The sequence below is a fragment of the Bradyrhizobium sp. 157 genome, from assembly GCF_023073815.1.
Taxonomy (GTDB): Bacteria; Pseudomonadota; Alphaproteobacteria; order Rhizobiales; family Xanthobacteraceae; genus Bradyrhizobium.
In genome coordinates this window covers 1-112312 of sequence record NZ_JADPKF010000033.1, presented here as the reverse complement: position 1 = coordinate 112312, position 112312 = coordinate 1, and the positions used below count along the sequence as shown (strand labels likewise).

Sequence of the window (112312 nt, the reverse complement as noted above, 5' to 3'; positions counted from 1 at the left end):
CACCACGCGGTCCTGCGCGTGGTTGATGATCCAGGCGATCTGGTCGGGGAACAGCCGCGGATTGACGGTGTGGCAAATCGCGCCGATTCCCATGATGCCATACCAGCATTCGAGATGGCGCCAGGTGTTCCAGGCGATGGTGGCGACACGGTCACCGAGCTTGATGCCGTCGCGGTCGAGCCGTTGCGATACTTTCAGCGCGCGTGCATGTATTTGGGCGTAATTGGTGCGATGAATGGGACCTTCGACCGACCGCGTGACGACCTCTTGCGTGCCGTGATACTTCGCCGCGTGTTCGATAATCCGATGGCAAAGCAAAGGCCAATCTTGCATCAATCCGAGCATACGCACTTTCCTCCGATGGTTTGTTTATTGCCGCACGATCCGCGAACATTGCCGGCGGATCGGCGTTAAGTTCATGGAATTGAAATGAACTTTACCGCGCAGAAAGCAAGCCGAAAATGGGCTAATGGCGCCTTTGGCCGCATTGCAGCGGCAATGGTTACCGTCGCCGCGGCGGCGCTGTTGATTGGCATGCCAGTCGAGCCGGCCTGGGCGGCGAAAGCGTCACGCGCCGCGCCGTGGGATGACCTGTTCAGGGAATTTCAACCGCGTGCCCGGGCAAAGGCGCGCCGCGCGGCCGTGCCGCTGCCGAAGCCGCGTCCTGCCGAGGCGCCGTCTGCCGAGCCTGAACGGCCGCCCGAGAAGGAGCAGGCGTCGCCTGAGAAAGACAAGGCCAAAGAGCAGGCCGCGCCCGCACCGCAGCCCACGCCGCAACCCTCGGCGTGCCGGCTTGCGTTGACGGACGAAGTGGCCATCGCTCCCAGTATGCCCGACATTCGCGGCAACGGCGGCTGCGGGGGCGAGGACTTGGTGCGGCTGGAAGCGATCGTGCTCCCGGACAAGCGGCGCGTGTCGGTGAAGCCCGTTGCGATCCTGCGTTGTCCCATGGCGTCCGCGCTCGCCGACTGGATCCGCAAAGACATCGCGCCACTGGCGGAGCGGCTCGGCAGCGCCGTCTCCGATCTCGATAATTTCGCCTCGTTCGAGTGCCGCGGCCGTAACCGCATCGTCGGCGCGCAGCTCTCCGAACATGGCCGCGCCAACGCGCTCGACGTGCGCGCCTTCAAACTCGCCAATGGCCGTACGATCTCGCTGACTGATCGCACCGTGCCGCGGGAATTGCGCGAGACCGTGCTGCATTCCGCCTGCGCGCGGTTCTCGACGGTGCTCGGTCCGGGCTCGGACTGGTACCACGAGGATCATATCCATCTCGACCTGATGGAACGACGCAACAATTATCGGATCTGTCAGTGGGATGTATGGGATCCGCTGCCGCAGAAGGCGCCGCTATTGCCGGCAGAGCGGCCCGAGGAAGCGCCGCCGCGCGAGGTCGCCGCCAAGCCGGACGAAGCCAAGCGGGATGCTGCCAAGCCCGATGCCGAGCCTGAAGCCGAAAAATCCAACGCCGAGAAATCGCATGAGGCCGAGCCGCCGCGCGAGGAGAAGAAGCCCGCAACGAAAAAGCGCCGGCAAAACCGGCGCTCTTGATCTTCGAATACGGTCTGGCCGCTTCAGGTTATTGCGCCATCGGACCGCTGTTGCCGCCGCCCTGCAGCGCCATCTTGGAATTGAACGGCGAGTCACCCTGCTTGGGCTCGAGCACGACGACCATCGTGCCCGTCTTCACCCGGCTGTAGAGGTCGATGACGTCCTCGTTGGTCATGCGGATGCAGCCCGACGAGATCGAGGCGCCGATATATTCCGGCTGGTTGGTGCCGTGGATGCGGAACAGTGTGTCGCGGTTGCCCTGGTAAAGATAAAGCGCGCGGGCGCCGAGCGGATTGTCGACGCCACCGGGCACTGAGGCCGGCAGGCCTTCGATACGCTTGTGAATGTCGGCGGTCGGCGTCCATTTCGGCCATTCCGCCATGTTGCCGACGCGCGCGATGCCGGAGAATGCGAGGGCTTCCTCGCCCACGGTCACGCCGTAGCGGATCGCCTTGCCGCCATCCTGCACCAGATAGAGGTAATGGTTATCGGAATCGACGACGATCGTGCCGGGCAATTCCTTGCGGTGATAGTCCACGATGGCGCGGCGGAACGGCTCGGGCGGCTTAACCGCAGCGTAACGTGCTTTCGCGAGCTGGGCCTTGTCGTTCGGCTTTAGGGTGGCTTCAGGGGCGGCCTGATAGGTGGTTGCCGGCATACAGCCGGACAACGCAAGGCCAGCGGCGAGCAACCCCAACATTACTTTGAGCGACATGACTACTTCCAATCGAAAGTCTGGCGTTCGCAAGCCGCAATCTTGCGCCTCAAACGCGACGATTCCATTAATCTCATTATCCGCAAAAGCCGGCTGATATGCCAGCATTTGCATGTCCATCGTGCGCTGCGGAAGGCTAGCTGTGGCTTTTATGCCGCAAATTTTGCGACTTCCGGTTGATTTCTGGGCAGGGATGGCGCGGGGCCAAATCGCGGCCGCGCCGCCGCCACCCCGCTGCCGCAAATATCGACCGCCGGTTAATGCGCGGGTCATGAAGCGCTTGCCAGAATCGGGTTTAGTGCCGCTGGGTGGGATTTCCACCCGTTCCGGAGTTGCCCATGTTTTCGGTGTTTGTTCCCTCCGAATCTGCCCTGAAGAAGCTCCCGGCCGTGGACGTGACGGCATTGCCGGACAATGCGGTCTGGATCGATCTGTTGAACCCGACGGGCGAGGAGGACCGCGCGGTGGAACGGCTGGCCGGGATCGCGGTGCCGACCCGGGAAGACATGCAGGAAATCGAGATTTCCAGCCGGCTCTACATCGAGAACAGCGCCCGCTACATGACCGCGACGCTGATGTGCCAATCCGACACCGACATGCCGAAGACCACGGCCGTCACCTTCATTCTCGCCGGTCACCGCCTGGTGACCGTGCGCTACGACGAACCGAAGCCGTTTGCTCTCGTCGAGCACAAGCTGGCGCGCTCCTGCATGCCGGGGATATCGGGCGAAATGGTACTGATGGAACTGCTCGACGCGGTGATCGACCGCTGCGCCGACATTCTGGAGCGCGCCGGCGCCGAGGTCGACCAAGTCTCGCATGACATCTTCGAGCCCGAAAGCGCACGGCATGGCCAGGCCAAGCGATACTCGCAGATCCTGATCGCGATCGGGCGCAAGGGGGATCTGGTCTCCAAGATCCGCGAAAGCCTGGTGTCGATCGGCCGCGTCGTCACCTTCCTGTCGGCGGTGGTGGAAGGCGCCAAATGGTCCAAGGACATGCGCGAGCAGCTCAAGACCATGCAGCGCGACGTCGTCTCTCTGACCGACCACGCCTCCTATCTGTCCAACAAGATCACCTTCACGCTCGATGCCATGCTCGGTGTCGTCAATCTCGAGCAGAACAACATCATCAAGCTGTTCTCGGTGATGGCGGTGGTGCTGATGCCGCCGACGCTGATTGCCTCGGTCTACGGGATGAACTTCAAGGTGATGCCGGAACTCGAATGGGCGCACGGCTATCCGATGGCGCTCATCATGATGCTCATGGCAGCAGTGCTGCCGTACCTGTTCTTCAGATGGAAGAAGTGGTTGTAGATCGGCGGTTCCCCGCGGTTCCCGATGTGCGAAAGATCGGCCTCAATCCCACCGCTAAAATTTGAGCGGTGGACTGAACGAATGGTCGAAACTTGTCTGCGATAACGTGTCTCTCAGGCCGCGAGGATCCCATGGTTGAGAAACTCATAATGTCGCCACGCAACGTCATCGATCTGGCCCGCTATCAGCAGGGCCGCAGCGTTGGCAAGGCGCAGGCGTTCTCGACGCGGCTTTGCCGGCACTGCGGTGCTGTGCTGGCGGACGGCGAGAACGAGGACGAGTGTTCGAGCACGTTAAACGTCGCTGAGGCGACTGCTCTGCGCACTGCGCAGCGGAAGTTTTGCGCGGAGTGAATATCGTATCCGCAAACGTCAACCTCATCCTGAGGAGCGCGCTCTTGCGCGCGTCTCGAAGGATGGGCCACGGGCCTCGTGGTTCGAGACGGCGCTAGCTAGCGCGCCTCCTCACCATGAGGGTTGAAGCGTTGCGATCATCCACGCACTAAACATGCTGGCCGCCGTTGATGTGGATCTCGGCGCCGTTCACATACGAACTGGTTTCCGTACACAACACGTAGATGATTTTGGCGACCTCGTCCGGCGTGCCGAGGCGATGCATCGGAATCTGCTGCTCGACGATCTTCTCGGTGCCGGGCGACAGGATCGAGGTGTCGATCTCGCCGGGCGCGATCGCGTTGACGCGGACGCCGACGCGGCCGAAATCGAACGCCATCTCGCGCGTCAGCGCCGCGAGTGCGGCCTTCGAGGTCGCATAGGCCGCGCCCGCGAATGGGTGCACGCGCGAGCCCGCGATCGAGGTGACGTTCACCACCGCGCCCCTGGCGTGCTTCAACTCCTCGAGCAGTCCGCGCGCGATCATGATTGGCGCGAAGAAGTTGACGTGAAAGACGAGGTTCCAGGTTTCGACGTCGGTGTTCATGGTGCCGAGCCGCCCGCCGTCCGGCGCCTTCGGCGAGATTGCCGCGTTGTTCACCAGCGCGTGCAGCTCGTCGTTCTCCAGCCGCCTGCGAATCTCGGAAATCGCGCGCACGGTGTCATCGTGGCTGCCGAGGTCGACCTCGATGTGATCCTCCGGGCCCGCGCCCCACGGGCAGACTTCCGGGAAGGCATGCCGCGAACAGGTGATGACGCGCCAGCCGGCCGAGGAGAACCGGATCGCGGTGGCATGGCCGATGCCGCGGCTGGCACCAGTCAGGAGCAACGTGCGCCGCGGCGCGTTGGATGAAGAGGGCATTTAGGTTCTCTCGTTCTCCGTCATGCACGGGCATAGTAGTCTGCCGTGCGCAACTACGTAGACTTGTCTGCGCTCCCGGGCATCCACGTCTTCCCTGATCACAGGAGGAACGTGGATGGCGGGGATATCCTACACGAAGTCGCGCTTCGCTTTGGCCTGGCCATCACGCTTTTGGGTTTAGGGATAGAGCCGCACCTTGCTCCAGGCTTGTGTCGGCGCATCGCGGCGGAATTCGATGCGGTCGTGCAGGCGGAACGGGCGATCGTGCCAGAATTCGAAACACTGGGGCGCAATGCGCCAGCCGCTCCAGCCGGGCGGGCGCGGCACTTCGCCGATCATGTATCGGGCCGCGACCTTGGCGATCGCCTGCTCGAAGGCGAAGCGGCTCTCCAGCGGCTGCGACTGCTTGCTGGCCCAGGCGCCGATCTGCGCCTGCTTCGGACGCGTCGCGAAATAAGCATCGGCTTCCTGGTCCGTAACCGGCGTCACGCTGCCGCGGATGCGCACCTGACGGCGCAGCGACTTCCAGTGAAATAGTAAAGCCGCCTTAGGATTTGCGGCGAGTTCGCGGCCCTTCTGGCTGGCGATGTGGCTGTAGAACACGAAACCATCGGCATCATAGCCCTTCATCAGCACCATCCGGACATCGGGTAGCCCGTCGGAATCGACGGTCGCCAGCGCCATCGCGTTGGGATCGTTCGGCTCGGACTTCACGGCTTCCGCAAACCACTCGGCGAACAGCGCAAACGGTTCCTCGGCCGCGGTAAAATCACCCGATGTTAACGGTGTCGGGTGTTTGATGGAGGTCGTATCCGTCATGTCAGGAGTCCCAGTTGCGTACCCTCGCGTCCCAGAACGCGTTGCAGCCCCGATACGGGCACGCCCTATATAGGGCATGGGGACGCGTTGGCCTATCGGCGATCGGGCCGACGGGCGCTGTGATGACGTTGATTTTGATCGGTCTCGGCTCGGGCGGCTGCAGCCTGTTGCGTGCGGATGCCTACGCCAAGATGAACCCTGCCGACGTCACGGGTTCAGTGGGCAGGCAACCGGCCGCCCCGCCCGTGCCGACCGAGAGCGATCTCGCCTTTGCCCGCACCGCCGCCTCCGACGTGCTGACCAAGGGCGACAAGGATTCCAGCCAGCCTTGGGAAAATCCCGAGACCGGCGCGCGCGGCTCGGTGACACCGCTGTCCCAGGCCTATTCCTCGGAAGACGGGCGCACCTGCCGGGATTTCCTGGCGAGTTACGTCAACGGCCGCTCAGAAAGATGGCTGCAGGGCGCCGCCTGCAAGGCCGGCCATGGTAGATGGGAGATCCATACGATCAAGCCGTGGACGAGGGGATAGCCGCTCGACTGTTCCGAGCGACCCAGGGGTCGTTGCAAAAATGCAACTGGCTCCCCAGATGAAGCCAAAGCGGGCGAATTGCCCTAAGCTTCAGAGAACCGAATTCCCGTGAAGGAGACGTGACGGATGCGCGACCCCTATGAGGTCTTGGGGGTGCCGCGAGGCGCCAGCGCGACGGCGATCAAGAGTGCCTACCGCAAGCTCGCCAAGAAGCATCACCCCGACAACAACAAGAACGATCCGAAGGCTGCGGCGCGATTTTCCGAGATCAACGCGGCCAACGAGATCATCGGCGACGAAGACAAGCGCAAGCAGTTTGATCGCGGCGAGATCGATGCCGAGGGCAAGCCGCGCTTCCAGGGTTTTCCTGGTGGCGGCTTTTCCGGCGACCCACGCGGCCGAGCCGGTGGAGGTGGTTTCGAATCCTACACCTTCCGCAGCGGCGGCGGCCCCGGCGGCATGGGCGGCGCGGGCTTCGAGGACATCCTCAACAGCATGTTCGGCGGCGCCGCCAGGAGCGGACGTGCCGGCGGCGGCCGCACCTTTGAATTCGACACCGGCGGAATCGGCCTCGATCTCGATCTGAACGTCGCCATGACGGTGTCGCTGGAAGAGTCGGTCAAGGGCGGGGAAAAGCGCGTCCGTTTGCCGACTGGCAAGGAGCTCAACGTCAAGATCCCCGCAGGCGTCACCGCCGGTCAGCAGATCCGCCTAAAAGGTCAGGGCGAAACCGCGCCGGGCCACCCGCCGGGTGATCTCCTGATTACGGTCAGCATCGCGCCGCATCCCTTCTTTAAGGTCGATGGCAGCGATTTGCGTCTGGATCTGCCCATCACGCTCTATGAGGCGGTGTTGGGCGGCAAGGTCCGCGTGCCCACCTTGGGTGGCGCGGTCGAGCTCTCGATCCCGAAAAATACCTCGAGCGGTCGTACCTTCCGCCTCAAGGGCAAGGGCCTGCCCAAGCCCGGGGAAACCGGCGATCTGTTCGTCACCACCCGAATTATTTTGCCGGACGGGAACGATAGCGAGCTTGAGGCATTGATGCACAAGTGGCGCAATGGCCACCCGTACAATCCGCGCAGCGATTTCGGCTGATTCGGCCGGGTTCGCGGCGCAGATTTTGCGTGGAATTGGAGAGCGGGGTTCCGAGCAGGAGTTTCCCAAAAAGCGCACTTCTTTCCAGGAAACAAAGGGTTTCCCGGAAAAAGGGGCGGCCTCGAAAGGGGGACCAGCGCGGTACCAAACCCCGATCGAGGCCGCTTGCGCCGATCGGCGGATCGAGCGCTACTCATTTTCGCGTGATCACCCGGTGCATTAATGAGACGCGCTGGTGGTTTGATTCCAGATTTTCGATGTCAGAATTTGGACAAGCCGCCTGATGTTGCCAATCTGCCGCATCATGTTGCCTATCCGCCGCTTTTCTCCAGCTGATCGTAGACCGCCTGGGCGATTGGCGTCAGCCGCTCACGGTCCATGCCACTGGACACCACCGCATAGGCAACGCCGTCATCGGCCCAGAACAGCGAGTTCTCCTTGCCTTGCGCCTGATATCGCATCTGCGTCGCTTCGGCGTCCGACTTCGCAGTGTAGATTGTAATGCGTTCGCCCGATGCGCTCTCGTACATCATGAAGGATGCGGGACCCGCGGGGCCCGGCAACAGCCGACCGCCGACGAGCTTCAGACCGACCGCCGTCAATTCGGGCGCGCGGACGACCCAACCGCAGCGCTTGGTCAGCCACTTCTGGAGATGGGCGCGTTCGCTGCCAGGCACTTCGACGGGATGGCGGACCTCCACCACGTAAAGCCGATGCGCATCGAGCGCCTCCGCCGTGAAACTCTGGATCGCCGAGGGCGCAGCGGAAGCGCCGCGCGCTAGCCAGCCGACGCCGCCGCCGACGATGAATGCCGCCAGCGCGGCTGCGATCGCGCCGTACACCCATTTGCGCGGCTGTCGTACCAGCCGTTCGATCTCGAGCCGTTTCGGCACCGCCTCGTCGACAACCGAATCGTACCTGCTATGCAGCGCTTCCGCCATCGTGCGCCACGACCGCACCCGCGCAGCATCGTCGGGATGCGCAGCGAGCCACGCCTCGACATCGCCGCGGCGTTCCGCCGGCAGCTCGTCGTCGACGTAAGCATGCAGCTCGTCTTCGGTGACGGGGATGTTGGGATCGGTCATTGTCGTCGTCTCTGTCTATTCGAAACCTGTCGATGCATAACGCCTGCCATCACGCTTTGATCATTTCACCCGCCGCAGCGCCGCGCGCTCGCCTTCGAGCGAAGCCTTGACGTGCGCGCGTGCGCGGGCAAGCCGCGACATTACGGTGCCGATCGGCACGCCCTGGATGTCGGCGACCTCGCGGTAGCTCAATCCTTCCAGCATCACCAGCAGCAGCACCGAGCGCTGCTCTTCCACCAGCGTCGAAAGCGCGCGCGCGATGTCGCGGCCTTCCGCCTCGGTCCCGCTGGCGTCCGGGTTGTTGTCGAGCAGCGGCATGAATTGCGGCCGCCGCGCCAGCGACCGTCGCCGGTTCTTGTTGAGGTTGGTCAGGATCGTGTAGAGCCAGCTCCTGACGTCGCCACCGAGAAACAACCGTTCCGAACGCAACGCACGCACCAGCGTGTCCTGCACCAGGTCATCGGCGATATCGGCATCGCGCGCGAGCGCGCGGGCATAGCGGCGGAGCGCCGGTATCATGGCTTCGACACTTTGACGAAACGCGGTCATCGGCACCAGGTTACAAAAAGGGTTGTCCGGCGTGAACGCCATATTCAACATAACACCCAATCGAGGCCTCTATTCCGGCCATTGAGGCGCATGAGAAACAGCGTTAATCCGAATGGCGGATTTGGGCTCGACCGCGCTGGAGCGCTGGTGTACCTCCAAGTCCCATATCGAGCTCGATTGGAAACCGGATGTCGCAAAAATCAGGTCTGATGCAGGGCAAGCGCGGGGTGATCCTCGGCGTTGCCAACAACCGCTCGATTGCCTGGGGCATCGCCAAGGCATGCCACGACGCAGGCGCGGAAATCGCGCTCACCTGGCAGGGCGATGCGCTGAAGAAACGGGTCGAACCTCTGGCCAAGGAGCTGAACGGGCTCCTGCTGGGCCATTGCGACGTCACCGATGCCGCGACGATCGATGCGGCGTTCGATGTGCTCCGCGAAAAGTGGGGCAAGGTCGATTTCGTGGTCCACGCCATTGCGTTCGCCGACAAGGACCAACTCGACGGCCGCTATCTGGAGACGACGCAGGATAATTTCTCGAGGAGCATGCTGATCTCCTGCTATTCGCTGACTGCGATCACGCAGCGCGCCGAGAAGCTGATGACCGACGGCGGCTCGATCCTGACGCTGACCTATTACGGCGCCGAGAAATGGATGCCGCATTACAACGTCATGGGGGTTGCGAAGGCCGCGCTGGAAGCCAGCGTGCGCTATCTCGCCGCCGATCTCGGCGAGAAGAACATCCGCGTCAACGCGATCTCGGCAGGGCCGATCAAGACGTTGGCGGCGTCCGGCATCGGCGACTTCCGCTACATTCTGAAGTGGAACGAATACAACGCGCCGCTGCGCCGCACCGTGAGCATCGAGGAAGTCGGCGACAGCGCGCTGTATCTGTTATCGGACCTGTCGCGCGGCGTCACCGGCGAGGTTCATCACGTCGATTCCGGCTATCACGTTGTCGGCATGAAGCGCCCCGACGCGCCCGACATCTCGCTCTCCAATTCGCCAGCTAAGGAATAGCCTGATAGTCCGATGGCTGCGCCCGTGATCTACTACATCCGCCATGGCGAGACGTCGTGGAACGCGGAAGGCAGGCTGCAGGGCGCGCAGGACATTCCACTGAACGACCTTGGCCGCAAGCAGGCGGCCCACGCCGGCAATGTCCTCGCCGAGCTTCTCGCGCGCGATGGCCGCGAAAAGTCCGCGCTGCCGTTCGTCGCAAGCCCGCTTACGCGCGCGCGGGCGACGATGGAACTGGTGCGTGGTGCCCTAGAACTCCCGCCGGACGAATACGCGCTCGACGATCGCCTGCGCGAGATCCGTTACGGCGTCTGGGAGGGCTCGACGCTGGCCGAAATGCAGGCCGCCGACCCCGTGCTCTATGCCAAGCGGCTGACAGCGAAGTGGACGATGGCGCCGGAGGGCGGGGAGACCTATGCCGAGGTGCAGCATCGGATGCGCGACTGGTATGATTCCGTGCACGCGGATACCGTCGCCGTGGCCCATGGCGGCACCGCGCGGGCGCTGATGGTGGCGCTCGGCATCGAGACGCCGGCCAGCGCCGCCGACCTCGTGATCGAGCAGGGCGCGGTCTACGTGTTCCGCGATGGCGGGCTTAAGAAGTATAGTTAAGGCGGCGGCTGATGATCACCGTCATTCCGGGGCGCAAGGGCGAACTAGGGTGCGCCCCTTGCGCCCCCGAGAATCTCGCGATTCCCCGGTGTGCAATTGCACACCTGAGGTCTGGTCCTTCGGACCATCCCGGAATGACGGCCTGCGGGTTTGACCGCCGCCCGGCACCGCGTTACGACACGCCATGTCCCACAACACCTTCGGCCATCTGTTCCGGGTCACGACCTTCGGCGAAAGCCACGGGGTCGCGATCGGCTGTGTGGTCGACGGCTGTCCGCCGCTGATCCCGCTGACGTCAGAGGACATCCAGCACGATCTCGACCGCCGCCGTCCGGGACAATCGCGCTTCACCACCCAGCGCCAGGAGCCGGACGCGGTCAAAGTCCTGTCCGGGGTGATGGCGCATCCCGAAACCGGCGTCCAGGTGACGACGGGAACGCCGATCGCGCTTCTGATCGAGAATACCGACCAGCGCTCCAAGGACTATTCAGAGATCAAGGACAAGTTTCGCCCGGGGCATGCCGACTTCACCTATGAGGCCAAATACGGCCTGCGCGATTATCGTGGCGGTGGCCGCTCGTCGGCGCGCGAGACCGCGACGCGGGTCGCGGCCGGCGCGATCGCGCGCAAAATTCTGCCCGACGTAAAGGTGCGCGGCGCGCTGGTGCAGATGGGCCCGCACAAGATAGATCGCGACAAGTGGGACTGGGACGAGATCGCGCGCAATCCGTTCTTTTGCCCCGACAAGGACAAGGCTGCCTTCTTCGAGCAATATCTGGACGGCATCCGCAAGAGCGGCTCCTCGATCGGCGCGGTCATCGAGGTGGTCGCCGAAGGCGTGCCAGCAGGATGGGGCGCGCCAATCTACGCCAAGCTGGATGCCGATCTGGCGGCGGCCATGATGAGCATCAACGCGGTGAAGGGCGTCGAGATCGGCGCCGGCTTCGGCGCCGCGGAACTGTCGGGCGAGGAAAACGCCGACGAGATGCGCACCGGCAATAACGGCACACGCTTTCTGTCCAACCATGCCGGCGGTGTGCTCGGCGGCATTTCGACTGGCCAGCCGGTGGTGGTGCGCTTTGCGGTGAAGCCAACCTCGTCGATCCTCTCGCCGCGCAAGACGGTGGATCGCGCCGGCGCCGACACCGACATCATGACCAAGGGGCGCCACGACCCCTGCGTCGGCATCCGCGCGGTGCCGGTCGGCGAGGCGATGATGGCCTGCGTGCTGGCCGATCATTTCCTGCGCCATCGTGGGCAGGTCGGCGGGTAGGGTCCCCGCTTCTTTCACTGCATGGCATCTGCGATCTTTTCCGCCGCCATCAGGACCGGGAAATTGGTGTTGGCGCACGGCACCACCGGGAAGATCGAGGCGTCGACCACGCGCAATCCCTGTACGCCCTTGACTCGGCCTTGCGTATCGACGACCGCCATCGGATCGTCCGGCCGGCCCATCCGGCATGAGCAGGAAGCATGCCACACGCCGATCGCCGCCTTGCGCACGAAGGCTTCGAGCGCCTCGTCGTCGCTCATGACCTGCTCGAACGTAAAGCCTTCGACGATGAAGTTGTCGATTATGTAATGGCGTAGCGCCGCCGGCCCGTCCATCAGCGTTGCGGCAATAGCGGTGAGAACCTTGTTCTTCGTGTTGACGACGCCGATCTTGCGGACGCGGTCGGAATACGAGGCCGGGAATGGTTTGTCGGTGACTGCCTTGAGCGGCGCGCTCATCTGCAGCGCCGCCATCTTGCGAAAGCCGCTCATCAGGCGATCGAGATCGCGCCTGTCGGACAACAGGTTGAACTCGACCATCGGTTCTGCGCGCGGGTCGCGCGAGGCGAGTTTGACCTGCCCGGTCTCCGAGTAGGTCTTGTTGACGAAGGTGAGCAGCGAGGCGATCTGCTCGCCGACCGAATGCCAGGCCGACTTGGTGAGAACGGCCACGAACATGTCGCCGGCTGGTGTGCCCGGAAGCCCCGAGGAATAGCGCAGCCCCATCTGGATGTGGCGCCTGGTGTGCTCGTTCATGCGCGCGCCACGACGGACATAGGACGACAACGCGATCGAGGGATGATCCATCAGCCCCTGGCCGACGCCCGCAAGGCCCATCAGGACCGGAATGCCCATCTCCTTCAGATGCCCGACCGGTCCAATGCCGGCCCGCAACAGATGCGCCGGTGAATGGATCGCACCGCAGGAGAGGATGACCTCGCGACCGCGGAACTCCTGTTCCCGGCCATCGACCAGCGCCTTCACGCCGACGCATTGCGTGCCCTCGAACAGCAGCTCCTTGACCTCTGTGTTGGTCGATATGGTCAGGTTGGCGCGCTTGCGCGTCTCGCGATCGAGATAGCCCATCGCGGCCGAGACGCGTTGTTCGTCCTGGTTGGAGTGTGTCACCGGGAAGTAGCCATCGACGAACTCGCCATTCTGGTCGGGCAGGAACGCAAAACCGGCGAGTTTGCAGGCCTCGCCCATCGCTTGCGAGTGCCGCGTCCAGTGCTGGTGCGGAATGCGGCGGACGGGGATACGCCCGTCCTTGCCGTGGAACGGCCCGTCGAAATCGAGGTCGCGCTCGACCTTCTTGAAATAGGGCAGCACGTCCTTCCAGTTCCAGCCTGCGGCGCCGCGGGCCTCCCACTCCGCGTAGTCGGTCGGCGCACCGCGGTTTGCCATCTGGCCATTGATGGAGGATCCGCCACCCAGCACGCGCGCCTGCTCATACTTGCGCAACGGCGGTCGGCTCTCATCGGGGTTGTTATGGCTGACGACCTGGGTTGTGACCTTGAGTTCGGTCCAATGGAAGCGCGGATCGAAATATGCCAGTCCCGAGTAGCTGTCGCGGATCTCGGGCGGCTCGTTGCCGGGCGGCGTGTCCTGGCCTGCTTCACAGAGCAGGACCTTGTTGGCGCTCCTGGCGGAGAGCCGGTGGGCCATGACCGTGCCCGCTGATCCGCCGCCGACGATGATAGTGTCGTACACTTTGACGTTTCCTCTTGTTTTGCACCGTAAAGCTAGCGCAGCGCCGTCGCCGGGTCACGCCGGCTGTCGTTGCGAGCGCGCTTGACGCGCGCTGCAGTTGCGCGGCAAATACCTGCGCATGAACGCCTCCGAACTGCAGAAGCTGACTGACTGGCTGATCGACGGCGGGAGATCCGCGGCCAGCCCCAAGAGCTTCATGGCCGAGACCTGCGAACGGATGGTCGCGGCGGGCCTGCCGCTTTGGCGTGTCGGCGTCTTCGTTCGAACCCTGCATCCCGACATTTACGGCCGCAGTTTCATCTGGAAGCCGGGCGCCGAGGTCGAGGTCGGCACGGTCGATCACAAGATTCTGGATTCACCGGATTTTCACAACAGCCCCATCATCATCGTATTCCAGCAGGGACAGGAAGTCCGGGCCCGTGCGGACGACCCGCAGAGCGCGCGCTTCCCGATCGTCGAGGAGCTGCGCGCCGAAGGCGTCACCGATTACATCGCGCTGCCGCTGTTTTTTACCGACGGAACCATTCACGCCTCAAGCTGGACCACGAAGCAATCAGGCGGTTTCACCGATGAGCAGTTGGCGGCCTTGCGTGGGCTGAACACGCCGCTGTCGCGGGTCATAGAGATCATCAACTGGCGCCGCATGGCCGCGAACCTCTTGGATACCTATGTCGGCAACCGTGCCGGCGAGCGGATTCTCGGCGGGCAGATCAGACGCGGCCACACCGAGACGATGAATGCCGCGATCTGGCTGTCCGATCTGCGTGGCTTCACGGCGCTGTCGGACCGGCTGCCGGCCGAGGCCGTCGTGGACATCCTGAACCGCTATTTCGATTGCCAGGTCGCGGCGATCAAGAAGCATGGCGGCGACGTGCTCAAATACATGGGTGACGGGCTGCTCGCGGTATTTCCGATCGACGAATATGTCGGCGACGAGCAGAAGGTCTGCTCGCATGTGGTGGAGGCCGCCCACGAATCCCGCGCCAGCGTGGCCGAGCTGAATTATCCGATTGGAGACACGATCGAACGTTTTCGCTTCGGCCTTGCCCTGCATGTCGGGCGAATTCTTTACGGCAATATCGGCGGCGGCAATCGGCTCGACTTCACCTGCATCGGCCCCGCGGTCAATCTCGCCGCGCGGCTGGAAAAGATCGCCAGCCAGCTCGGCCGCACCGTCGTCGCCTCCGAAGGCTTTGCCGGAATTTGCCGCGGCGGCTGGAGCGAGCTGGGCGAGTTTCCGGTTGCCGGTTTCTCAAAGGCGGCACGCGTCTACGGCCTGGCCGACGAAAAATCGGCGGCCTAAGGAATCCGTAGCCCGGATGGAGCGTGCTACGCTTGCGGCTCTGCGTGATCCCTGTAGCCCGGATGGAGCGAAGCGCAATCCGGGGTAGAATGGCATTGTGGTCCACTATCGGCGCAACTTTGTCCCCGGCGGGACGTTCTTCTTCACAGTCACGCTGGATGATCGAAGATCATCCGCGCTGATTGATCATGTCGCGTTGCTGCGCGCGGCATTTCGGAAAGTGAGGAGCGAACGGCCTTTTGTGACCGAGGCCATCGTCATTCTCCCGGACCACTTACATGCAATACTAACTTTGCCGCCCGGCGACTCGGACTTTTCGGATAGGTGGCGACGGATCAAGGGAAGCTTTACGCGAAGCGTCATCGCGACAGGCGCTCAAATTTCGCGCGACCATCGCGGAGAATACTCTCTCTGGCAGAAACGCTTTTGGGAGCACACCATACGTGATGAGCGGGATTTCGAGCGCTGCGCCGACTACGTGCATTTTAATCCCGTCAAGCATCAGCTAGTGACGTCGCCGTGCGACTGGCCGTTCTCCTCGCTGCATCGCTATGTCCGCGCAGGTATTCTGACTCCAGAGTGGGGCGGCGACGGGAGTACCGATACGATCAATTTCGGTGAGCGGAAAGACTGACCCGGATTTCGCTTCGCTCCATCCGGGCTACGGCCGGGCGCGCTACTCCTCCGGCTCTGTCGTGAACAGGAGCGGATAGCCCTTGGCGCGGCCGGCGTCCGTGGCGCGGGTGGCCTTGGTCTCGGCAACGTCCTTGGTGAACACGGCGACGACGCAGACGCCCCGACGGTGCGCCGTTATCATCACCTTATGGGCCTGGTCCTCGGTCATGCGGAATTCGGCCTTCAGCACCGTGACGACGAATTCGCGCGGCGTGTAGTCGTCATTGATCAGGATGACCTTGTGCAGGCGCGGCCGTTCGACCTTGGTTTTGACCTTGGTTTTTGGCGTGACGACGGTATCTGCCACTTCCAGCTAAGTCCCGAAGCGAACGAACTCGGACGGTCCGGCAGTGCTCAGTTGGCGCGGCAATCCGCCAGGCGCTGCGCCATGGTCCGATCGCCGCGGCTGACGGCCGTCTTGATCAGTTTACAGGCTCCGGGCCGGTCCTGAAACTGGGCGTTTGCCGAGAGTTTCAGCTCTCAGGGCTGCCATCGCTCGCGGCTGGGGGCGTAACCATGATCGTTACCAATGCGGCCCTTCGTAGCGGCCGCGTCGCATCTGTCGCGCCTGGCGTTCTAATCGTTCAAAATCTGATACCGGCTGGCGAGCCGCGGGATGGAACCTGCCGGCACGCGGGCTGTGGAGGAAGCCTGATCCTAACCCGAATGTGAAGGATAAATGATTTCAGCGCTTTGCGTCGACAGCTTTGCATGTCACCATTGCTGTCGTTCGACGGGAGGGCCGCAATGCGCTGGTATGTCTCGATCGGGGTCGTGCTTGTAGCCGGCGTACTCGCGGGCGGCGACGTGGCAGGTGTTGCCGCGCCGAACCCAACGAACCGCCCGGACCACCAATTGAACGCCCACAGCCGCCAACTGGCCGACAAGGACGCCAATCCGACCGTCGACGTCGAACTCGTCCTTGCCGTCGACGTCTCCTACTCAATGGACATGGATGAACTGGCGCTGCAGCGGGAGGGCTACGCGCAGGCGATCGTCTCCAAGGAATTTTTGCAGGCACTCAAGAGCGGGCCGAACGGCAGGATCGCGATCACCTATTTCGAGTGGGCGGCATCAACCGACCAGAAGATTATCATCCCGTGGCGGGTGATCGACGGACCCGAGACGGCCGACGCCGTCGCAAACGAGATCGTCAAGACCCCGATCCGCCGGGCATCGCGCACTTCGATTTCGGGTGCGATCAACTTCGCAATGCCGCTGTTCGACGAAAGCCCGCATCGCGGTTTGCGGCGGGTGATCGACATCTCGGGCGATGGCCCGAACAACAACGGCGCGCCGGTCCTCATCGCGCGCGATGCCGCGTTGGAAAAGGGCATCGTCATCAATGGCCTGCCAATCATGGTGAAGGAACCGTCTTACTCCACCATGGATATCGACAATCTCGATTTCTATTACGAGGACTGCGTCATCGGCGGCCCCGGCTCGTTCGTGGTGACGATCAAGGAACGCGACAAGTTCAAGGAAGCGATCCGCACCAAGCTGCTGCTCGAGATCGCCGGCCGCACGCCCGAACGCCCGGTGGTGCCCGCAGCGGGCAGGGAGCCGCGCGTCAATTGCATGATAGGCGAGAAGATCTGGCAGGACCGGTGGGGGCGGTGATTGTTTCGTAGCCCGGATGGAGCGACGCGAAATCCGGGAACATGGTCGCCATCTGCACCACCCCCGGATTGCGCTGCGCTCCATCCGGGCTACGGGCTACGAGTTCACCTTTTAAATCTCGCCACTAATTCCACATGCGGCGTGTGGCGGAACTGGTCGACCGGCGTGACGCGTTCTATTTTAAAACCGCCGTCGATCAAAATTTTCGCATCACGCGCGAATGTCGTGACGTTGCACGAGACCGCAACCACCGTCGGCACTCTGCTCGCCGCGATCTGCGTCACCTGTGCTTGCGCGCCCTGCCGTGGGGGATCGAACACCACGGTGTCGTAGTCGCGCAATTCCTGCGGCATCAGCGGACGGCGAAACAGGTCGCGCGGCTCGGCCTTGACCGGCTTCAGTCCTGAGGTGGACGTCGCAGCCTTCTGCAAGGCCGCGACCGCAGCCGTGTCGCTGTCGAAGGCGGCGACCTTCGCTTTCGCCGCAAGCCGCAGCGCAAAGGGACCGACCCCGCAGAACAGGTCGGCGATATGTTTGGCGCGCTTGCAATGTTCGAAGACGAGCGCCGCCAGCGCTTCCTCGCCCGCCACTGTGGCCTGCAGGAATGAGCCGGGCGGCAGCGTGACCTGTGCGGTGCCCATCGAAACGATAGGCGGCGTTCGCATCAGCACCAGCTCGCCATGGCGCGTCAGGCGGGCCAGCCGGTGTTGTTCGGCGATGCGCGACAGCCGCGCGACCACGGCTGACGATACCGGCCCGGAGCCGCGCACATCGAGGTCGAGGCCGCTATTGGTCGCGGTGATCTGGATGTCGAGCGGCTTGCCCATCGCCATCAACGGCTCGGCGATGGCCCAGGCGGCCTCGATCGCGCCACTCAATTGCGGATCGAGGATCGGGCAGCGGTCGATCGGAATGATGTCGTGCGAACCCGCTGCTGCATAGCCGACCTTGAGCACGCCATGCGTTCCGATTCGGCCGTGCAGGGTGATGCGCCGGCGGCCCGCGCCATGGGCGTCGACGAGGGCTGCGACATCGCAATCGATTCCCGCCTGCGAAAGCGTCGTCACGATGAGCTCGCGCTTCCAGGCGCGATAGGCTTCGACGTCCCAGTGCTGGATCGCGCAACCGCCGCAAACGCCGAAATGCGGGCAAAACGGTGCGATCCGCTCCGCGCTTGCAGCCTCGATCTTGAGCAATCGCCGGCGGTCGGGATGGTGGCCTGGAACCGGACCGGCCTCTATTGTTTCGCCGCCGAGCGTGTACGGCACATAGATGTTGCCGCCGCCTGATATGGCGACGCCGTCGCCGTGATGGCCGACATGGTCGATGACGAGGCGTTCGCTATCAGCCACGGCGCGCGCCCATGAAGAACTCGATATTGCCGTCGCCGCCTTTGATCGACGACGGAAACACTTGGATGTCGGTGCAGCCGAGCGAGGCGGCGAATGCCGAGATGTCGTCGCAGATCGCCTGATGCACCATCGCGTTGCGGATGATGCCGTGCTTGGAGTGCTTTCGTTCCGCCTCGAACTGCGGCTTGATCAGCGCGAGCAGATGCGTCGGGGCTGCGGCCAGCGACAGCGCCACCGGCAGCACCGCCTTCAACGAAATGAAGCTGACGTCGATGACGACGACATCCGGCCGGGCAGGCAGGCGCTTGCCCTCGAACTGCCGAATGTCGGTTTCTTCCATCGACACGACTCTGGGATGGCTCTGCAGTGAGGGATGCAACTGGCCGCGCCCGACATCGATGGCAAAGACGAGGCTCGCACCGTTCGCCAGCAGCACCTCGGTGAAGCCGCCGGTGGAGGCGCCGACGTCGAGGCAGACATGACCCTCGATCTCGATCGGATAGTGCTCCAAGGCGCCGGCGAGCTTGACGCCGCCGCGTGAGACGTAGGGGTGCGCGGGCTGGGCGGACAATTCGGCATTGGCGGCGATCATGTCCGATGCCTTCAGCACCGGCCTGCCGTCGGCCGTCACGCCACCGGCCTCGATCGCGGCGCGTGCGCGGGCGCGGCTTTCGAACAGGCCGCGCTCGACTAGAAGCACGTCCACGCGCTTGCGGGGAGAGGTTTCGCTGTCGCTCTTGTCAGCCAAGTTCAGTCCGATTTGCCGGTGGCGCGATCCGCCGCCAGAGCGACGCAGACCTCGAATGAGGTGAGATCGTGCCAGATATCTTGCGGCCGCTGCCGCGGCGTCACCAGTCTAGCACCATGCAGATCGAGCGCGTGGATCATCATGAGATTGTCGGGCAGGCCGAAATCTTCCACCGTCAGCCCGTCGCCGTCGATCAGTTGGCCGGTGGCGGATTTGGTCACGTGGTAGTTCCGCTTTACGCGCTCAAGATAGGCTGCGGGATCGTTGCTGTAGGCCAGGCAGAGCTTGCCGCGGCCGGCCATGTAGCCGAGTTCATAGACGGTTCCGGCGTCGGCACTGGGGCCGCGAAACGGCGTAAGATTGGCAATGATCGCGTCCGCCGCATCCATCATCGCTTCATTGCCCTTGAAGATCGAAAGCGAGGCGTCGGCGGCGGCAAGGTTAACCGCGTTGTCGAGCGGATAGAGGCCGGTCAGCCCATAATGGGCGCAGATCGCGGCCTTGCGGCGCCCGATCTCGATTGCATCAGGCAGGAACACATCGGGACCTGCCAGATAGATCTTCATGGGATTACCGGCGCCGGAAGCAATGAGAGCAGTCGAACAGCTAACCGCGGCGGGACGGGGCTCCCTCTCCCGCGTGCGGGGGAGGGCTGGGGTGGGGTGCCGCCGCGAGTCACACTGTTCGTGTGGATGGAGCTTCCCCACCCGGATCGCATCTTTCGATGCGATCCGACCTAAGAGCGAGCTTCGCTCGCATCGACCCCGCAAGCGGGAGAGGTGGAACGAGGCGGCGGTAAGACCGATTACACCAACAGCGCCTGCCCTCAGGCAAGCTTGACGGTCTCGGTCTTGTAGTCCTTGCCGAGCGCATCGAACACCTTGGCAACGATGCCCTTGGCGTCGAGGCCGGCATGGGCGTACATCGCGTTCGGCGTATCGTGGTCGATGAACTCGTCGGGCAGGATCATCGCGCGCATCCGCAAACCGCCGTCGAGCATGCCATGTTCGGCCAAGGTCTGCATGACGTGCGAGCCGAAGCCGCCGATCGAGCCTTCCTCGATGGTGAGCAGCACCTCGTGATCGCGCGCCAGCTTCAGCACCAGATCGACGTCGAGCGGCTTCATGAAGCGCGCATCCGCGATGGTGGTGGAAAGGCCGTGGGCGGCGAGTTCGTCGGCCGCCTTTTCACATTCGGCGAGACGGGTGCCGAACGAGAGCAGGGCGATCTTGTTGCCCTGGCGGACGATGCGGCCCTTGCCGATTTCGAGGGGAACGCCGAATTCGGGCATTTCGACCCCGCGGCCTTCGCCGCGCGGATAGCGCACCGCGCTCGGGCGGTCGTTGATCGCGACTTGCGTGGCGACCATGTGCACCAGCTCGGCCTCGTCGGAGGCCGCCATGATGACGAAGTTCGGCAGGCAGCCCAGATATGCGTTGTCGAACGAACCGGCATGGGTGGCGCCGTCGGCGCCGACCAGGCCGGCGCGATCGATCGCGAAGCGGACCGGCAGGCTCTGGATCGCAACGTCATGGACCACCTGGTCGTAGCCGCGCTGCAGGAAGGTCGAGTAGATCGCGCAGAACGGCTTGTAGCCTTCGGTGGCAAGCCCCGCCGCAAACGTCACCGCATGCTGCTCGGCAATGCCGACGTCGAAGGTGCGCTCCGGGAATGACTTGTTGAAGATGTCGACGCCGGTGCCCGACGGCATCGCGGCGGTGATGGCGACGATCTTGTCGTCTTTCTCGGCTTCCTTGACCAGGCTCTGGCCGAACACGTTCTGGTAGGCCGGCGCGTTCGGCTTGGCTTTGGCTTGGGCGCCGGTCGCCACGTCGAACTTGACCACGGCGTGATACTTGTCGGCGGAAGCTTCCGCGGGGGCGTAGCCCTTGCCCTTTTGCGTCACGACGTGAACCAGGATCGGGCCGGTTTCCATGTCGCGGACGTTCTTGAGGACCGGGAGCAGATGGTCGAGGTTATGGCCGTCGATCGGGCCGACGTAATAGAAGCCGAGTTCCTCGAACAGCGTGCCGCCGTCCATCATGAAGCCGCGGGAATATTCCTCGACGCGGTTGGCGCGGTTGGCGAGGATTTTCGGCAGGCGCTTGTTGATCTGTTTGGCCGCATCGCGCAGCGTGCGGTAGGTCTTGCCGGAGTAGAGGCGGGACAGATACGCGCTCATCGCGCCGACCGGCGGCGCAATCGACATGTCGTTGTCATTAAGGATGACGATCAGGCGCGAGTTCATTGCGCCCGCATTGTTCATGGCCTCATAGGCCATGCCGGCTGACATCGCGCCGTCACCGATCACGGCGATAACGTTGTTCTTGCCGCCGGAGAGGTCGCGTGCGACCGCCATGCCGAGGCCGGCGGAGATCGAGGTCGAGGAGTGCGCGGCGCCGAACGGGTCGTAGTCGCTCTCGGTGCGCTTGGTGAAGCCGGAGAGGCCGCCGCCGGTGCGCAGCGTACGGATGCGATCGCGGCGGCCGGTCAGGATCTTGTGCGGGTAGGCCTGGTGGCCGACGTCCCAGATCAGGCGGTCGCGCGGCGTATCGAAGATGTAGTGGATCGCGGTGGTCAGTTCGACGACGCCGAGGCCGGCGCCGAAGTGGCCACCGGTCACCGAGACAGCGTCGATGGTTTCCTGGCGGAGCTCGTCCGCGACCTGCCGCACCTGCTCGATCTTGAGCTTGCGAAGATCCTCGGGCGTGCGGATGGTATCGAGAAGCGGCGTTTTACTAAATGTGGTCACAGCGATATTCCAATTTTGCATGTCGGGATAAAGGCCCGACGCGAGACGGGAAGCGCGTTAACCGCGCCGCGAAAATCCGGGCCCACCTGCCAGTCCGGCAGGCCGGTACCTGATTTGAAAGCCTAGATGCACTCTGGTTTGAACCATGTGATATGCATCACTTAGTCGCTTCTAACCCTTCCCGGTTCAGTTTCTTTTGATATTTGAGGTGCTTGCAGCCGGCCGAAACCCGCCGCGGGCGGCTCTCCCCAACCCATAGAACCGCAAGCTTTACACTAAAGCCGCCGTCAAAGCCAACCCGGAGGGCCGATTCGGTTCCGGGGTGCTGAGGCAAAAAACCTCGATCCTTCAACCGCTGCGGCGGACGGACGGTTCCAATTTGCTCAAATCGGCGGCACGTGTGGCTGCGGCGCTGGCTGCTTCGATCCTCTTCCAGGCCCGATCGCGCGCTCCGGAATCGCCGGTGGCCACATCAAGCGCGGCGTCGGGGGCGGCGATCCGCGCGCTGAGCGGGACCGGCCCGCAGACGATCATGAAGAAGTCGTAGGCGTTGGGCAGCTCATTGGCCATCACGAACTGGAAATGCACGCGGAAGAACTGCCAGCGGAATTTCTTGTAGTGCTCGGGCCGGATGATGTCGCGGAAGCGAACCGGCACGATCTTCGGGTTGCGCCTGGCGGACCCGACGTCGATGCCGTGGCTGGCAATCGGATCGAACTGGTAGAAATTCATCACGTCCTTGCGGGCCTGACAGTCGATCCAGTCGATCGACGGCTCGATCGCCAGCATCCGCAGATGCTCGCGAAACTCCTCGGATGCGGCGTGATAGCCGACGATCGGGAAATTGCCGCCGATCGTCAGCAGCACGATCCGCGGCCCGTGACGGCCGAGCGCGGGATCGAGCTTCAGTGCGCGTGCCAGCATTTCCGTCGACAGGAACGATCCGGAACTATGGCCGACGATGACGATCTCGTCGGCGTCGGTGCTCTTGGCGACATTGACGAGGTGCTGCGCAAAACGGTCGATGCGCTGGTCCCATTCGGGGCGCTCGCGGTGCGAGAACTCCCAGGTCCAGATCGTGTCGCACAGGAGATAGAGCACGTAAGTGGCGTTCTCGGTGTATTTCAGCACGGCCCCGAGCAGCGCCACAAAGATGGCGGCGGCGGCCGCGATGCTGAATGCGTCGGGAATGCCGATCGCGTTCAGGCCTTTCTCGAATACGAAAGCGATGGCTGCAGCACCGATGGCTTCGAGCAGCAGAATCAGGTGCGGATAGGTAATGAACGTGGCAAAGCGCCAGTTCGCCTTGCCGAAGCGGGCGATGGTGCCGGCGAAGACGAGACGCCAGTAGATCCAGACCGCTCTGAACACCGTGCGCCAGATTGGCGACGCCAGGTCTTGCTGGATGAAATCCTCGAACCGGAGGAAATCGTAGGACGTGCGTGTCTGCCAGTCCTCAGCCTTGGTGTCGATGGTCCAGGACGCGATCTCGTCGTCGGATGCCACCTTTGGCCGGCTGATGGTGGTTTGGAGCTGATAAAGCCGGCCGAACTTGCGCAGCTCGGTCCGGAACATGCGGTAATATTGCGCCAGCCCGCGCGGATCGTAACCCTGAATATAGATGATATGGCGGTGCTGGACGCGCACGTAGTGTCCCCAAGTGTCGGCGGACTATATCAGGCTGTGCCGGGGGCAAAGAACTAATTCGGCTGGCCCGCCTGCCACGGCCGGGAGTGCGGAATTCGCCCAATATTCCCGGTTGTTCGCGAACCCCCGAAGACCAGACGGCGGGTTTACTGCACGTCGAGCGGCTCGGTCCCCGTGACCCGGCCGTTCGCATCGGTCGTGATCTTGTCGACGCGGGCCTCCGCCTGCCGCAGCAATTCTTCGCAGCGGCGCTTCAGCGCCTCGCCACGTTCGTAGATCGCGACCGATTCCTCCAGCGGCACCTTGCCGTCCTCGAGCCGTTTCACGATCGATTCAAGCTCCTCGATCGCCCGCTCGAAGGAGAGTTTTGTGACGTCTACCTGGGTGTTTTCGGCCATATCTAGTTCCCGAATGCGCGCCATTCAGGCGCGGAATCAAACTATAGCGTTTTCAGGCGGAGTGGGTACCGGTTCGCGTGAAGAAAACGCGTCGAAACAAAGGCTTTTGAGGGCCTATTGAGGCGGGGATTTACGTGCCCATCAGCGCCGTGACATGCGCCGCGACCGACTCTTTCAGCCCCTGCAGGTCGTAGCCGCCCTCCAGCACCGAGACAACCCGCCCGCCGGCGGTGCTCTCAGCCACATCCATCAGCTTGCGGGTTACCCAGCCGAAATCGTCCGCCTTCAGGTTGATCGAGGCGAGTGGGTCGCGGTAGTGCGCGTCGAAGCCGGCTGAGATGATGATCAGTTCCGGCGAGAACTTCTGCAATTGCGGCAGGATCAGGTTTTCGAACGCGGCGCGGAATTTTGCGCTGCCGTCCTCGGAAGCCAGCGGCGCATTGACGATGGTGTCATGCTCGCCGCGCTCGCCGCTGGCGCCAGTGCCTGGAAACAGCGGCATCTGGTGCGTCGAGCAATACATCACGGTCGGATCGTGCCAGAAAATGTCCTGCGTGCCGTTGCCGTGATGGACGTCGAAATCGACGATCGCGGCGCGGCCAATGCCGTAGTTGCGCTGGGCGTGACGTGCGGCGATGGCGACATTGTCGAAGAAGCAGAAGCCCATCGGCTTCGAGACCTCGGCATGATGGCCGGGCGGGCGTACCGCCACGAAGGCGTTCTGGTGGGTTCCGGACATCACCGCATCCGTCGCAGCCACGGCGCCGCCGACGCCGCGCATCACCGCTTCCCAGGTGCCCGGCGACATCGAGGTATCGCTGTCGATATAGATCATCCCGCTCTGAGGGGCGATGTGGCGGAGCTCGCCGATATAATGTTCGCCATGGCAAAGCGTGACCGAATCGAGACTGCCTTCCGGCGCTTCGCCGCGCGTGAGCGGCTTGAAGCGCTCATCCGCTAGCACCTCGGCGACCGCGCGTAGCCGATCGGGGCGCTCGGGGTGTCCCGGCGGCGTGACATGGTCGAGACAAGCGGTATGGGTCAGAAGGAGCGTCATGCAAAAATCCTGGCGTATAAGGAACGCGCCGGTAAGGAGCGGCTAATCTAGGCGGTTAGGGGCCGGTCGGAAAGGCCCGCGGCATTTCGCAAGACGATGATGGCTTTTCTGCCAGTTTCCGTGTCCCGGACGCGATGCAGCGTCTCTTCACGATGCACCGCAGAGCCGGGTCCCACGTGGCAATGTTTTGACCCCGGATCAGCAGCGCACCACTTCGTGCTGCGCGGCATCCGGGGAACGTTGCCCAGCGCATCGCTGCTAGAGCATGATGAAATTGGGTTTGGTTGCGACCACGCAGAAGGTGCGCTCCCTCTCCCGCATGCGGGGGAGGGTTGGGGTGGGGGTGTCTCCGCGGGCGACACTGCCCGAGTGGAGAGAGCCCCCACCCGGCGCTTCGCGCCGACCTAAGAGCGAGCTTCGCTCGTCTCGACCCCCGCAAGCGGGAGAGGTGAAGCGCGTCTGCGGCCAAACCGATCTAGCCAAAAACCATCATGCCCTAGTTGATCCTGATAATGCGATCCACTGCGGTCGGGCTGACCGGGCTATTGGCCTTGAAATAGGCGTGCAGCGCGTCGACGTCATAGACGCCGACCTGCGGCGCGGTTCCCTGCGTGAGCACGGTGAAGCCGTCGCCGCCGACGAAAAGGAAATTGTTGACGGTGACGCGATAGCTCGCGGCCGGATCGACCGGTTGCCCGTTCAGCGACATCCGCTCCGCCAGCACGTGCTCACCCTCAGGCCGCGTCGCGTCCCACGCATAGGCAAATCCCTTCGACACCTGCAGGATCCGCGGCCGCTTCGGATCGAGCCATTGCTGCTCCAGCATGTCCTTGATCTGCTTGCCCGTCAGCGTCAGCGTCACCAGTTGATTGCGGAACGGCTGGCTGGCGAACAGGTCGCCATAGGTCACCGCGCCATCTTCCTTGCGCGTCACGTCGGCGCGCACGCCGCCGGGATTGGTGAAGGCGATGACCGCTCCGCCTTTCGTCTCGCTGCTGGTCGCGGCGAGTTGCGCATCTGCGATGATGTCGCCGAGCGGGCTTTCGCCGGCGGCATTCGGCACGCGCGACAGCGTTGCGTTCACCGAGCCCGCCGGGCGGTTGGCGATCGGCGCGGCAAGCCTGTCATAGGATTCGATCAGCGCGGTCTGCTGGGCGTCCTTCGCCAGCGTTGCTGTGCGGACGATGGTGTTGTCGGCCTTGGCGCTGATGACGTCGCGCGTGCCGGGATCGAGCTTGAGATCGATCGCTGTGACGAGTGTGCCGTATTTGTCGCCGGAGGTAACGAGCCGTCCGTCGATCTCGCAGACATAGGCGCGATGGGTATGGCCGGAGACCACGAGATCGACCGCCTTGTCGAATTTTTTGACGATATCGACGATCGGCCCCGAAATGCCGGCGCATTCGTTGTAATCGCCGGTCGGCAATCCGCCTTCGTGGATCAGGACGACGATCGCCTCGGCGCCGCGCGCCTTCAGTTCCGGGATCAGCGCGTTCACCGTAGCAGCCTCGTCACGGAATTCCAGGTCGGCAACGCCGACAGGTGAAACGAGACCCGGCGTGCCCCTCAAGGTCAGGCCGATGAAAGCGACCGGAATGCCGTCGAACGCGCGAATTTCGTATGGAGGAAACACCGTCTTGCCGCTGCTCTTCTCGATCGTGCTGGCGGCGAGATAGCGGAATTTCGCGCCCAGAAACGGGTGCGGCCCCTGGCATTTGTCGACCGGATGGCAGCCGCCATTCTGCATGCGCAGGAGTTCGTCCTTGCCCTCGTCGAATTCGTGGTTGCCGACGGAAGAAAGCGCCAGCCCCATCATCGACAGCGCTTCGATCGTCGGCTCGTCATGGAACATCGCCGATAAAAACGGGCTGGCGCCGATCAGGTCGCCGGCCGCAACAAAGATCGAGTTCTTGTGCCCGTCGCGAAGCTGGCTCACCAGCGTCGCCATGTGCTCGGCGCCGCCGGCGGGGACAGTGATCTTCTTCGTCCCGTCCTCGGGATCGCTGATCGTGATCCCGCCCGGCGGCGGGCGGAGATAGCCGTGAAAATCATTGATCGCGAGAATGCGCAGGTCCACCGGGGCGGGGGTCTGGGCGTGAGACGTGGCAGACGCCAGCACGACCGCGAATGCTACAAGGATAGGCCGGAAAATTTTCATGGCACGGACATACAGGATCAAGGCTGGACTTTGTAGGGTGGGGCAAAGCGTAGCGTGCCCACCACACACAATCGAACTTGCTCTAAGTGGAAAGATGGTGGGCACCCCGACCGCTTCAGCTTCGCGTAATCGCGTTCTCCCTTTCGGACCGCCGCAACGTGATCACGCGCGTCGCGTCTTCGTCGGTGACTATGAGATGCCCGGTCATGAACTTGCCCATAGAGAAGGCGGAGACAGTGCCGCTGGTCAATCATCCGGCCACATCCTACATGATCCGGTAGAAGGCCCAACTGTCGCGGGCGATTTTTTCGGGGATGTGACTGCGAGGACAACGCAATGCAGCTAGGCGGAATTCATCACCTGACCGCGATCTCGGCGAAGCCGCGGGAGAATTTGGCGTTTTACACCGGCCTGCTCGGCATGCGGCTGGTGAAGAAGACCGTCAACCAGGACGACGTCAGCGCCTATCACCTGTTCTATGCCGACGGCAAAGCCAATCCCGGCACCGATCTCACCTTCTTCGATTTTCCCGCCGCGCCCGAGCGGCGCGGAACCAATTCGATCTCGCGCACCGGCCTGCGCGTCGCCGGCGAGAAGAGCCTCGGCTACTGGCGGGATCGCCTCAAGCAGGCGGGCGCAGCGACCGGCGATATCATCGAAGTCGACGGGCGCTTGACGCTGCCGTTCGAGGACGGCGAGGGGCAGCGGCTGGTGCTGATCGATGATGGCGGTGTGGGGCCGGCCTCGCCATGGCAGCGCAGCCCCGTGCCGGTCGAGCACCAGATCCGCGGGCTCGGTCCGATCGTGCTGACTGTGCAGGAGCTGTCGCGCATCGCCTTCGTGCTGACCGAAGTCATGAACATGCGCCGGGTGCGCGAGTATGCCGCCCACGGTGCCGAGATTCATGTCTTCGAGATGGGCGAAGGCGGCCCCGCCGCGGAGCTGCATGTGCTCGAAGACAAGGCCTCGCCAATCGCCCGCCAGGGCGCCGGTGGCGTCCATCATGTCGCGTTCCGTACCCCCGACGAGACGCAGTACCACGCCTGGACGCAGCGGCTGAACGAGTTGCGCGTACCCAACAGCGGCGAGATCGACCGCTTCTATTTCCGCAGCATCTATTTCCGCGAGCCCAACGGCATCCTGTTCGAGATCGCCACCGATGGACCAGGCTTTGCGACCGACGAGCCGATGGAAGCGCTCGGCGAGAAACTGGCGCTTCCGCCGTTCCTGGAGCCGCGCCGCGCGGCGATCGAGGCGGGATTGAAGCCGATTGGGTAGGGTGGGTAGGGAGGATTAGCACTACTGCGTCAGAAGAACTCGGAGTTCGCGTCTCGTGCCTCTAGGAGGGGCTACTCGGGAGCTTCAACTTTGCGGGTCAAGCTCGCACGCTGACTCACCCGGAACGCGACGGCCGTTTTGATCGGGCGCTTTTCGAAACGGCGTTCACGCTGCCGCAGCCTTTCGACAGATCATCGAGGATCACGCAATCCGGCCCGGGGCCGCCTGCACAGGACGTATCGCAACTCGCGATGAATGCCGCGAGGCTGCGCTCCAGCGCCTTCAGCTCGGCCAACTTGGCGCGCACGGCGGTAAGATGCTCTTGCGCAAGGTCGCGCGCATGCATGCAGGAACTCTGCGGGTCTTGCACCAGGGCGACCAGCGCACGCACTTGGTCAATCGAAAATCCAAACTCACGGCAGCGACGAATGAACGACAGCCGCTTCACATCGGCATCGCCATACACGCGCTGACCACCGGATTGACGGTCGGCCGAGCGGAGCAACCCGATCTCCTCGTAATAGCGGATCGTCGGCGCGTTGGTGCCGGTCCGTTCGGCGAGGGCTCCAATTTTCAGGTTCGGCATAGGCCTGACTCTGCTGATATTTTTAGCTCTTGAACCTCAAGTTACTTGAAGACCTATCCTCCAGGCAAGGCTGGCGTCAAAAGAGCGCGGAGCCTCTAGGAGAGACATTCATGACCACGACCGAATCCCCACCCATCGCCTGCACGCTTGCGCCCGGCGCGTACAAGGACCGAATGGCGTGGATCGGCGCATTGACGCGCGATGCGCTGCGCAGCCATGAGCGCCGCGATCTGGTTCTGGACTTGCGCTATGCGCCGGAAGCGCGCGACCGCGTGCGCGAGTTGGTCCGCAATGAACAAGCTTGTTGCTCATTCCTCAGCTTCGATTTGCGGGAAGAGCCGAATGAAATCCGGCTCACCATCACGGCCCCCGAGACCGCACGAGATGCCGCCGACACGCTGTTTGAGCAGTTCGTCGCTGGCGCACCCTCGCAATCCGCTTGCGCCTGTGCTGCGCCTTCATCGGATGCGGTAGCGTCGGGCGAGGAGCGACAGCCCGGCACGAAGGCCGCTGGACTGACGGCGGTGACGCTGGCGACCGGAGCGGTTGCTTGCGGCGCGTGTTGCGTGCTTCCCTTGGCGCTGCCTGCGGCCTTGCTTGCGGGCACCGGCGGCGTCCTCGCGTGGTTCGCCAATATGCATCTATGGATCACGGGTCTGGCGGTCCTCGCCGTCATCGGTGCCTGGGGTTGGATCGCGTGGCAAACGCGCCGGACGCGATGCAAGCCGGCGGCATCCACGCTCTACGTGATGGTGGCGGCGACGGCGCTGATGAGCACTGCAGTGCTCTGGCCGTTCATCGAAGAGCAGCTTGTGTCTCTGCTGACGGTCTGATCGCGCCGCGGTTCGATCTTTTGCCTTGAAGCCGCAACGGATGCTGTGACACGCTCGAGGCATGAACACTGCATTTGTCTATGTCGGAGCTGCTGTTGCGGAGATCGCAGGCTGCTTTGCGTTCTGGGCTTGGCTGCGACTTGGCAAGACAATCTGGTGGCTACTTCCCGGTGTTCTTTCGCTTGTTGTGTTCGCCTATTTGCTAACGCTGGTTGAGACCAATGCAGCCGGCAGAGCCTACGCCGCCTATGGCGGCATCTACATCGTCGCCTCGCTGTTCTGGCTGTGGGGTATTGAAAGCGTGCGCCCCGACCGGTGGGACGTCGCGGGTGCTTCCATTTGTTTGATCGGCGCAGCCGTGATCCTTTTGGGCCCGCGTGGCTGAAGCTTGGCGTGCTCACAAGGGGAGAGGGCACAACAACCACCGCCGCGAACGCGGAGATGTCCGGCGAGGGCTTCCAAACTTTCTGACGCAGTCAGATTAGCGTCAGCGCAATCCGCCGTGCGGGACCGAGATAGCCGCCTGTTGCAGCGGTGGAGACGGAATGCAGCCCATGCGTACAAATATCAAGATAGATGACGCGTTGATGGCGAAGGCGCAGAAAGCTGCTGGAAACCGAAGCAAGAAGCAGACGGTAGAAAAGGCGCTTCGCTTGATGATCAGGTTGCGAGTTCAGCAGGAGGTCGACGGGGCGTTCGGCAAATACCAATGGCGCAGTAGCCCTGCACGGAGTCGTAAAGAACGAGCGGCCGGGTGACCGTTGTCGTATCGATGGCCGGCCACGCGATCGCCACTGCCGCGGCCCGCAATTTCCGTTCCTTGCGCAGGCGCGGCATCACGGTTCGCAAGACCATCGCACTTGATTAACCTCGACACTTCGATTCAACGGCTCGAACTCCGACCAGGGGACGTGCTCGCAAACGCTAATTTCCAGAGCCAATTCAACGTGATTTGCCCCGTCCAGTCCCTCGCGCAAAAACAATTTCCTTTTCGGCCACCCCAAATCAGCACTAGAAATTCCGCCGTCTCACCCCTCACGAGGGGCGGATCGCGATCGTCACGGACGCGGGGTGGGATGCGGTGGACGCAGCAGCGTCGGGCGCGTGAAAGTGTTCGCAGGGCGGTTTCGGCCGTGAGCGAATACGGCGCGCAAGACGTACGGCGCTGACGCGTACGGCAAAACCGTGTGGTCCTGGCACCCGTTGCTGGTGTCAAGCTGGCGGAGATTGATCTGACACAACCGTGTCTCGATCGATCGTCAATCCGTCAGCGACGGAGGCCAGAGGAATTCGGCTCCGAGGAGAGCGCGGTATACGCGGTTAAAACCATTGCGCAGGGAAGGCCGGGTGTTCCGGCGCACCTGCGGTCCGCCGTGTGCATTCTTGCGCACGACTGCGGGTGTTTTGGGCACCCGGCCTTCCCTGCGCCCTCTTCGATTTCGAGGGCATTGCCGATCGCATGACTTCGGGCGCTTCGCGCCGCGAGAGTGCGGAGGCGTGTCTTCTTGTAGGATGGGTAGAGCCAACGTGTCCCGCCTTCGGCCGGCCCGATGGTAAACTCCGCGAAACCCATCGAGTGTCGCGTCCATCACGATTGATGGGTATCGCTTCCGCCTTCGCTCGTTGAGCTACGGCGGACAAGTCGCTCCACCCACCCATCCTACACTGCTGTTTGACATTCGAATCGGAAAAGCGCGACTGCTACGCCACCCCTTACCCCGATCGCCGGCCGCTGGTGTTCTGCGTCAGGTTGCCGTGCGCGGCCTGTTCGCGGATGTTGTTCTTCTCGTCGTCGCGATGGCCCTTGGTGGTGTCGAGGGGCACGCGGGGCGCGCTGCCGGGACCCTTGGGGCTCCGATTGTCCGGGGGAATCGGAGGCGCGGTCTTTGCCATCATGGTCTCCACTATCGACGGAAAAACACAACGCTGGCCTTCGCGAAATCGTTCCGCGGGAGCGGCCGCGCAATCCATGCTTCCGCTTGTGGCGGCGGCGAACTATGCGGATTACATCAAGCTCGGCGCGTTCCAGTGGGCGCGCGTGGTCAGCCCGTTCAAGCTGCTGACGGAAGACGATCCGGTCTATGCTTGGCGCGAGCGGCTGCTCGACGCGTTCGACCGCATCGCGCGGAAATCGCCGAGCTATCACGCCTGACGTCGGCTGCCGCGCGTACGGGCTTCGCTGGCCGAAACAAGCAGCAATGATTGTGCGCCTCTCCGCGCAATCGCCGAGGCTGTAAATTAGTTCTACCCGATAACGATGTTAGCCGTGACGTAAAATGAAGGCGTAAGCTTGGTGGCCGTTAGGGGAGACGCGTCATGACCGATCTTGAAGCCAGATTGGAGCGGTTTGAAACTCTCGCTGCCGAATGCGAATTGATCGGCAAGTTGACCGCGGATGGGGCGAAGCGCGAGCTATACCTGCGCCTCGGCCTGCATTACCGCGAACTGGCCGACGACATCCGGACGATGATCGCGACCAAGGACGCCGCCTTGCCGGCCGGAAAGGAGCCGGCAGCAGGATCCTTGGCCTGGTGTCAGCCACCGCGGTAGAGCGGGGGCTGGCGTTCGAGCCACGCGTTGATGCCTTCGCGGAGATCGTGGCTCGGCACCAGCGCGGCGAACTGCTCGCTCTCGACTTGCAGCCCTTCGGCAATGGCCATGTTCAGTCCGCGGGTGACCGCGGTGATGATGCTGCCGATCGCGCGGGGCGAATGCCGGATGATGCGGTTTGCGAGTTGGCGTGCCGCGGGCAGCAATTCATCATGCGGCACGACCATGTTGACGAGGCCGATCTCCAGCGCCCGCTGCGGCGGGAAAGGATCGCCCGTCAGCAACAGTTCGAGCGCGCGCTTGCGCCCGGCAAGCCGCGGCAGCCGCTGCGTTCCGCCGAAGGTCGGCGGCATGCCGAGGGCGATTTCCGGCTTGGCGAAACGCGCGCGCTCGCTGGCGATGGCGAGATGCACGGCTTCCGTGATCTCGCAGCCGCCGCCGAACGCCAGCCCGTTGACCGCGGCGATCACCGGTTTCCTGAAAGCTTCGAGCCGCGCAGTCATGGCCTGTCCGCGCCGGACGAAGTCACGAATGGCTGTATCGCGACCCTGGCGAACACTGCCTGAGAACTCGTGGATATCGGCGCCGGCGGAAAAGGCGCGTTCACCCGCGCCGGTCAGGATTACGGCGCGCATGCCGTCATCCGTCTCGATCGTATCCAGCACCGCCATCAGATGCTCGATCAATGCGTAGTTCAGTGCGTTGAGCTTGCCCGGGCGGTTCAGCGTGATCAGGGCGATGTTGTCGTTGATTTCGAACAGGATGGGATCGGACATCGAAAGCCTCCGCCAGGTCGTTCACCGGCCCGGTACCCTAGAAGCTCGACTACGTTGTGTATATTCACTGGTTAGTATACATAGACAGGCATGGCACGATCCGAAGTCCCGACGCGCGACCGCATCATCTCGGCGGCGAACGCGCTGTTCTACAATGACGGCATCCGGGGCGTCAGCGTCGATGCCGTGGCCGAGAAGGCCGGCGTCACCAAGCGCACGCTTTACTATCATTTCAGGAGCAAGGACGATCTGGTGGCGGCGTATCTCGCTGGCCGCGACCAGCCCAATCTCGCCCTGTTCCGAAAATGGTTTTCGGAAGCCCAGGGCGGCCTGCCTGCCAAGGTCGAAGCGATCTTTCGCAATCTGGCGCGATCGGCGCGGCACCCGAAGTGGAAGGGATGCGGATTCCTTCGCACCTCGGCCGAGCTTGCCAACCTGCCCGGCCATCCCGCGATCAAGATCGGCGCGGCGCACAAGAAGAAGTTCGAGGAATGGTTGCGCGCGACCTTTGCGGAGGAGGGCATCGCCGATTCCGTGCGGCTCTCGCGGCAAATCCTGCTGCTGCTCGACGGCTCGTTCGCCGTCGTGCTGTTGCATCGCGACCCGTCATATATGGAAACCGCCGGTGAGGCGGCGCATGCGTTGGTCGAGGCGGCGCTGCCGGCGCGCGGGAGGCCAGCGACGAGGCGGGGAAGGTAGTGCGCTGGCTCACTCCGTCATTGCGAGGAGCCAACGGGTCGCGCGAATACGCGCCCGATGACAGGCTCCCCGACGAAGCAATACATGCCTCCGCTTGTGCCGCTATGGGTTGCTTCCGCCTTTGCCAAGGCTTCGGCGGACAAGTCGCTTGGCTCGCAATGGCGGTTGCTAGCGGTTTCGCGTTAAGGCGCCACGCTCGTACAGCATCGCCAGCACCGCATTTAAATCCGGCACCACAGCCGCGCATCGTGCGCGCGATTCTTCCGTCGGCGTCACCATGTCGGGCACCATGATGGTAATGGCGCCTGCGGCATGCGCAGCGGTCACACCGTGGTTGGAATCCTCGACCGCCACGCAAGCTTCCGGCTTCAGGCCGAATCGCGATGCCGCGAGCAGATAGAGATCGGGGCTTGGCTTACCGCGGGCGACGTCGTCGCGGGTCAGCAGCGTTGCGAAACGACCGCGGATTCCTGCGAGCTTTAGATGCGCATCCGCCGTGCGCAGCGATGAGGAGGTGACGATCGCCATCGGACATTCGGCCGCCTGCAGCGCATCCAGGAGTTCGATCGCGCCGCTCTTCAGCGGCAGGCCTGCGCCGAGAATTTCATTGCGGTTGCTGACGAAGGCACGGCTGACCTCCGCAAGCGGAAAGCCATCCCCGTAGCGCGTGAGCAGCATGGCCTCGCAATCCGGGCCGGGCAGGCCGACCATCGCCTGGCACAGCGTTCCGGCGTCGTCGGTGTAGCCGTGTGCGGTGAGTGCTGCGACCAGGCTGTCGAAATAGACCCGCTCCGTATCGAGCAGCGTGCCATCCATGTCGAGCAGGACGGCGCCGACGTTCCATTTCCCGGTCACGCCGCACCCGCGCCGGCGCGCTGGCTAGCGAGTTTGCGCAGGCAGTCCGGGCAGAGGCAATCGCTGCCGTCCACCGGCATCGGCAGGCGGAACGTCTCGTCGGTGCACCAGCAGGGGCCAGACAGGTTGCAGCCAAATTCGTTGCCGCAGCCGGCGCAGGCGAGGCGGCGCGAGGGCGCATTTTCCAAACGATCTGTCATCAACAAGGCTGAATCCTGACGCGGAATTAATCCCGGGTTCACGCCGAAGCGCGTTATACTTCGCCACTATACGCCTGGGAAATTCCAAGGGAAATCCGATGGCCCGCGATTCGCAAGCCGCCATCGTTGCGCTCAATCGCTTCGGCTTCGGCGCGCGCGGCGGGGCATCCGGCGATGTTCTCAACGCCGCATCCGATCCGCGCGGTTTCGTCAAGGCGGAACTCGGCCGTCCCAATCGCGTGCTGCTCGAAGTGCCGGGGCTGCAGTCGACGCCCGCGCTCGGCAAAGCGGTGTTCGACTATCAGTTCGAACTCCAGCAGGCTCGCGAGGCCGCCGCCAAATCGGCCGCGCCGCCGGCTGCAGGCGAAGGCGCATCGCCGCGGCCCGAAGTCAAGGGCCAGCGGCGAAACCTGTCACTCAACGGCATTGCCATGGAGATGGCGCCCAGGGAGCCACAGGCCAAGCCTGCGGAGAATCCCGCCGCGATGGCACCGGCGGAAGCGATGCAGCCCAATGCGCCAAAGCCGCCGCCACAACCGCTCAACATCATCCAGAAAACCTTTCGTGCCGAGGCGCTGGCGCGGCTGCAGCGAGCCGTCATCACCGATGGCGGATTCGCCGAGCGGCTTGTCGTGTTCTGGTCGAATCATTTCTGCATTTCCGCCAGCAAGGGCGGGCTGGCGCGGATGTGGGCCGGCTCGTTCGAGCGCGAGGCGATCCGGCCGCACGTGCTCGGACGCTTCGCCGACATGCTGAAGGCGGTCGAGCAGCATCCGGCGATGCTGTTCTTCCTCGATAACCAGCAATCGCTGGGCCCGGATTCGCGCGCCGGCAAAAACCGCAACCGAGGACTGAACGAAAATCTCGCCCGCGAGATACTTGAGTTGCATACACTCGGCGTCGGTGGCGGCTATTCGCAGGATGACGTGACGTCGCTGGCGAACATCATCACGGGCTGGACCTTTGCCGGAAGGTTGGGCCAGCTCGGCGCACCCGGCAGCTTCGTGTTCAATGCCAATGCGCACCAGCCGGGCGCGCAACGGGTGATGGGCAAGGTCTACGATGCCGACGGCGTGGCGCAGGGCGAGGCGGTGCTGGCTGATATCGCGCGTCATCCCTCGACGGCAAAGTTCATCGCGGGAAAATTCGCGCGCCACTTCGTATCGGACGATCCGCCGCGGGCATTGGTGGCGCGGCTCGCCGATGTCTTCGCGAGAACCGACGGCGATCTAAAGGCGCTGGCGTTGGCGCTGGTCGATTCCGACGAGGCCTGGCGGGCGCCGCTCACCAAGATCCGCTCGCCTTACGAATTTCTCGTCGCGGCCGGCCGCCTGCTGGCGCAGATTCCGAGTAATCCCAATCTCTATCTCGCCGGCCTGACGGCGCTCGGCCAGCCATTGTGGTCGCCGGCCGGGCCGAACGGTTTTCCCGACACTAACGCCGCATGGCTGGCGCCGGAGGGCATGAAACTGCGCCTCGATATTTCCACCCAGATTGCATCAAGACTCGCCGAGGGCGTCGATCCCCGCGACCTGCTCGAACTGGCTGCCGCCGACATCGCGTCGGTGGAGACGCGGCGGGCCATCGAGCGCGCGGAATCGCGGCAGCAGGCGCTGGCGCTGTTGTTGATGTCGCCGGAATTCCAGAGGAGATGACGGCCATGGAAACGACAATGGGTTGCTGCGAGGAAGCCCGATCGTTGCCGACGTCGCGCCGCGCCGTGTTGCTCGGCGGCGCCTCCTTTGCGGCGTGGGCCTATCTGCCGAAATTCGCACACGCGGCCGACGGCCGCGATCCGCGGCTGGTGCTCGTGATCCTGCGCGGCGCGCTGGACGGGCTCGCGACGGTTGCGCCGATTGGCGACCCTGATTATGCCGGCCTGCACGGCGCGATCGCGTTGTCGTCGAGCGGTCCGAACGCGGCGCTGCCGCTCGACAATTTCTTTTCACTGCATCCGGCGATGCCGGAGTTTTCGCGGATGTATCGCGAGAAGAATGCCGCGGTGATCCATGCGGTGGCGACGCCCTATCGCGACCGTTCGCATTTCGACGGGCAGGACGTGCTCGAAAGCGGCTTTGCCGGCCCGGGCCGGGTGCAATCCGGCTGGCTCAACCGCGCGCTGGAAGGCTTGCCGAAGGGCGAGCGGGTGACGAGTGGGCTTGCGGTCGGCCCGATCACGCCGCTGGTGCTGCGCGGCGCGGCGCCGACCGTCGGCTGGGCGCCATTCGCGCTGCCGCAAGCCAGCGAGGACACCGCGATGCGGCTGCTCGAGATCTATCAGCACCGCGATGCTGCGCTGGGCTCGGCCCTGAAGCAGGGCCTTGCGCTCGACAGAGCCGCGCAGGGCGATGACATAAAGCCAAGACCGGGCGCTGGCGGCGTAGCGGCGATGCGGCTGGCGGCGCGCGGCGCGGCCCGGCTGATGGCGGCCGACGACGGCCCGCGGATCGGCGCGCTCGCCTTCGACGGCTGGGACACGCATGCCAATGAAGGTGGCCCGGTCGGCCGGCTGGCGCAACTGCTCGGCGGACTCGACGGCGCACTCGCCGAATTCGAAACTGTGCTGGGACCCCGCTGGCGCGATACGGTGATCGTGGTCGCCACCGAGTTCGGCCGCACCGCGCGCATCAACGGCACGCAAGGCACGGATCACGGCACCGGCACGGTCGCGCTGCTCGCCGGCGGTGCGGTGAACGGCGGGCGCGTGATCGCGGACTGGCCGGGGCTGAAGCCGGCGAGCCTCTATCAGGGCCGCGACCTCGCGCCGAGTACCGATCTGCGCGCGGTAATGAAAGGCGTGCTGCAGGATCAGTTCGGGCTGGCGGAGAAGGTGTTGGCGGAGAATGTGTTTCCGGACAGCAGCGCCGTGAAGCCGATGCAGGGGCTGGTGGTTTAAACCTCTCCCCGCCCTTCTGCGGGGAGAGGTCGGATCGCCCTTGCGATCCGGGTGAGGGGCAGGGCAATGCGTGGCCGCAATGAAAAGTCCATCCGAATCGCGAGACGATTGCGGGTTAATCAAACGGATGCGGAAACAGTCCTGTGGAATCGCATCCGTAATCGTCAGATCGACGGGCACAAGTTCGCACGGCAAGTGCCGATCAGTGGCTACATGTGCGATTTCGTTTGCCGCGAACGACGGCTGATCATCGAAGTGGATGGTGGCCAGCACAATGAATCAGCCGCCGACGCAATTCGTGATCGGCGCTTGGCAGAAGAAGGTTATCGCGTGCTTCGCTTCTGGAACAACGATGTGCTCGGCAATGCCGAGGGCGTTCTGACGGTGATCCAGGCCGAGCTCTTGAAATAGAGTTCGCTGCCTCTAACCTCGCCCCGCTTGCGGGGAGAGGTCGGATTGCGAAGCAATCCGGGTGAGGGGGTACAGGTCTTACGTCATCTACAGCTCGCGGAAGCAGCCCCTCACCCCAACCCTCTCCCGTGAAGGAAGGGGAGAGGGAGCGGAGAGAGCACCACTAACGCTACTTCGTAATCTGATCCACCTCTGCGAGTTCCTCCGCGCTCAGCGTCCAGCCGATCGCTTTCACGTTCTGCTCGACCTGTTCGACGCGGGTGGCGCCGGCAATGACGCTCGAAACCTGCGGACGGGCCGCCAGCCAGGAGAACGCAAGCTCCAGCATGGTGTGGCCGCGCTCCAGCGCGAACGCCTGGAGCTTTTCGACGATGTCCTCGTTGCGCGCCGTGACGTAGCGGTCTTTCAGCGCCGGCGCCTTGGCGAATCGGGTCTCGGCGGGGGCATCAGTGCCGCGCTTGTATTTGCCGGTGAGAAGGCCGCTCGCCAGCGGGAAGAACGGCAAAAGGCCGAGCTTGTATTCCGTTGCGGCCGGCAGCAAATCCTTTTCGATGCCGCGCACCACGAGGCTGTATTCATCCTGGCAGGAGACGAAGCGGTTGACGTTCATCTGCCGCGCCAGCATTTCCGCCTCCGCAATGCGCCAGGCCGGGAAGTTCGAATTGCCGATGTAGCGGACCTTGCCTTGGCGCACGAGGTCGTCGAGCGCGCGCAGCGTTTCTTCCATCGGCGTCAGGGGATCGTACTCATGCTGTTGGTAGAGATCGATGTAGTCGGTCTTCAGCCGTTTCAGGCTGGCCTCGACCGCGGACATGATGTAGCGGCGCGAGGCGCCCTGCTTGGTGCCGTCGGTCGCCATCGGTTTCGCGTATTTCGTCGCCAGCACGATGTCCTTGCGCCGGTCGCCGAGCACGGTGCCGAGCACGGTCTCGGAGCCACCCATGCCTGCATAGATGTCGGCGGTGTCGAACAGGGTGATGCCGAGGTCGATCGCCTTGTGGATGACCTTGCGCGAGGTCTCCAGATCGGTGCGCTGGCCAAAGTTGTTGCAGCCGAGGCCGACGGCGGACACACGCAGGCCGGAGCCGCCGAGGTTGCGAATTTGCATGGATCGATCCTGTGGGAAGGGCGGACGAGGGCGCATTGTGGCGCGCACGGCTGCGACCCGCAAGAAAAGCGGACCAGCGCCCGCGCTTGGCAGCTATGCGGCACAAAAAAGATGCGGCCCCGGTCAGACGCGGCGACTGACGGGGACCGCTGGGGCGCGTGATCTGAGACGGGGGGGGCCTGATCAGACGCAGGGGCAGGCTACCTGCGCTTTGTTACGCTGGCGTGACGGCAGAACTTATCCACAGGTCGGCCGAAAGCCGTGCCTCAGAGCATCTTCCGGTACACGACGAAGCCGGAGCGGTCCGCCACCTTGTCGTAGAGCTGCATTGCGGTGTGGTTGGTCTCGTGCGTTTGCCAATAGACGCGGGAACATCCTGCGCGCCTGGCCTGCTCGTATACGGCATCGATGAGCGCACGGCCAACGCCCTTGCGGCGCGCTGCGACGCAGGTGAAGAGGTCCTGCAGATAGCAGTTCGGCTCGATCATGGTCGTAGAGCGGTGAAACAGATAATGCGTCAGCCCGAGCAGTTCGCCGCCGCTCTCGGCCACCAGCGCATGCACCGGTTCATAGGCATCGAAGAAGCGCGTCCAAGTCATCGCCGTGATCTCGGGCGCCAACGCGGTCGCGCCCGTGCGGCCATAGAAGGCGTTGTAGCCGTCCCATAGCGGAAGCCATTGCGCGTAGTCCTGGCGGGTGACGAAGCGGATAGTGAGGTCGCCGGGCATTAAGCGATTCCGTGTTGGTGGAGAAAACAGCGTCGCGAACGCGCACTGGAGAGGCCTCTTACTACAGGCGCAGCCGCATGGGATCAACTTCGCGGTAGGCGCTCGACTCCCTCTCCCCGTTCTTCACGAGGAGAGGGTTGGGGTGAGGGGCTGCTTCCGCGAGTCGTGATCGTGGTGAGACCTGTACCCCCTCACCCGGATTGCTTCGCAATCCGACCTTTCCCGCAGGCGGGGCGAGGTTGAAGAGGACCGCTCGTCGTCGCGCTCGCTTCGCTATTCCGCGGCGCCGAGGTGCCTCGCGAGGCTGCGATGGCTGCCGCGCAGCGCGCGATAATACTCCGCGCTGCCGGGATCGTCGGTGTGGCGAACGAGATCGGTGACCGGCGTGTAGCTCAGCATGCGTCCGCCGTCGGGAAGTGCCGTGCAGGTGAAGCGCAGCACCTGTCCATCGGCGAGCTCAAGGTTGATCGGCGTGGAATCGCCGGTTCGGATCATCTCGGTGCGTTTGGCGATGAAGGCGCTCAACTCGTCCTCGGGCAGTTGCCAGGCGCCGGTGTCGCGGCCGTGATACATCAGCGCAATGAAGGGCGGCTTGCTGTCGGCCTGCGCGTCGGACAGCTTAAAATAATCGCGGAAGGCGCGGTTGATGAATTCGGCGCGGGTGTCGGAATCGAGCAGCACGATGCCGATATCGACCTGGTCGAGCGCGGCCGACAGCCGTTCGGCGGTGGCATGATGCTTCCTTTCCCACGCGAACGCATCGACCCATTTCTTCCGCAACAGGCCGGTGATCAGCGCGGTGCCGCCCGCGGTTGCCGCCAGCAGCAGCATGCGCGGCAGGTCCGACATGTCGTAACCCGGGGTAGCGCGGTGGTTGAGGAAGAACATCGCCGAAGATGCCACCGCAATCACGGCGCTGATCATGCCGGAGGTGATGCCGCTGATCGAAGCGGCGAACGCGACGATGCAGACGAATAGCGGGCCGGGATTGGGAACGGGAACGAAATGCCGATCGACAAGGAAGGCGATCATCGCCGTCGCTGTCGTTAGAGCCGGACCGGAGATTGCGCGCCAGTCTAACTGCATGCCCGTTCTCGCCAATTGCCGGGAATAAGCCGCGAGCATGCCTGATTGTTGCGATTGTGCACGCCTTTCTGCCGCCAGTCCTAAGAGAGCGTTGCCCGCATGCGTAGGACTTTCGCACTTTTGAAATCAAATGATATCGAGTTAAGGAACGCCGTACCGCACCCGATGATTGGTGCACGCCATTTTGCAAGAGGACATCGATGCCCACTGTTTCGCCCACGTTACTTCCGGTCCTGATGCTGTTTGCGTCCAACATCTTCATGACCTTTGCCTGGTACGGCCATCTGAAATTCAAGGAAAGCGCATTGCCGGTGGTCGTGCTGGCGAGCTGGGGAATCGCTTTCGTCGAATACTGGCTGGCGGTCCCGGCCAACCGCTGGGGCAGCGCGGTGTATTCCGCAGCGCAACTCAAGACCATGCAGGAGGTGATCACGCTGGTCGTGTTCGCCTGCTTCTCGGTGCTTTATCTGAAGGAGCCGCTGGGATGGAATCACGCGCTCGGCTTTCTCTTCATCGCGATCGGCGCGTTTTTGATCTTTCACAAATGGTGAGCGTGTTTTTGTTCAGAGGTATCGTTACTTCGAGGCCGGCGCCACCCGCAAGACCCGTCCGTTCGAACTATCTGTGAGCAGCCATAGCGCACCGTCTGGCCCCTGACGGACGTCTCTGATCCGCTCGTGCAGGTTCTGCAGCAGGCGCTCCTCCGACGTCACGGCGTTGCCGTTTAGCGTCAGCCGCACCAGCAGTGCGCTGCGCAGCGCCCCGGTAAACAGGCTGCCGTTCCATTTCGGAAACAGCTTTCCGGTGTAGAAGGCCATGCCTGACGGCGCGATCGACGGCACCCAGTATTTAAGCGGCTGCTCCATGCCGTCCTTGGTCGTGCTCGCGTGGATTTTCGCGCCGGAGTAATCGACGCCGTAGCCGATCACCGGCCAGCCGTAATTCTTGCCCTTGCCGACGATATTGACCTCGTCGCCGCCGCGCGGTCCGTGCTCGATTTCCCAAGGCTCGCCGCTCGCCGGATTGATCGCGAGCGCCTGCACGTTGCGGTGCCCGTAACTCCAGATTTCCGGCTTGGCATCGGCGCGGCCGGCGAACGGGTTGCCTGATGGCACCGAACCATCGGGCGCGATCCGGACTACCTTGCCGAGATGGTTGCCGAGATTCTGCGCCTGGTCGCGATGGGTGAAGTGATCGCCGAGCGCCACGAACAGATTGCCGTCATCGGCCTGCGCGATGCGGCAGCCATAGTGATTGCCTGACGACAGCGGTCCCTGCTGGCGGAAGATGATCTTGAGCTCGTCGAGCCGGCCATTGTCGTCGCTCAGTTTCGCGCGCGCGGCCGTGGTGCGGCCGCCACCCGCGGCCCGTTCGGCGTAACAGAAATAGATGGTGCGGTTCTGCGCAAAGGATTTGTCGGTGACGACATCGTGCAGGCCGCCCTGGCCTGAGGCCCACACGTCAGGCACGCCCTTGAGCGGCGGCGAGACCTGGCCCTCCGCGCTGACGAGGCGCATGCGGCCGGGACGCTCGGTCACCAGCATCGTTCCATCGGGCAGGAATGCCAGCGCCCACGGATTGACGAGGCCTCTCGCAATGGTCCGAACCTCGAGTTCGCCCGCCGACGAGTCGAACGCCGACTCTTCGCCGCGCGTGCCGGTGGCGATCAGGAAGGAGACGGCGAGCAGGATCGCTACCGTCAACGCGACGGTCACAAGGCCGACGGGTGTCTTCATTCTGGTCCACATCGCGATGCTGATCATCGCGCGTTCGCTAGTCCAATGATGCAAACAAAAAGGCCGGACCTGTCACGGAATGGGCATCGCGACGGTGGCCTTGATCGATAGCACCGTCAGGGTGACCATGAGGCAAAGCGATAGCGTGCCGAGCGCGAGCGAGGTTGCGATGGCACCAAGCAATCGAGAAGAAGCGACGGGCGCGCGGCTGCTCTCGAAGCCGACCGCGCCGGGTGACCGCATCATGGTCTAAATCCTTGTAACGCGGGACGAATCACCCGCGATTCAGGAAAACTTTGCAATCATCACCGGCAACATTACGGCGACCGGACGTTGAAAATGGCGGAATCGCGGCAAAGGTTAACGTTGTGCCCGCTATTATTAACTTTTGGCGGGATACTCGCGCGAAAGTGAGAAGGGTCGAGGGCGGCTATACGCCGGCGGCGATGCCGGTGTGGTCGTCGACCTCGGCCTCCGGCCGCCAGTCCATCGTCACGAAACCAGGCGTCTGTTCGACTCGCCGCAGCCAGGCGCGGATCGCGGGGAAGGTCGCGAGGTCGTAGTCGCAGCGGTCGGCGAGGTGGGTGTAGCCGTACAATGCGATGTCGGCGACCGTGAGTTGTCCGGCCGCGAAATAGGCGCGGTTCTTGAGATGGTTTTCCATCACCTGAAGCGCGGCATAGCCGCGCTCCATCCAGTCTTCCAGCGCATGCGTCTGCAGGTCGCGGCCGCCCTTGACCAGCGACAGCCAGAAATAAGCGGCGCCGATATTGGGCTCCAGCGCGTGCTGTTCGAAGAACATCCATTGCAGCGCTTCGGCGCGCTCGACCCGCGACTCCGGCGCCAGCGACGTGCCGCCGCAGACATACCAGAGAATGGCGTTGGACTCGGCGAGGTAGCGTCCTTCGGCGACTTCCAACAGCGGCACCTGTCCGCTGGGGTTCTTCTCCAGAAACTCCGGCGTGCGGCTTTCGCCACGGAGAATGTCGACCTCGATCGCCTCATAGGGCGCGTTGAGCAGCGCCAGCGCAAGGCGGACCTTGTAGCTGTTGCCGGAGCGCTGCATCGAATAGAGCTTGTACATCGTCGTTGGGTTCACAGGGGTCGGGGGGCGCACGCGGGGAGCGAACTGCGGAAAGCCTTCGCGCCGCAACGCGGCTAAACAATGATGCCGATACGAATGCCTCGCAAGACCCGCGGAATGGAAAAAGTCGAAAACCTCTACTGCACTGCACGCGCGCAGCATGCCATGCCACGACGCAAGGAAAGGCAAGGCATCACATGGTCGGGAGCGGATGAGCGGATTGATTCAATCCTGCGCGACGACGCTGGCTGCGTCCCGCCTCGGGTGATGTGTGGGTGTCGGGATCCAGCGCGTCGGCCCCGGCTCTGCAGCGCACCGCTGGGCGCTGCGCTGCGTCCGGGGAACGAAGACCAGCCGTCGACCTAAAATCTTTCGTGTCCCGGACGCGGCGCGGCACGCAAGTGACGCGGCGCAGAGCCGGGACCCAGGATCAGGAACGGTAGCCAGCATACGTCCGAAGGTAACGTGCGCGGGGCATGACCGAAGGTCGGGTGCGACTCGCGACGAGGCACCTTACCATTGAGTCGTGCACACCTGTTTGAGCCCCGGCGCGGTCTGCCGGAACGGCTTGCCAGATATGAGTCTTTTCGCCGCGGAACTTTACGAATATTGCGCCGGCATTGCTCCGATCGTACCGAGGCTGCTCGGCGTTCCCCAAAGTTTGACCGGCATCCGGCCAAGCTTCTTGCGATGCAACGCGCCGCGCCTTAGGGTGCGGCGTTCCCATCAAAAAGAGTCGTGAATTTCAGAAATCACGACGTTTGCCAGGAGATCATGATGCCCTTCCTGTCCGCTGCGCTCGCCCGTGTGAAGCCGTCCGCGACGATCGCGGTCACGGATAAAGCGCGCGCGCTGAAAGCGGCGGGGCGCAACGTCATCGGCCTCGGCGCCGGCGAACCGGACTTCGACACGCCCGCCAACATCAAGCTGGCGGCGATCCGCGCCATCGAGGCCGGCAAGACCAAGTACACCGACGTCGGCGGCATTCCCGAGTTGAAGGAAGCCATCATCGGCAAATTCCAGCGCGAGAACGGCCTCACCTACAAGCCGAACCAGATCATCGTCGGCACCGGCGGCAAGCAGGTGCTCTACAATGCGCTGATGGCAACCCTCAATCCCGGCGACGAGGTGATCATCCCGGCGCCGTACTGGGTCAGCTATCCGGAAATGGTGGCGCTGGCCGGCGGCGAGTCGGTCCCCGTCGTGTGCCCGGCATCGAGCGGCTTCAAGCTGCGGCCCGAGGATCTGGAAAAGGCGATCACGCCGAAGACCAAATGGATCATCCTGTGCTCGCCGTCGAACCCGACCGGTGCCGCGTACACCCGCGCCGAACTCAAGGCGATCACCGACGTATTGGTGAAGCATCCGCATGTCTGGGTGATGACGGATGACATGTACGAGCACCTGGTCTATGACGACTTCCAGTTCGCGACGCCTGCGCAGGTCGAGCCGAAACTCTACGAGCGCACACTGACGGTGAACGGCGTGTCGAAAGCCTATTGCATGACCGGCTGGCGCATCGGTTACGCCGGCGGCCCGGCCGACCTGATCAAGGCGATGGCGACGATCCAGTCGCAGTCGACCTCGAACCCATCGTCAATCGCGCAGTGGGCCTCCGTCGAAGCGTTGAACGGTCCGCAGGATTTCATCCCGGTGCATAACAAGATGTTCAAGGAGCGCCGCGACCTCGTGGTCTCGATGCTGAATCAGGCCAAGGGCATCGAATGCCCGCGGCCCGAGGGCGCGTTCTACGTCTATCCGTCCTGCGCCGGCACCATCGGCAAGACCTCGCCGTCCGGCAAGGTGATTGCCAATGACGAGGATTTTGTTACCGAGCTCCTCGAGAGCGAAGGCGTCGCCGTCGTGCAGGGTTCCGCGTTCGGATTGGGCCCGGCGTTCCGCATCTCCTACGCGACCAAGACCTCCGATCTCGAAGATGCCTGCAAGCGCATCCAGCGCTTCTGCGGCAATTTGCGATAAGAAGCGTTTTCGCGGCACGAGCCCGTTCTGCAGTTGATGCAGGACGGGTTGCGGTTCGCACCAGCAATCGCGTCAAAACGACGGCCGTCAAATCACATCGCGCGTGAACGAGAACGCAATGTTTTGACGGCTTCTCGATCAAGCGCCATGTTTTCGACACGGCACTTCCATCCTGTCCGCTCCGCTAAATTTGTTCATCAACATGCGGAGACTGGGACACATGCGACTCCTGACATTGACACTCGCCGCGGCGGCATTGATCGCGCCGATCGCAAGCGCCGACGCGGCACCGCCGGTTCGCGCCGGTATCCTGCAATGCCAGGGCGGCCAGAATGTCGGCTTCGTGGTCGGCTCGGTGACGAGCCTCGAATGTGTGTTCCGCAGCGAAGGCCGCCGGCCTGAGCCCTACCTCGCCAAGGTGCAGCGTATTGGTCTCGATCTCGGCGTCACCGAACAGACCCAGTTGTCCTGGGCCGTCAACGCGCCGAACAGCCGCCTCGGGCGCGGCGAACTCGCCGGCACTTACGGCGGCGTCGGCGCCAACGCATCGATCGGCGTTGGCGGCGGCGGCAACTTCCTGGTAGGCGGTCCAGCGAATGCCTACGCCCTGCAGCCGATCAGCCTGCAGGGACAGACCGGATTGAACGTCGCCGCCGGTATCGCCGGCCTCGAGCTGCAGGCGGTGCAGTTCGGCCCCCGTCGGCACCACCATCGCCGGCATCACCGCCGCGGTTGACGGATAGGTGCTAGTGAAAGGGCCCGCGCAAGCGGGCCTTTTTTGTTGAGTTGGATCCGTCATTCCGGGATGGTCCGAAGGACCAGACCCGGAATCTCGAGATTCTCAGGTGCGCAATTGCGCACCATAGTTCGCGCCTTGCGCGCCCCGGAATGACTGCGGTAGTGAATCTGGCACGGGCCGTAGTGCTGTGGCATAGAACGGTGAACGCTGCGGGCACGGCGCTGATTTTCTTCTCTGCTCGCATCACAGTTTTCAGCCGGAGATTACTTTATGCGTCGTTCCCTCATCCTTGCCGCAGCCGCACTCTCCATATTGGCTTCATCCATCGACGGCGCCAATGCGCAGCAGGCGCAGCGCGTGCAGGTCGGCGTGCTGGAGTGCCGCGGCGGCGCCAGCGTCGGCTTCATCGTCGGTTCCGTGACCCATCTCGGCTGCGTGCTGCGCGCCGAGGGCATGCCGGAAGATCGCTACGTCGCCACCATCCGCAAGGTCGGGCTCGATCTCGGCATCACCCAGGAATCGGCGTTGGCCTGGGGTGTATTTGCGCCTGTCGCGCGGCTCGGGCCGGGCGGCCTTTCCGGCGATTATGTCGGCGCGCAAGGCAGCGCGACGTTCGGCGTCGGCGTCGGCGGCAATGTGCTGGTCGGCGGCTCGGCGAACTCAATCGCGCTGCAGCCGCTCAGCGTGCAAGGCCAGGTTGGCGTCAGCATTGCTGCCGGACTGGAAAGCCTGGAACTCCGGCCTGGGCGCTGATCGGGGCGGCTTGTCTCCGTTATTGCAAGTCAACGGGGCCAGCATCAATCATGATGTCGAATCATCAGATTGCGTCCGGTCAAGCCAGGTTGGCGGCGACAGCCGTCGGCAACGGCGACCCTGTCGTCTTTCTGCATGCCGCGGTCTGCGATAGTCGCATGTGGCGCGCGCAACTGGATGCCCTCGGCGCAAGCACCAAGGCGATCGCGTACGATCGGCGGGGCTTTGGCGAGACTCGCGCGGAAAAGGAGGACTTTTCTGCAGTCGCGGACTTGCTCGCGGTGATTGACGCCGTCGGGAACGGCGCGCCGACGATTCTTGTTGGATGTTCCCAGGGTGGACGGACCGCGCTCGACGCCGCTCTTCTGCATCCATCCTATGTCCGCGCCCTCGTTCTCATTGCGCCCGCCGTGGGCGGCGCGCCTGAGGCGATCTATCCGCCCGAGATCGAGGGCCTGATGGTCAAGCTTAAGGACGCCGAACAAGCCGGCGATTTGGATCGAGTGAACGCAATCAAGGCTCATCTTTGGCTGGACGGTCCACTGCAGCCCGAGGAGCGTGTCACAGGTGAGGCGCGCCGGCTGTTCCTCGAGATGAACGCCATCGCGCTACGGTCGCCGCCGGTTGGATCGAACCTCGACGTCGCGTCCACCTTCCATCGTCTGCGCGAGATATCAGCGCCATCGCTTGTCATCTGGGGCGACCTCGATTTTCCGCACATTCAGGAACGATGCCGTCATATTGCAACGACGATGCTGAACGGGTCGGGCCACGTTTTGACTGGCACTGCCCATCTACCGAGCCTGGAGCGGCCAACCGAGGTCACGGGTCTCCTTGCGAAGTTCATCGATTGCTGCTCCGGCCCGTCAAGCGTAGCCGGATGAGCGTCGCGACATCCGAGGCCTTGGGTTCGTCCTTGTCTCGCATATCGCTGCTGTCCATGCGGGTGCTTAGCGCCGCCTGCGCGTCGGCGGCTCCGCCAATTCGATCGCGCTGCAGCCCTTGTGCGTGCTGGGCCAGGTAGGCGTCAGCATTGCTGCCGGATCGGAAGGTTTGGAACTCAGGCCGGGAAGGTATGCATTCCCGCTTTCCCCGTCATTGCGGGCCAACGGGTCGCGCGAATGCGGCCCGATGACAGGCTCCGCGAAGCAATCCACAATCCCTCTGCGGAGGTAGGCTGGATTGCTTCGTCGCTGACGCTCCTCGCAATGACCATACCCACGCCTTTGCCATCACATCGCAGCGCAGCGACGTTTTCCTGCTTGCCAAAATCACGGGACAGGCGGAGCATCAGTCCCGCCGACCCAATCACGGGCCGAGCTCCAAAACGGGAGGCGGCAATGGGACAAGACGTCAGAAGTCCCCGCGGTCCACGGTGCATTGCGCTGGTGGGCCCTTTCCAGAGCGGTAAAACCACACTTCTAGAAGCCATACTGGCGCGAACGGGCGCCATTAAAAGTGCCGGCAGCGTCGATGCTGGAACTTCCGTCGGCGATGCCAGCCCCGAAGCGCGCAATCACAAGATGGGCGTGGGCCTGAGCGCCGCGACCACCACCTTCATGGGCGATAGTTACACCTTTATCGATTGTCCCGGCTCGGTCGAGTTCGCGCATGACATGCGCGCCGCGTTGCCCGCGGTCGATGCCGCGGTCGTGGTCTGCGAGGCGGACGAGAAGAAGCTGCCGCAACTGCAGATCATCCTGCGCGAGCTGGAAGATCTCGGCATTCCGCGTTTTCTGTTTTTGAACAAGATCGACCGCGCCAACAAGCGCATCCGCGAAACGCTGGCGACTCTGCAGCCGGCCTCGCGCGTGCCGCTGGTGCTGCGGCAGATTCCGATCTGGAACGGCGAGCTGATCGAAGGCTTTGTCGATCTCGCACTCGAGCGCGCCTTCGTCTATCGCGAGCACAAGCCCTCCGAAGTGATTGCGCTGGAAGGAGGCGATCTCGACCGCGAGAAGGAAGCGCGCTTCTCGATGCTGGAAAAGCTCGCCGATCATGACGACGCGCTGATGGAGCAGTTGCTGGAGGACATCCAGCCGCCGCGCGACGCGGTGTTCGACGATCTCGCCCGCGAATTGCGCGAAGGGCTGATCTGCCCGGTGCTGCTGGGCGCCGCGAGCCGTGAAAACGGCGTGTTGCGGCTGATGAAGGCGCTGCGCCACGAATCGCCCGGCGTCGTCGAGACGGCGAAACGCCTCGGTGCGCCGTCGCAAAAGGAAGCGCTGGCCTATGTGTTCAAGACGCTGCATCTGCAGCACGGCGGCAAGCTGTCAATGGTGCGGCTGCTCGCCGGCCATCTCGATGACGGCGCGACGTTGCAATCCTCCTCCGGCGAAGCTGGGCGGGTCTCCGGCATTCTCGCGGTCAACGGCGCGTACGATACCAAGCGGCCTTCGGCCGAGGCCGGCGACACCGTCGCCCTCGGCAAGCTCGACGCCATCAAGACCGGAGACACGCTGTCCGGCGGCAAGACCGCGCCGCCGGCGCTGGTGCAGGTGACGCCGGTACCGCCGGTGCTCGCGATGTCCGTCTCGGCGGCCGATCGCAAGGACGATGTCAAGCTGGGTCAGGCGCTGCTGAGGCTGAACGAGGAGGATCCGTCGCTGACGATGATCCAGAACCAGCGCACCCACGACATCGTGTTGTGGGGACAGGGCGAGATGCATCTGCGCGTCGCGATCGAGCGTCTGCGCGACCGCTTCGGCGTCAATATCAAATCGCAGCCGCCTGCGATCGGCTACCAGGAGACCATCCGCAAATCGATCACCCAGCGGGGCCGTCACAAGAAGCAGTCCGGCGGCCACGGCCAGTTCGGCGACGTGGTGCTGGAAATCAAACCATTGCCGCGCGGCTCGGGTTTTCAATTCCAGGAAACCGTCGTCGGCGGCGCGGTGCCGAAAAATTATATCGGCGCGGTGGAAGAGGGCGTGGTCGACGGTCTTGCCAAGGGCCCGCTCGGCTTCCCCGTCGTTGACGTGCAGGTGACGTTGACCGACGGCTCCTACCACAGCGTCGACTCCTCCGATCTTGCCTTCCGCACCGCTGCGCGGATCGGCATGAGCGAGGGGCTGCCGCAGTGCCAGCCGGTGCTGCTGGAGCCGATTCACATGGTGGAGATCGTCTGTCCGACGGAAGCGACGGCGAAAATCAACGCGATCCTGTCGGCGCGACGCGGCCAGATTCTCGGCTTCGACACCCGCGAGGGCTGGCCGGGGTGGGATTGCGTCCGCGCCACCATGCCGGAAGCGGAGATCGGCGATCTGATCGTGGAGTTGCGCTCGGCCACCGCCGGCGCCGGCGGGTTCACCCGCCAATTCGACCGCATGGCCGAGGTCACCGGCCGCGCCGCCGACCAGATCATCGCTGCGCATCGCGTCGCGGCGTAGCCGGCCGGCCTGGCCGCCGCAGCTCCATCTGCGGCGGCGCGGCGTTCGGCTTGACACACTTCAGCGAAAGATAAATTGATCGTCGTGGCCGGGTTTATCCCGGCCATCAACGTCTTTGGAGGAGGCTATTGTCGTGAGCAGACCCCCCGCCGCTTGCCTGATCGGATGGCCGGCCGCGCATTCGCGTTCGCCGTTGATCCATCATTATTGGCTGCGGACGCTGGGCATCGAGGGCGGCTACGTCATTGAGGCGGTGCCGCCCGATGAGTTTCAGGATTTCGTCTTCCGGCTGTCGCTGCGCGGCTTTGTCGGCGCCAACGTCACCATTCCGCACAAGGAGCGCGCGCTTGCGTTGTCGAAACCGGACGAGCGCGCCCGCGCGGTCGGCGCCGCCAATACTCTGTGGTTCGCAGACGGCGAATTGTGCTCGACCAATACCGACGTCGAAGGGTTTATCAACAATCTCGACGCCTGCGCCAGCGGCTGGGACCAAGCAGAGGATGCGCTGGTGCTGGGCGCCGGCGGTTCGTCGCGCGCCGTCGTGTTTGGACTGCGCGAACGCGGCATCAAGCGCATTCATCTCATCAATCGCACCATGGCGCGCGCGAGCGCGTTGGCGGATCAGTTCGGCGCGAGCGTGTTGCCCGTGGCGTGGGATGCGCTCGGCGATCTCCTGCCGCGCGCCGGGCTTCTGGTGAATACGACCTCGCTCGGCATGAAGGGCCAGCCGCCGCTCGAACTCGATATCGGCCGGCTGCCGTCACGCGCCGTCGTCGCCGATCTCGTTTATGTGCCGCTCGACACGCCGTTGCTGAGCGCCGCGCGCGCCCGCGGGCTGAAGACCGCCGACGGACTCGGCATGCTCTTGCATCAAGCGGTGCGGGGATTCGAACTGTGGTTCGGGCGGCGTCCCGAGGTGACGCCGGAGCTTCGCGCGCTCGTCGAAGCCGATCTCACGAATACATGATCGGCTGATCGCGGATACTTGAGCCGGAATTTTTTTGAAAAGCCGGGGTCAATGGCTACGTCAGTACCGCCACCGGAGACCCCAGCATGCCCGTCCGTCATTTTCAGCTCGTTCGCCCGCTTGTCGCTGTCGCGATGGTGGCGGGCTCCACGCTTTACGCGATTGCCCAGCAACCACCGACGCCGACGCGCGTTCGCGGCACCATCGAAGCCGTCGATGGTGACGTACTTGCCGTGAAGTCCCGCGGCGGCGAGGACGTCAGGCTGCACATGACCAGCGACGTCAACGTCGTCGGGATTAGCAAGATCTCGCTATCCGACATCAAGGTCGGATCCTTCATCGGCACCACCACAGTGCCGGGACCCGACGGCAGCCAGAACGCGGTGGAAGTGCATGTATTTCCGGAAGCGATGCGCGGCACCGGCGAGGGCTCGCGGCCCTATGATCTGCGTCCGAACTCCACGATGACCAACGCGACGGTCGCGGATTCCGTGGTCGGCAATGACGGCCATACCCTGACGGTCAAATACAAAGGCGGCGAGAAGAAAGTCGTGGTCTCTCCGGAGACGCCGGTCGTGACCTACGTTCCCGCCGGCAAGTCCGACCTCAAGCCCGGCGCCAAGGTGATCGCCTTCATGAAGAAGCTGCCGGATGGCTCGCTCGAGACCAGCCGCGTCAGCGTCGGCCTCGACGGGCTGACCCCGCCGATGTGACTTTCCCCTCTCCCCTTTTGGGAGAGGCATAGGCGGCCAAAGTCCGCCTATCGCCACCTTCTCCCACAAGGGGAGAAGGGAAATGAAGAACCCGCGCCATGGAATAGCTACCTCCCGTGCGGTGTTTGCGTTGAGTTGGGCGCCAATACATCTCGGGAGGAATACCATGCTGAAATCATCTTCATGGCCATGGATGCTAGTGGCCTCGCTGGGCCTTGCCGCTCTGGTTGCGACGGAGGCCTCGGCACAACAGCCGCCGACGGTTCGCATTCGCGGCACCATCGAGGCGGTCGACGGGCCCATGCTGTCGATCAAATCGCGCGAGGGCACCGACATGAAGGTGCGTGTCACCGACAATGTCGCGGTGTTCGGCGTTGCCAAGACCGAACTGTCGGAAATCAAGGAGGGCTCCTATATCGGCGTCACCGGCATGCCGGAGCCGGACGGCACCCAGAAGGCAGTCGCGGTGCATATCTTCCCGGAGAACCAGCGCGGCGCGGCCGAAGGCTTCCGGCCATGGGATCAACGCCCGAACTCGACCATGACCAACGCTACCGTCGCCCAGACGGTGAAAGGCACCGACGGCCAGAACATCCTGGTCAAATACAAGGACGGCGAAAAGAAAGTCGTGGTGCCGCCGGGTACGCCTGTCGTCACCTTCGTCGCCGGCGACAAGTCCGAGCTGAAGCCGGGCGCGAAAGTGATTATCTTCAGCGCGGTGAAGAAGGACGACGGCACGCTGGAAGCATCGCGCGTCAATGTCGGCCGCGACGGAATCACACCGCCGATGTGAAGGTTTCTTCCCTTCTCCCACAAGGGGAGAAGGAAGAAAGCAAGCTAGATCTAAACCGCCAGTACGCGATCGTCGATCTCGGCAATCGTGTTGACGCCACACAGCCCCATGGTCGTGAGCATTTCCTTAGCCAGGATGTCGAGCGCCTTGGCAACGCCGGCTTCGCCGCCGGCCCCTAAACCATAGACATAGGCGCGGCCGATCATGCAGGATTTGGCGCCGAGCGCGAGCGCGCGCACTACGTCCTGGCCGGAGCGGATGCCGCCGTCGAACATGATCTCCATCTTCGAGCCGACGGTATCGACGATTTCAGGCAGCACCTCGATCGATGACGGCGCGCCGTCGAGCTGGCGGCCGCCATGGTTGGAAACCACGATCGCCTGCGCGCCGGTCTTGGCGGCTTCCTCGGCGTCCTCGACGTCGAGAATGCCTTTCAGGATCAGCTTGCCCGGCCAGATTGAGCGAATCCAGTCGAGGTCCTTCCAGTTCAGCGAGGTATCGAACTGCGAGGCCGTCCATTCCGAGAGCTTGGTGAGATCCTCGGTGCCTTTGACGTGGCCGACAATGTTGCCGAAGGTTCGGCGCTTGCCACGAAGGACGCCGGCGACCCATGAGGGCTTGCTCGCAAAGTCGATCAGCTTCGACAGTGACCATTCCGGCGGCACCGTCATGCCGTTCTTGATGTCCTGATGGCGCTGGCCGATCACCTGCAAATCGACGGTCAATACCAGCGCCGAGCATTTCGCCGCGATGGCGCGCTCGATCAGCGATTTGATAAAGCCGCGGTCCTTCATCACGTAGAGTTGGAACCAGAACGGCTTGTCGACGCTAGCGGCGATATCCTCGATCGAGCAGATCGACATCGTGCTCTGGGTGAAGGGAATGCCGGCGGCCTGCGCGGCGCGGCAGGCGTGAATCTCGCCATCGCCATGCTGCATGCCGAGCAGGCCGATTGGGGCGAGAATCAAGGGCATCGCGGCCGGCTCGCCGAGGATCGTCGTGGAGAGATCGCGCTTGGAGACATCGACCAGGATGCGCTGGCGGAACTTGATCTGCTGCAGATCCTCGGAATTGGCCCGCAGCGTGTCCTCGGTGTAGGAGCCGCGGTCGGCGTAGTCGAAAAACGCCTTGGGAACCCTGCGCTTGTGCAACTGGCGCAGATCCTCAATGCAGGTGATGTGCTTCATCGACGTCCCGGCCCCTTCTTGAACTTCTTCGCTGCGTCGTCATCTAGCATGGTTGGATGGCCTGCCAAATCGCATCCCTTGGGCGCCATTGTCGACCGCGAGGACATCTCATGACCGGACCGCGCAAAGCCGCCCCCGCCGAGCCCGGCCTGGCCGATCGCGAGGAAAAGCGCCGGCTCGACGACGCCCTGGAGGAGGGTCTGGAAGAGACCTTTCCGGCATCCGATCCGGTCAATGTCACCCAGCCGCCACCCTCGAAGGGCGACCAGCACGTCAAGCGGAGCGGCTGAGCCGGCAGGACCGATCGGCTGCCGGGCGCGAATATCCAGATATAACAATTGGTTATATTGCGTTATGGCGCCAATGGTCGTAATGATTCATCATATTTTTTGAAGCCATTTTAGCGGGCGAAGGATTATAACCCCCAGCACGCTACGATGGAGGCGTTCGGGGATTCGTGGCCGTGATGGCCTGAAGACCCAGAATGGCTGGGGGTCACATGAGCCGCAAATATTTCGGTACCGACGGAATTCGGGGCCGCGCCAATGGTTTGATCACGCCGGAGCTCGCGCTCAAGGTGGGGCAGGCGGCGGGTCTGGTGTTTCAGCGTGGCGATCACCGCCACCGCGTCGTCATCGGCAAGGATACGCGTCTCTCCGGCTACATGATCGAGTACGCCATGGTGGCCGGATTTACCTCGGTCGGCATGGACGTGCTGCTGCTCGGCCCGATGCCGACGCCGGCGGTTGCGATGCTGACCAAGTCGATGCGCGCCGATCTCGGCGTGATGATTTCAGCGTCGCACAACCTGTTCGAGGACAACGGCATCAAGCTGTTCGGTCCGCAGGGCTTCAAGTTGTCCGACGACGTCGAGAAGCAGATCGAGCAATTGCTCGACGAGCCGATCGACCGCCGCCTCGCCCAGAGCGCCAGCCTCGGGCGCGCCCGCCGCATCGACGGTGTCCACGACCGCTATATCGAATTCGCCAAACGCACGCTGCCGCGCGAACTCTCGCTCGACGGCCTGCGCGTCGTGATCGATTGCGCGCACGGCGCGGCCTACAAGGTGGTGCCGGAAGCACTATGGGAGCTCGGCGCCGACGTTATCGCGATTGGCGTCGAACCCGATGGTTTCAACATCAACAAGGAATGCGGCTCGACCTCGCCGGAGGCGCTTGCCAAGAAGGTGCGCGAGATGCGCGCCGATATCGGCATTGCGCTTGACGGTGACGCCGATCGCGTCATCCTGGTCGACGAGCGCGGCCATGTCGTCGACGGCGACCAGCTGCTCGCGGTGATCGCGCAGAGCTGGAGCGAAGAGGGCCGTCTCGCCAAGCCCGGCATCGTCACCACCGTAATGTCCAACCTCGGGCTCGAGCGCTTCCTCGAAGGGCAGGGGCTCGGCATGGTGCGTACGCCGGTCGGCGACCGCTACGTGCTCGAGCAGATGCTCGCGCAGGGCTACAATCTCGGCGGCGAGCCCTCGGGCCATATCATCCTCTCCGACTACGCGACGACCGGTGACGGCTTCGTCGCAGCGCTGCAGGTGCTGGCCGTGGTACAAAAGCTTCGCCGCCCGGTGTCGGAGGTCTGCCATCGCTTCGACCCGCTGCCGCAGATCCTGAAGAACGTGCGCTATCGCTCCGGCAAGCCGCTCGACCACGCCGAAGTGAAATCGGCGATCATGGACGGCGAGAATCGCCTCAATGGCCACGGCCGGCTGCTGGTGCGTTCGTCCGGCACCGAGCCTGTGATCCGCGTGATGGGCGAGGGCGACGACCGCCTCCTGGTCGAGGAAGTCGTCGACCAGATCGTCAACGCGCTCGGCCACGCCGCGGGGGCATAAGCACGTTTTATCCGAAGGACGCATGATTGCTGATCGACGGTGCGCGGCAGCGCATCGCAGCTATCGGCTATTGCTGCTGGTCGCAACCGGGCGTGCGACGTAAAAGGCAGCATTGCGTCAGCGAATCCTTTCCGGGAATGCGCCGTTGAACAAGCCCGTCATCGTAACTGAGGAAACCGCGACCGCGCCGGTGGTTGTGTCGGACGCGGCGCGGGGGCTCGCTGTGAAAGCGGCCGTGGCAGGGCCGGCCTATGTCGTGCTCGCCGGCATCAGCTTCTCGCATTTCCTCAACGACACCATGCAGTCGTTGATTGCCTCGGTCTATCCGATCCTGAAGGACGCCTACGCGCTCGACTACGCGCAGATCGGCATGATCACGCTGGCGTTTCAGTTCACCGCGTCGCTACTGCAGCCCGTGGTTGGACATTTCACCGACAAGAAGGCGCAGCCGTTCTCGCTCGCGATCGGCATGGGCTTTACGTTCTTCGGCTTGCTGCTGCTCAGCGTCGCGCATCTCTATCCGATCATCCTGATCGCAGCGGCGCTGGTCGGGCTTGGCTCTGCGGTGTTTCACCCGGAGTCGGCGCGGATCGCGCGCCTGGCTTCCGGCGGACGCTACGGCTTCGCGCAATCGGTGTTTCAGCTCGGCGGCAGTTTCGGCACGTCGATGGGGCCGGTGCTGGCGGCGCTGATTGTGGTGCCGTTCGGCCAGCCTTCGATCGCCTGGTTTTCGTCGATCGCGTTTGTGGCGATCGTGATCCTGTGGCGGATCGGCGTTTGGTACCAGCCGCAGATCACGACAAAGAAAGCGGCGGCGGTGGAACGTCATCCGGACCTGCCGGATTCCCGGCGCGTCAGAATCGCGCTTGCGGTGCTGGTTGCGCTGTTGTTCTCGAAGCAGCTCTACGTGTCGAGCCTGTCGAGCTACTACATCTTCTATCTGATCGAAAAGTTTCAGGTGTCGACGCAGGCAGCCCAGCTCTATCTGTTCCTGTTTCTTGCCGCCAATGCGGCGGGCGCATTCTTCGGCGGGCCGCTCGGCGATCGCTTCGGGCGCAAATACGTCATCTGGTTCTCGATCCTCGGCGCGCTGCCGTTCACGCTGGCGCTACCCTATGCCGGCCTCTTTGCGAGTGCGGTGCTGACCGTGTTCATCGGTCTCATCATCTCGTCGGCGACGTCGTCGATCATCGTGCTCGCGCAGGAGCTGATGCCACATCGCTTCGGGATGATCTCCGGCGTGTTCTTCGGCGTTGCATTCGGCATCGGCGGCCTTGGCGCCGCGGTGCTCGGCAAGCTCGCCGATCACACCGGAATCACCTTCGTCTATCACCTCTGCGCATTCCTGCCGGCGCTCGGGCTGCTCGCGGTGTTCCTGCCGAAGATGCCGAGACCCACGCGCTAGGCGTGCGCAGCGTTGCCGGTCGTCGCATCAACAAAATCTTAACGCTGCGACGGCGAGCTTTCTAAATACATCGTTAGGATGTGTGTCGGCTTCCGCTGTTTTCTGCGCTGCTGATACATCGACTCATGCGTCGCAAGCAGCGGCCAGGAAAAATAGTCAGAGATTGTCAACCTTAAAAATTAGGGTTAAGCGCCGCTTAAGCTTTTGATGCGATCGTCCGTCCGTGAGTTTTTGAAGTGGGGCCCTTTGGAGTCAGCCTCACCGGACAAAAGGACGAAGCCCATGCGTAGCGTTAAGTCTTTCATTGCCGCCGGTGCGGCCACTTTGTTGTCCCAGGCGGCGTTTGCTGCCGACATGGCGATTGCGCCGCCTCCCTATGCTCCGGCCCCGGTGGTTGAGGATTTCGGCGGCTGGTATCTGCGCGGCGATATCGGCTTCAGCAATCAGCGCGTCGATCGTCTGAACAACGCGCTCGATGCCACCACTACTTCGTCGGTGCAGACGAACAGCTTCGGCACCGCCGGCATTTTCGGCCTCGGCGTCGGTTACAAGGTCAACAACTGGTTCCGCGCTGACGTGACCGGTGAATATCGCGGCAATTCGCAATTCTTCGGCAAAGACGTCATCACCTTTCCGGGCGGCTTCGGCACCGATACCTATCACGCCACCAAGTCAGAATGGGTGGTTCTTGGCAACGCCTATGTCGATCTCGGCACGTGGTGGTGCGTCACCCCGTTCATCGGCGCCGGTGTGGGCGGCGCGCGGGTTTCGATTGCGAACTTCACCGATCAAGGCATCACCAATTTTGCTGGCGTCACATCACCGAGTCTCGCCTTCGGCGACAACGTCGCGAAGTGGAATTTCGCCTGGGCCGCGCATGCTGGTCTCGCCTACAAAGTCACGCCGAATTTTACCGTCGAACTCGCCTATCGCTATCTCGACATGGGCGACGGCCTGACCGGCGACCTCCGCACCTTCGATGGCACCAACAACATCAACAACCCGACCACCTTCAAGAACATCACCTCGCACGACCTGAAGCTCGGTGTACGCTGGGATCTGACCAGCCCGCAGGTCTACGCGCCGCCGCCGCTGATCCGCAAAGGTTAATTGCGACTTCCATTCGTTAATGATTGCCGGACGGCGCGGGCTTCCCGCGCCGTCTGCTTTTTGGCGTCGGCGATCAGCCGAAAAAATGTTGGTTCGTTTTTCGGCAAGATTGCGCCAATCGGAAGGCGCGAAAACGATTGGTTAAGGTTAACAGGCGATGATCAGCGCCAAGTTCAGAGTGTCGGATGGAGCGTTGCGATGCGTCGATTCTTGCTGGTGGCGATGTTATGCGGAGCGGTGACGGGCGCGCGAGCCGCCGATATGCCGGACCTGCCGTTTCTCCGCGGCGGCTTCACCGAGGGGCTGAGCACCAGCACAGTGAACTGGCAAGGCGGCTACATCGGCGGACATGCCGCCTATGGCACTTCCAACATGAATTTTGCGAATTCGACGAGGACCATCGCGGCGCGCCTCTTGGACGGTACGGAGATGGAGAGCGTCCAGCGAATATCGGAGTGGCCGATCATGGGAAAAGTTTCGGCCCACGGAGAGGGGTTCGGCGGATTCGTCGGCTACAACTTCCAGTGGACGGACGTCGTCGTAGGCGTTGAACTGAACTACACGCACGGCAAGTTCGGCGGCTCGCAGACCGGCAGTATGTCGCGGTTCTTCACGCTTCCTTCCGGGTACACGGTTGGCGCCACCTATGAAGGGACTGCGCGGATGAATATTTCCGACATGGGAACGCTTCGGGTCCGCGGCGGCTATGCGTATGGCTCGTTCCTCCCTTATATGTTTGCCGGCATCGCACTCGGGCAGGCCGATATCATTCGCACCGCCCGTGTTTTCGGAACTCAGGTCAATTCGGCCGTCGCGCCGCCTTTCAATAACGTGCCGTTCGACGTTAGCGCAACCGACGCCCAGTATAGCCACTTGATCTACGGCTATTCGTTCGGTCTCGGCACCGAAATAATGCTGATATCAAATCTGTTCATGCGCGCGGAATGGGAGTACGTGCGCTTTGCCTCTTCGGTCGACACCAGCATCAACACGGTCCGCGCCGGCCTCGGCTACAAATTCTGATCCCGCCACGGCGGCGCCGGTTCGGCGCCGTTGACAGATTTGTCGCCACCTGTTGCACTATCGGCCATAACAGGGGCGGCACATGAAGATCTACGGCGATATTAATTCCGGCAATTGCCTGAAGGTGAAGTGGGTATGCGATCATCTCGCGCTGCCCTGCACCTGGATAGCGGTCGATACACTCAAGGGCGAGACGCGGACGGCGGACTTCCTCAAGCTCAACAGCGCCGGCCAGGTGCCGACCGTCGAGTTCGACGACGGCCGCACGCTGGCGCAATCCAACGCCATCATCCGCTATCTCGCCCGCGGCTCTGGTCTCATTCCGCAGGATGCATTCGCGGAAGGAAAGATGGATGAATGGCTGTTCTGGGAGCAATACAGCCACGAGCCCTATATCGCCGTCTGCCGCTTCCAGATGTTCTACCTGAAGAAGCCGGCCTCTGATCTCGATCCTGAGAAGGTCAAGCGCGGCTATGCGGCGCTGGCGCGGATGGAGCACCAGCTTGCGCTGACGCCGTTCCTGGTCGGCAACGCCGTCACGCTCGCTGACATATCGCTATTGGCCTATACCCGCGTGGCGCATGAAGGCGGCTTCGATCTCGACGGCTACGCCGCGGTGCGCCGCTGGATCGGCGAGACCGAAAAATTCCTCAAGCTTCCGCCGGCGCGCTGACTTCACCGAAATGCATGATGACTGAGATTGCGAAGGTCGCCATCCGCCCCGCGCGCCGCGAGGACGTCGGCACCATCATCGCCATGCTGGCGGACGATCCGCTCGGCGGTGCGCGGGAGCGGATCGAAGACCCGCTGCCGCAATCCTATTTCACGGCCTTTGAACGGCTGCAGCATGACCCGAACATCCTTCTCGTCGTCGCCGAGGACGGCGAAGGTGCCGTGGTCGGTTGCCTGCAGCTATGCATTCTGCCGGGGCTGAGTTCGCAAGGCGCGTCGCGCGGCCTGATCGAGGATGTCCGCGTCGCCAGCCACTGCCGCAGCCGCGGCATCGGCGAGCAGATGGTGCAATGGGCAGTCGCAGAAGCGCGCGCGAGGGAATGCAAACTGGTCGAATTGCTGACGCATCACACCCGTGTCGATGCGCAGCGGTTCTACGAGCGCTTGGGTTTTGCGCGCAGCCATGTCGGCATGACCTTGCGATTTTGATAGCCATAGCGTTTTCGAGCGAAGTGGAATCCGGTTCGCGTAAAGAAAACGCGTCAGAATAAAGGTCAGGCAACCGCGGTTGAAGCGCGCTTGCGACCAATGCCTGAGGTAGTCGTCACTATGCGATCCGGTTAACAACCGATAAACTACGCATGCGTCTGTGATTTTACGGACAGGAACGTCTCCGCTATGCCGGCGTCTCCCAAGGGGCTTTGGGGAGCTTGGGGATTTCCAAATGAAAAAATATTCGATTGTTCGGATCGGAAGCGAATATGTCGTGCAGGCCGGGGAGACCAGCATTTTGAAGGTCTCGAGCCGGCGAGAGGCCGCCAAACTGGTCACCGATGCCGCCGAACTTCTGCAGCAGCAGCCGGCTCCCTGCGCGGACGAGGACCCATCAATCGAGCGTGAAGCACCCGAAGCTTCTTGACGATCGGGCCCGATTCCCCTAATGACCGCGGCGGGACACCTCCCCCCAACGGGAGGCTTACTATCTGGAAGGATAGATTATGACCGTAGCGAAGCCCGCTTCGCGGCCGAACGTGCCGCATTTTTCCTCCGGCCCCTGTGCCAAGCGCCCCGGCTGGAATCCCCAAAATCTCAAGGACGCAGCTCTCGGCCGCTCGCACCGCGCGAAGATCGGTAAAGCGCGGCTCAAGCTCGCGATCGAATTGACGCGCGAAGTGCTGGAAGTGCCGGCCGACTACAAGATCGGCATTGTGCCGGCGTCCGATACCGGCGCGGTCGAAATGGCGTTGTGGTCGCTGCTCGGTGCGCGCCCCGTCACCACGATCGCCTGGGAATCCTTCGGCGAGGGCTGGGTCAGCGACATCGTCAAGGAGTTGAAGCTCAAGGACGTCGCCAAGCTGCACGCCGGCTATGGCGATCTTCCGGATTTGAGCAAGGCCGATCCGGCCTCCGACATCGTTTTCACCTGGAACGGCACGACTTCAGGCGTGCGCGTGCCGAACGCCGACTGGATCAGCGCGGACCGCCAAGGTCTCACGATCTGCGACGCCACGTCGGCTGCGTTTGCGCAAGAACTCGATTTCGCAAAGCTCGATGTGGTCACGTTCTCGTGGCAGAAAGCGCTGGGCGGCGAGGCGGCGCACGGCATGCTGATCCTCTCACCGCGTGCGGTGGAGCGGCTCGAGACCTACAAGCCGGCCTGGCCGCTGCCGAAGATTTTCCGCCTCACCAAGGGCGGCAAGCTCAACCAGGGCATCTTCGAGGGCGAGACCATCAACACGCCGTCGATGCTGTGCGTCGAGGACTATCTCGATGCCCTGAACTGGGCGAAATCGATCGGCGGTCTCAAAGCCCTGATCGCGCGCGCCGACGCCAACACCAAGGTGCTGTCGGACTGGAAGGCGAAGACACCGTGGATCGACTTCCTGGCCAAGGACCCGTCAATCCGCTCCAACACCTCGGTGTGCCTGAAGTTCATCGATCCCGCGATCACTTCGCTGACCGCGGACGCACAGGCTGAGTTCTCCAAGAAGCTGGTTGCGCTGGTGGAGAAGGAAGCCGCCGGTTACGACTTCGCCTATTACCGCGATGCGCCCGCGGGCCTGCGGATCTGGTGCGGTGCCACCGTGGAAGCCTCCGACGTCGCGCTGCTGACCCAGTGGATCGATTGGGCGTTTGCCGAGACCAAGGCCGCGCTGCCGAAGGCGGCGTAAGCTCGCGTTCACATCGCATCGTCATGGCCGGGCTTGACCCGGCCATCCATCAAAAAAAGAAGATGGACCCGCGGGTCAAGCCCGCGGGTGACGAGATCAGTACATTGTCGCCCATTAAGGGATCACCCCAATGACCAAACCCAAAGTTCTCATTTCCGACGCGCTGTCTCCCGCTGCCGTTCAGATCTTCAAGGATCGGGGCGTCGAGGTCGACTTCCAACCCAATCTCGGCAAGGACAAGGACAAGCTCGCCGAGATCATCGGCAATTACGATGGTCTGGCGATCCGCTCGGCGACGAAGGCCACCGCCAAGATCATCGACAAGGCGAAGCGGCTGAAGGTGATCGGCCGCGCCGGAATCGGCGTCGACAATGTCGAGATACCCGCGGCGACCGCCAAGGGCATCATCGTGATGAACACGCCGTTCGGCAACTCGATTACGACCGCCGAGCACGCGATCACCCTGATGCTGGCACTGGCGCGTGAAATTCCGCAGGCCGACGCCTCGACCCAGGCCGGCAAGTGGGAGAAGAACCGCTTCATGGGCGTCGAGATCACCGGCAAGACGCTGGGTGTGATTGGTTGCGGCAATATCGGCTCGATCGTGGCCGACCGCGCGCTCGGCCTGAAAATGAAGGTGGTCGCGTTTGATCCGTTCCTGTCGCCGGAGCGCGCCAAGGATATCGGGGTCGAGAAGGTCGAGCTCGACGAATTGTTCAAGCGCGCCGACTTCATCACGCTGCATACGCCGCTGACGGAGAAGACCAGGAACATCATCGACGCGGCGGCGCTCGCCAAGATGAAGAAGGGCGTTCGTATCGTCAACTGCGCCCGCGGCGGTCTGGTCGACGAGCAGGCGTTGCTCGATGCGCTGAATTCCAAACACGTCGCCGGCGCGGCCTTCGACGTGTTTGTCGAGGAGCCCGCTAACAAGAACGTGCTGTTCGGCCATCCCAACGTGATATGCACGCCGCATCTCGGCGCCTCCACCACGGAAGCGCAGGAGAACGTCGCACTGCAGGTCGCCGAGCAGATGTCCGACTACCTCCTGACCGGCGCGATTTCGAATGCGGTGAATTTTCCGTCGATCACGGCGGAAGAAGCGCCGAAGCTGAAGCCGTTCATCGAGCTCGCTGAAAAGCTCGGCTCGTTCGCAGGCCAGCTCACCGAAAGCGGAATCCTCAAAGTCCAGATCACCTATGAGGGACACGTCGCCGAGATGAAGATCAAGGCAATCACCTCGGCGGTGCTGTCGGGCTTGCTGCGCCCGATGCTGGGCGAGGTCAACGTAGTCTCCGCGCCTGTTGTCGCGAAGGAGCGCGGTATGGTGGTCGACGAGATCGTACGCGCGGCGCAGAGCGACTACGAAAGCCTGATCACGGTGACCGTCACCACCGAACGGCAGGAGCGTTCCGTCTCCGGCACCGTCTATCACGACGGCAAGCCGCGGCTGGTCGACATCAAGGGCATCCGGGTCGATGCCGAGTTCGGCAAGTCGATGATCTATGTCACCAACGAGGACAAGCCCGGCTTCATCGGCAGCTTCGCCGGCCTGCTCGGCGACGCCAACATCAACATCGCCACCTTCCATCTCGGCCGGGTCAAGCAGGGCGGCGACGCCATCGCACTGGTCGAGATCGACGGCCCCGTGCCGGCCGACGTGCTTGCCAAGGTGCAGGCGCTGCCGCAGGTGAAGCAGGCCAAGGCGCTGGTGTTTTAAAACGCGCATCCCCTTCTGGGAAGATTGTTCGCCGCGGTGCTGCCGCGGCGAAATCCCGATCGAACCGATTCCTTCCTCGCCGCGTCTCATGACCGGGAGTGGTGGGCGTTGTTTGTCCGCCGGTATCCGGCGAACGGTTCAGGAGGGTATCCATGCGATTGATTGCGAACAGCTTTTTGACGACGAGCCTCGTCGTTCTGACGACGATGGCCGCCGTGCCGGGGCAGGCGGCCGACATCGCCGCGAGCTCGGCGGTGGATGCCGTCACTGTCTATCCCGACGGCGCCAGCGTAACGCGCCTCGTTACGCTCGATCTGCCGGCCGGCGAGAATTCCGCTGTTCTCAAGGACTTTCCCCTGACGCTCGATCCGTCGTCGCTGCGGGTCGAGGGTGAGGCGGGCGCAAAACTCACGATCGGCGCGATCGACGCAAAACCGCCGCGCGCGGCGCCGCCGGTCAACCTGCCCGAAGTCGACAAGCGCATCGAGGTGCTGAAGGACGAGCGGACCAATCTGCAGGGCGCGATCGATGCGGCCACCGCGCGTCGCAAGTTCGCCCAGCGATTTGCGGATGCGTCACCGGCCGGGATCGGCGACAAGGGTGACGCGCGGCCCATCGCCGAATGGCGGGCGGCCTTTGCGGCGGTTGGTGAGGAAATTGCCAGCGCCGATGCCGCGATCCGCGATGCCCAGCGCAAGCAGCGCGAACTCGACCGCGAGATCGCGGGTCTCGAACAGGACAAGGCGCAGAAGCCGCCGAGCAAGCTGGAAGTGCGGATCGAGCTCGCAGCGGCGTCCGCGACCAAGGCGACGTTGCGGGTGACCTATGCGGTGCGCAACGCGCGCTGGACGCCGCTCTATGACGCCCGGCTCGACACCGGCGCGAAAGACCGCAAGCCCGCGCTCGAACTGGTGCGCCGCGCCGAAATCACGCAGGCTACCGGCGAGGACTGGTCCAATGTCGCGCTCAGCGTCTCGACCGTGCGCACGGCGCGTGGCGGCAGCGCGCCTGAGCTCAATCCGCTGATCGTGCAGTACCCGCAAACGCCACGGCCTCAGGCGTCCGCCAGCGGTACGATGGACAGCAACAGGACGTTGTTGCGTGCGGCGCCGGCGCCCAAGATGGCGGAGGCGCTGGGCGGGAAGGTCGAGGAGCAACAGGCCACGGAGGAAGTCAGCGGCTTCCAGGTGGTGTTCAAAATTCCGGGCCGCGTCAGCCTCGGTGCCAGCGAAGGCGCCAAGAGCCTGCGTGTCACCAGCGCGACTATCGCGCCCGATCTCGCGGTCCGCGCCGCCCCGGTGAAGGACCCGACCGCATTCCTCAAGGCGAGCTTCAAGCAGAACGAGGACGCGCCGCTGTTGCCGGGACGCGTCGCGATCTACCGCGACGGCGTCTTCGTCGGCCGCGGGCAGATGGCCGCTGCGGCCAAGGACGAGACCGTGCGGCTCGGCTTCGGCGCCGACGACAAGATCAAGATTGAACGCGCGGTTCTCAAGCGCAACGAGGGATCGGCCGGCCTGATCATGACGACGTCGAAGACTGACGAGCGCGCGTTCAAGACGACCGTGCGCAACGGTCACGATTTCCCGATCCGGATCGCGATCGAGGATCAGTTGCCGGTCAGCGAGAACGAGGAAATCCAGGTCGAAATGCTGTCGTCCACGACGCCGCCGACCGCGAGCAATGTGCGCGAGCGGCGCGGCGTACTGGAATGGGCGTTCGAGGCCAAGCCGGGCGAAGTGCGAGACATCAACTTCGCCTGGCGGATACGCTGGCCCAAGGACAAGGGCGTGGTGATGGTGCCGGCGGGCTGAGGCTGCGGCTCCCTCTCCCCGTTCTTCACGGGGAGAGGGTAGGGGTGAGGGGCTCGCTCCGCGAACTCAACAGTAGTGATGATGCGGAAGCAGCCCCTCACCCCGACCCTCTCCCCGCAAAGGGCGGGGAGAGGGAGAACTGGCGTCCGTGCTCATTTGGCCGCCTTCAACTCCGCTTCCCATCCAAATACCGAGCGGCCGCCGAGCTGCGGCGACGCCGCGCGTTCACCGGAGATGAACGCGTCGAACGACGGCCCCTTCGCAGAACGTTCGAGCTGGCGCGACTGGTCGTCGAGGCGCTTCAAGGCCTGCATCTCCTCGTCGCGTCCGAGTTTTGCGTTCTGCACCGCCGACTTCAGCACGCGGATGGTCTCGTCATAGACCTTGATCGGGACGGCATAGGGATGGCGGTCCTTGCCGCCATGCGCCAGCGAGAAGCGCGCCGGGTCGCTGAACCGGTAGGGCGCGCCGTGGACCACTTCGGCAACCATCGCCAGTGAACGCACCGTGCGCAGGCCGACGCCGGGCGTCAGCAGCAATTCCGGAAAATCGACCGGCCCGCGCTCGGCAGCGGCGGCGAGCGTGCCGTGCAGGCGCCGGCTGAAGACATCGCTCGACCTGACATCATGATGCGCCGGCATCACCAGATGCGGCAGCAAGGCTTGGGCCGGCTCCTTGCGTTCGATGATCGCCAGTTCATTGGCGATGCCATCCGGCCCCAGCTCGCTCAGCAATTCAAGCTGCGCCGCGCGCGACCGCCCGGCACGGTGGTCGGTGAGGTTGACGATCTCGCCCTGCTGCGGGCCATCGATTGCGCTATGCGGTTCGTCGACAAAGCTTTCGAGTTGCTCTGAATGCCAGTGATAACGCCGCGCCTGCCGTTTGTCGCCGTTCATGCCCTGCTGCACGACCGTCCATTTGCCGTCATCGGTAACGAAAAAGCCGTGAAGATAGAGGTCGAAGCCGTCTTGCACGGCGGCGCTGTCGACCTTGGCGACGAGACGGCTGGCGCGGACCAATTGGGGAGCGTCGAAGCCGGTGCGTTCGCCGAGCAAGCGAAGCTCGTCCGGCGTCTTGCGCGAATGTTGGCCACGGCCGCCGCAGACGTGAATCCCAAGCTCACTCTCCAGTGGCTTGAGCCCGCGCTTAAGCGCGCCGATCACGCTGGTGGTGATGCCGGACGAATGCCAGTCCATGCCCATCACAGCGCCGAACGATTGAAACCAGAACGGATGCGATAGCCGCCTTAAGAATTCGTCACGCCCGTAATGATGCACGATCGCCTGGGTAATGATGGCGCCGAGCGAGGACATGCGTACCCCGAGCCAGGCGGGTACGCGCCCGCCATGCAGGGGTAAATCGGCGCTGCCGGTACGTCTTGCCATCGGTTCCTGCGGATCTGAATCGGCGGCCAGTTTATCAGACCGGCAAGCCGCGCTGTCAGCTCTTTCGGTCAGCCATCGTGCGGAACGTGATCGAATAACGCTTCGCCTCGACCGGAGGAATGCTGTGTTCCCAGACCTCGCGGGACTCGCCGGACATCATATAGAGCGAGCGCGGCGCGGCCTCGAGCGTGTAGCGTTGCCATTTTTCGCCGACCGCGCGCCGGAAGCGGAATCTGCACGCCGATCCCATCGAAAGGCCGAAAATCCGGTCAAAGTGCCGTTTGTCCCGGTGCCAGCCGATCCCGACGCCGACTTCGTATTCGGTGCAGAGCACCTGCGCGATCTGCGTCGGCGGCCGGCCATACGCTTCGACCTTCTCGATCAGCGGACGGAGCCAGTCGGGAATCGGCTCGGCCGGCTGCAATCGCTGCAGCGTGTAATCGTAGCGGAACCCGAACGACGCCACCCGGCGTTTGCCTTCGAAGACGCCGAACTGGAACGGCTGCAGCGGTAGCGCCGAGATCCGCCCAATGAGCTCGCGCTCGAGTAAGGGCGAAACGAATTCGGCCGCGTATTGCAGGCCATCGGGTCGGTCTTCGGGAAATAGTGCGAGCTGTCCAGTCAACCCTTGGTCCCCAGCGCCTTGCGTAAGGACGGAATATGGGGAGGCGAGAGCGGCAGACAAAGTCCGACAGTGGGCATTGCGTTCGCGGCAAGGGGAGACCTCTACTGCGCCGCGTCGATTGCCTGTTTTTCCTGCTAGCGGGAGGAACTTTGCCAATCCAAGCCCATTGTCGATTGAGAAATGGCGGCGGGGCACATGGAGAAAGCCATGCACGGTCTCATCTATCTCGTCGGTCTCATTGTCGTAATCCTGGCGGTTCTGTCCTTCTTTGGTCTTCGCTAGCGCATGGAGAGGTCGATGGAAAACGTCTCTTCTCCTGCGGTGCGCGGCGATGTCGCGGCGCGTTTGCTGCAATGGTCGCCGATCGTGCTAGGCGCGTTTGTGGCGACGGCGTTTTCGTCCGTGCTGCTGACGTTTGGCGCCACGATCGGTCTCGGAGTTACATCGACTGCGCCGACCTGGCGTGATGCGTCTGCGGCGCTGGCGATCCTGTCGGGGCTTTATTTGATTATCCAGGCCGTCCTCAGCTTCGGCCTCGGCGGCTACATCGCCGGTCACAGCCGTCTCTCGGCCGGCCCGGCTGCGGCGGAGGAAACAGAACATGTTGACGGCGCCCACGGCCTGGGCGCCTGGGCACTCGCCGTCGTCATGGGGGCGCTCCTCGCTGCCCTGATTGGCGCAGCCACGATCAACCGGACACCTTCGATGCGCGGCCCTGCGCAGGCCAGCACCGCCGAGCCGCTCTTGAGCTATGAGTTGGACCGGCTGTTTCGCGCCAGCCGCCGCGCGCCAAATGTCGATCTCAGCGCCGAGCGGGCCGAAGCCGGCCGCATCCTGCTCACCACGTCGAGCCACAGCGGGCTCAGCGCGGACGACCGCACCTATCTGATTCAGCAAGTCGGCGCGCTCACGGGCCTTTCCGCGCCCGATGCGGAGCGGCGGGTCGATAGCGTCGTCGCCAGCGCCAAGACCGCGATTGCGAGATCACGGCGAAGCAGCATCATTCTCGCCTTCTCGGTCGCGACAGCCATCCTGCTCGGCGCCGTGGCTGCCTGGGCCGCAGCTTGCGCCGGCGGACGGCATCGCGATGGTGCGCCGCTGCCAGAGTGGATCGAGCGGTCGAATGCGCTCAGCCGGCGAAAGACGGTGATGCCGTAGCCCGGCACTGCGCCGGCACACTATAGCTTTTCCGTTACCCTGAGGAGGCCGCGTTGCGGCCGTCTCGAAGGGCGATGGCTACCGGGGGGCCGTTCATCCTTCGAGACCCGCTTCGCGCTCCTCAAGATGGGATTGGCTTGGACGCCACGGCCTACTTCGCCTTCAAGAACTCCCCCACCTCCAGCAGCACGAACTCGTTATCGTCAGCCTTGTTGGGATCGCGGCTCGACGAGAACGGCAAATTGTTGTCGTTGCCGACGATGATATGCGCCTCGTCGACGCGATCGACGTTCTCGATGGTGAAGAACGGAAAGGTCAGCACGCCGTCATTGAGCGGCTTGCGCGCCTTCTTGTCGGGATCACGGATCTTCATCAGGTCGATATAGGCGATCTTGCGCACCGGCTTGCCGACATTGGCGTCGGAGAGTTCGACCTTGTAGACGCGCTTGAACTTTGCGAGGTCGGCGAAGCAGTTCTCGCCGCGCTGGCCGGCCGGGCAGGCTTTGTCTGCGGTGCCCTCGCCATTGTCGCGCTCGATGATCAGGCCGTTTGAAGCGTCGATCATGTTGAAGTCGCCGATGGCGTGGCCGTTCTGCTCGAATACGTAGTGCCAGTAGCGGCCGGTAAATTTTTCGGCCGCGACGTCGAATTCGAGGATCCGCGCGGCTTCCTTGCCGTCGACCTTTTCAACGTCCTTCTTCTCGGCATCCCACAGCGGGCCTTCCAGCAGCCCGTAGAGGAACTTGCCGTCCTTCGAAGCGGCAAAGCCTTCATAGCCTTTGGAGCGGCGCAAATTGACCGTGGTGTAGCTTGCGCCTGGAGCTGCCGGCGACTGCACCGACCAGTGATCGGGCGAGCGCACCGGTTTGCCGTCGGCGCTGGTTTCGAACACCGCCAGGACCTTGCCGGTCTTGTCGACCTTCAGCACATGGGGTCCGAACTCGTCGCCGATCCAGAAGGTGTCGCCGATAATCTGAAAGCCTTCGGTATCGTAATCCGCGCCGGTGAGATAGCGCTTGGCAGTGTCTTCATGGAGAATGCGGAATGGCACCTTCTTGTCGGGATCGTGCAGGAAGACGGTTTCCTGCCGCTCGATCTTGCCGCTCGCCCAGTCGATCTTGTGCCGGTTGAGATAGAGCATCGAGTCGGCCGAGTTGTAGCGCGAGCCCATGCCGTTGTCGGTAAGCACCCAGAACGAACCATCAGCCATCACCTTGATGCCGGAATGGCCCTGCAGCGGCTGTCCCTTGAACGGCAGCGATACGCCGGTCGGGCGTTCGTAGGATTTGCCCATCACAGTGCCCACAGCGTCGACGCGGCGGCCGGTGGTGTATTTGCCGGATGTCTTGAGATCGTCAGGCGCATCAGCGGGCGCCTCGATAAAGCTCTGCGCCGGCAGCACGGCGTGGCCCTTCAGCGTGGCGGGAAATTCGCCTTCACCTTGGGCGAAGGCAGCGCCGGCCAGAAACATGGACGCGACGGAGCAGAGCAATGACACGCGCATGGCGGATCTCCTGTAGAATGGCGATGCGGAGTGTCTTGCGCAGCGGCTGTTACAGCCGGCTGACAGTTTTGTGAAAGCCGCGTAACGGCGTTGGATAAGGCTGCGGTTTAGGTGTTACTGCGTTGCAGCCGGCCGCATGGTCTGCGGCAGCAGGAACGGCACGCCCTGATCGGTATAGTCGATCTTCACATCCACCTCAAAAATCCGGCGGATGGTCTCGGCCGTGATCGCGTCAGCTCGACCACCGTCGACGGCGAGCCGGCCGCGATGCAAGAGCACGATCCGGTCGGCGAAGCGCATGGCGAGATTGAGGTCGTGCAGCACGGCGATAACGGCCGTGCCGTTCTGCGCGCGCCGCTTTGCGGTTTCTACAAGGTCGATCTGATGGCGCATGTCGAGGCTAGAGGTCGGCTCGTCCAGCAGCAGGAGGCCCGGCCCATGCTGCGCCTCGCCGCAGGCGAGCTGCACCAGCACGCGGGCGAAATGCGCGCGCTGCTGTTCGCCGCCGGAGAGCGTCGGTAATTGCCGCTGGCTGAAATGCGCCAGATCGACCTCACCGAGCGCCGCATCGACCAGCCGCTGCGCGGCGGCGCGGCCGGCATCACCCGCGCCCATATGGACGATCTCCTCGACCGTGAACGGGAAGGTGACGTTGACATGCTGCGACAGCATCGCGCGGTGATAAGCGAGCTGACGCGGCGCATAGAGGTGGATGTCGCGCTGCTTCAGCCTGATCTGGCCGCGCGTCGGGCGGAGATCGCCGGACAGCATCCGCAGCAGCGTCGATTTGCCGGCACCGTTCGGGCCGACGATCGCAACCATCTCGCCGGGAGCGACGCAAAGATCAATGCCATCGACCAGCGTGGCGCCGCCAACGACCATCGAAACCGATTTCGCTTCGAGAATGGCGGTCATAGCGAAACCAGCCCGCGCTGGCGGAGCAGCATGGCCAGAAAGAATGGCGCGCCGATTGCGGCCGTCAGGATGCCGATCGGCATTTCCGCGGGCGCGACGATGGTGCGGGCCAGCGTATCGGCGCCCACCAGCAGCACCGCGCCGAGCAGCATGGAAGCGGGCAACAACAAGCGGTGCGCCGGCCCGATCACCAGCCGCAACAGATGCGGCACCACGATGCCGATAAAGCCGACGACGCCGCAGACCGAAACCGCCACGCCCGTCATTGCCGACACCAGCACAATCGAAATCCGCTTCAGCCGCTCGACGTCGACGCCGCTATGGAACGCCTCGGCTTCGCCGAGCACCAGCACGTCGAGTCCGCGCGAGATGGAGAGGCAGGCGATCGCGGCACACCCCAGCACCGGCGCCAGCGTGGCGAGCTTGGGCCAGGTCGCGCCGCTCAGCGAGCCCAATAGCCAGAACGTGATGTCGCGCAACTGGCGATCGTCGGCGATGAATACGAGGAGCCCGATGCCGGCATTGGCGATGGCGGCGATGGCAATGCCGGCCAGCAGGAAAATCGCGATCGACGTCCGCCCCGAGCGGCTCGCGATCGAATAAAGGATGACGGTGGTCGCGAGCGACCCGGCGAAGGCCGCGATCGGTAGCAACTGATGCTGCATGAAGCGGAAGTTCTGGCCGATCTGGCTGTCGGTGAAGACGATCGCAGCCGCGGCCGCCAGCGCACCGCCGGAGGAAACGCCGACCAGCGCGGGGTCGGCGAGGGGGTTGCGAAACAGCCCCTGCATGATGGCTCCCGATGCCGCTAGCAGCGCGCCAATCATTGCTGCCGCGCCGATCCGTGGAATACGGATCGACCACAGCACAAGCTGGTCGCGCGCGAGGCTGGGCCCGCCCGCGGCGTCGCCCCACAGGCCGAGTGCGGCCGGCAGCCGCGTCAGCGGAATTCCGGCGGCGCCAACCGTCAGCGCGATCAGCGCCGCACCCGCCAGCGCGGCGAAAAGGCAGATGAGGGTCAGCGAGGCGGGAGGGCGCAACGCGTATCCGCTGCGGCGCCTGGCGCTAGCCTCGGTCAGGACGGTCATTTCCGGCAATCGGCGGTGAGTGCCGCAGGCTTGAATGTCTCGGCCTGCGGCGCCAGCGCCGGATAGAGCTTGATCGAGAGATCGCGGGCGGCGGCCGCCGTGCGCGGCCCGAAGCCGAGCAGATAGAGGCCTTCCATGGAGATGAAGGTCTTGTTCGCCGCAACAGGGGTCAGCGCGAAGGCCGGATGAAGATACACCGTCTCCGCGACCACGGAATCCTTGCCGCGTTGGATCGAGAGCACCACGTCGGGCTTCGCCGCGACGATCGCCTCGTCGTTGATGATCTTGTAGCCCTCGTAGCCGTCGATCGCGTTGACACCGCCGGCAAGCGCGATGATCTCGTTTGCCGCGGTGTTCTTTCCGGCGGCCATCGCCCGGCCGTTCAACAGCGACATCACGAACATCACGCGCACCGGCTTCGTCACCTTGGCGCGCAGCTCGCGCAGTTGCGCCAAATCGTCCGACACCGCCGCGGTCAGGCATTCGGCGCGCTCGTCCGCGCCCATGGCGTGGCCGACCAACTTAATCTTGTCGAGCAGGCCTGCTTCCGAAAAGGTTTCAGGCACCAGCACCAGCGGCACCTTGGCGGCTTCCAGCACGTCCATGGTTTCCTTCGGCCCGGACCCTTGCGCCGCCAGCACCAGGGAGGGGTTGAGCCCGAGCACGCCCTCGGCCGAAAGCTGGCGCATGTAGCCGACATCCGGTTTCTCGCGCGCCGCGGCCGGATAGAGGCTGGTCGAGTCGACGCCAACGAGGCGGTCCTCGAAACCGAGCGCATAGAGAATTTCCGTGATCGCGCCGCCGATCGAGACGATCCGCGCGGGATCACCGATCGTGACATCGCGATTGCGGGCGTCATGCACCGTAATGCCCGCAGCGAGCGCGACGCCGCTAAGCAGGAAGCAGCCCGCGGCGGCCGACACTGCGAGCGTACGACAAACTGTCATTGCCGGTTCACCAGGTCGGTCACTTGGTCAGGATCAGCTTGTTCTGCGACGTCAGCCGAAGGCGATAATGCTCCTCGCCATGCGCGATGATGATTTCGCGCTCGGTGGCGAACAGTTCGCGGCTGTCGATCCGGTTACCGCTGATGGCAAGCGATCTGGCTGCGGAAGCGGGACTGCCGGCTTGCGTCCGGGCGGCTCCGAGCTTGTCTCCTGTTGCTGCGGACATTTGTGCTTTGGTGCCCCGAAAAATTCAATCGATCTATGCTTGTATAGTTGGGCGGGGCCGCAATCCAACCGCTGCACTTTACAATTCATATAAAGTGCCTGATGCGGTTCTTGACCGCCCGGAAACCGCCACGTAACCAAGCATGATGCGATGCTGGCACAATGCCTGCATCCTGAATGTGGCAGCCAGCAAGCAGCTCGCAAGTTACGCGTAGCGCCCGCCAGCCAGACCCAAAAGAACAGATATCGGGGCTGGGGTTGTATGGCTGACGGGGCTGGGATTTCGCGCGCCCTCTTGTTGGGCGCGTCGGTGTTTTCAATTGCATTGCTGGTCGGGGAAGCCGGCAATGCGCAGACGGCGGATACGCAGGCCGCAAGCGGCGCGTCCGAGCGGCAGAAGCAGTCGCGGCGCAAGCCGGCGAAGCCGCCGCAGGAGCAGCAGGCAACGGCGCCGGCGATGAATGCGCGGGCGCAGATTGGAGCCGCGCCGGTGCAGTCGCTCGATACGATTACGGCTGTCGCGACCAAGACCAACGAGCGCGCCATCGACGCACTGGCGCCGGTCAGTTCTGTGTCGATGGATCAGATCCAGGGCCTGCAGCCCAACCGGCTGTCCGACGTCTTCTATAGCGTGCCCGGCGTATCGTTCCAGGAGCGCGGCGACGATCCCTCGACCGTCATCAACATTCGCGGCCTGCAGGATTTCGGCCGTGTTGCCGTCGTCGTCGATGGCGCGCGGCAGAACTACCAGCGCACCGGCCACAACGCCAACGGCTCGTTCTTCCTCGATCCCGAACTGGTCGGCGGCGTCGACATCGTGCGCGGCCCCACCGCGAACATCTACGGCTCCGGCGCGATCGGCGGCGTGGTCTCGTTCCGCACCAAGGACATCGACGACGTGGTGCGCCCGGGTGAGCGCTGGGGCGTCGATATGACGGGCTCCTACGGCACCAACAAGGACCGCGGCCTTGGCTCGATCTTCGGCGGTGTGCGCGCCGACCCTAACGTCGACATCTTCGGCGGCGCGGTTTATCGCACGCAGGGCAATTACAAGGACGGCAACGGCACTGAGATCAGCAATACCGGCAACGAGCTTACTGCTGGATTGATGAAGGTTACCGTACGCCCCGCCGAAGGACACGAGATCAAGCTCGGCGGCGTATTCCAGGATTACCAATACAGCATCGGCCAGTTCAATCGCGGACCGGTGCTGACCGCGGCGCAACGCGCGCTATTCCAGGGTTCGTCGGTCTATGCGTCGGACGCGAAGAACTATATGGGTACGCTGAGCTGGAAATACAGCAGGCCGGACGACAATCTATGGGACTGGAGTATGTCGCTGTACGGCAATCGTACCGACAACGACCAGACGAAGACATATCATAACAGCGCAAGCGGCGCGGCTTTTTGCGGCCCTGGCAACGTCGGCAACAACATCTCCGGTTGTGTCGGCGACAAGCGCGGCTACGTGCTCGACACGCTCGGGATCGACGTCCACAACACAACCCGGTTCAATGTCGGGGACTGGCGCAACGCGGTCACGCTCGGACTCGATGCGTTTCAGGATGACGTGAAAACCTTCGACAGCCGCGGCAATTCCAACATCACGACGCCCAGCGGCCTGCGCACCGTTTCCGGCGGATTTGCGCAGTTGAAGCAGAATTATTCGACCTGGCTCGAGGTGATCAGCGCGATCCGCTATGACCGCTACGACCTGCATTCGCCGTTAGTGGCAACCTCCGGCGGCGGCGACCGCTTCTCGCCCAAGATGACCATTGGCGTGACGCCGGTGGCGGGCTTTACGCCCTATGTCAGCTATGCCGAAGGCTACCGCGCGCCCTCGATCACGGAGACGCTGATCTCGGGTGCACACGCCACCGGCGGCGGCCCGGCGTTTTTCAATTGCCCGGACGGCACGACCGGCCTGTTCTGTTTCCTGCCCAACGCGGGCCTGCGGCCGGAGGTCGGCAAGAACAAGGAAGTCGGCCTCAACCTGAAATATGACGGCATCTTTGCTGCCGATGACAGCTTCCGCGGCAAGTTCAACGTGTTCCGCAACGACGTCAGCGATTACATCGACCTCGTCCCGTTCGGACTGACGGCGGTACCGCCGTTCGGCTCGTTCCCGAGATTCTATCAGTACCAGAACATCGCGCAGGCCCGGATCGAGGGCATCGAGGCCGAGACGATGTATGACGCGGGTCTGTGGTATGTCGGCGTCGCCGGCCATTTGATCCGCGGCAAGAACGTCGCGACCAATATCGGGCTGGCGACCATCACGCCGCGCAAGATCACCACGACCGGCGGCGTGCGGCTGCTCGATCGCAGGCTGATCCTGGCGGCACAGTGGTCCTCGTTCGGTGCCAACAACGACGTACCCGCCGGCTATCTGCCCGCGACCGGGTATGAGCTGGTCAAGCTGTACATGACCTGGCATGCGACAAAGGACATTATGTTCACGGCGTCGATCGACAATCTGTTGAACCAGTACTATCGGCCCTACGCCATCCCCGGCAGTTCCACCGACGGCACCAACCAAAATGATGTGCTGTGGTCGAGCCCCGGACCGGGCAGGGTCTACAAGGCTGGATTGAAAATTCACTTTGGCGGAGCTTAGTTCGACGAGCTGACAAACCAGTCAAGTTGCACCGGGCCGCGCTGATGCTCCAGCGCGGCTTCGGTGCATCCATGTTTCTAACCAACTCAAACGGTACGCCAGGCGCACCCCAGCAACCCAGCAAGGAGATTTCAAATGTTTATCGCGATGAATCGGTTCCAGGTGAAGATTGGCTCTGAGGCGGCCTTCGAGACGGTGTGGCGCACGCGCGAGTCCTATCTCAGCAACATGGCCGGTTTCGTCGAGTTTCACCTGCTGAAGGGGCCCGTCGCCGAGGATCACACGCTCTACTCGTCGCACACGGTCTGGATCGACAAGGCGGCATTCGAAGCCTGGACCAAATCGGAAGAATTTCGCCGCGCCCACGCCCGCGCCGACAACAAGACCGGCGAAAGCCTCTATCTCGGCCACCCCAAGTTCGAAGGTTTCGAAGTGATCCTGAGCGAACGCAAATCCAGCGCCGCCGCGTGACGGGGAGGGCTGTCATGTTGAGCACGGAGCTTGCCGAACTCAAGGCGTATATGGCTGACCATCCAGGAGCAGTGATCGAGGACGTGGCGCGGGAGCGGAAAGTGAGCCCGCGCGCCGTCCTGGAGGCTATGCCTGAATCGATGGTGCGCCTCGGCCCCGGTGGCGATTTCGCCGCCGCGATGAATGATGTGGCGCAATGGGGCGAGGTGACGCTGATCGTCCACACCGACGATGCGATCTTCGAATTCACCGGCGCCATCCCTGCAGGCGAGATCGGCCGCGGCTACTTCAACCTGATGCAGCCGAAGGGGCTGCACGGCCACCTCCGGCACGAGCGTTGCGGAGCCATCGCTTTTGTCGAGCGGCCCTTCATGGGAAAGTCGTCGGCCTTCATCGCGTTCGTCAATGTCGACGGCGGCATCATGTTCAAGGTGTTCGTCGGCCGTGACGAGCAGCGTGCGCTGCGCAGCGACCAGTTGCAGCGCTTTCATGCGTTGGCGGAAAGGATCGCGTCCGCCCGCGCGGCGTAGCCGATCCGCATTGTCAGCCCGGGAGACGATCATGCAGCGAACGATGCTGAACCTTATGATCCGTTGGTGCGGTGTTGCCGGCGTGGCTGGAATGCCGGGCGCGGCGCTCGCCGCCACCGATGTTGCGCTGCTGCCGCGCAACCTGTCGCCCTGGAACATGTTCGTGAATGCGGACATCGTTGTGCAGGCGGTCATGGTGGGCTTGGCCTTCGCCTCGCTGGTGACGTGGACGATCTGGCTGGCCAAGACCGTCGAAATCCGCCGCAAGACGGCGACCGCCAGGCGGCGGCTGACCATGCTTGAAACTGATACGGTACTGGCCAAGGCCGAGCAGGAAACCCGCGGCGGCAAGGACGCCGTGGCGCAGATCATTCAGTCCGCCGCCCGCGAGGCCAGCCTCTCCGGCGGTCATTTCGACGACGGCCTCAAGGAACGGGTCGCGCTGCGGCTGGAGCGGGTCGAGGCGGCGATGTCCAGGCAGATCGCGCGAGGCACCGGCGTGCTCGCGACCATCGGCGCCACCGCGCCGTTCGTCGGCCTGTTCGGGACGGTGTGGGGCATCATGAACTCGTTCATCGGCATTTCCGAAGCGAAGACCACCAACCTTGCCGTGGTCGCCCCCGGTATCGCGGAAGCGTTGCTGGCGACCGCGCTCGGTCTGGTCGCGGCGATCCCTGCGGTCGTGATCTACAATCATCTGACCCGCACGATTTCAGCCCATCGCGCGCTGCTCGGCGATGCCTCGGCGCTGGTGCTGCTCCTGATCAGCCGCGAGGGCGACCGCGGTTCGTTCCGTCTTGCGCGCGCTGCGGAGTAGGCGATGGGCGCGAAGCTCGGTCGAACAGTCGGCGGACGGGCGCGCGGCGGTGGCGACGATCTTGTCGAGGCGCACGAGATCAACGTCACGCCGTTCATCGACGTGATGCTGGTACTGCTGATCATCTTCATGGTCGCCGCTCCGCTCGCAACCGTCGATCTCGGTGTCGATCTCCCGGCGAGCGCCGTCGAGCCGTCGCCGCGCCCGGACAAGCCGGTGTTCGTCACGGTGAAACCGGACCTGTCGGTCGCGGTTGGCGAGGACGTCATTGCGCGCGACGTGCTGACTTCCACGCTCGACAGCGCCACGCAGGGGAAAAAGGACGAGCGCATCTTTCTGCGCGCCGACAAGGCGGTCAGCTATGGCGACCTGATGGAGGTGATGAACCTTCTGCGCAACGCCGGCTATCTCAAGATCGCGCTGGTCGGCCTTGACGGACGCACTTGACTGCCATGAACGCGTTCGCCCTGCATGATGTCTCCGACCCGGCCGTTGTCCGGCGCTGGGGAGTTTCGGCGATGGCGATCGTTGCCGCGCATGTCGCGCTGATGGCGTTGGCCATGAACTGGTACACCCAGCGGCCGGAGCCCGGCGTGGCGATGCCCGCCATCATGGTCGATCTGGCGCCCGTCACGTCGTCGCCAGAGGCGGCGCCAATGGACATGATGCCGGGACCTGAGATGCAGCAGGCGGACGCGTCGCCGCCCGAGCCCGCGGCCGCAGAGGCCGTGCGGGAGCAGATCGCGCCGACTCCGCCGCAGGAGAAGCCGGAAGTCGTTGCGCCGCCGGAGCAGAAGCAGCAGCCGACGCCGGAAAAGCCCGAGCCGGCGAAGATCGTCCCCGAGCAGAAGCCGCTACCCGTGAAGCCGAAAATCGTCCGGCCAGACGCCAAGAAGCCTTCGGAGGCGCCACCGGCGCCGCGAACCAGTGCGCCGCCACGCGCCGAGCGTCAGGCGCCTGCCGCATCGGCGATCAGCGCCGGTGCCTCTGCCTCAGCGATGGCGACCTACACTCAGCGGGTCCGCGCGCATTTGCTGCGCTTCCATAAATATCCATCCGGCGGCAACGGCCAGCGCGGCGTCGTCAGATTGTCCTTCACGCTGGGCCGCGGCGGTCAGGTACTGTCGAGCCGCGTCGGCGGCTCTTCGGGAGTTCCTGCGTTCGATGCTCTGGCGATGGCATTGGTTCGCCAAGCTCAGCCATTCCCTGCATTTCCGCCCGAAATCAATTACGCGACGATGCCCATTAACGTTCCGGTGGAGTTCAAGCCCAACTAGCGCGGGGCGCACGCGGCAGTGCCTTACTCCTTCACCGCGCCTGTCAGCGACGACACGTAGTAGTCCACGAACAGCGAATAAAACAGCGCGACTGGCAGCGAGCCGAGCAGTGAGCCCGCCATCAGCGCACCCCATTGGTAGACGTCGCCGGTGACGAGCTCGGTCAGGATTGCGACCGGCACCGTCTTGTTGGCGCCGCTCTGGATGAAGGCGAGTGCGTAGATGAACTCGTTCCACGACAGCGTGAAGGAGAAGATGCCGGCCGAGATCAGGCCGGGCACGGCGAGCGGCAGCGTGATCCGGCGAAGGATCTGCAGCCGTGTCGCGCCATCGACCAGCGCGCATTCCTCGAGCTCGTAGGGAATCGACTTGAAGTAGCCGATCAATAGCCAGGTGCAGAACGGTACCAGGAAGGTCGGATACACCAGGATCAGCGCCATCGGTGAGTCGAACAGGCCGAACTGGACGATCACGGTGGCAAGTGGAATGAACAGGATCGAGGGCGGCACCAGATAGGCGAGATAGATGCCGAGGCCCACGTAAGGGCTGCCGCGGAAGCGCAAGCGCTCTATCGCGTAAGCAGCAAGCGTCGAGGCGAACAGCGACAGGAAGGTGGAGCCGATCGCCACGAACATCGTGGTCTTCAGCCAGGTCGGATAGGCGGTGTTGAACAGCAAATGCTTGATATGGGCGAGCGTCGGCGAGGAGATCCAAAACGGATTGTGCTCCTTGTAGTTCAGAAGCTCGGCGTTCGGTTTGAACGAGGTGATCGCCATCCAGTAGAACGGGAACAGCAGGATCAGCACGAAGCATGACAGCGGCAGGTAAATCATCATCACCCGCCGCGCGCGGGAATCCCACGACATCGTATCCGGCGTGGCGCTGGCGACGTTGGTCGATTGTTGGGCAGCTGCGTCAGTCATTGGCTTCTCCCTGCTGCCATTTGCGGCGCGCGAGGCCGAAGTAGCTGAACAACGTCGCGAACACGAGGAACGGGATCATCGACACCGCGATCGCCGCACCCTCGCCGAGCTCGCCGCCGGCGATGCCGCGCTGGAACGCGAGCGTCGCCAAGAGATGCGTGGAGTTGACCGGCCCGCCGCGGGTGATGGCGTAGACGAGCTGGAAGTCGGTGAAGGTGAAGATGATCGAGAACGTCATCACGATCGCCAGGATAGGCATCATCATCGGGAAGGTGATGTAACGGAAGCGTTGCCAGGCGCTGGCGCCGTCCAGCATCGCCGCCTCATACAGCGAGGGCGAGATGGTCTGCAGGCCCGCCAGAAGCGAGATCGCCACAAAGGGGATGCCGCGCCAGATGTTGGCCACGATCAGCGAGAAGCGCGCCGGCCAGGCCGTGCCGAGGAAATCGATATAGGTGGTGCGGATGTGCAGCACGTCGACCAGGAGATAGGAAATGATCGAAAACTGCGGATCGTAGATCCACCAGAACGCCAGCGCCGACAGCACCGTCGGCACGATCCACGGCAGCAACACGATGGCGCGCAACAGGCTCTTGAGCGGAAAGTGGTTGTTGAGCAACAGCGCCAGCCAGAAGCCGAGCGCGAATTTCCCGATGGTCGCGATCCCCGTGTAGAAGACGCTGTAGAACACCGCGTTCCACCACAGCGGATCCTTGAGCAGATACTGGAAGTTCTCGAGGCCAATAAAGATGCCGCGCTGGCCGATCGTGGTGTCGGTGAAGGCGAGCCAGACGCCGAGACCGAGCGGGTAGGTGAGAAACACCGTCAACAACCCGATCGCCGGCGCAAGGCACATCACGATCAGGAACGGCTTGTAGTCGAACAGGCGCGCGATCCAGCTAGGTTGCCGGAGCGCCATGCCGCGCGATGGTAGAGTTGTTACGGACATTGAATGCTCATTCACCGTCGTCATTGCGAGGAGCGGAGCGACGAAGCAATCCACTCCTCCTTTGTGGTGCTATGGATTGCTTCGCTTCGCTCGCAATGACGGTGACCAGATTTGCGGTTCAGCCGCGCCCCTGGCGCCGGAAGTATCGCTTGCAGCGCTGCTCCGCTTCCGCGGCCGCGGTTTCCGGCGTCGAGGCGCCGGTCGCAACCGCGGCGCACATCTGGATCAGCACGTAATCCGCGCTGACGGCTCCGGTCGCGGTCGAGATCGGACCCTTGTAGCCGTCGTAGTAGGAGCTGTTCATGGTATTCTTGAAGATCGCGACCTTGGGATCGCTGGACCACACCGCGGCGTCGGCGTAGGCGGCGAGCGGCTGCGACCAATAGCCCGAGTTGGCGTTGAGCCACGGCTCGTATTGTTCCTTTTCGAGCATGAACTGCAGGAATGCCTTTGCCGCGTTCGGATACGGACTGTGCTTGAACAGCATCGCGTTCAGCGTCAGCCCCGCCATCGGTGAAATCTTGGCCTGGCCCTTCGGCAAAAGCTGATGCTCGCTGTCCTCGGCGATCGCGCGCGTCGCCGGATCATTCTTCAGCGAGAAATACAGCGAGACGCCGTTGGCGGTCAGCGATATTTCCTGCGAGGAGTAGGCGCGGTTATTGCTGACGTCGTTCCACGACGGCGTGCCGGCGATGAAAGTCGGGTACAGCTCCTTGACCCAGTTCAGCGCGGCGATGGTTTCCTTGCTGTTGATGACGACATTGCCTTCTTCATCGAGCAGGGACGCGTTGTGCGACCACAGCGCCCAGTTGGCAAAACCGTTGCCGTCGCCCTTGGCATTGCCGAGCGCGAAGCCGGCCGGCTTGCCGGCCTTCTGCAGCTTGCGGCACAAGTCGAGAATTCCGGCATGATCTTCCGGCACCTTGTCGAAGCCGACCGATTGCAGCACCGATTTGCGGTAGATCAGGGGGCCGGCGGTGGCGCCGAACGGCAAGCCGATCCAAGCGTCGCTCTTGTTGCGCTTGCCGTATTTTTGCGCCAGCGGCTGCCAGCCACCGTAGCGCTTGCCGAGATAGTCGGCCACGTCGGTGAGCTCGACCAGCTTGTCGATATAGATGTGCGGCGCGTCGGAGAAGCCGATGATGATGTCGGGGCCGGCGCCGGAATTCGAGGTCACCGCGGTCTGCTGGCTGATATCTTCCCAGCCGACGAAGTCGACCTTGACCTCGACGCCGGTCTCCTTGGTGAATTTGGCCGCGTTGGCGCGGAACACATCCTCGTCGGCCTGCACGAAGCGCACCGGGCGCAACATGCGCAAGGATGCGCCTTTCTCGATGGCAAACTTGGGAGGCGGGACGTCGGCGGCTTTGATGGTGGATGCGGTTTGCGCCGAAGCACCGGTGACAGCCAGCGCGGCGGCGGAAGCGCCTAACGCCAGTGCTTCACGACGGGTGATGTCGTTGCTCATGGTTCTCTCCCTGTTCTTTGTTCCCGGCGTTGAATCGCCGGTGAACGTAGTCGGAACGCTTTTCGGCTAGCTGTTGGGCCCTCGATCCATGCTGACAGGCTGCCAGCGCCGGAGCGAGGTGTTTTGCAGCACCGACGGATTGACGCAGCTTACCGGCCACATGCCCTGCAAGACCAGTGACAATTCGTAGCCCACGCGGCGCTTGCGCGCCTCGTCGAAACGTGCCGAGGCCGACGCGACATGGGCGGTCAGGGTGACGTTTTCCATCGAAAGCATCGGGTTGTTGTGCGACGGCGGCTCCTTTTCCAGCACGTCGAGCGCGGCATGCGCGATCCAGCCCTCCTGCAGCGCCTTGATGAGGGCTTGCTCGTCCACGGTGGCGCCGCGGCCGGTATTGATGAAGATGGCGGAATTTTTCATCTGGCGGAAATGCTTCTCGGTGAGCATGTGATGCACCTCCGGCCGCGCCGGCGCATGCATCGAGACGAAGTCCGATTGCTGCAGTACCTCCGACAGCGTCGCCGGCATCACGCCGTGATCGTACATCAGCGTTTCCTGGATGAAGGGATCGTAGGCCATCATGCGCAAACCAAAGGGTGCCGCGCGCTTGGCGACGGCGCGCGCCACCCGGCCGAACGAGATGAAGCCGAGCGTCTGGCCCATCAGCCGCGGAATTTTCAAAAGCGCGGGCCGCCCTTCCGACCAGCGGCCGGTGCGCACCATCTTGTCCTGTTCGACCAGTCGCCGAAAGCCCGCCAGCAGCAGCATCATGGCATGGTCGGCGACCTCCTCGATGAAAGTGTCGGGGACGTTGGTGACGGGAATGCCGCGGGCGGTGGCGGCCTTGACGTCGACGCTGTCGACGCCGACGCTGCCGAGCGTGATCACCTTGCAGTTCTCGAGCGCGTCGATGACGGGTTTGGTGATCGGCATGCCCTTGGCGTAGATCGCGTCCGCGGTTTTTGCCGCGGCGATGAATTCCGCCTCGTTGGCCGGCGCCTCGATGATTTCGGCCCCGATCGGATCGAGCGCTTCCTTCTCATAGTCATAGCCGCCGCCGGCGACCGTGAAGCTCGCGCCCTTCGGCGTCACCACCCTGAATTTCGGCATTTCCTGCTCCCGATTTTATTCTTCGGTGTTGGTTTGAGGCGGCGGGCGCCGCCGCTTCATCGTTGACGTACTTTCACCTTTTACGCGACCTGACTTGCTCCTGCTACAATCATCGGTTGCTGTTTAAATCGGCAGCACCGCATTCTGCCGGATTTCCGCGGGCCTTCGTAACAAAGCGCTAAAGGGTCTCACGATATTGTGCGCCGAATCAATCGGCCAATCGCGTGCCACGCGCCTATTTCCGGAGACCCCTGTGAAGCTCACCAATCTCAAGATCACCCCCAAGCTCGGCATTTTGGTGGGCGTGACCCTGCTCGGCCTCTGCGCGGCCGGCGTACTCGCAGGCTATTTGATGCAGCGTGAGATGCTCAATGCGCGGATCGCGCAGACCAAGGCGATCGTCGACATGGCGCGCAACATGGCGCTCGGCCTGCAGAAGCAGGTTGCCGCGGGCCAGATGACCAAGGAAGCGGCGATTGCCGAGTTCAGCAAGCGCGGCAACACGCTGACCTTCGACAACGGCAACGGCTATGTGTTCGCCTACACGATGGATGGCGTCGCGGTGCTGGCGCCGGTTCCCAGCCAGATCGGCCAGAACCGCATGGACATCGACACCGGTGGCCGGAAGCTGGTGCGCGAGCTGCGCGACGGCATCGCGGCGAACGGCGAAATCATGCTGCGCTATGAATTCCGCAAACCCGGACAAGACGAGCTGATCCGCAAATTCTCCTACGCGGTTCCGATCCCCGGCTGGAACATGTTCGTCGGCACCGGCGCCTATCTCGATGACCTCGACACCAAGATGAAGCCGATCGCGATGGTGCTTGGGCTTGCCGTTCTCGGCATCGCGCTGGTTGCGGGCAGCATTGCCTGGATGATCGGCCGCAGTATCTCGAAGCCACTCGGTCAGCTCGGCGCCCGCATGCAGGACCTCGCCGAGGGCCGGCTCGACGGTGAAATTCCAGGTATTGGCCGCGGCAACGAGATCGGCGCGATGGCCGCGACCGTGCAGATCTTCAAGGACAATGCGGTGCGCATCCGCGGGCTTGAGCAGAAGGAAGCCGAGGTGCAGGCGCGCGCCGAGGCCGAACGGCGGGCGGCGATGGAAAGTATCGCCAGCGACTTCGAACGCAGCGTGACCGGCATCGTCCGCTCGGTTTCGACGGCGGCCGCCGGCATGCAGAGCACGGCGCAATCCATGACCACGACCGCCAGCGACGCCAGCGCGCGCGCGGCAACTGTTGGCGCGGCATCGCAGCGTTCGTCCGACAATGTCGGCACGGTGGCATCCGCCGCCGAAGAGCTCTCCAGTTCGGTTAACGAGATTTCCCGTCAGGTGACGCGCTCCAGCGAGATCGCGGCCAAGGCGGTCAGCGACGCCGAGCGTACCAACGCTACCGTGGGCGCGCTCTCCACTGGCGCCGAGAAGATCGGCGAAGTGGTCAAGTTGATCCACTCGATCGCGGCCCAAACCAATCTGCTTGCGCTCAACGCCACCATTGAAGCGGCGCGCGCCGGCGATTCCGGCCGCGGCTTTGCGGTGGTGGCCTCGGAGGTGAAGGCGCTCGCCAACCAGACGGCGAAGGCGACCGAGGAAATCTCCTCGCAGGTCGCGGCGATGCAGGCTTCGACCAGCGAAGCCGTGGCCTCGATCGGCGGCATCACCGAAACCATCGCGCAGATGAGCGAGATCACCGTATCGATCTCGACCGCCGTCGAGCAGCAGGGCGGCGCTACCCGCGAAATCGCCCGCAACATTCAGTCGGTGGCGGCTGGATCGACCGAGATCTCGGCCCATATCGGCGGCGTCTCCACCGCTGCGGCCGCAACCGGCAAGGCAGCATCCGCAGTGCTGGCGAGCGCCCGTGAACTCGACACCCAGTCCGGCATGCTGCGCAGCGCGGTGGACGAATTCTTGGGGAAGGTGCGGGCGGCGTAACTGTCATGCCCCGCCAAGGCGGGGCATCCAGTAGGCCGCGGCGTCAGCGATCAATCGCGAACAACGCGGCGTACTGGATCGTCCGCCCCAGTGCGCAATTGCGCACAAGGCGGACGATGACGGCCCTATGAGTGGCACAATGGTGGGCACGCTATCGCTTTGCCCGCCCTGCCTAATGCGGCAGCAGTCTACTGCTTCTCGATCCCCGCGCCCTCAATCAGCTTCTCCCACACCTTGAGCTGCTCCTTCACGAAGGCGTCGAACTCTTCCGGCGTGCCGGAGAATGCTTCCATGCCGCGCTCGGCGAGCTGGCTCTTGATGTCGGGGCGCTCGACGACCTTGCGGATTTCCGCGTTCAGCCTGGTGACGATATCCTTCGGCATGCCGGCGGGGCCGAAATAGCCTTGCCACGAGGTGATGTCGAAACCCTTCACCGTATCGTTCATGGTCGGGAAATCGGGCAACAATGCCGAGCGCTGCTTGGTGGTGACCGCGAGCGCCTTCAGCGCCTTGGCGTTGACGTGAGGCAGGCCGGTCGGCACGTCAATGAACATCATGGAGACGCGGCCGGCGATCAGGTCGGTCAAGGCGGGCGGTGAGCTCTTGTAGGGAACGTGAAGCAAATCAATGCCGGCGAGGCGGGCAAACGTTGCGCCGGAGACGATCGCAGCCGAGCTGCCGCTGGCATAGGAATACTTGCCCGGCTCTTTCTTCGCCAGCGCAATCAGTTCGGCCACCGAGTTCGCCGGAATATCGGGGTGGATCACCAGCATGAACGGGAGGTCGCCGCTGCGCGCGATCGGTGTGAAGTCCTTGACCGGGTCGTAGGTCATGTTCTTCATCAAATAGGGATTCGCCGAATGCGGTGTGTTGGTCGACACCATCAGCGTGTAGCCGTCCGGCGCGGAGCGGGCCACCTGACTTGCAGCGAGCGAGCCATTGGCGCCCGGCTTGTTTTCGATCACGATCCCGACCCCGAGCGCGGTGCCGAGCTCCTTCGAGATGATGCGCGTGGTGGTATCGGTGCCGCTGCCGGCGGCGAACGGCAGCACCAGCGTGATGTTGCGGTTCGGGTACGGCGCCTGCGCGGCAGCCGTGGCGATCATCGCCAGCATCAGGGGGACCGTTGCAGCGACGTGCCGGTACCGTTTCAATAACGCAAACATAAAGTCGTTTCCTCGTTCGTTCTTTTGTTGAATTGGCCGGCAAGCTAGCCTGCCGAGGGACAAAGTGGAAGCGGGTATGACGCTACGCGTGCCCCGGGCGCGGCGCAGCACGAAGTGGTGCGCCGCTGAACCGGGGCCCATTACGCTGGGTCCCGGCTCTGCGGAGCAGCGCTGAGCGCTGCACCGCGTCCGGGACACGAGAGTTTACGTCTTGGCCGAAGCGCGCCTTGAAGCGATCACGACGCCGGCCAGCACCAGCGCATAGCCCACCAGGTGGAATAACCGCAACTGCTCGCCGAGCAAGAGGATCGCCATCGCCGAGCCGAACACCGGCACCAGGTGGAAGAACGGCGCGGCACGATTGGGGCCGATCAGCGCCAGGCCTCGGTTGAAGAACAGGTACGCCAGCGTCGAGGGAAAGATCACGGCATAACCAAGCGTCGCCATCGAAATCATGTCGAATTTCAGCGTGGCGCCGGTCGAAAACTCCCAGATCGAGAACGGCACCAGCATCAGCGCGCCGCAGCAGGTGGTGAATGAAATCAGGGACAGCGCATGCGTCACCGGGCGGCGCGGGATCAGCGCCGAATACAGTCCGAACGACACCAGGGAGCTCGCAAACATCAGGTCGCCGCGGTTGAAGCTGATGTTGGCGAGCGCGCCAAAATCGCCGCGCAGGATGATGGTCAGGACGCCGGCGAGCGAGATCGTGATGCCGGCAAGCTGCGCGCCGGTCAGACGGACGCCGAACAGCGCCAGCGACCACAGCGCGACGAACAGTGGTCCCGCCGACTGGATCAGAAGCGCGTTCAGCGCCTCGGTATATTGCAGAGCCCAGTAGGAGATCGCGTTGTTGTAGGCGAATCCGACCAGCGACAGGAACAGCATCATCGGCAGATGCGCGCGCAGCACCGGCCAGTCCCGCTTCAGGTGCGGCCAGGCAAACGGCAGCAGGATCAGAAAGGTGCCGATCCAGCGGACGCAGGACAGCGTCAATGGCGGCACATGGCCGGCGACATGGCGCGCCAGCACGATGTTGCCGGCCCAGAACAGCGAGGTCAGGCTCAACAGCAGATAAGGCTGGTTGTTCAGCCACCGGGCCGGATGGAAGGCGGGCGGCGCTGGTGCAGGGTCGGTCATGGTCGCGGGCTCGATAGGGCCGGATTTTCCGCCACGCGACAAGTCCCGTGCATGCAATGCTACAATGTCCTTAAATTGTCGCGAGATACCGTCGATGGCTGTCGATTTGCTGAACGTGAAGGGCCTGCAGGCGCTCGATCAGCAGGCGCCGGTGGTAACGACGGAAGCCTCCTACATCAAGTTTAAGACGGGATCGTGAGCGCGCGCGACCAACTCCTCCGTCATGCCCCGCGAAGGCGGGGCATCCAGTACGCCGCGGCCGCTCGGCTCCATCTGAGGTCTCTGGAATACTGGGTCACCCGCCTTCGCGGGTGACGACAGTCTGGTCGCTGAGAGCGCAGTGCCTCAGAGCTATCTGCCAGGCCTAGCGTATCCCCTCAGATGCGCGGAATGCCGGCGTCGTTGATGACCTTCGACCATTTTGCGATTTCCGATGTGATCAGCGTGCGCATCTCCTCCGGCGTGCTGCCGCGGACTTCGCCGCCCGTCGCCGTCTCCAGCGCCGCCTTCGTTGCGGGGTCGGCCAGCATCGACTGGATCTCGGTGTTCAGGCGCTTCACGATATCGGGCGGCGTGCCCTTCGGAGCCACTAGCCCCGCCCAGGTCCTGACGTCGAAATCCTTGACGCCGGCTTCCTGCACGGACGGCACGTTCGGCAGCAGCTTGGTGCGCGTGGGCGAGGTGACGGCGAGGCCGCGAATGGCGCCGCTCTCGATCTGGCCGGCGAGCAGCACGGTTGTCCCGACGATCACGGGAACGTCTCCGGCAAGCAGGGAGGTGACAGTTAGTGAGTCACCGCGATAGGGGACGTGCACCATCTTGGTGCCGGCGGTGACGTTCAACAGCTCGCCCGCGAGATGATGCGTGCTGCCGAAACCGACCGAGCCGTAGCTCAGGGCATCGGGCTTGGCTTTCGCCATCGCAATCAGGTCCGCCAGCGTCTTCGCCTGATGGTCGGCGCGAACTGCGATGACCAGCGCGTAATAGACCATCGTCGACAGCATCTCGAAACTGTCGATCGGGCTATAGGCGAGCTGCTTGTACAGGGCGCCCGAGATCGCATGTGCCCCCGTGACGAGGCCGATCGTGTAGCCGTCCGGCGCCGATTTGGCGACGAATCCGCAGCGAGATTGCCGCCGGCGCCCGGCTTGGCTTCCACCACCACCGGCTGTCCCAGCCGCTTCGCGAGCCCTTCAGAGACGATGCGCGCCATGGTGTCGGCGGCGCCGCCGGCCGCAAAGCCGTGCAGCAGCCTGATCGGCCGGTTGGGATAGGTCTGCGCGGCAGCGATGGAAGGGGCCAAGCAGGCCAGACTGAGCGCTGCGGCAGCGATGCAGCAGCGCAGGGCAAGCAACCGTCCGCGCAGGACGTTCAACGATCGAGCCATTTGTTTCATCCCTGGTGTTTTGTTTTTTGAACGTCGGCTCCGGCTGGTGGTGACGCGGCGCGATTACTTCACGCCGCGCATCGCCGGAGAGAATTCGGTTGCTTCCTTGGCCGGGCCGACGCCCCAGACGTCGCGCGGCAACCCGATCCAGGTCTTCGGCCGCTGCGGACGATCGTGGTGCCAGGGACGCGGCTCGAAATAGCCGAGCTCTTCGTCGAGCATCAGATCCATGCTGTAATAGAGCTCGATCAGGTAGCCGTCGGGGTTGTAATGATAGACCGCGACGTTGTGGCCGGGTCCATGCCGCACCGGTCCCCAGAGAATCTGAAACTTGTTGCGGCCGAGCAGGTCACAGGCCTGATGCATGTGTGAGGCGTCGCGCAGCTCGAAGGCGAGATGATGCAGACGGCCGTCAGTGCCGCGAGCAAAATTCATCGCGTGGTGTTCGGGGCCACAGCGCAGGAAGACGAAATTTTCCTCGATGCGGTCGGAGACGCGGAAGCCGAGAACGTCGCCGAAGAACTTGGCGGCCCGCTCGGGATCGGGCGTGTAGAGCGCGACGTGGCCGAGCTTGGTGACGGCAAGGCCGCGGATCGGCTCGACTGCCTTGCAGAACTCCCACCTGGAAAACAATTCGATCCGGTGCCCGTCCGGATCGTCGAAGACAAGCGCCCTCGCTATTCCCGGCGCCGTGTCGCTCCTGATCTCCGATTTGATGCCGAGACTTGCCAGCGATTTCTGCAGGTCGGCCGGATCGAGGCTGGGCGCCACTTCATAGGCAATGGAAGTCAGTTGAGAGACCGCGCCGCGTTCGAGAACCAGCGTCAACTCGTCGGACTCGGTGCCGAGCAGGATTCGGCCGTCGCTGCGCTGGATGACGCCGAGTCCGATGATGGATTGGTAATAGTCGAGCTGCGCCTCGATGTTTGGACTGATGAAAGTGACGTGCCGCAGCCGTTTGACGTTGATCATCTCGTGACCTCTTGAACTCGCATGGCTTGGATTGAAGGCATCGCGCGGCTCTCAATCCGGGGTCATCACGATTTTGCCGAACGCCGCACCGGAATCGAGCAGTTCATGCGCGGCGCGAACTTCCGAGAGCTTGAAGCGCTTGAAGATCGACGGACGGATGGCGCCCTCGGCGAGATAGCCGATCACGTTGCGCATGATCTCGCGTCGGCCTTCGCGGTTGTCATCGTAGATGTGAAAGGAAAAGCAGCGGATCGCGGGGCAGATATCGAGGTACTTCCGCATCTCGCCCATCAGATTTTCCGTCGGCAGTCCGGCAAACGCGTTGTAGGAAACGATGGTGCCCCATTTATCGAGCGCGCCGAGATAGGAATAGAATTCCGGGCCGCAGACGTGATCGAGCACCAGGCTGACGCCGCGTCCGCCGGTCAGCGCGCGTGTCCGGGCGACGACGTCCTCGTTACGATAATAGATGATCTCATCTGCGCCCATCTTTCGCGCAAAGGCGGCCTTCTGCGGCGTAGAGACGGTGCCGATCACCTTCATCCCGGCGATTTTCGCGAGCTGCACCAGCGACGTCCCGACACCGCCGGCCGCGCCGATGACGAGGACCGAGTGGGGTGGCGTAGCGGAGCCGCAATTGTGCAGCAGCGCCCAGGCGACCTGGTAGTTCGGCAAGCAAACCGCGTCCTCGAACGCAACATTGTCCGGCAGCACATGCACGGCGTCAGCCGGGGCGGCGACGTATTCGGCGTAGCAGCCGCCGCGCTGGGCGAGGTCGCGCGCGCTTAGGAGCACCCGCTGGCCGACGGTGAGCCCGCTCACCTGCGCACCCACGGCTTCGAGGATCCCGGCGACATCGTTCCCGGGATTGGCCGGCAGCGGCGGCATCCACTTGTAGACGCCGCTGCGGATCAGCTTGTCGGGCTGGCCGATGCCGAAGGCCTGGGCGCGGATCAGAACGTCCCGCTCGCCCAGCGTCGGCATCGGCACCTCGACATAGTCGAGCGCCTCCGGGCCCCCAGGGCGATGCACCAGTACAGCCTTCATCGGCCGCCCTCCCTAATTTCACCTATTTTCGAAAATATTGCCCATTGCGAAAATTATTGCAACGGGTTTCTTTTTGGCTAGGATCGCGGGCCATGGGGTCGCGAGAGAATCAATGACAACGATAGCCCTTAAGGCGCGCAAGGAATTCGGCAAGACGCTCGCTTCCGACATCGCCCACCGGCTGCGAAACGAGATCGTCACCTGCCAGCTCAAGCCGAATGAATCGCTGAAATTCGATGCGCTGCGCCTGTCGTTTGGCGCCAGCTTCACGACGCTGCGCGAAGCCTTGACGTTGCTGGTGGCGGAGGGGCTCGTCGTCGCCGAAGAGCAGCGTGGCTACAAGGTCGCGCCGGTGACGCTCGAGGATCTGCACGACCTGACGCACGCCCGCATTCTGATCGAGGTCGATCTGATGCGACGCTCGATTGAAAAGGGCGATGACGACTGGGAAATAAGGGTTATTTCGTCACTTCACCGGCTCGCCAAGATCGAGGAGCGGGCCCCGGAAGATTATGCAAGCAATACCGAATGGAAGGCGGCGCACCGCCAGTTCCACGAGGCGCTGGTCTCGGCATCGGGATCGCCGACGCTGCTTGCCGTGCGCAACTCGCTGTTCGACCGCGCCGAGCGCTACCGCAATCTATCGGCCACGTTCAGGCCGCACCCGCGCGACAAAGTCGGCGAGCATCGCGCGCTGATGCAGGCTGCGATCGGGCGCAACGCCGATCAGGCGTGCGCCTTGATCGCCAGCCATATCCAGACCACGTCGGACAACGTCGCCAAATACGCCTCCGGCGTGATCAGCACCGTCTGATTGCCTGCGGCCGGCTGGCGGCCATCTCTCCTCCACAAGTGCTCGGCGGGCGCCGTTCAGGCGGTGGATTTCGGTTGCGTTCGCCACAATTTTCGAAAATAGTCTCTCCTGACGAAATTCCAGTCCACCAGCCCGTCCAACCGAGAAGGATATACGTTCCATGCGGCTGCTTTCATTTCTGAACAACGGCAAGGAGACTTGGGGAGCGATCGTCGGCGACGGCGTGGTCGACCTCGGCAGCAAGCTTCCCCACGCCACGCTGCAGGACTTCATCGCAAGCACCGATTTCGAGAGGCGCGATAGCCTCGTGGCTGGCCACAAGCCGGACCTGAAGCTCGCCGACGTCAAATATCTTCCGGTGATCCCGCGTCCCGAGAAGATCGTCTGCGCTGTGCGCAATTATCTCGACCACCACCAGGAGGCGGTGGCCCATGGCATGAAGCGCGAGATCACGGCATTTCCGCCGATCTTCCTGCGCGTCTGGCGCTCCCAGGTAGGGCACGACGCGCCGGTGATCCGGCCGAAAGTGTCGACGCATCTCGATTGGGAAGGCGAACTCGCCGTCATCATCGGCAAGTCCGGCCGTTACATTTCCGAAGCCGATGCCATGGCCCATGTCGCCGGCTATTCGATCTACAACGACGTCAGCGTGCGCGATTACCAGATGCATGCGCAGCAGATCGCGGCCGGCAAGAATTTCGTCGGCACCGGGCCGTTCGGGCCGTGGATGGTGACGACGGACGAGTTGCCCGATCCGACCAAGCTGAAGCTCGAGACCCGCATCAACGGCAAGACCGTGCAGAAGTCGGACACCTCGCTCCTGATCTTCTCGATTCCGCGGCTGATCAATTACGCCTCCGAAATCTTCGATTTGATGCCGGGCGACGTCATCGCCACTGGCACGCCGGCCGGCGTCGGTTTTACGCGCAAGCCGCCGATGTTCCTGGTGCCGGGCGACGTCGTCGAGGTCGAGGTGGAGAAGATCGGCGTGCTGCGTAACCCCGTCGTCGATGAGGCCGCGCAGTGACAGCCTACGATATCAGGAAGACACAGGTCTCGATCGAGGAAGTCTGGCACGAACGCGGCCCGCGTCGGCCGCAGCCGCTTCTGATCGGCACTGCGCTCGCCGTCATCAACAATCCCTATGCCGGCCGCTATGAAGCGGACCTGATGCCGTTTCAGGCCGGCTTGCGCGATCTCGGCCGGCAACTGGCGCGCACGCTGTGCGAGCGGCTAGGCGGCAAAGGTATTATCGAAGCCTATGGCAAGGGTGCGATCGTCGGCGGCGATGGCGAACTCGAGCACGGCGCAGTCTGGCACGAGGCGGGCGGTGCTGCGATCCGCGAAGTGATTTCGCAGGCCAAGGCGATCGTGCCTGCGGCCAAGACAGTCGGCGCGATCGGCACGCGGCTGATGGTCCCGCTCGGCCACATCGAGGCGGCCTACGTCCGCAGCCATTTCGGCACCGCCGAGATGACGATCTGGGACGCGCCGCGGGGTGACGAGATCGTGTTCGGGCTCGTCATGGCAACCGGCGGACGGACCCACGCGCGCATCGGCGGGCTCTCGGTCGACGCGATCTCAGTGCACGACGGGCAACGATGAGCGTAGCGTTTTCTCGCCCAAATCGATGCCTTCGACCGACAAAACCGGCGGATCGCCAAAATGGACGAATAACCCGGACCGGATATCCGAATTGAATAACGTCTGAGGCTGCCCCATCCCGCCATGCGCATCGCGGGCTAGAATTGAGCGATGCCTAGTTTGCTCGCGCAGCTCTTCTAAGCGTCAGCACATGGACCACAGCCACGATGACTGAGAACAGAAGCAAACCTATTTCAGCGCCGTGAACCTTTTCCGGCGCGTAAGTTGAGGCGACCCAAATCAGCAATCGAACTGAAAGGGCGAACGCCACCATGCCCCAAAGCCCCACTGCATTTGGTACGTACCAAGTTGGCTCGCCGTCGAGCCTCCACTGCATAGCCATGCGAGCGCTCCTGATGCGAGGTCCAAAATAAAGATTGCAGCCGGCAAGAAAGGCGACGGCTGGCCAGAACACAAGGTCAGCAACCAACATGAGTGTACCTTCTAGTGCAAGGCCGCCTCAGTTGGCCCCTTATTTGCCCATTACTAGCCCAAACAGCTTAAGGGGTATCTGAACAGAATTATCAAGCTTGAGCGATTAGGCGCGATTTCCGGGTTTGGCACCAAGCCGACCTGACGTTGATCCTGAGCGACGTCCGCTGTTGAAGCAAAGCGGCAATCGACAATTTGCCCTTAGGTCGGCGTCACCGTTGGCGCCCGCGCATCCAATCAATTACCTTAGGCCAGATTTTTCGATGCGCCTGCCTGCCCACAAGTGGTCCCACGTGCTGAAGCGCCACTCCGATTTCTCGCTCATACGAAAATATCGAAGGGTTCTTCAACGCTCCTAAGACGGACAAGGATGGGACCACTCGGCTTGCATGATCGACAATTGCCGCGACGGGTATTTTGGCCAGCGAGTCGGATCGGGCATCCCGCCCAAGCAAATGAAGCTCGTTGCGCGCGAATCGGTCTTCACGGTAGAGCAGCTGGATTACATCTCGGATCAGTTGGCCGCTGGGCGCGAACTCGTCCAGACTCCAACGAATGACGGCAACATGGATTGCCAGCGCTTCCGGATCCAGCAAGCTTGTGCAGCTATCGCTATAACGCCCGATAACGAATTCTTCCGGTGCCGCGACAACGCTCGCCAGATCGAGCAGACTTCCCGGAACAGCACCGAGCGGCGCTGTTGGCGAAGACAGCACAATCGGCCCTAGCGCTCCGCTCTGTTCGCCGAATTTTAGGGGAGCTTCGACAAGCACGAGTTTGCTGACCAGGTGCGGCTCGATAGCCGCGGTGATCGCGGCAAGGGTCCCACCAAGAGAGTGCCCAACGAAGATGGATGGGCCGCGATGCTCGGTCGCGATCATTTCAGCTGCAAGGCTGAGTGAGCGTATGCTGGATTCAAGGTCCGACTTGCCATCCTGTTCCTCCGGCCATTCGTACAGGTAGACGGCGAATCCCGCCTGGATGAGACGCCGCACCACGCTCACGTCCGGCAACAGGTCGAATATGTAGGCCCGCTTGATCGGGGCGGGTACAATCAAGGCTGACGAAGGGTTCGCCGCCGACTGTGCGTAGCGGCGTAGTCGGAAATCGGGATGCGCAACGCGGTCCCATGCCGTTTCATGCGGCCCGTAGCCCGCACTTTCCAGCATTTCGCCAACTGCCCTTCTAAAGGCGTCGCTAACCGAAAAAATCGGAAACATCGTCTCGCGCCCCCGGGATGCACTTCAAATTGGAGACCCACCCAGCGTTCCGTCCCGTTGACATGCCGCCTTAACATCCATATACCATCCAATCAGATGGCACAAGGATGGAGCTAGGCCATGACGAGCAACGTCCGCGAACTCCGGCCAAAGCCCCCGGAAAGCGAAAAAATCACGATCAATCTCGGCTATGTCGATCTTGGTCAGGTCGACTTGATGGTTCAGGAAGGTTTCTACTCGAACCGTACCGATTTCATTCGAACGGCAATCCGCAACCAGCTGGAACGTCACGCGGACGTCGTCAAACAGTCAACGACCCGAAAAAGTTTGGATCTGGGTCTGAGGCACTTCAGCCGAGAGGATCTCGAAGCGGCGCGGCGAGCCGGGGAAATGCTGCACATCAACGTTTTGGGCCTTGCCAGTATCGCTCAAGATGTCACGCCCGAGCTTGCTCGCGCCGCAATTGCCTCGGTCTGCGTTCTGGGCGCTTTGCAGGCCAGTCCGGCGGTCAAGGCCGCCCTCGCCGATAGAACACGGTGAACGCGATGCTCAGACAGGACATAGTTGGCGAAGCCACACGCCTCACGCGCGCTGGCCGACTCGTGGAGGCCACCACGCTGCTTCAACGCATGCTGCGCGGCGAAAGCGCGCCAGACCCGGAATCGCGCATCGGTCGCCCCGCACTTATTGGACACGAGCCGTCGATCATTGACGCGAAGACCAATGCTATTGAGGAGAACGATAGCCCGGACCTGGCGCGGCCTCCATCCGCTGAACCTCGCATGCTCCGCGAGTTTCTCGATCGCACAAGGCAGCGCCCTGGGTTCAACTTGCGAGCTGTGATTGAGCGCAAGCCGCTTTCTCCGTCAGATATCATGCCTGACGGCACAAGGTTCATCGAAGGAACCTACAGCAATCCGGCGGGAAGCCGTGCCTACAAGCTTTTCATCCCCAGCCGCTATCAGAACCAGTCGCTTCCTTTGATCGTGATGCTACACGGCTGCACTCAATCCCCGGACGATTTCGCCGCTGGTACGAGGATGAACTTCATCGCTGAAGAAAAATCTTGCTTTGTGGTCTATCCGGCCCAGCGCAGCGAGGCAAACCAGGCGAAATGTTGGAACTGGTTTCGCCCAGCCGACCAGCAGCGGGGCAGAGGTGAACCCTCGCTTATCGCGGGCATCACTCGCCAAGTTATGCGCGACTTTTCGATCGATCCAAATCGTGTCTATGTTGGTGGACTATCGGCCGGAGCTGCCGCTGCTGCGATCATGGGAAATACCTATAAGGATCTGTACGCAGCGATCGGCGTACATTCTGGCCTTGCCTGCGGGGCCGCTATTGACCTTCCATCTGCGTTGGTCGCCATGCGACAAGGCGGCGGAGCCAGTCACAGCGTTAATTTATGTGACGGACCACCTGTTCCAACTATTGTTTTTCACGGCGATTGCGACACTACCGTGCATCCCAACAACAGCGATCAAATTCTTGCGCAGTCTGTGAGAGCGATGAACCTACAAAAGAAAGTTGGTCGCGGCCAGGTACCTGGAGGGCATGCCTATACCCGCATGATCCTTAGCGACGCGAATGGGCGCGGAATATTGGAGCACTGGGATATCCACGGAGCTGGTCACGCATGGTCCGGAGGCAACCCTGCCGGCTCCTACACTGATCCGAAAGGACCGGACGCAGCAAGGGAAATGCTGCGTTTTTTCCTCGAGCATTCGCTCCCACAGCGATCAGGTTAGGGTCAGCCCGTTCGCGGCACTTTCGGAAATGACGGGTACGAGCCGACGTGTCAGCTCATTGAGGCAAAGCGGATATACCCAGAGCAGACAGTGTTACAGGACTTAGCGGTGTGGTTGGCTTTGTTAGCTGGACCTCGGTGGCCGAGTACTCAGGGCTGCCTCTTCCGTGTTTCATTGGAAGGAGAAGCGGCTAGATGATCTCCACGCCAGGATCGTTGCCTGGTACAACAAAATCCGGGTTTGCAGGTGACCGTGAAATACCGCGCTCAATGATGCCAGTGACTACCAGCCACTCGTTTGCATTGCCGCTTGCAAAAATTACAAGCGCATCCTGGTTGGGAAGCGCCTGCAGTCGAACTATGAGCTCTTTGACGGTCATCGCGATTTCTCCTGACGACAGGTCCTTGCTAGCCAGTCGTAAGAAATCGTCGCCTCGATCTCGATCCTATCGAGAAGAGACCGTCGTCCACCAAATCAAATGTTAATGTGTAAAGCCGGCTTGTCCGTGACGTAAGCCGGATCATCTCGTCCGTCCAAACCTGGTGCCCCGTTCCGCCTCTTGCGCAAGCTTCAGCCAATCCTCGGCAAGGCGCACCCAAGCCTCCTTATCCAGAGGGCTCATGGCCTTCTCCGCCAGCTCACGGCATTCCTCAGCTTCCTTACGGAACCTCTCCGCGTCGGTTTGGGGCGAGGGTGTCATCTGCAGTTCTTTCCCCCTTCATCTACATGGGTACGGAGCTGTCTGTGGGAACAGCACCGACCTATCCCGCGAAACGCGTCTCGCGATTGGCCGTTCCAAAGAAGATAATCGGCAGTTATATTATTGCTGCGGATCGGCTAATGCGCTCTGCGCCAGATTCGACCGTTCCGCGCCGCGCGTGTGATCACGGAAAGCGGCATAATCTTCTTCTTGCTTGGCCTCGCTTCCGGTAGCGCTCGCGCCGCTTCGGTGTCCATGGCTTGAGCCAGAGTAGCCGGGCCCGTTTGTGCTCCGGCTCGATGTCGACTGGGCCGGCATTTGCCGCACCCTGCGCTCGACCCATAGTGAATGTGCGAGAGCGCTAGGTCTGCTTCTGGGCACTTTCCGGACCGGCGGTGATGTCTGACTTGAGTCCGGAATGCGCGCCTAAGCGGACGTCCACTGACCAGGTCTGAATTTATGGGTTATTCACGCCCTTTAATCAGAATCGGGGGCTAGAATTTCCGCACCAGTTCCGGCGTGATCTCGCTGATCGAGCGGATGCCTAATAGCGCGAGGTCGCGGTCGATCTCGGCTTTCAGAAGCGTGATCGCGCGCTGCACGCCGGCTTGCCCGCCGGCGATCGCGGCATAGAGGAAGGGACGGCCGACCCAGACGAAATGCGCGCCGAGCGCCAAGGCCTTGATCACGTCGGTGCCGCGCCGGATGCCGCCGTCGACCATCACAGTCATGCCCTTCGCTTCGGCTGCGATCTCCGGCAGCGTGCGCAGGCCGGACATCGTGTAGTCGAGCTGGCGGCCGCCGTGGTTGGACAGCATCACGCCGTCGACACCGCTCTCGCGCGCGATCTTCGCATCCGCGGGCGAGACCAGCCCCTTGACGACGAGCTTGCCCTTCCACCGCCTGCGGATCAGTTCGACATGCTTCCAGGCGAGCTGGTCGCGGGCGCCGATATTGCGCATCAGGTTTTTCGCCAACACCGGCGGGCCTCTTGTGGCATCCATGTTCTCGAAATGCGGCATGCCGTGGTTGATCACGGTGCGCGCCCAGGTGCCGAACAGCCAGTGCGGATGGGTGACCGTGTCCCAGAACACGCGCGGCGTGATCGCAAGCGGCACCTGAAATCCGTTGCGGATGTTGTTCTCGCGGTTGGGCGGCACCGGCACGTCGGCGGTGACGACGAAGGTGTCGTAACCGGCCGCTGCTACGCGATCGACCAGCGGCTCGATCCGCTCCGGCAAGCCAGCGAGATAGGCCTGATACCATGCAGCCTGATTGGCGGCGCGGACATCCTCCAGCGTGATCAGCGACGAGGCACTCAGAATCATCGGCACGTTCTCGGCCTTTGCAGCCTGCGTCAGCACGATGTCGCCGCGATAGGCGCACAGCGCCGAGGAGCCCATCGGCGGAATGCCGAACGGCGCGGCGTAGGTCTTGCCGAATAGCGTCGTGGTCTGGTCGCGGCCGGAGACGTCATTGAGCACGCGCGGCACGAAACCGTATTCGTCGAAGGCCTTGCAGTTATCGCGCATCGCGGCGTCAGTCTCGGCGCCACCGGAAATATAGCCGTAGAGAAATTTCGGAATCCGCCGCCGCGCCACCGGCTCGAAATCATCGAGCGAGAGATATTTTTGCATGGCCCGCGGCACCGCGCTCTCGGTGCGGGTCACGGTCGGAGGCGGTGCAGTCAAGCTTGCGGATTTGTCGAGCACGTCGGGCGTTCCACCTTTTTGGTTGTTATGCGAACGGCAGGTTAGCGCCGAGGAGGCGGTCCGCCAAATTTCTGGCCGGCCTTGTTGACGGAATCGCTGACGTCGCCGAGCATTTTTCGCGTCTCGGCGATCACCCGCCCGGACTTCTTGTCGAAACTTTCGATCAGCTCGCGCAGCGAAATCACGGTCGGCAGCAGCTCGCCGCCGTATTTGTCGCTGGCGAGGCTGCCGAGGAAATCCTTTGTCTTATCCATTGCGCCGTCGACCGCGCCGATGCCGGATTCGGCGGTTGCGATGATGGACGTGATTTTCGCTCCATTGTTTGAGAGCGAGGCGGTGAACGTCTCGAAATTCCGCAAAGTATTCTTGATCGCCACCTCATTGTCGGCGATCACGCGATCGACGTTGCGCAGCGCCACGCGGATTTTTTGCTGGGTGTTGAGTGTGCCTTCCGGATCGGCGGTGAGCTCTGGAATGCCGTCCGCGCCCTTTGGCGGCGGCGGCGCCTCATCGGAGCCGCCGGTGAACGAGATCGCGGCGATTCCCGTGAGCCCCTGAAATTCAAGGCCGACCTGGGTGTCGCTCTTCACCGGCGTGGTGCCGTCGATCATGGCGAGCGCGACCACGCGGCGCGGATGGTCGAGTTTCAGCGACACCACTTCGCCGACCCGGATGCCGGCGAAATTCACGCTGCCGCCGTTGCGGAGGCCGGAGGCCGAGCCCTCGAAGACCACGCGGAACGGCACCTTCTGTTTGGCGCTGACGAACCTCTGATAGCCAAGAAACCCGCCCAGCGATCCCCCGATCAGGGCCAGGACGAGCGTGCCGATCATCAGATTGCTGGCGCGAACCTTCATCGAAAATACCTAAGTAAAGCCGGTTCAAGAGATAGCGGATTTGGTCGAGCAAGTCACCGCGAGTCCCTCAACCTCGCCCGCCTGCGGGCAGAGGGAAACGTCAGCCCGCTTGCTTGCGTGACGCGACAAACACCCCGGTCAGCACCAGCGCAAAGCCCAAGAAGTGAAACGCCTGCGGGTGCTCGCCGAGGAAGGCGATCGACATGACGGTGCCGAACACCGGCACCACGTGGAAGAATGGTGCTGCGCGGTTGGCGCCGATCAGCTGCACGCCGCGATTGAAGCAGAGATAGGCGATCGTTGAGGGAAACAGCGCGACGTAGGCGAGCGTCAGCAGGTTCGCCGCATCGATCTGCAGCAGCGGCCGCGCGAACAGTTCCCAGATGAACAGCGGGATCAGGCAGGCCGCGCCGGCGCCGAAGGTGAAGGCGACGAACGACAGGCCGTGGATCGCGGGCCGCTTCAGCGACAGCACCGAATAGATGCCGAAGATCGCGAGCGCCACAAGGAAGATCAGGTCGCCGATGTTGAAGTCGATGCCGGATAGCTTGGTGAGGTCGCCATGCATCAGGATGATGATCACGCCGGCCATCGACAGCAGAACACCGGCGGCCTGCGCCAGCGTCAAGCGCACCCCGAGCAGCACTAGCGACCACACCGCGACCACCAGCGGTCCGGCCGACTGCAACAACAGCGTATTCAGCGCCTGGGTGTGCTCAAGCGCCCAGTATTGCAGCGTGTTGAAGGCGCTGATGCCGGTGACGGAGAGCACGACCATGATGCCGAGCCGGCCGCGGATCGCAGCCCAGTCGTTGACGAGATGCTTCCAGGCGAAGGGCAGGATGATCACGAACGCGAACGACCAACGCAGGAACGACAGCGTCACCGGCGGAATATGGCCGGCAGCCAGGCGCCCGACGATGGCGTTGCCGGCCCAGCACAGCGCGGTGATGCTGAGCAGCAGATAAGGCTGGTTGGCGAGCCAGTTCCCGGATCGTGCGGGTGAAGTCTGTTCGGTAGCCGACATTCGAAGGACCGGTTCATGGCGCCGCGGCCCGCCCGGCGATCGACGCCGGGCCGGAATGTGGCCCGGCCCTTGTCACAGACACCGATTTGCGCCGCTCATCAATGGTGCAAGATGCATCGCGACCATGCAGCCCGCCTTGCCGGCTGTTTGGGGTTGCCAGCGGGCAGGCAGGTATGCAATCAAAGGACGATTGGTTCATGTGACCCAACCCTGGTTTGTTTTGCGGGCACATGCAGTGAGTTATTCCGGACTACTTTCAGTATTGGGCGTTCGTTCGATCGTTGGGACCATGGTTTGCAGGCGAGTCTGCTCTCAAGCGTTTCGCCTGTCGGTGACATCGAATTTTTGCAGATGATAGGTCATTCCTTGAACAAGCCGATGTCGGCCGAAGAAGCCGAAGCCGAAACACGTCACCAGTTTGCCGTTCGCGCCAATTCCATTCTGGCGTTCATCGAATGCGATGAAGAGCAGCGCCCGAAACTGCGCGGGGCCATCATCGAGGCGATGCTATGGGCGCAGACGCAGCCCAAACTCACCAAATAGGATATAGCACTCCGCCGCAGCGAGGCCGCTCACGCCACGAGCGCCCGTGTGATCGCGCCCGCAGCCTTCACGGCGTCGTTGGGATCGAGTTCGATCTGCAGGCCGCGCTGGCCGCCATTGAGGAACACGCTGGTATGGCCGAGCGCGGCTTCTTCGATCGCGACCGGCACGCGCTTCTTCTGTCCGAACGGCGAGATGCCGCCGACATGGTAGCCGGTCAGCCGTTCGGCATCCGCCGGCCGCATCATCTTCGCCGACTTGGCGCTGAAGGCGGCCGCGAGCTTTTTCATGCTGACCTCGCAGTCCGACGGCACCACGGCACAGACCGGTTTGCCATCGACCTCGGCCATCAGCGTCTTCAGCACGCGCGCAGGCAGCACGCCGAGCGCTTCCGCCGCCTGCAGCCCGATGCTCGCTGCATCCGGGTCGTAGTCGTAGGCGTGCGAAGCGAATTTCACGCCGAGTTTTTCCAGTGCTAGCGTCGCACGGGTGGTTTTGGACATGGCCTTTTCATCATTGCCGGATGTTAATGCGCTTATCGCCCGCGCAAGGGCGGGATGGCCAGGATTTTACGGGGATATCAAGGGGTTGGAGCCGTTCTAAGGCCCCCTTAAAGCTGCCTTCTTGCTTGCCTAGAGCACCCGCTTCCTTTATCCGGTGGGGCTGCCTTGCACGCGAACGGCCCCGGCCGTGATTTTGGCTGGGCAAGCTATCGCATGACCCGGAAAAGTGGCTACCGGTTTTCTGGAAACGTCATGCTGGAACCAAGAGATTTGCGGGGAACACCTTAAAAATGGCCAATGTTGTCGTCGTCGGCGCCCAATGGGGCGACGAGGGGAAGGGCAAGATCGTCGACTGGTTGTCGGAGCAGGCGGATATCGTCGTGCGCTTCCAGGGCGGCCATAATGCCGGCCATACGCTCGTCATCAACGGTGAGACCTACAAGCTCGCCCTGCTGCCGTCCGGCGTGCTGCGGCCCTCGAAGCTCGCCGTGATCGGCAACGGGGTGGTGTTTGATCCGCAAGCCTTCCTCGATGAAGTTGCAAGACTGAAGGGGCAGGGCGTCGCCATCAGCCCGGACAACCTGCGCATTGCCGAAAACGTCACATTGATCCTGCCGCTGCACCGCGAGCTCGACGCGTTGCGCGAATCCGCCAATACGGCTACCGCGATCGGCACCACGCGCCGCGGCATCGGTCCGGCCTATGAAGACAAGGTCGGCCGCCGCGCCATTCGCCTGATGGACCTCGCCGACCTCGACACGCTGTCGCACAAGATCGATCGGCTGTTGGCGCATCACAATGCGCTGCGCCGCGGGCTCAATCTCGAGGAGATCGACGGCAAGGGCATTCTGAAAGAGCTTACCGCGCTGGCGCCAAAACTGTTGCCGTATGCGGAGACGGTGTGGCGGCTGCTGGATATCAAGCGCCGTGAGGGCAAGCGCATCCTGTTCGAGGGCGCGCAGGGTGCGCTGCTTGATGTCGATCACGGCACCTATCCCTATGTCACCTCGTCCAACACGGTGGCCGCACAGGCCGCGACCGGTACCGGCATGGGCCCGAGCGCGGTCGGCTATGTGCTCGGCATCTGCAAGGCCTATACGACGCGGGTTGGCCAGGGCCCGTTCCCAACCGAGCAGGACAACGAGATCGGCCGCAAGATCGGCGAGCGGGGCCGCGAGTTCGGCACCAACACCGGCCGCCCGCGCCGCTGCGGCTGGTTCGACGCTGCCTTGGTGCGGCAGACAGTCCGCACTTGCGGCATCACGGGTCTGGCGCTTACAAAGCTCGATATTCTCGACGGCTTCGACACCATCGAGGTCTGCACCGGCTATATGCTGGACGGCAAGGAAATCGATCATCTGCCGGCGGGCGAGGGCGCCCAGGCCCGGGTGGTGCCGGTCTACGAAACCATCGAGGGCTGGAAAGAGCCGACCGCCAATGCCCGGTCCTGGGCGGATCTGCCGGCCCAGGCCATCAAATATGTTCGCCGGGTCGAGGAACTCGTGGGTTGTCCGATCGCGTTGCTTTCCACCAGCCCCGAACGCGAGGATACTATCCTGGTGCAGAACCCGTTTGAGGCTTAACGGGATGTTACCGCAGGGGCTGCAGTATTGAAGAGAAATGGCTGATTATTACCCGCTGATCGCACGCGCTATCGCCGGCCTGGACCCCAATGCTCCAGGCGAGAGCCGCCGTGCGCTCTATGAGCGGGCGCGTACCGCGCTGATCGCGCAGTTGCGCAGTGTTCAGCCGCCGCTTTCCGAATCCGAAATCACTCGCGAGCGGCTGTCGCTGGAAGAGGCCGTGCGCAAGGTCGAATCGGAAGCCGCCCAGCGCGCCCGCGAGGCTTCGCGGCCCGGCGGTGGCGGGGCTGCGCGCGGCGGCGATGCCTTCCGCCGCGCCAATGCCCGCCCGGCGGAAGCGGCATCCGCTTCTGCGGCACCGCCGCCAGGTGCGCCGCGCCCGCGTCCGCCTTCTCAAACCCCGTCGCGCGAGGCCCGTCCGCCGCTTGGCCAGGATGAGCCACGCCCGCCGCGCAATCTGCGTGCCGATGCGCCGCCGCCTAGCGCGCCGCGTCCGTCGCAGCCGCCTCAGATTCCGACACCCGATGGCGCGCCTCCGCCGCCCCGCGAACGCGGTAATGGCGCCCGCCGTGGCCCCGATAACGGCCAGCCGCCGCCGCCCGGCATGCGCGGCTTCCGTGACATCGCAGCCGACGCCGACGATCTTGGCCGTGCCGCGGCGCAAGCCAACCGCAACGCGCGGAAGACCTATGCCAACGTGCCGTCGCCCTCGCCGGAATTCGACCGGCTCGAGCCGAGCATGGAAGACCGCGGCGCCGATCCCGAGGTGCCCTATTCGTATGACGAATCGCAGGCGGAGGCCGACCGTTACGCGTCGCAGCCGCCGCTGCGCGATCGTCCGCGGCTCTCGCAGGATCGCGATCTCCCGAAAAAGCCCGCCCGCGTGGGCGCCGCGTTTCCGTTCAAGGGTGCGATTGCGGTCGGCATCGTGCTTATTCTGGTCGGCGCCGGCATCCTGTGGGGCAAGCAGGTCGTCACAGCCGTGAGCGGCCTGTTCAAATCCTCATCCGTCGTGGAAGCGCCGAAGGATGCGGCCGCGCCGCAGTCGCGCCCGAAGATTCCCGACCGCGTCGGCCAGCCGTCGTCGAGCGAGAACGTGGCGCCGGTTGCGCAGCGCGTCGTGCTGTACGACGAGGATCCGTCCGATCCCAAGGGCAAGCAATATGTCGGCTCGGTGATCTGGCGCACCGAACCGATCAAGGCGAGCGGCAACCAGAAGCCCGACGTGGCCGTGCGCGCCGACATCGAGATTCCCGACCGCAAGTTCAAGATGACGATGTCATTCCGCCGCAACACCGATACCTCGCTGCCGGCAAGCCACACCGCGGAATTGACCTTCATCCTGCCGCAGGATTTTTCCGGCGGCGGCGTCGGCAACGTGCCTGGCATTTTGATGAAGTCCAACGAACAGGCGCGCGGCACGCCGCTGGCAGGCCTCGCCGTGAAGGTCACCGACGGCTTCTTCCTGGTCGGCCTCTCCAACGTCGATTCCGACCGCGCCCGCAATTTGCAGCTCCTCAAGGAGCGCTCCTGGTTCGACGTGCCGCTGGTCTACGTCAACCAGCGCCGCGCCATCATCGCGATCGAAAAGGGCTCCCCGGGCGAACGCGCGTTCAACGACGCATTCGCGCTGTGGGGGGAGTAGCTGTAACGAGCTCAAGAGAGATGCGCTCTTGAGCTGATCTTCGTTACGCCAGGAAATCGATCGTCTCGGCGTAGCCGAAGAGTCCAACGTGAAACGGCCTCAGCGTTGCTCCCGCTGAGGCCGCTTTGCATTCGCCGTCTACTGAAGCGACCGGTCACTCGGCGGCGGCGGCTCGCCTCCGTGCGGCGTGGCCGCGCTCCATCACGGCACGGCAGCCCGGGCTGAGCTGCGCGCGGTGCCTGACCATGCAGGCGGTGATTCGCTGGACGTTGGGCACTTCATGGCCGCAGAACCGCATGGCGTCGCCGGTGCACATCTGCTGCGCCTCCGAGAAGGCGAGGCTCGGGCGTGCGGAAAGTGCCGTCGCCGCAAAGGCGATGGCGAAGAGAAGTACGATCTTGCTTGTACGATAAATAGTCATGAGCCGTTCCCCAAGGGTTGCGTGCGGTGCTGGCCGCTGTTCATTGGGGGCGCTGCACGCGGTTTGCGCTGCCGCACGCGTCGTCCATCACCGGGAACTCACCCGGTGTGGTTGCTCGATCTCTGCCGATGTCCGAATCGAAAAGTGCTGCGCGGCCCCACGCGAATTATGCGCCAATGCTGCGAAGCTGCAATGGCTCGCGCCAACACTTCCTGGACTGTTGCGTGCGCGCCACGTCGATCGAAGCGCAGAAGTGAGACAACTCGGTTTTGACGCTGCGTTTCTTATGTCAGCTCGATGGTTCCGGAGAAGGAACAGGCGCGCGCCTTCCGAACGCCGTCTCAGCCGTGATCGCACAGGCCGGCGAACGGGCGTGCGTCCCGCGCCGAAACGTCATTCGGGGCCGCGCCGTTCATGACGCGGCAGCCATGATTTCGGTTATCCAGTGAGGGCTCCCAAAGCGGATGCTGTTCGGCGCGAATGCCCGCCAGACGGCTGGCGGCCTTCACCTCCCCAAAACTCCGTAAAAATGCGCAAAATCAGCGTTCCGGAACAACCACCCGTTAGGGAAGGCTGAGTATGATCGGCGGCTATTGCTCGCACCCGCCTCATTGCTGTCGTTGAAGTGAAACGGCCGCCGAGACCAGCCTGTCGAATGGCACTCAAATGCGCGTTCATGCTGCTGCCGATGGATCCACGAAGATGCCGGCCATCCGTGCGGTGGAGCGTAAGCTGATGCGGCGAGCCGGCACGATCCGGCGCGAGGCGGCATAGCTATGCCTGCCGCACCGTCGAGCCTGCGCGCGGAATTGAATGGCGCCGAAAAGGAGGGACCCGAGCACGACGCCCGGATTTTCGGCGAGGTGACGGACCTATTCCTGTCCAATGTTGATCGTCTCGGTGAATCGCAGATCGCTGCGGTCGATGGCGTTCTCGCCCACCTGATCGAGCGGGTGGACGCGAAAACCGTGGTCCAGCTCAGCCAGGCCCTTTCCACCATCGACCGCGCCCCGCGCCAGACCATCCGCAAGCTTGCATTTCACGAAAACCACTTGCTGGCGGCGCCGGTTCTCAGACGTTCCAACTGCCTGTTGGAAGCCGACCTTCTTGAAATTGTCAAAAGCCGCAGCCAGCAGCATTTGCTGGCAATATCGGATAGAAAGATCCTCAATGAGGCACTGACCGACGCGCTGATGCGATTTGGCGATGTCCACGTCTCCAACGCGCTCGCGCGCAACGCCGGCGCGCGTTTCTCCGAATGCGGCTACGCGACGCTGGTAGGGCGGGCCGAGCGTGACGAAGTCCTCGCGGAAAAGCTCGGGCTTCGATTGGACATTCCCGGCAGCCTGCTTCGGGAGCTTCTGGGCAGAGTTGCCGACGTGGTCCGCGCGCGGTTCTTGACGGCGTCGCGACCTATTGCGCGGGAGAAAACCAAAGGTTCTGCTGCGGCGGGCGCCGGACCGGGAGACGCGGCCCGGAAGGCGAATGATTATACCCAAGTGCAAAGCGAAGTCGTGGCGCTCAATCGCACGGGCCAGCTCAACGATTCGATCGTGAACCGGTTTGCGGTAAGGGGTGAATACACCCACGTCATCGCAGCGCTCGCCCTGAAGGCCGACGTCAAGATCGAGGCCATCGAACCCTTGCTCGAGCCCGATCGGGTATATGGCCTGATCGTCGCGTGCAAGGCCGCCCGGCTGAGCTGGTCGACGACGACGATGATCGTCCGCAACCGTCCGAACTGTCCGCCATCCACCGACCGGGAACTCGAGCAATGCGTGGCGATCTACGAATCGCTACTGCTGTCGGTGGCGCAGTGGACCATTCGTTTCGGCTCCGACCGGATCCTTGCAAAGAATAACGAGCCTGTGGCGGCTGTAGCGGCTGCCGACAGAAGGTAAGCCAATCTGCTTACGCACGGCGAATGGCGAGGTCCGCATGTGGCTCGTCCACATCCACCAGTACCGCCATCATGCCGGAATGGCTTCATTGGCGCGGTCGCGAGCCAGTGCCGCGTAGTGGCGAAGATATTCTTGCGCCATACGCCTGGCGGTAAACCTCTTTTCGAAATGCCCGCGCACCTGGCTTCGATCGAGTTCGGAGAGCCTTCCGATCGCTTCGACCGCTTCTGCTTCGTCCGCTACGACAAAGCCGGTGATGCCGTTGTCGATGACTTCGGGCACGGAGCCTGATTTGAACGCGATGACGGGCGTGCCGCACGCCATGGCCTCGATCATGACAAGCCCGAACGGTTCTGGCCAATCAATCGGAAACAATAGCGCCGCAGCGCCCGCCAGAAACTGCCGCTTCGCGTCATCATTGACCTCACCGGTGAGCTGGACCTGCTCGCCATCGATTTGCGGCTCGAGTTGTTCCTTGAAGTAGCTTCTATCGCCGCGCGGCACCTTTGCGGCGATACGAAGCGGCATCTTGGCGGCGCGCGCGATCCGGATGGCGGCTTCCGGTCCCTTCTCCGCCGTCAGCCGGCCCAGGAAGGCAAGGTAGGAGCCGGCCTCGAACGACGGCCGAAACAGGTCGGCCGGCAGGCCATGATAGATGGTGCCGATCCAGTTGGCCTCACGCAAGGGAGTGCGCTGATTGTCCGATATCGAAACGAACGGCGCGTCGGGAAAGTGACGGATAACATCCGCAAAGCCAGGCAGGTCCATGCGCCCATGACAGGTGGTCAGAAACGGGACGCCAAGTCGGCTCAGCAGTGGCAAATGCAGCCAATCGATATGCGCGTGAATGACATCGAATTCAGTCGCGCGGCGCGCAACTGCCTCCAGCAGGGCTGCCTGCGCCACCATTGGATCCGTCTTCGGCCGGCCAAGCCGAAGTGCCCGCGGCCAAACGGCATGGAGCTTGGCGGCGGTTGCGGAATCCCCGCTGGCAAACAGGGTCACCTCATGCCCTAGGCTCATCAGCTCATCGATCAGCCACGCCACCACGCGCTCGGTGCCGCCGTAAAGCTTGGGAGGCACGCTTTCCGCCAGAGGCGCTACCTGGGCAATTCGCATCCGCTTTTTACCATCGAGATCGAACCAAACCGTCAAACCACCGGCCGTTCGTATTTGGACAGCAAGTCGAGCCAATCCTCTAATAGTCGGCTCATCAAAAAGTTCTGCCGGACGCTTTCTTTCGCACGCGCGCCGAGCTCCTCCCGCAGCCTCGGATGCTTCAAGAGCTCGACCATTCTTTCGGCGGCCTGGTCGGGCGTGTTCACCAGAAATCCGTTCCATCCGTCCTTGATCTGGTGCCGGATGCCTCCCGCGTCGCCGCCGATGACAGCGGCGCCCTTCCACATTGCCTCGGTGACCGTAAGGCCGAAGCCTTCGCGGATCGACTTCTGCAGGACCACGGCGGCAGAGCGCTGCAGTGCGTTGACCAGGGTTGGATCGTCGACGCTGAGAACAATGATGTCTTCATCGGCGGCGCTCTCGATGTTCTCGAGGATCTTCCCGCCCTCGGGATCGTCGGAGGCATTGTTGCCGACGAGCACGAGCGTGCAGTCGACCTGCTCTCTCGCCTTGCGGAAAGCCTCAATCACGCCCATCGGGTCCTTCCATCGGTCGAACCTGGAAATCTGCGTCACTAGGGGACGATCCGTCGGAATTTTGTAGTTGCCCAGGAATTCTCGTCTCTCGCGATCGGTCATCTCCCGGTTCTTCGCCGAGAACGGATCGATCGCCGGTGTGACGAAGTGCTGGCTGACCTTAAGGTTCTGGCCGTATTCCGGTAGCGAGAAGATAGCCGCGTTATATTGCTCGATGAACTGGCGCAGATAAGTCCAAACCGAGGCGTGCGGCGACGACAGATCCACGTGACATTGCCAGAGCCACGGCATCTCCCGATCGGAAAAATGCGTGATGAGCGGCAGAGGCTGAGGATCATGCACGATGACTGCATCGCAGTCGTCAAGATGAAGCCGCGTGGCATTTTCGAACACGACCTGTTCGTAGATCGTCTTTTCGGCGTCGGAAAATTCCGAGCTGGTGCCCTGCAGCGTATTGTGCAGTTTCTTCGTGCAGCCAAAGAAGCCCGGCGTTCCCTGAATCAAATGCCAATCGGTTTCGATGCCGGTCGCATTCATCATGAGGGTGAGTGGCGTGAGCAGTTCGGTGACGCCTCCGCCGTAGAACGTCGAACTGATATGGGCGACGCGCATCGTGCGCACCCGATCGGCCTTCGCCGCGATGCGCTCGATCGCCGCACTGCCGATGAGCGGCTCGTATTGTTCGAGCGTATGAAGCCCGAGGGTGGACCGTTGCACGGCGGAAGTGAGCATGGACATCGAAGAGTCACCTCTATGGTTCTCGCATTGCGGCAATGCCGCCTCACGCGTTGGTTCTCGCATTGCGGTAATGCCGCCTCACGCGTTCCAAAACTCGGCAAATTCGCAATCGCGGGCTTTCAGCGCCATTGCGAGCGGAACCTGCTACCGGCCTGACAACTTTCCAACCGACCGATCGTTGCCAGATGGCTTGCCTTTCCGGACCCAGGGAATGCCAGTTTTTCCCACCAGCAATAAGTCCGAAAGCGTGTGGAAGTTGCCTCAGCCTAGCGTCCGGCCTTTTCATATTGCTGAACGTTCATTCATCCGCGGTCGGCGCAAGCCGATTCCAACGTTGGTGCCGCCGGCAATTCCCGCGCAATGGGAAGGTGGGCCGTGCAAATTTACTTGGTCCTTGAGCTGCTGTATTGGGTAATCAGCGCCAGGAGGCAGTTCCATGAAACGCTATCTGATCTTCGGAGCGATCGGCCCGTTTGTCGGCGGATTCCTGATGCTGTTCGCGACCACCGTGGCCTCGGGCTACTGGACCGACACCAATTGGACGGAGATCGGCAAATTCCTCGGCGCTTTCGCCAAGACGCTGCAATACAGCTATTTGTTCGGCATCGTGCCTGCGCTGATGATCGGCGCAATCGACGACATTCTCTGTAACGTCAAGCGCATCTCTCCGCTGGTGCGGGTGCTGATCGTGGCTGTGATTGGCTTCACGGCATCGGAGTTGCTCTACGGCTCGCGCGGACCGGATACTGGTGTGCTGCAGTTTTTGCTCTACGGCATCGTCGGCATGGTGCCCGCTGGGCTATCGTCGTGGCTCGCGCACAAATACGTCGACACGCCGCAGCCGGTGCATTCGACGTAGTGCGTGCCATGATCCGTAGGTTGGGCAAAGGCGCGATAGCGCTGTGCGCACCATCTATCATCGAGCACGCTTCCTGATGGTGGGCACGCTTTCCGCCTTCGCTCGTTGAGCTACGGCGGACAAGTCGCTTTGGCCACCCTGCAGCTACACGAACTGATTTGCCGCGCGCACAAGCGAAAATTCAATGCGCGGCTGCGACCAATTGGCACGACGGGCAAATCACTTCTGATTTTCAGAAATCGCGTCAAGCCCAGGAATCAAAAATATTCCGCTTAACTTCGAGAGCAAATCATCTGCATAACTCC

The 112312-nt window shown here is 63.1% G+C and carries 111 protein-coding genes and 4 pseudogenes (1 of these 115 cut by a window edge); 60 read left to right on the top strand and 55 right to left on the bottom strand.

The features are described from left to right. Window positions 1-345, bottom strand: the 5' portion of a protein-coding gene (locus IVA95_RS07755; protein ID WP_247509967.1) for a fatty-acid--CoA ligase. The gene continues 1284 nt to the left of window position 1, outside the view; only the first 345 of its 1629 coding nucleotides appear in the window; the start codon lies at window positions 343-345; the stop codon falls past the left edge of the window. Between the two features lie 84 nt (window positions 346-429). Between IVA95_RS07755 and IVA95_RS07750 the strand changes: the two genes are divergently transcribed. After that, window positions 430-1551: an extensin family protein gene (locus IVA95_RS07750; RefSeq protein ID WP_247509966.1), complete on the top strand. Its 1122-nt coding sequence runs from the start codon at window positions 430-432 to the stop codon at window positions 1549-1551. Between the two features lie 28 nt (window positions 1552-1579). Here the strand turns inward: IVA95_RS07750 and IVA95_RS07745 are convergent, their stop codons facing one another. Beyond that, complete coding sequence (locus IVA95_RS07745) at window positions 1580-2266, bottom strand: L,D-transpeptidase (protein WP_213251474.1); 687 nt, start codon at window positions 2264-2266, stop codon at window positions 1580-1582. Between the two features lie 338 nt (window positions 2267-2604). On the opposite strand from IVA95_RS07745, the gene corA reads away from it, so the two are divergent. Both corA and IVA95_RS07735 read left to right on the top strand, forming a co-directional pair. After that, window positions 2605-3582, top strand: coding sequence for a magnesium/cobalt transporter CorA (gene corA / locus IVA95_RS07740; RefSeq protein WP_247509965.1), 978 nt, complete (start codon window positions 2605-2607; stop codon window positions 3580-3582). 131 nt (window positions 3583-3713) lie between these two features. Continuing rightward, complete coding sequence (locus IVA95_RS07735) at window positions 3714-3935, top strand: hypothetical protein (protein ID WP_247509964.1); 222 nt, start codon at window positions 3714-3716, stop codon at window positions 3933-3935. A gap of 148 nt (window positions 3936-4083) precedes the next feature. Here the strand turns inward: IVA95_RS07735 and IVA95_RS07730 are convergent, their stop codons facing one another. Beyond that, entirely contained in the window at window positions 4084-4836 is a 753-nt protein-coding gene (locus IVA95_RS07730) for an SDR family oxidoreductase (RefSeq protein ID WP_247509963.1), read from the bottom strand. 177 nt (window positions 4837-5013) lie between these two features. Beyond that, a complete protein-coding gene (gene pdxH, locus IVA95_RS07725) occupies window positions 5014-5655 on the bottom strand; it encodes a pyridoxamine 5'-phosphate oxidase (RefSeq protein WP_247509962.1) in 642 nt (213 codons plus the stop codon). A gap of 122 nt (window positions 5656-5777) precedes the next feature. Between pdxH and IVA95_RS07720 the strand changes: the two genes are divergently transcribed. Together IVA95_RS07720 and IVA95_RS07715 are read left to right on the top strand one after the other, a co-directional pair. Then, entirely contained in the window at window positions 5778-6185 is a 408-nt protein-coding gene (locus IVA95_RS07720) for an RT0821/Lpp0805 family surface protein (protein ID WP_247509961.1), read from the top strand. 126 nt (window positions 6186-6311) lie between these two features. Then, a complete protein-coding gene (locus IVA95_RS07715) occupies window positions 6312-7280 on the top strand; it encodes a J domain-containing protein (protein ID WP_247509960.1) in 969 nt (322 codons plus the stop codon). Window positions 7281-7591: 311 nt separating this feature from the next. On the opposite strand, the gene IVA95_RS07710 is transcribed toward IVA95_RS07715, so the two are convergent. Further along, window positions 7592-8365 (bottom strand): anti-sigma factor, encoded by a 774-nt coding sequence (locus tag IVA95_RS07710; protein ID WP_247509959.1) that lies wholly within the window; start codon window positions 8363-8365, stop codon window positions 7592-7594. Window positions 8366-8425: 60 nt separating this feature from the next. Continuing rightward, window positions 8426-8914 (bottom strand): RNA polymerase sigma factor, encoded by a 489-nt coding sequence (locus IVA95_RS07705; RefSeq protein ID WP_057843379.1) that lies wholly within the window; start codon window positions 8912-8914, stop codon window positions 8426-8428. Window positions 8915-9102: 188 nt separating this feature from the next. Between IVA95_RS07705 and fabI the strand changes: the two genes are divergently transcribed. The 3 genes from fabI to aroC all read left to right on the top strand — a co-directional run bounded on the left by fabI (window position 9103) and on the right by aroC (window position 11818). Further along, window positions 9103-9933, top strand: a complete 831-nt coding sequence (gene fabI / locus IVA95_RS07700; protein WP_247509958.1) for an enoyl-ACP reductase FabI — start codon at window positions 9103-9105, stop codon at window positions 9931-9933. Window positions 9934-9945: 12 nt separating this feature from the next. Beyond that, on the top strand, window positions 9946-10545 hold the full coding sequence (locus tag IVA95_RS07695) for a histidine phosphatase family protein (protein ID WP_247509957.1): 600 nt from the start codon (window positions 9946-9948) through the stop codon (window positions 10543-10545). Window positions 10546-10729: 184 nt separating this feature from the next. Further along, window positions 10730-11818, top strand: a complete 1089-nt coding sequence (gene aroC, locus IVA95_RS07690; protein ID WP_247509956.1) for a chorismate synthase — start codon at window positions 10730-10732, stop codon at window positions 11816-11818. Between the two features lie 14 nt (window positions 11819-11832). Here aroC and IVA95_RS07685 read toward each other — a convergent pair whose 3' ends face one another. Continuing rightward, window positions 11833-13527: a GMC oxidoreductase gene (locus tag IVA95_RS07685; RefSeq protein WP_247509955.1), complete on the bottom strand. Its 1695-nt coding sequence runs from the start codon at window positions 13525-13527 to the stop codon at window positions 11833-11835. Window positions 13528-13645: 118 nt separating this feature from the next. Here IVA95_RS07685 and IVA95_RS07680 point away from each other — a divergent pair, with 118 nt between their 5' ends. Together IVA95_RS07680 and IVA95_RS07675 are read left to right on the top strand one after the other, a co-directional pair. Beyond that, window positions 13646-14830: an adenylate/guanylate cyclase domain-containing protein gene (locus IVA95_RS07680; RefSeq protein ID WP_247509954.1), complete on the top strand. Its 1185-nt coding sequence runs from the start codon at window positions 13646-13648 to the stop codon at window positions 14828-14830. A 97-nt stretch (window positions 14831-14927) separates the two neighbouring features. Then, complete coding sequence (locus IVA95_RS07675; protein WP_247509953.1) at window positions 14928-15464, top strand: transposase; 537 nt, start codon at window positions 14928-14930, stop codon at window positions 15462-15464. Window positions 15465-15506: 42 nt separating this feature from the next. Here IVA95_RS07675 and clpS read toward each other — a convergent pair whose 3' ends face one another. Further along, window positions 15507-15812 carry an ATP-dependent Clp protease adapter ClpS gene (gene clpS / locus IVA95_RS07670; protein WP_028346801.1) on the bottom strand — a complete coding sequence of 102 codons (306 nt, stop codon included), beginning with the start codon at window positions 15810-15812 and terminating at the stop codon, window positions 15507-15509. 440 nt (window positions 15813-16252) lie between these two features. Here clpS and IVA95_RS07665 point away from each other — a divergent pair, with 440 nt between their 5' ends. Further along, window positions 16253-17125, top strand: a complete 873-nt coding sequence (locus tag IVA95_RS07665; RefSeq protein ID WP_247509952.1) for a DUF1194 domain-containing protein — start codon at window positions 16253-16255, stop codon at window positions 17123-17125. 104 nt (window positions 17126-17229) lie between these two features. On the opposite strand, the gene IVA95_RS07660 is transcribed toward IVA95_RS07665, so the two are convergent. From IVA95_RS07660 to IVA95_RS38985, 9 genes and pseudogenes are all read right to left on the bottom strand, one after another. Then, window positions 17230-18477 carry a methyltransferase gene (locus tag IVA95_RS07660; RefSeq protein WP_247509951.1) on the bottom strand — a complete coding sequence of 416 codons (1248 nt, stop codon included), beginning with the start codon at window positions 18475-18477 and terminating at the stop codon, window positions 17230-17232. Next, window positions 18470-19225, bottom strand: coding sequence for a TlyA family RNA methyltransferase (locus IVA95_RS07655; RefSeq protein ID WP_247509950.1), 756 nt, complete (start codon window positions 19223-19225; stop codon window positions 18470-18472). The genes IVA95_RS07660 and IVA95_RS07655 overlap by 8 nt, the downstream gene beginning before the upstream one ends. A 2-nt stretch (window positions 19226-19227) precedes the next feature. After that, entirely contained in the window at window positions 19228-19791 is a 564-nt protein-coding gene (locus IVA95_RS07650; RefSeq protein ID WP_247509949.1) for a nucleoside 2-deoxyribosyltransferase, read from the bottom strand. Between the two features lie 260 nt (window positions 19792-20051). Continuing rightward, window positions 20052-21998, bottom strand: coding sequence for a 1-deoxy-D-xylulose-5-phosphate synthase (dxs, locus tag IVA95_RS07645; RefSeq protein WP_247509948.1), 1947 nt, complete (start codon window positions 21996-21998; stop codon window positions 20052-20054). 327 nt (window positions 21999-22325) lie between these two features. Next, on the bottom strand, window positions 22326-23624 hold the full coding sequence (locus IVA95_RS07640) for a hypothetical protein (protein WP_247509947.1): 1299 nt from the start codon (window positions 23622-23624) through the stop codon (window positions 22326-22328). Window positions 23625-23770: 146 nt separating this feature from the next. After that, window positions 23771-24022, bottom strand: a complete 252-nt coding sequence (locus IVA95_RS07635) for an exodeoxyribonuclease VII small subunit (protein ID WP_247509946.1) — start codon at window positions 24020-24022, stop codon at window positions 23771-23773. A 130-nt stretch (window positions 24023-24152) separates the two neighbouring features. After that, window positions 24153-25079 (bottom strand): histone deacetylase family protein, encoded by a 927-nt coding sequence (locus IVA95_RS07630; RefSeq protein WP_247509945.1) that lies wholly within the window; start codon window positions 25077-25079, stop codon window positions 24153-24155. A gap of 496 nt (window positions 25080-25575) precedes the next feature. Beyond that, the gene (locus tag IVA95_RS07625) at window positions 25576-27237 is read right to left on the bottom strand and encodes a bifunctional metallophosphatase/5'-nucleotidase (protein ID WP_247509944.1); all 1662 of its coding nucleotides are present in this window, start codon (window positions 27235-27237) and stop codon (window positions 25576-25578) included. A 121-nt stretch (window positions 27238-27358) separates the two neighbouring features. After that, window positions 27359-27445, bottom strand: a pseudogene (locus tag IVA95_RS38985) (enoyl-CoA hydratase); the annotation flags it as partial. 128 nt (window positions 27446-27573) lie between these two features. Between IVA95_RS38985 and IVA95_RS07620 the strand changes: the two are divergent. Next, window positions 27574-28515 carry a ring-cleaving dioxygenase gene (locus IVA95_RS07620; RefSeq protein ID WP_247509943.1) on the top strand — a complete coding sequence of 314 codons (942 nt, stop codon included), beginning with the start codon at window positions 27574-27576 and terminating at the stop codon, window positions 28513-28515. 115 nt (window positions 28516-28630) lie between these two features. Here the strand turns inward: IVA95_RS07620 and IVA95_RS07615 are convergent, their stop codons facing one another. Further along, a complete protein-coding gene (locus IVA95_RS07615; protein ID WP_247509942.1) occupies window positions 28631-29101 on the bottom strand; it encodes a helix-turn-helix domain-containing protein in 471 nt (156 codons plus the stop codon). A 110-nt stretch (window positions 29102-29211) separates the two neighbouring features. Between IVA95_RS07615 and IVA95_RS07610 the strand changes: the two genes are divergently transcribed. The 3 genes from IVA95_RS07610 (at window position 29212) to IVA95_RS07600 (ending at window position 30692) form a co-directional block, all read left to right on the top strand. Continuing rightward, on the top strand, window positions 29212-29934 hold the full coding sequence (locus IVA95_RS07610; protein WP_247509941.1) for a tetratricopeptide repeat protein: 723 nt from the start codon (window positions 29212-29214) through the stop codon (window positions 29932-29934). A gap of 61 nt (window positions 29935-29995) precedes the next feature. Then, window positions 29996-30319 carry a YnfA family protein gene (locus tag IVA95_RS07605; RefSeq protein ID WP_247509940.1) on the top strand — a complete coding sequence of 108 codons (324 nt, stop codon included), beginning with the start codon at window positions 29996-29998 and terminating at the stop codon, window positions 30317-30319. A gap of 160 nt (window positions 30320-30479) precedes the next feature. Beyond that, window positions 30480-30692, top strand: coding sequence for a type II toxin-antitoxin system VapB family antitoxin (locus tag IVA95_RS07600; RefSeq protein ID WP_346657987.1), 213 nt, complete (start codon window positions 30480-30482; stop codon window positions 30690-30692). A gap of 955 nt (window positions 30693-31647) precedes the next feature. On the opposite strand, the gene IVA95_RS07595 is transcribed toward IVA95_RS07600, so the two are convergent. Beyond that, entirely contained in the window at window positions 31648-31827 is a 180-nt protein-coding gene (locus IVA95_RS07595) for a hypothetical protein (protein ID WP_213248203.1), read from the bottom strand. Window positions 31828-31918: 91 nt separating this feature from the next. Here IVA95_RS07595 and IVA95_RS07590 point away from each other — a divergent pair. Beyond that, a pseudogene (locus tag IVA95_RS07590) lies at window positions 31919-32086 on the top strand (glutathione S-transferase family protein); the annotation flags it as partial. 164 nt (window positions 32087-32250) lie between these two features. Next, window positions 32251-32484 carry a hypothetical protein gene (locus tag IVA95_RS07585; RefSeq protein WP_247510057.1) on the top strand — a complete coding sequence of 78 codons (234 nt, stop codon included), beginning with the start codon at window positions 32251-32253 and terminating at the stop codon, window positions 32482-32484. Here the strand turns inward: IVA95_RS07585 and IVA95_RS07580 are convergent. Beyond that, complete coding sequence (locus IVA95_RS07580; RefSeq protein WP_247509939.1) at window positions 32469-33260, bottom strand: crotonase/enoyl-CoA hydratase family protein; 792 nt, start codon at window positions 33258-33260, stop codon at window positions 32469-32471. The two genes, IVA95_RS07585 and IVA95_RS07580, sit on opposite strands and share 16 nt — an antisense overlap. A gap of 90 nt (window positions 33261-33350) precedes the next feature. Between IVA95_RS07580 and IVA95_RS07575 the strand changes: the two genes are divergently transcribed. Then, window positions 33351-33959 (top strand): TetR/AcrR family transcriptional regulator, encoded by a 609-nt coding sequence (locus IVA95_RS07575; RefSeq protein ID WP_247509938.1) that lies wholly within the window; start codon window positions 33351-33353, stop codon window positions 33957-33959. Between the two features lie 168 nt (window positions 33960-34127). On the opposite strand, the gene IVA95_RS07570 is transcribed toward IVA95_RS07575, so the two are convergent. Then, on the bottom strand, window positions 34128-34814 hold the full coding sequence (locus IVA95_RS07570; RefSeq protein ID WP_247509937.1) for an HAD family phosphatase: 687 nt from the start codon (window positions 34812-34814) through the stop codon (window positions 34128-34130). Beyond that, on the bottom strand, window positions 34811-35014 hold the full coding sequence (locus tag IVA95_RS07565; RefSeq protein ID WP_247509936.1) for a cysteine-rich CWC family protein: 204 nt from the start codon (window positions 35012-35014) through the stop codon (window positions 34811-34813). Before IVA95_RS07565 ends, IVA95_RS07570 begins: the two co-directional genes overlap by 4 nt. Window positions 35015-35112: 98 nt before the next feature. Between IVA95_RS07565 and IVA95_RS07560 the strand changes: the two genes are divergently transcribed. From IVA95_RS07560 to IVA95_RS07550, 3 genes are all read left to right on the top strand, one after another. Further along, window positions 35113-36669, top strand: coding sequence for a DUF1800 family protein (locus IVA95_RS07560; protein ID WP_247509935.1), 1557 nt, complete (start codon window positions 35113-35115; stop codon window positions 36667-36669). Next, window positions 36666-37910 (top strand): DUF1501 domain-containing protein, encoded by a 1245-nt coding sequence (locus IVA95_RS07555; protein ID WP_247509934.1) that lies wholly within the window; start codon window positions 36666-36668, stop codon window positions 37908-37910. The genes IVA95_RS07560 and IVA95_RS07555 overlap by 4 nt, the downstream gene beginning before the upstream one ends. 66 nt (window positions 37911-37976) lie before the next feature. Continuing rightward, complete coding sequence (locus IVA95_RS07550) at window positions 37977-38321, top strand: endonuclease domain-containing protein (RefSeq protein WP_247509933.1); 345 nt, start codon at window positions 37977-37979, stop codon at window positions 38319-38321. A 169-nt stretch (window positions 38322-38490) separates the two neighbouring features. On the opposite strand, the gene IVA95_RS07545 is transcribed toward IVA95_RS07550, so the two are convergent. The 3 genes from IVA95_RS07545 to IVA95_RS07535 all read right to left on the bottom strand — a co-directional run bounded on the left by IVA95_RS07545 (window position 38491) and on the right by IVA95_RS07535 (window position 41243). Then, window positions 38491-39429, bottom strand: a complete 939-nt coding sequence (locus tag IVA95_RS07545) for an aldo/keto reductase (protein ID WP_247509932.1) — start codon at window positions 39427-39429, stop codon at window positions 38491-38493. A 266-nt stretch (window positions 39430-39695) separates the two neighbouring features. Further along, window positions 39696-40157 (bottom strand): GNAT family N-acetyltransferase, encoded by a 462-nt coding sequence (locus IVA95_RS07540; RefSeq protein ID WP_247509931.1) that lies wholly within the window; start codon window positions 40155-40157, stop codon window positions 39696-39698. A 273-nt stretch (window positions 40158-40430) separates the two neighbouring features. Continuing rightward, window positions 40431-41243, bottom strand: a complete 813-nt coding sequence (locus tag IVA95_RS07535; RefSeq protein WP_247509930.1) for a PAS-domain containing protein — start codon at window positions 41241-41243, stop codon at window positions 40431-40433. A 200-nt stretch (window positions 41244-41443) separates the two neighbouring features. On the opposite strand from IVA95_RS07535, the gene IVA95_RS07530 reads away from it, so the two are divergent. Next, window positions 41444-41794, top strand: coding sequence for a DMT family protein (locus IVA95_RS07530; RefSeq protein ID WP_247509929.1), 351 nt, complete (start codon window positions 41444-41446; stop codon window positions 41792-41794). Window positions 41795-41818: 24 nt separating this feature from the next. Here IVA95_RS07530 and IVA95_RS07525 read toward each other — a convergent pair whose 3' ends face one another. The 3 genes from IVA95_RS07525 to IVA95_RS07515 form a co-directional block, all read right to left on the bottom strand. After that, on the bottom strand, window positions 41819-42979 hold the full coding sequence (locus IVA95_RS07525) for a PQQ-dependent sugar dehydrogenase (RefSeq protein WP_247509928.1): 1161 nt from the start codon (window positions 42977-42979) through the stop codon (window positions 41819-41821). 72 nt (window positions 42980-43051) lie between these two features. Next, window positions 43052-43225 carry a hypothetical protein gene (locus IVA95_RS07520; RefSeq protein WP_213248221.1) on the bottom strand — a complete coding sequence of 58 codons (174 nt, stop codon included), beginning with the start codon at window positions 43223-43225 and terminating at the stop codon, window positions 43052-43054. Window positions 43226-43409: 184 nt separating this feature from the next. Continuing rightward, window positions 43410-44063, bottom strand: coding sequence for a glutathione S-transferase family protein (locus IVA95_RS07515; protein WP_247509927.1), 654 nt, complete (start codon window positions 44061-44063; stop codon window positions 43410-43412). Between the two features lie 777 nt (window positions 44064-44840). Here IVA95_RS07515 and IVA95_RS07510 point away from each other — a divergent pair. The 9 genes and pseudogenes from IVA95_RS07510 to IVA95_RS07470 all read left to right on the top strand — a co-directional run bounded on the left by IVA95_RS07510 (window position 44841) and on the right by IVA95_RS07470 (window position 53397). Beyond that, window positions 44841-46043 carry a pyridoxal phosphate-dependent aminotransferase gene (locus IVA95_RS07510; RefSeq protein WP_213248223.1) on the top strand — a complete coding sequence of 401 codons (1203 nt, stop codon included), beginning with the start codon at window positions 44841-44843 and terminating at the stop codon, window positions 46041-46043. Between the two features lie 220 nt (window positions 46044-46263). Next, complete coding sequence (locus tag IVA95_RS07505; RefSeq protein WP_247509926.1) at window positions 46264-46779, top strand: DUF992 domain-containing protein; 516 nt, start codon at window positions 46264-46266, stop codon at window positions 46777-46779. Between the two features lie 273 nt (window positions 46780-47052). Further along, window positions 47053-47535 carry a DUF992 domain-containing protein gene (locus IVA95_RS07500; RefSeq protein ID WP_213248226.1) on the top strand — a complete coding sequence of 161 codons (483 nt, stop codon included), beginning with the start codon at window positions 47053-47055 and terminating at the stop codon, window positions 47533-47535. A gap of 53 nt (window positions 47536-47588) precedes the next feature. Next, window positions 47589-48419, top strand: coding sequence for an alpha/beta hydrolase (locus IVA95_RS07495; protein WP_247509925.1), 831 nt, complete (start codon window positions 47589-47591; stop codon window positions 48417-48419). A gap of 76 nt (window positions 48420-48495) precedes the next feature. After that, a pseudogene (locus IVA95_RS07490) lies at window positions 48496-48609 on the top strand (DUF992 domain-containing protein); the annotation flags it as partial. 266 nt (window positions 48610-48875) lie between these two features. Next, a complete protein-coding gene (locus tag IVA95_RS07485) occupies window positions 48876-50924 on the top strand; it encodes an elongation factor G (protein ID WP_247509924.1) in 2049 nt (682 codons plus the stop codon). Window positions 50925-51057: 133 nt separating this feature from the next. Beyond that, on the top strand, window positions 51058-51891 hold the full coding sequence (locus tag IVA95_RS07480; RefSeq protein ID WP_247509923.1) for a shikimate dehydrogenase: 834 nt from the start codon (window positions 51058-51060) through the stop codon (window positions 51889-51891). Window positions 51892-52025: 134 nt separating this feature from the next. Further along, window positions 52026-52604 (top strand): hypothetical protein, encoded by a 579-nt coding sequence (locus tag IVA95_RS07475; RefSeq protein WP_247510053.1) that lies wholly within the window; start codon window positions 52026-52028, stop codon window positions 52602-52604. A gap of 166 nt (window positions 52605-52770) precedes the next feature. Further along, on the top strand, window positions 52771-53397 hold the full coding sequence (locus IVA95_RS07470; RefSeq protein WP_213248233.1) for a hypothetical protein: 627 nt from the start codon (window positions 52771-52773) through the stop codon (window positions 53395-53397). A gap of 50 nt (window positions 53398-53447) precedes the next feature. On the opposite strand, the gene IVA95_RS07465 is transcribed toward IVA95_RS07470, so the two are convergent. Continuing rightward, window positions 53448-54584: an alpha-hydroxy acid oxidase gene (locus tag IVA95_RS07465; protein WP_247509922.1), complete on the bottom strand. Its 1137-nt coding sequence runs from the start codon at window positions 54582-54584 to the stop codon at window positions 53448-53450. 110 nt (window positions 54585-54694) lie between these two features. Here IVA95_RS07465 and IVA95_RS07460 point away from each other — a divergent pair, with 110 nt between their 5' ends. From IVA95_RS07460 to IVA95_RS07410, 11 genes are all read left to right on the top strand, one after another. Continuing rightward, on the top strand, window positions 54695-54874 hold the full coding sequence (locus IVA95_RS07460; protein WP_247509921.1) for a hypothetical protein: 180 nt from the start codon (window positions 54695-54697) through the stop codon (window positions 54872-54874). Window positions 54875-55083: 209 nt separating this feature from the next. Further along, on the top strand, window positions 55084-56430 hold the full coding sequence (gene glmM / locus IVA95_RS07455) for a phosphoglucosamine mutase (RefSeq protein ID WP_247510052.1): 1347 nt from the start codon (window positions 55084-55086) through the stop codon (window positions 56428-56430). Between the two features lie 145 nt (window positions 56431-56575). Next, entirely contained in the window at window positions 56576-57835 is a 1260-nt protein-coding gene (locus IVA95_RS07450; RefSeq protein ID WP_247509920.1) for an MFS transporter, read from the top strand. 282 nt (window positions 57836-58117) lie between these two features. Then, the gene (locus IVA95_RS07445) at window positions 58118-58945 is read left to right on the top strand and encodes an outer membrane beta-barrel protein (RefSeq protein WP_247509919.1); all 828 of its coding nucleotides are present in this window, start codon (window positions 58118-58120) and stop codon (window positions 58943-58945) included. 198 nt (window positions 58946-59143) lie between these two features. After that, window positions 59144-59968, top strand: coding sequence for an outer membrane beta-barrel protein (locus IVA95_RS07440; RefSeq protein ID WP_213248243.1), 825 nt, complete (start codon window positions 59144-59146; stop codon window positions 59966-59968). Window positions 59969-60050: 82 nt separating this feature from the next. After that, window positions 60051-60641 (top strand): glutathione S-transferase family protein, encoded by a 591-nt coding sequence (locus IVA95_RS07435; protein WP_247509918.1) that lies wholly within the window; start codon window positions 60051-60053, stop codon window positions 60639-60641. Window positions 60642-60655: 14 nt separating this feature from the next. After that, window positions 60656-61129, top strand: a complete 474-nt coding sequence (locus tag IVA95_RS07430) for a GNAT family N-acetyltransferase (RefSeq protein WP_247509917.1) — start codon at window positions 60656-60658, stop codon at window positions 61127-61129. A 235-nt stretch (window positions 61130-61364) separates the two neighbouring features. After that, window positions 61365-61559 (top strand): hypothetical protein, encoded by a 195-nt coding sequence (locus tag IVA95_RS07425; RefSeq protein WP_247509916.1) that lies wholly within the window; start codon window positions 61365-61367, stop codon window positions 61557-61559. A gap of 79 nt (window positions 61560-61638) precedes the next feature. Then, complete coding sequence (locus tag IVA95_RS07420) at window positions 61639-62811, top strand: phosphoserine transaminase (protein WP_247509915.1); 1173 nt, start codon at window positions 61639-61641, stop codon at window positions 62809-62811. 130 nt (window positions 62812-62941) lie between these two features. Next, a complete protein-coding gene (gene serA, locus IVA95_RS07415) occupies window positions 62942-64531 on the top strand; it encodes a phosphoglycerate dehydrogenase (protein WP_247509914.1) in 1590 nt (529 codons plus the stop codon). Between the two features lie 152 nt (window positions 64532-64683). Continuing rightward, window positions 64684-66345 (top strand): mucoidy inhibitor MuiA family protein, encoded by a 1662-nt coding sequence (locus IVA95_RS07410; RefSeq protein ID WP_247509913.1) that lies wholly within the window; start codon window positions 64684-64686, stop codon window positions 66343-66345. A 152-nt stretch (window positions 66346-66497) separates the two neighbouring features. Here IVA95_RS07410 and IVA95_RS07405 read toward each other — a convergent pair whose 3' ends face one another. Beyond that, complete coding sequence (locus IVA95_RS07405; RefSeq protein WP_247509912.1) at window positions 66498-67730, bottom strand: DUF763 domain-containing protein; 1233 nt, start codon at window positions 67728-67730, stop codon at window positions 66498-66500. Between the two features lie 55 nt (window positions 67731-67785). Continuing rightward, window positions 67786-68709: an alpha-ketoglutarate-dependent dioxygenase AlkB gene (locus tag IVA95_RS07400; protein WP_247509911.1), complete on the bottom strand. Its 924-nt coding sequence runs from the start codon at window positions 68707-68709 to the stop codon at window positions 67786-67788. On the opposite strand from IVA95_RS07400, the gene IVA95_RS07395 reads away from it, so the two are divergent. Continuing rightward, the gene (locus tag IVA95_RS07395) at window positions 68653-69513 is read left to right on the top strand and encodes a hypothetical protein (protein ID WP_247509910.1); all 861 of its coding nucleotides are present in this window, start codon (window positions 68653-68655) and stop codon (window positions 69511-69513) included. The two genes, IVA95_RS07400 and IVA95_RS07395, sit on opposite strands and share 57 nt — an antisense overlap. 151 nt (window positions 69514-69664) lie before the next feature. On the opposite strand, the gene IVA95_RS07390 is transcribed toward IVA95_RS07395, so the two are convergent. The 5 genes from IVA95_RS07390 to IVA95_RS07370 all read right to left on the bottom strand — a co-directional run bounded on the left by IVA95_RS07390 (window position 69665) and on the right by IVA95_RS07370 (window position 74193). After that, window positions 69665-71017 (bottom strand): esterase-like activity of phytase family protein, encoded by a 1353-nt coding sequence (locus IVA95_RS07390; protein WP_247509909.1) that lies wholly within the window; start codon window positions 71015-71017, stop codon window positions 69665-69667. A 114-nt stretch (window positions 71018-71131) separates the two neighbouring features. Beyond that, window positions 71132-71932, bottom strand: a complete 801-nt coding sequence (locus IVA95_RS07385; RefSeq protein ID WP_247509908.1) for a heme ABC transporter ATP-binding protein — start codon at window positions 71930-71932, stop codon at window positions 71132-71134. Then, window positions 71929-73020: an iron ABC transporter permease gene (locus IVA95_RS07380; protein ID WP_247509907.1), complete on the bottom strand. Its 1092-nt coding sequence runs from the start codon at window positions 73018-73020 to the stop codon at window positions 71929-71931. The genes IVA95_RS07385 and IVA95_RS07380 overlap by 4 nt, the downstream gene beginning before the upstream one ends. Continuing rightward, entirely contained in the window at window positions 73017-73967 is a 951-nt protein-coding gene (locus IVA95_RS07375) for a hemin ABC transporter substrate-binding protein (RefSeq protein WP_247509906.1), read from the bottom strand. Before IVA95_RS07375 ends, IVA95_RS07380 begins: the two co-directional genes overlap by 4 nt. Window positions 73968-73986: 19 nt before the next feature. Then, entirely contained in the window at window positions 73987-74193 is a 207-nt protein-coding gene (locus IVA95_RS07370; RefSeq protein ID WP_213248271.1) for a hemin uptake protein HemP, read from the bottom strand. Window positions 74194-74454: 261 nt separating this feature from the next. On the opposite strand from IVA95_RS07370, the gene IVA95_RS07365 reads away from it, so the two are divergent. From IVA95_RS07365 to IVA95_RS07340, 6 genes are all read left to right on the top strand, one after another. Then, window positions 74455-76809 (top strand): TonB-dependent hemoglobin/transferrin/lactoferrin family receptor, encoded by a 2355-nt coding sequence (locus IVA95_RS07365; protein WP_247509905.1) that lies wholly within the window; start codon window positions 74455-74457, stop codon window positions 76807-76809. A 135-nt stretch (window positions 76810-76944) separates the two neighbouring features. After that, window positions 76945-77280, top strand: a complete 336-nt coding sequence (locus IVA95_RS07360; protein WP_213248275.1) for an antibiotic biosynthesis monooxygenase — start codon at window positions 76945-76947, stop codon at window positions 77278-77280. A 14-nt stretch (window positions 77281-77294) separates the two neighbouring features. Further along, complete coding sequence (gene hutX, locus IVA95_RS07355; RefSeq protein WP_247509904.1) at window positions 77295-77810, top strand: heme utilization cystosolic carrier protein HutX; 516 nt, start codon at window positions 77295-77297, stop codon at window positions 77808-77810. A 91-nt stretch (window positions 77811-77901) separates the two neighbouring features. Next, a complete protein-coding gene (exbB, locus tag IVA95_RS07350) occupies window positions 77902-78627 on the top strand; it encodes a tonB-system energizer ExbB (RefSeq protein WP_247510051.1) in 726 nt (241 codons plus the stop codon). A gap of 3 nt (window positions 78628-78630) precedes the next feature. Continuing rightward, the gene (gene exbD / locus IVA95_RS07345) at window positions 78631-79074 is read left to right on the top strand and encodes a TonB system transport protein ExbD (RefSeq protein WP_247509903.1); all 444 of its coding nucleotides are present in this window, start codon (window positions 78631-78633) and stop codon (window positions 79072-79074) included. 5 nt (window positions 79075-79079) lie between these two features. Next, complete coding sequence (locus IVA95_RS07340; protein WP_247509902.1) at window positions 79080-79904, top strand: energy transducer TonB; 825 nt, start codon at window positions 79080-79082, stop codon at window positions 79902-79904. A gap of 23 nt (window positions 79905-79927) precedes the next feature. Here IVA95_RS07340 and IVA95_RS07335 read toward each other — a convergent pair whose 3' ends face one another. From IVA95_RS07335 to IVA95_RS07320, 4 genes are all read right to left on the bottom strand, one after another. Next, window positions 79928-80827 (bottom strand): carbohydrate ABC transporter permease, encoded by a 900-nt coding sequence (locus IVA95_RS07335; protein WP_247509901.1) that lies wholly within the window; start codon window positions 80825-80827, stop codon window positions 79928-79930. Further along, window positions 80820-81776, bottom strand: coding sequence for a sugar ABC transporter permease (locus tag IVA95_RS07330; RefSeq protein ID WP_247509900.1), 957 nt, complete (start codon window positions 81774-81776; stop codon window positions 80820-80822). The genes IVA95_RS07335 and IVA95_RS07330 overlap by 8 nt, the downstream gene beginning before the upstream one ends. Window positions 81777-81894: 118 nt before the next feature. Beyond that, complete coding sequence (locus IVA95_RS07325; protein ID WP_247509899.1) at window positions 81895-83244, bottom strand: extracellular solute-binding protein; 1350 nt, start codon at window positions 83242-83244, stop codon at window positions 81895-81897. A gap of 66 nt (window positions 83245-83310) precedes the next feature. After that, the gene (locus IVA95_RS07320) at window positions 83311-84354 is read right to left on the bottom strand and encodes a C-terminal binding protein (protein ID WP_247509898.1); all 1044 of its coding nucleotides are present in this window, start codon (window positions 84352-84354) and stop codon (window positions 83311-83313) included. A gap of 253 nt (window positions 84355-84607) precedes the next feature. On the opposite strand from IVA95_RS07320, the gene IVA95_RS07315 reads away from it, so the two are divergent. Next, complete coding sequence (locus IVA95_RS07315) at window positions 84608-86293, top strand: methyl-accepting chemotaxis protein (RefSeq protein ID WP_247509897.1); 1686 nt, start codon at window positions 84608-84610, stop codon at window positions 86291-86293. Window positions 86294-86481: 188 nt separating this feature from the next. Here the strand turns inward: IVA95_RS07315 and IVA95_RS07310 are convergent, their stop codons facing one another. From IVA95_RS07310 to IVA95_RS07290, 5 genes and pseudogenes are all read right to left on the bottom strand, one after another. Further along, the gene (locus IVA95_RS07310) at window positions 86482-87408 is read right to left on the bottom strand and encodes a tripartite tricarboxylate transporter substrate binding protein (protein WP_247510050.1); all 927 of its coding nucleotides are present in this window, start codon (window positions 87406-87408) and stop codon (window positions 86482-86484) included. A gap of 255 nt (window positions 87409-87663) precedes the next feature. Next, window positions 87664-88599, bottom strand: coding sequence for a DMT family transporter (locus tag IVA95_RS07305; RefSeq protein WP_247509896.1), 936 nt, complete (start codon window positions 88597-88599; stop codon window positions 87664-87666). Window positions 88600-88976: 377 nt separating this feature from the next. Beyond that, window positions 88977-89812 (bottom strand): annotated as a pseudogene (locus IVA95_RS07300) (tripartite tricarboxylate transporter substrate binding protein). Window positions 89813-90049: 237 nt separating this feature from the next. Continuing rightward, window positions 90050-90958, bottom strand: a complete 909-nt coding sequence (locus IVA95_RS07295) for a VOC family protein (RefSeq protein WP_247509895.1) — start codon at window positions 90956-90958, stop codon at window positions 90050-90052. Window positions 90959-91009: 51 nt separating this feature from the next. Next, window positions 91010-92005, bottom strand: a complete 996-nt coding sequence (locus tag IVA95_RS07290) for a zinc-dependent alcohol dehydrogenase family protein (RefSeq protein WP_247509894.1) — start codon at window positions 92003-92005, stop codon at window positions 91010-91012. A gap of 112 nt (window positions 92006-92117) precedes the next feature. Between IVA95_RS07290 and IVA95_RS07285 the strand changes: the two genes are divergently transcribed. From IVA95_RS07285 to IVA95_RS07275, 3 genes are all read left to right on the top strand, one after another. Beyond that, window positions 92118-92819 carry an FCD domain-containing protein gene (locus tag IVA95_RS07285; RefSeq protein ID WP_247509893.1) on the top strand — a complete coding sequence of 234 codons (702 nt, stop codon included), beginning with the start codon at window positions 92118-92120 and terminating at the stop codon, window positions 92817-92819. 160 nt (window positions 92820-92979) lie between these two features. Then, window positions 92980-93846: a fumarylacetoacetate hydrolase family protein gene (locus IVA95_RS07280; protein WP_247509892.1), complete on the top strand. Its 867-nt coding sequence runs from the start codon at window positions 92980-92982 to the stop codon at window positions 93844-93846. Further along, the gene (locus IVA95_RS07275; RefSeq protein WP_247509891.1) at window positions 93843-94424 is read left to right on the top strand and encodes an amino acid synthesis family protein; all 582 of its coding nucleotides are present in this window, start codon (window positions 93843-93845) and stop codon (window positions 94422-94424) included. The genes IVA95_RS07280 and IVA95_RS07275 overlap by 4 nt, the downstream gene beginning before the upstream one ends. Before the next feature lie 154 nt (window positions 94425-94578). On the opposite strand, the gene IVA95_RS07270 is transcribed toward IVA95_RS07275, so the two are convergent. Together IVA95_RS07270 and IVA95_RS07265 are read right to left on the bottom strand one after the other, a co-directional pair. After that, the gene (locus tag IVA95_RS07270; protein ID WP_247509890.1) at window positions 94579-94896 is read right to left on the bottom strand and encodes a hypothetical protein; all 318 of its coding nucleotides are present in this window, start codon (window positions 94894-94896) and stop codon (window positions 94579-94581) included. 211 nt (window positions 94897-95107) lie between these two features. Then, window positions 95108-96115, bottom strand: coding sequence for an alpha/beta fold hydrolase (locus IVA95_RS07265; RefSeq protein ID WP_247509889.1), 1008 nt, complete (start codon window positions 96113-96115; stop codon window positions 95108-95110). Window positions 96116-96235: 120 nt separating this feature from the next. Between IVA95_RS07265 and IVA95_RS07260 the strand changes: the two genes are divergently transcribed. Together IVA95_RS07260 and IVA95_RS07255 are read left to right on the top strand one after the other, a co-directional pair. Beyond that, window positions 96236-96655, top strand: coding sequence for a CopG family transcriptional regulator (locus tag IVA95_RS07260; protein WP_247509888.1), 420 nt, complete (start codon window positions 96236-96238; stop codon window positions 96653-96655). Window positions 96656-96660: 5 nt separating this feature from the next. Further along, entirely contained in the window at window positions 96661-97863 is a 1203-nt protein-coding gene (locus IVA95_RS07255; protein ID WP_247510049.1) for a PHB depolymerase family esterase, read from the top strand. A gap of 190 nt (window positions 97864-98053) precedes the next feature. Here IVA95_RS07255 and IVA95_RS07250 read toward each other — a convergent pair whose 3' ends face one another. The 4 genes from IVA95_RS07250 to IVA95_RS07235 all read right to left on the bottom strand — a co-directional run bounded on the left by IVA95_RS07250 (window position 98054) and on the right by IVA95_RS07235 (window position 102159). Next, window positions 98054-98242, bottom strand: coding sequence for a hypothetical protein (locus IVA95_RS07250; RefSeq protein WP_247509887.1), 189 nt, complete (start codon window positions 98240-98242; stop codon window positions 98054-98056). Window positions 98243-99057: 815 nt separating this feature from the next. Next, a complete protein-coding gene (locus tag IVA95_RS07245; protein ID WP_247509886.1) occupies window positions 99058-100275 on the bottom strand; it encodes an alpha-hydroxy acid oxidase in 1218 nt (405 codons plus the stop codon). A gap of 41 nt (window positions 100276-100316) precedes the next feature. Continuing rightward, a complete protein-coding gene (locus IVA95_RS07240) occupies window positions 100317-101132 on the bottom strand; it encodes an MlaD family protein (protein ID WP_247509885.1) in 816 nt (271 codons plus the stop codon). A gap of 100 nt (window positions 101133-101232) precedes the next feature. After that, window positions 101233-102159, bottom strand: coding sequence for a DMT family transporter (locus IVA95_RS07235; RefSeq protein ID WP_247509884.1), 927 nt, complete (start codon window positions 102157-102159; stop codon window positions 101233-101235). 15 nt (window positions 102160-102174) lie between these two features. Between IVA95_RS07235 and IVA95_RS07230 the strand changes: the two genes are divergently transcribed. Then, entirely contained in the window at window positions 102175-102702 is a 528-nt protein-coding gene (locus IVA95_RS07230) for a hypothetical protein (RefSeq protein ID WP_247509883.1), read from the top strand. A gap of 29 nt (window positions 102703-102731) precedes the next feature. Here the strand turns inward: IVA95_RS07230 and ybaK are convergent, their stop codons facing one another. Beyond that, a complete protein-coding gene (gene ybaK / locus IVA95_RS07225) occupies window positions 102732-103205 on the bottom strand; it encodes a Cys-tRNA(Pro) deacylase (protein WP_247509882.1) in 474 nt (157 codons plus the stop codon). A 290-nt stretch (window positions 103206-103495) separates the two neighbouring features. Here ybaK and IVA95_RS07220 point away from each other — a divergent pair, with 290 nt between their 5' ends. Both IVA95_RS07220 and IVA95_RS07215 read left to right on the top strand, forming a co-directional pair. Then, on the top strand, window positions 103496-104788 hold the full coding sequence (locus IVA95_RS07220) for an adenylosuccinate synthase (RefSeq protein WP_247509881.1): 1293 nt from the start codon (window positions 103496-103498) through the stop codon (window positions 104786-104788). Between the two features lie 37 nt (window positions 104789-104825). Next, window positions 104826-106433 carry a hypothetical protein gene (locus tag IVA95_RS07215; protein ID WP_247509880.1) on the top strand — a complete coding sequence of 536 codons (1608 nt, stop codon included), beginning with the start codon at window positions 104826-104828 and terminating at the stop codon, window positions 106431-106433. A 154-nt stretch (window positions 106434-106587) separates the two neighbouring features. Here the strand turns inward: IVA95_RS07215 and IVA95_RS07210 are convergent, their stop codons facing one another. After that, window positions 106588-106854, bottom strand: coding sequence for a hypothetical protein (locus IVA95_RS07210; protein WP_247509879.1), 267 nt, complete (start codon window positions 106852-106854; stop codon window positions 106588-106590). Window positions 106855-107630: 776 nt separating this feature from the next. On the opposite strand from IVA95_RS07210, the gene IVA95_RS07205 reads away from it, so the two are divergent. After that, window positions 107631-108755, top strand: coding sequence for a DUF2336 domain-containing protein (locus tag IVA95_RS07205; RefSeq protein ID WP_247509878.1), 1125 nt, complete (start codon window positions 107631-107633; stop codon window positions 108753-108755). A 69-nt stretch (window positions 108756-108824) separates the two neighbouring features. On the opposite strand, the gene IVA95_RS07200 is transcribed toward IVA95_RS07205, so the two are convergent. Continuing rightward, a complete protein-coding gene (locus tag IVA95_RS07200) occupies window positions 108825-109874 on the bottom strand; it encodes a glycosyltransferase family 4 protein (RefSeq protein ID WP_247509877.1) in 1050 nt (349 codons plus the stop codon). Window positions 109875-109906: 32 nt separating this feature from the next. Further along, window positions 109907-111148, bottom strand: a complete 1242-nt coding sequence (locus IVA95_RS07195) for a glycosyltransferase (RefSeq protein ID WP_247509876.1) — start codon at window positions 111146-111148, stop codon at window positions 109907-109909. A gap of 436 nt (window positions 111149-111584) precedes the next feature. On the opposite strand from IVA95_RS07195, the gene IVA95_RS07190 reads away from it, so the two are divergent. Then, complete coding sequence (locus tag IVA95_RS07190; protein ID WP_247509875.1) at window positions 111585-112007, top strand: DUF5413 family protein; 423 nt, start codon at window positions 111585-111587, stop codon at window positions 112005-112007. The last annotated feature ends 305 nt before the right edge of the window (window positions 112008-112312 follow it).

Coding starts and splice junctions, on each gene's coding strand:
- IVA95_RS07750 (WP_247509966.1), top strand. CDS start 430: ATGAACTTTACCGCGCAGAAAGCAAGCCGAAAATGGGCTAATGGCGCC.
- IVA95_RS07745 (WP_213251474.1), bottom strand. CDS start 2,266: ATGTCGCTCAAAGTAATGTTGGGGTTGCTCGCCGCTGGCCTTGCGTTG.
- corA (WP_247509965.1), top strand. CDS start 2,605: ATGTTTTCGGTGTTTGTTCCCTCCGAATCTGCCCTGAAGAAGCTCCCG.
- IVA95_RS07735 (WP_247509964.1), top strand. CDS start 3,714: ATGGTTGAGAAACTCATAATGTCGCCACGCAACGTCATCGATCTGGCC.
- IVA95_RS07730 (WP_247509963.1), bottom strand. CDS start 4,836: ATGCCCTCTTCATCCAACGCGCCGCGGCGCACGTTGCTCCTGACTGGT.
- pdxH (WP_247509962.1), bottom strand. CDS start 5,655: ATGACGGATACGACCTCCATCAAACACCCGACACCGTTAACATCGGGT.
- IVA95_RS07720 (WP_247509961.1), top strand. CDS start 5,778: ATGACGTTGATTTTGATCGGTCTCGGCTCGGGCGGCTGCAGCCTGTTG.
- IVA95_RS07715 (WP_247509960.1), top strand. CDS start 6,312: ATGCGCGACCCCTATGAGGTCTTGGGGGTGCCGCGAGGCGCCAGCGCG.
- IVA95_RS07710 (WP_247509959.1), bottom strand. CDS start 8,365: ATGACCGATCCCAACATCCCCGTCACCGAAGACGAGCTGCATGCTTAC.
- IVA95_RS07705 (WP_057843379.1), bottom strand. CDS start 8,914: ATGACCGCGTTTCGTCAAAGTGTCGAAGCCATGATACCGGCGCTCCGC.
- fabI (WP_247509958.1), top strand. CDS start 9,103: ATGTCGCAAAAATCAGGTCTGATGCAGGGCAAGCGCGGGGTGATCCTC.
- IVA95_RS07695 (WP_247509957.1), top strand. CDS start 9,946: ATGGCTGCGCCCGTGATCTACTACATCCGCCATGGCGAGACGTCGTGG.
- aroC (WP_247509956.1), top strand. CDS start 10,730: ATGTCCCACAACACCTTCGGCCATCTGTTCCGGGTCACGACCTTCGGC.
- IVA95_RS07680 (WP_247509954.1), top strand. CDS start 13,646: ATGAACGCCTCCGAACTGCAGAAGCTGACTGACTGGCTGATCGACGGC.
- IVA95_RS07665 (WP_247509952.1), top strand. CDS start 16,253: ATGCGCTGGTATGTCTCGATCGGGGTCGTGCTTGTAGCCGGCGTACTC.
- IVA95_RS07650 (WP_247509949.1), bottom strand. CDS start 19,791: ATGAAGATCTATCTGGCAGGTCCCGATGTGTTCCTGCCTGATGCAATC.
- dxs (WP_247509948.1), bottom strand. CDS start 21,998: ATGCAAAATTGGAATATCGCTGTGACCACATTTAGTAAAACGCCGCTT.
- IVA95_RS07635 (WP_247509946.1), bottom strand. CDS start 24,022: ATGGCCGAAAACACCCAGGTAGACGTCACAAAACTCTCCTTCGAGCGG.
- IVA95_RS07630 (WP_247509945.1), bottom strand. CDS start 25,079: ATGACGCTCCTTCTGACCCATACCGCTTGTCTCGACCATGTCACGCCG.
- IVA95_RS07625 (WP_247509944.1), bottom strand. CDS start 27,237: ATGAAAATTTTCCGGCCTATCCTTGTAGCATTCGCGGTCGTGCTGGCG.
- IVA95_RS07620 (WP_247509943.1), top strand. CDS start 27,574: ATGCAGCTAGGCGGAATTCATCACCTGACCGCGATCTCGGCGAAGCCG.
- IVA95_RS07615 (WP_247509942.1), bottom strand. CDS start 29,101: ATGCCGAACCTGAAAATTGGAGCCCTCGCCGAACGGACCGGCACCAAC.
- IVA95_RS07610 (WP_247509941.1), top strand. CDS start 29,212: ATGACCACGACCGAATCCCCACCCATCGCCTGCACGCTTGCGCCCGGC.
- IVA95_RS07605 (WP_247509940.1), top strand. CDS start 29,996: ATGAACACTGCATTTGTCTATGTCGGAGCTGCTGTTGCGGAGATCGCA.
- IVA95_RS07600 (WP_346657987.1), top strand. CDS start 30,480: ATGCAGCCCATGCGTACAAATATCAAGATAGATGACGCGTTGATGGCG.
- IVA95_RS07595 (WP_213248203.1), bottom strand. CDS start 31,827: ATGGCAAAGACCGCGCCTCCGATTCCCCCGGACAATCGGAGCCCCAAG.
- IVA95_RS07585 (WP_247510057.1), top strand. CDS start 32,251: ATGACCGATCTTGAAGCCAGATTGGAGCGGTTTGAAACTCTCGCTGCC.
- IVA95_RS07580 (WP_247509939.1), bottom strand. CDS start 33,260: ATGTCCGATCCCATCCTGTTCGAAATCAACGACAACATCGCCCTGATC.
- IVA95_RS07575 (WP_247509938.1), top strand. CDS start 33,351: ATGGCACGATCCGAAGTCCCGACGCGCGACCGCATCATCTCGGCGGCG.
- IVA95_RS07565 (WP_247509936.1), bottom strand. CDS start 35,014: ATGACAGATCGTTTGGAAAATGCGCCCTCGCGCCGCCTCGCCTGCGCC.
- IVA95_RS07560 (WP_247509935.1), top strand. CDS start 35,113: ATGGCCCGCGATTCGCAAGCCGCCATCGTTGCGCTCAATCGCTTCGGC.
- IVA95_RS07555 (WP_247509934.1), top strand. CDS start 36,666: ATGACGGCCATGGAAACGACAATGGGTTGCTGCGAGGAAGCCCGATCG.
- IVA95_RS07550 (WP_247509933.1), top strand. CDS start 37,977: ATGCGTGGCCGCAATGAAAAGTCCATCCGAATCGCGAGACGATTGCGG.
- IVA95_RS07545 (WP_247509932.1), bottom strand. CDS start 39,429: ATGCAAATTCGCAACCTCGGCGGCTCCGGCCTGCGTGTGTCCGCCGTC.
- IVA95_RS07540 (WP_247509931.1), bottom strand. CDS start 40,157: ATGCCCGGCGACCTCACTATCCGCTTCGTCACCCGCCAGGACTACGCG.
- IVA95_RS07535 (WP_247509930.1), bottom strand. CDS start 41,243: ATGCAGTTAGACTGGCGCGCAATCTCCGGTCCGGCTCTAACGACAGCG.
- IVA95_RS07530 (WP_247509929.1), top strand. CDS start 41,444: ATGCCCACTGTTTCGCCCACGTTACTTCCGGTCCTGATGCTGTTTGCG.
- IVA95_RS07525 (WP_247509928.1), bottom strand. CDS start 42,979: ATGAAGACACCCGTCGGCCTTGTGACCGTCGCGTTGACGGTAGCGATC.
- IVA95_RS07520 (WP_213248221.1), bottom strand. CDS start 43,225: ATGATGCGGTCACCCGGCGCGGTCGGCTTCGAGAGCAGCCGCGCGCCC.
- IVA95_RS07515 (WP_247509927.1), bottom strand. CDS start 44,063: ATGTACAAGCTCTATTCGATGCAGCGCTCCGGCAACAGCTACAAGGTC.
- IVA95_RS07510 (WP_213248223.1), top strand. CDS start 44,841: ATGCCCTTCCTGTCCGCTGCGCTCGCCCGTGTGAAGCCGTCCGCGACG.
- IVA95_RS07505 (WP_247509926.1), top strand. CDS start 46,264: ATGCGACTCCTGACATTGACACTCGCCGCGGCGGCATTGATCGCGCCG.
- IVA95_RS07500 (WP_213248226.1), top strand. CDS start 47,053: ATGCGTCGTTCCCTCATCCTTGCCGCAGCCGCACTCTCCATATTGGCT.
- IVA95_RS07495 (WP_247509925.1), top strand. CDS start 47,589: ATGTCGAATCATCAGATTGCGTCCGGTCAAGCCAGGTTGGCGGCGACA.
- IVA95_RS07485 (WP_247509924.1), top strand. CDS start 48,876: ATGGGACAAGACGTCAGAAGTCCCCGCGGTCCACGGTGCATTGCGCTG.
- IVA95_RS07475 (WP_247510053.1), top strand. CDS start 52,026: ATGGTGGCGGGCTCCACGCTTTACGCGATTGCCCAGCAACCACCGACG.
- IVA95_RS07470 (WP_213248233.1), top strand. CDS start 52,771: ATGCTGAAATCATCTTCATGGCCATGGATGCTAGTGGCCTCGCTGGGC.
- IVA95_RS07465 (WP_247509922.1), bottom strand. CDS start 54,584: ATGAAGCACATCACCTGCATTGAGGATCTGCGCCAGTTGCACAAGCGC.
- IVA95_RS07460 (WP_247509921.1), top strand. CDS start 54,695: ATGACCGGACCGCGCAAAGCCGCCCCCGCCGAGCCCGGCCTGGCCGAT.
- glmM (WP_247510052.1), top strand. CDS start 55,084: ATGAGCCGCAAATATTTCGGTACCGACGGAATTCGGGGCCGCGCCAAT.
- IVA95_RS07445 (WP_247509919.1), top strand. CDS start 58,118: ATGCGTAGCGTTAAGTCTTTCATTGCCGCCGGTGCGGCCACTTTGTTG.
- IVA95_RS07440 (WP_213248243.1), top strand. CDS start 59,144: ATGCGTCGATTCTTGCTGGTGGCGATGTTATGCGGAGCGGTGACGGGC.
- IVA95_RS07435 (WP_247509918.1), top strand. CDS start 60,051: ATGAAGATCTACGGCGATATTAATTCCGGCAATTGCCTGAAGGTGAAG.
- IVA95_RS07430 (WP_247509917.1), top strand. CDS start 60,656: ATGATGACTGAGATTGCGAAGGTCGCCATCCGCCCCGCGCGCCGCGAG.
- IVA95_RS07425 (WP_247509916.1), top strand. CDS start 61,365: ATGAAAAAATATTCGATTGTTCGGATCGGAAGCGAATATGTCGTGCAG.
- IVA95_RS07420 (WP_247509915.1), top strand. CDS start 61,639: ATGACCGTAGCGAAGCCCGCTTCGCGGCCGAACGTGCCGCATTTTTCC.
- serA (WP_247509914.1), top strand. CDS start 62,942: ATGACCAAACCCAAAGTTCTCATTTCCGACGCGCTGTCTCCCGCTGCC.
- IVA95_RS07410 (WP_247509913.1), top strand. CDS start 64,684: ATGCGATTGATTGCGAACAGCTTTTTGACGACGAGCCTCGTCGTTCTG.
- IVA95_RS07405 (WP_247509912.1), bottom strand. CDS start 67,730: ATGGCAAGACGTACCGGCAGCGCCGATTTACCCCTGCATGGCGGGCGC.
- IVA95_RS07395 (WP_247509910.1), top strand. CDS start 68,653: ATGGAAAACGTCTCTTCTCCTGCGGTGCGCGGCGATGTCGCGGCGCGT.
- IVA95_RS07390 (WP_247509909.1), bottom strand. CDS start 71,017: ATGCGCGTGTCATTGCTCTGCTCCGTCGCGTCCATGTTTCTGGCCGGC.
- IVA95_RS07385 (WP_247509908.1), bottom strand. CDS start 71,932: ATGACCGCCATTCTCGAAGCGAAATCGGTTTCGATGGTCGTTGGCGGC.
- IVA95_RS07380 (WP_247509907.1), bottom strand. CDS start 73,020: ATGACCGTCCTGACCGAGGCTAGCGCCAGGCGCCGCAGCGGATACGCG.
- IVA95_RS07375 (WP_247509906.1), bottom strand. CDS start 73,967: ATGACAGTTTGTCGTACGCTCGCAGTGTCGGCCGCCGCGGGCTGCTTC.
- IVA95_RS07370 (WP_213248271.1), bottom strand. CDS start 74,193: ATGTCCGCAGCAACAGGAGACAAGCTCGGAGCCGCCCGGACGCAAGCC.
- IVA95_RS07365 (WP_247509905.1), top strand. CDS start 74,455: ATGGCTGACGGGGCTGGGATTTCGCGCGCCCTCTTGTTGGGCGCGTCG.
- IVA95_RS07360 (WP_213248275.1), top strand. CDS start 76,945: ATGTTTATCGCGATGAATCGGTTCCAGGTGAAGATTGGCTCTGAGGCG.
- hutX (WP_247509904.1), top strand. CDS start 77,295: ATGTTGAGCACGGAGCTTGCCGAACTCAAGGCGTATATGGCTGACCAT.
- exbB (WP_247510051.1), top strand. CDS start 77,902: ATGCCGGGCGCGGCGCTCGCCGCCACCGATGTTGCGCTGCTGCCGCGC.
- exbD (WP_247509903.1), top strand. CDS start 78,631: ATGGGCGCGAAGCTCGGTCGAACAGTCGGCGGACGGGCGCGCGGCGGT.
- IVA95_RS07340 (WP_247509902.1), top strand. CDS start 79,080: ATGAACGCGTTCGCCCTGCATGATGTCTCCGACCCGGCCGTTGTCCGG.
- IVA95_RS07335 (WP_247509901.1), bottom strand. CDS start 80,827: ATGACTGACGCAGCTGCCCAACAATCGACCAACGTCGCCAGCGCCACG.
- IVA95_RS07330 (WP_247509900.1), bottom strand. CDS start 81,776: ATGTCCGTAACAACTCTACCATCGCGCGGCATGGCGCTCCGGCAACCT.
- IVA95_RS07325 (WP_247509899.1), bottom strand. CDS start 83,244: ATGAGCAACGACATCACCCGTCGTGAAGCACTGGCGTTAGGCGCTTCC.
- IVA95_RS07320 (WP_247509898.1), bottom strand. CDS start 84,354: ATGCCGAAATTCAGGGTGGTGACGCCGAAGGGCGCGAGCTTCACGGTC.
- IVA95_RS07310 (WP_247510050.1), bottom strand. CDS start 87,408: ATGCTGGCGATGATCGCCACGGCTGCCGCGCAGGCGCCGTACCCGAAC.
- IVA95_RS07305 (WP_247509896.1), bottom strand. CDS start 88,599: ATGACCGACCCTGCACCAGCGCCGCCCGCCTTCCATCCGGCCCGGTGG.
- IVA95_RS07295 (WP_247509895.1), bottom strand. CDS start 90,958: ATGATCAACGTCAAACGGCTGCGGCACGTCACTTTCATCAGTCCAAAC.
- IVA95_RS07290 (WP_247509894.1), bottom strand. CDS start 92,005: ATGAAGGCTGTACTGGTGCATCGCCCTGGGGGCCCGGAGGCGCTCGAC.
- IVA95_RS07285 (WP_247509893.1), top strand. CDS start 92,118: ATGACAACGATAGCCCTTAAGGCGCGCAAGGAATTCGGCAAGACGCTC.
- IVA95_RS07280 (WP_247509892.1), top strand. CDS start 92,980: ATGCGGCTGCTTTCATTTCTGAACAACGGCAAGGAGACTTGGGGAGCG.
- IVA95_RS07270 (WP_247509890.1), bottom strand. CDS start 94,896: ATGTTGGTTGCTGACCTTGTGTTCTGGCCAGCCGTCGCCTTTCTTGCC.
- IVA95_RS07265 (WP_247509889.1), bottom strand. CDS start 96,115: ATGTTTCCGATTTTTTCGGTTAGCGACGCCTTTAGAAGGGCAGTTGGC.
- IVA95_RS07260 (WP_247509888.1), top strand. CDS start 96,236: ATGACGAGCAACGTCCGCGAACTCCGGCCAAAGCCCCCGGAAAGCGAA.
- IVA95_RS07255 (WP_247510049.1), top strand. CDS start 96,661: ATGCTCAGACAGGACATAGTTGGCGAAGCCACACGCCTCACGCGCGCT.
- IVA95_RS07250 (WP_247509887.1), bottom strand. CDS start 98,242: ATGACCGTCAAAGAGCTCATAGTTCGACTGCAGGCGCTTCCCAACCAG.
- IVA95_RS07240 (WP_247509885.1), bottom strand. CDS start 101,132: ATGAAGGTTCGCGCCAGCAATCTGATGATCGGCACGCTCGTCCTGGCC.
- IVA95_RS07235 (WP_247509884.1), bottom strand. CDS start 102,159: ATGTCGGCTACCGAACAGACTTCACCCGCACGATCCGGGAACTGGCTC.
- IVA95_RS07230 (WP_247509883.1), top strand. CDS start 102,175: ATGGCGCCGCGGCCCGCCCGGCGATCGACGCCGGGCCGGAATGTGGCC.
- ybaK (WP_247509882.1), bottom strand. CDS start 103,205: ATGTCCAAAACCACCCGTGCGACGCTAGCACTGGAAAAACTCGGCGTG.
- IVA95_RS07220 (WP_247509881.1), top strand. CDS start 103,496: ATGGCCAATGTTGTCGTCGTCGGCGCCCAATGGGGCGACGAGGGGAAG.
- IVA95_RS07215 (WP_247509880.1), top strand. CDS start 104,826: ATGGCTGATTATTACCCGCTGATCGCACGCGCTATCGCCGGCCTGGAC.
- IVA95_RS07210 (WP_247509879.1), bottom strand. CDS start 106,854: ATGACTATTTATCGTACAAGCAAGATCGTACTTCTCTTCGCCATCGCC.
- IVA95_RS07205 (WP_247509878.1), top strand. CDS start 107,631: ATGCCTGCCGCACCGTCGAGCCTGCGCGCGGAATTGAATGGCGCCGAA.
- IVA95_RS07200 (WP_247509877.1), bottom strand. CDS start 109,874: ATGCGAATTGCCCAGGTAGCGCCTCTGGCGGAAAGCGTGCCTCCCAAG.
- IVA95_RS07195 (WP_247509876.1), bottom strand. CDS start 111,148: ATGTCCATGCTCACTTCCGCCGTGCAACGGTCCACCCTCGGGCTTCAT.
- IVA95_RS07190 (WP_247509875.1), top strand. CDS start 111,585: ATGAAACGCTATCTGATCTTCGGAGCGATCGGCCCGTTTGTCGGCGGA.